This is a genomic window from Bacillus sp. 41-22 (assembly GCF_025809295.1).
In the GTDB taxonomy this organism is placed as follows: Bacteria; Bacillota; Bacilli; order Bacillales; family Bacillaceae_G; genus Bacillus_A; species Bacillus_A mycoides.
Genome location: NZ_CP084035.1, coordinates 90,001 through 205,343, shown reverse-complemented (window position 1 = coordinate 205,343; position 115,343 = coordinate 90,001). Strand labels below are relative to the sequence as shown.

The following is a 115,343-nucleotide window of genomic DNA, read 5'->3' as shown; positions in this document are numbered from 1 at the left end:
GCAATTACAACGATATCAATAATAAGTACGCCTTTACCAACGCTCCAACCTAAATATTGATTTGCTAGTCGAGCTAAAATTGCCGATCCTCCTGATGTACCTCCAGCTTTGAACATACAGCCTAATCCGATACCTACAAATACACCAGCAAATAAAGCTGCTAGTAACGTATCACTATTTACTTGATATTCGATATGTTCTGTAACATATAAAAACAAAGAGGTTTCCACAATACCTATAATTGTGTAAACCATCGTTTTCTTATCAAAAAATTTATAACCTACAGCTAATAAAATTGCATTCAAACCAAAATTCACAATTCCTGGTGACCAATCAAATAAATAGTACGTAACAACCGTTAAACCAATAATTCCACCCTCTGATAAACGGTTTGGAATTGCAAAGTAATTAATACCAATTGCGAATAATAATGAACCAATTGTAATTAGTGTTATTTCCTTTATACGTTGATTAACCATAGTTCATACCTCCCCCCATTTGACATTGTATCACTATCTCCTAGAGGTTTAGAAGTTGTTTTTATTCCGCATTTCCCCTCACAAAGACCAAGATATTATGTTTAAACAAAGGGGTGATTAATTATTCATATTAGCTCTAACTGTACGGACAAAGCGCTCCACATTCCCACTCTGAATATACTTAGCTCTAATGGTTTCACGATTACAAGTACATTCGAAATATGGACGGAAATCTATGTCATCTATATGCAAATATGAATACTCTTCAAATATCGCAGGATAGCACGAAAATTTCCCGTAAAATAGAAGACGTCTAGTAGTGGCAACAAAAATCCCATGTTGATAACATAAAGTAAAGTCATCCTTTTCAAATATCCCTACGACAAACGCTAAAATCTTTTCGTCATCCTCTACATATTTTTTCATACTTAATAAAAGTTCATTCATGCATATTCCTCCAAATTCTATTCATTGTTTTAGCACTTGAAAAGAATCCATGGATTATTACAGACCGGTGTAACTCTTTTATAAAGTATGAAACGCGTTTCCTGTCAAAGACATTTCAAAAAATAATCCGTTATGTGATTATACACATAACGGATAAATACTAAACCGTCGAGCGTTCCACAAGTTTATACGGAATTTCCATCTTTTCTTGTTTAGAACCCTCATCACTTACTTGCCTATAAAACATTTCAAAAGCCGTCTTACCTATTCCCTTTAAATTTTGGTCAATGGTTGTCAGTTGTAAAACTTGAGAAATCGGTTGATTATCAAAACCAATAATCGCTAAATCCTCAGGAACTTCAATATCTAATTTTTCAACTTCTGTCATGATCCCAATAGCAACTTCATCTCCTGCCACTATTAATGCTTCAGGAGGATTCTCCATCTCCTTGAATTGATGTGCAACTCTTACACCATCTTCTAACGTAAAGCATTCTGTGAAAATCCGATCTTCCATCACTTCTTCATCTATTAATTGTAGCTGTTGTTTATAAGCATCAAAACGTTTCTTACTACTTGGCCCTAACTTTCTTCCCGTACAATATCCAATCTTCTTATAACCTTTTTCAATAAGGTAACTCATCCCTAATTGAAAGGCATTAAAATGATCTGTATATACACTCGATATGCTTTCAATATCATTATCCTCACAAGCAATAACCGCCCCATACGCTGCATAAGGCTCTATAGTTTCCCACTCATTAGCACGAGAACAAATGATAAGACCGTCTAGTTGCTTTGTTTTCAACATATGTAAACTTTTCATTTCTTCTTTTTTATTGTAGTTCGTTTGACAAAGAAGCACCCTGTAATTATGAGCTAACGCAACTTCCATCATTCCACCCACCATCGCATCAAAAGACGGATGATTAATATAAGGTAAAATCACGCCAACAATATTCGTCTTCCCTTTTGATAAATGAACAGCATTTGCATTTTGCGAGTAATTCAATTTCTCAACTATTTCTAAAACAACTTTCCTTTTTTCTTCACTTACATATGGATGATCATTTAATACCCTCGAAACAGTCGTAACTGAAACCCCAGCCATCTTTGCAATATCTTTAATATTAGCCATACACTCACCTCTACTTTTAACTTAATGAATCACATGAACATATGTCAAATCTTCTCATCATGACACTTTCATTCGTTTTTCTTACAAAAGTGTAATTTTTCTGTAAGCTAATTCGATAGTGACTCTCCGCAACATTTCATATAATTAAGTCAGAAACAGGGCAACAACCATTTGAAAAGGAGCGGATCTATATGATGAACAAAATGAAAACGAACAATTTCTTAAATACAATGAGCTTGGTATTTTCCGCTCTTATCGATGCAAAAGCTGTTGCTTCTACATTAAACAAGTAAGGAGAATGCATTATGAACAACATCACTTTTAATAAATTAGATTTTTTAGGACTAGCTAGCGGCACGGTTCTTCTTACTGCTTTCATTTACGCTGCTACACTATAACTTCGTGTCCCCTTTCCCCTTTATATAAATAATAATAGAAAAGACGACCGTCTATGCACGATCGTCTTTTCTTATTTTTGATTCGGCTGCAAAACTTCCTTTAGTTCTTCAAACTTTGCATTTAATTCATCTGTCATCATTTTCATAGCCGTTTTTCGGTCTATTTGTTCTTCAGCATCGATTTGAATTGGGTCTCCAAAAACTAATCGCGCTTTTTTTCCTTTTATCAATTCTTTTATACTTGATGGACCAACATAAGCTGCCGGTATTAACGGAACGTTAGAACGCATTGCAATCGTAACAGCCCCAGCTTTTAGTGAAACGTCTTCTGATGACCTCGTCCCACTCGGAAAAATCCCTACTACTTTTCCTTCTTTTAATAAACGTGATGGAATTTTTAATGTGCTTGGCCCTGGATTCGCACGGTCTACAGGGAATGCATTTACATTTTTAAAAAACCAATTTTTAAATTTCCCTTCAAACAATTCTTTTTTTGCCATGTAATGAATTTGGGTTGGGTACATTCCTGCCGCTAACATTAAAACATCCATAAAACTTGTATGTGTACACGCAACAACGTAAGGGCCACCTTCCGGTAATTTCTCTCTCCCTTGTACTTCTACCTTCCCAGCCATTTTAAATATATATTTCAACGAAAATGTAATTGGTTTATACATTTGTTTCGTTCCTTTCTGAATATCCGAAGTATAATCATTTTCTTACAACGATTATAACACTAAGTTTTAGGAGTTGGTAATAAAAATAAGTATTTATTGTTAAATTTCAATTCTTACAAAAGTGTAATTTTCTTGTAAGCTAATTCGATAGCGGCTCCCTCCACTATCTTATACAATTAAGTCAGAAAGTAACAACAACCATTTGAAAAGGAGCGGATCTATATGATGAACAAAATGAAAACGAACAATTTCTTAAATACAATATGCATGGTATTCTCCGCTCTTATCGATGCAAAAGCTGTTGCTTCTACATTAAACAAGTAAGGAGAATTTATAATGAATAACATGACTTTTAATAAATTAGATTTTTTAGGACTAGCTAGCGGCTCGATTCTTCTTACTGCTTTCATTTACGCTGCTACGCTTATATAACTTTGTGTCCCCTTTCCCCTTTATATAAATAATAATAGAAAAGACGACCGTCTATGCCCGGTCGTCTTTTAATTTTTTCTTTCCTTCAAGTCTTTTAAAAGCTGTATCAATTCAGCTTGTTGTTTTATATTTTTACGACCGTTTCGATTAATTGCTGCAAGCTCGCAGGCAACTCCAGCAGCAAAGAAAAACAATAAACTTTCTAACATATAAAATCCTCCAGTTGCCTATTAAACAGCTTGACGCAATTGCTTTTCTTGCAAAATTTGTTTATTTATATTTTCTTCTTTTCTCTGACAAACATTATTACGAATAAGCGCTGCAATAACAAATAATGTTCCTACAATATCAAATGTTGTTATTTTATACCCTTGCATCATCATAATAACTAAAGTAGTAATTGGCACAAAGTTAATAAATAAAATACCATTAATGGATGATAAGATTTTCACACCGTAGTTCCAAGCAAGTAGTGCTACGATACCTGGTAATGTCATCATAAATAACAAATCATACTTCACAATAGAAATCGTTTCCATACTTGGAACAGATACATATCCAAGCACTGTAATGACCACAGTTATAATCCCTGTGACAGTTGTACCCAATACACATGTCAAAGTAGAATAGCGTAATGTTGACCAATCACTACACGTTTGACCACCCATCGTATAAATAACCCATCCTACAACACCAACAAATATAAATGCTAGCGAAAACATGTTATCTTTCAATGTTAAAAAGAAACTCATATCACCTTTCGTAATAACAAATACAGCCCCTACAAACGCAATAATCATGCTCGTTATCATATATTTCTTCGGCTTTATATTTTTATATCCCCATAAAATACAAATTGAAATCATTGGCATAAGCGCCTCCATAATAGAAGCTACCATTACACCTGATTTTCCCATTAACATTTGTCCTAGAAAAATTAATACATTATATACGGTAAAAGCCATTGTTCCAAAAAAGACGAGTAACTTCCCTCTTCCTTCTAAGCGAAATGCCTTCTTTCCTTCTTTCATTAGCAATAATACAATCAATACAATTGCTACCGCACCATAACGAATAAACGAAAAATAAAATGGATCTATGTATTCTAGAGCATGATCAGCAACCGGAAACATCGCTCCCCATGACATACTTGCAATTAAACATGCCAAAGCACCTATTATCATTTGACCTTTTCTCACCACAATCCCCCGCTTCTTTCTATTTGCACAAAGAGAATTGTAAAAGAAAAAATATATCACGTAAAATGATTCAAAATGATGTTAACTATCATTTATAATGATAGTTAACATCAAGGAGGAGCATAAAATGGAATTACGAGACTTACAAATCTTCCAGAGCGTTGCCGACCGCGGTAGTGTAAGCGGCGCAGCAAAGGAATTAAATTACGTACAATCAAATGTAACCGCACGTATTAAACAATTAGAAAACGAGCTGAAAACACCTCTCTTTTACCGTCATAAGCGAGGCATGACTTTAACAGCTGAAGGAAGAAAAATGCTCGTTTACGTTCATAAAATTTTGCAAGATGTTGAAGAGCTAAAACAAGTGTTTTTAGATAGTGAAACACCATCTGGTATATTAAAAATCGGTACAGTCGAAACAGTCAGTACATTGCCTACCATTTTGTCTTCTTACTACAAAAGCTATCCAAATGTCGATTTATCATTACAAGCTGGTCTAACGGAAGAGCTTATTAGAGAAGTACTCGATCACCAATTAGATGGCGCCTTTATATCAGGTCCTATTAAACATCCACTAATTGAACAATACGATGTTAGTACTGAGAAATTAATGCTTGTTACACAAAATAAAGCTTTTCATATAGAAGAATTTACTACGACGCCCCTACTCGTTTTTAATCAAGGATGTGGATACCGTTCCAAGCTTGAACGATGGCTTAAAGATGAAGGTTTGCTACCAAAAAGAATTATGGAGTTTAACATATTAGAAACTATATTAAATAGCGTAGCGCTCGGTCTTGGGATTACACTCGTCCCCCAGTCTGCGGTGCAGCACCTTTCTACAGCAGGTAAAGTACACTGTCATCCAATTCCAGAGAAATATGGTAGTATTTCAACTGTTTTCATACGCCGTAAAGATAGTTACATGACCAATTCGATGCGAAGCTTTTTAAAAACAATTGAAGCACATCATCATATCAATATGCTTTAAAAGACATTCTTACACGAATGTCTTTTTTTCTTACAAAAGTGTAAGTCTTACGTAAGCCAATTCGATAGTTGCAGGCTGCTATATTTCATATAATTAAGACAGAAAGCAGGGCAACAACAATTCGAAAAGGAGCGGATACGCATGATGAACAAAATGAAATCAAACAAATTTTTCAATACAATGGGCATGGTGCTATCCGCACTTATCGATGCAAAAGCAGTTGCAACTACATTAAACAAATAAGGAGAGATTATAATGAACAACATTACTTTCAACAAATCAGACTTTATCGGACTTGCAAGTGGAGCTACTCTTCTTACTGCATTCATTTATGCACTTGCTCAAAGTCTTATTTAACACTTTGTTTCCCCCAACCCCTTTATATATAGAAAAGGCTGCTCGTCTTATAGACAAGCAGCCTTTTAGTTTGTTTCATATATAATTTGGCCTGTTTTGCTTATATCATATCCACCAATTGCCTTTAATTCATTGTGAAACTCTTCAGATTGCAAAACCTCTTTTATAACCTCAATAAGTTCCTCATTTTCTTTATTCTTCAGAAGTACTAAATCATACTGTTCTTTCATTATTGGAATAAAGTCTACGTTCACAATTTGGGAAAACTTTTCTGATCCTACCCCAATATCAGCTTTTCCATTCGCGACTTGCGAGGCAACGCCAAGGTGATTCGATTCTTCCCATTCATACCCGTTAATATCTTCTTTACTTAATTTTTGAATTCGCAATTGCTCATCCACTAACACCCTAATACCAGAACCTTTTTCTCGATTTACAAATCGTATAGATGACTGAGCTAAATCAGCCCATGTTTTTATATTTTGTGGATTCCCTTTTTGCACATAAAACCCAACATTTCTTGCTAATAAATTCATCATAATATATGGTTGTCCAACTAAAATACGTTTTACGTAAGGAACATTATATGTACCCGTTTCACCATCAAATAAGTGTAAACTAACGACGCTTCCTTCTCCTTGGTACATCTTCACTAAACTCGTTAAACTACCTTGATACGCTCTCAATATATTAGAATTTGGCAATCGATTTTCTATATGCTTTGCCAACATATCTAACGTTAGTTCTTGACCACTAATGATGCGTGTATTCGAACTACTAATTTCGTCCTTCTTTACAGGAGTAAATTGTACCTTCCCTGTTTTCATTTGCTTTATATATTGTTCTAAATCAGCTGCATCAATGCGCATCTGTCTACCAACTCTATAAGAAGGCAGTTCTCCTTTTTTAATTAAGTCGTATACAGTTAGTTTTGATACTTTTAATCGCTTTGCTACTTCTTCCGTTGTGTAGGAATGATGATCCATAGACGATTCCTCACTTTCTTCCTTCATTGTAACAAAGAAAAGAATATTTCTCCTAGTTTTTAAAAACAACTATATCGTTCAAATTATATTCAATTATAAATAGTTATATTTAGTTATAATTAGTTATAATTAGTTTAGTAAACGAAGGGGGATTTTTTATGAACAAATTTACATTACGATCCATTGGGGTACTTATACTTTCTTTTCTCCTTATATTCAGTGCAGCTTGTTCAAGCGAAGAAAAGTCAGCTGCTAAAGAGGGAAAATCAGTGGAGCTGACTATATCAGCGGCTGCAAGTTTACAAGATTCACTAAAAGAAATTGAAAAACAATATAAAGAGAAAGAACCAAACATTAAACTTTCTTTTAACTTCGGTGCTTCTGGTGCACTTCAACAACAAATCGAACAAGGTGCACCTGCTGATTTATTCTTCTCTGCAGCAGAAGATAAATTCCAAACTCTTGTTAAAAAAGGATTCATTAATGAAAAAGAAGGGAAAAACCTTCTTGGAAATGAACTAGTTCTAGTCGTTCCAAAAGATAGTTCTCTTACAAAATTTCAAGATTTAAAGGATGCGAAAATCAAGAAAATCGCACTTGGTACACCCGAATCTGTACCTGCAGGAAAATATGCAAAAGCTTCTCTCACACATGAAAATCTTTGGAATGACGTTCAAAATAAAATCGTATTTACAAAAGATGTTCGCCAAGTGTTAACATATGTAGAAACAGGTAATGTTGATGCTGGTATTGTATATAAAACAGACGCTCTCGTTTCAGACAAGGTGAAAATTGTAGAGGCGGTAGCGGCTAATTCTCATGAGCCAATCCACTATCCTTTAGGTGTTATAAAGGAATCTAAGCATAAGAAAGAGGCGACTTCATTCTATGAGTATTTGCAATCAAAAGATGCACAATCTATCTTTAAGAAATATGGATTTACAATCCTGCCATAATTGCTATGAGCTTTGATACAATTTTGTCACCTGTCTTTCTATCCTTGCGAGTAGCTGCATGCGCCACCATTATCGTTACGATCTTAGGAACGATTATTGGACGAGCATTAGCGCGCTCCTCGTGGCGATATAAAGTACTACTAGAAACTATTTTCTTATTACCAATGGTGCTTCCACCAACTGTTATCGGCTTTTTTCTAATTATCATTTTTGGAAATAACAGTCCCGTTGGAAAGTGGATTGAATCATTATTTCAGCAGTCCATTATGTTTACATCTACTGCTGCTATCATTGCTTCTACAGTCGTTGCATTTCCGCTCATGTATCAATCAGCAAAAACAGGATTTTCCATCGCGAATGTGCAAATTGAAGATGGTGCGCGCGACCTTGGTGCGAGTGAATATCAAGTTTTTCTACACGTTACACTCCCACTTGCATTCCCCGCGCTACTTAGCGGTATGATTTTAAGCTTCGTTCGCGCACTCGGGGAATTTGGTGCTACTTTAATGTTTGCAGGAAATATACCTGGCAAAACACAAACGATTCCAACTGCAATTTATATGGCTATTGATGCAAGTAATATGCAACTCGCTTGGACTCTTGTCATCATAACAATTAGCATGTCATTACTATTTTTATTATGTATTCAAATCATTAACAAGCGAATTACCACTTCCTAAAGCAGTTTTCGACAAAAGCTGCTTTTTTTATTTCCCGAAAAATAAAATGGCCTAAATAATGACTGAATTTTATTTCTTATTTAAATATACATTTTATTTGAATTCACTTTCTAAAATAGGTAATTTCCTGTTATTATATGAAAGTGTTTCAAAAAGTGAAGAAATGAAAACGCATTTATATCGTAAGTTCTTCATCCTGTTTTAGCGATCGGTAATCTTCTACTCTATTAGTGGGGCATTACCGATCGTTAGAACGATATGTAATTATATTGGTATAGAAAACCGAAGGGAGTCTTGTAATGGACATTTTATTAGCGCTTCTTCCTGCAATCGCATGGGGAAACATCTTATTAGTAAGCGTAAAAATGGGCGGTGGTGCATATAGCCAAACGGTAGGTATGACAATCGGTGCTCTATTCTTCGCAACAGTTATGTATGTATTTACTCAACCAGCTTTAACAATGACAGTCTTGATTGTTGGTTTTATTTCAGGTTTATTCTGGGCTTTAGGACAAGTAAACCAATTAAAAACAGTTGAAAAACTAGGTGTTTCAACTACTGTAACGATTTCTACTGGTATGCAACTTGTTGCAACTTCTATCTTTGGGGTTATCGCTTTCCGTGAGTGGACTACTACAACAACGATTGTTCTGGGAACGATTGCAATCCTATTAATCGTAGTTGGTGTTGTATTCACATCACTAGATGATAAAGAAAATGCACAGCCACCAGGACAATTGAAAAAGGGACTTCTTACTTTAATTGTTTCTACTTTCGGTTATCTTGTATATGTAATTATTATTCGTTGGTATAACATTGATGGTTGGTCTGCTATTTTACCACAGGCAGTTGGTATGTTCGTTGGTGCGGTTGTACTGACGTCTAAACATAAACCATTTAACAAATATGCAATTCGTAATGCTTTATCTGGTTTACTATGGGGAACAGGAAACTTATTCTTACTTCTTTCATTACCACGTGTCGGAGTAGCGACAAGCTTCCCATTATCTCAAACTGGAATCGTTATCTCAACATTCGGTGCGATTGTCTTCTTAGGTGAAAAGAAAACAAAACGTCAATTGATCTTTATTGCACTAGGTAGTGTTTTAATTATCGGCGGCGCTGTATTGCTTGGTATGACAAAAGCATAAATTCACACTATATTTAACCCCCCTGAAACGTATATGCTTCAGGGGGGTTTTTGATTACAATTATTTTCTAAATATAATTATTTACACGTTCTCGCTCTTTATGGTTTTTCTTCCATTCTAGCAAGCCATCGATACATAAAAATAGATTAATAATAGCTAATACTAACATGACGTATAAGCCCGTTGAAATATAAATCACAATGCTAACTATGTTATACAAAATCCATAAATGCCAATTTTCTAAGATTTTTCGGCTCAGCATAAATTGAGCTACTAATCCTAATACAGCGTTTAAAGCATCTAAATATGGACTTGTCGATTCTAAATAACGGACTTGATAATATCCCCAACCAATCCAAGCAACTAAAATAAAAAGTATATAAATAATCCATCCTTTCAAATCTAAGCGAACTGTCGGCTTTACCTTCTCCTCTCCACTACGCGCAATCCAGTAATACCAACCGTACACATTAAATATAAATTGGAAGGCTGCTAATACTGCCATTGCGTATAAGCCTTGTGTAGTGAAAATATACAGAAATACCGCAACTGTAATCATCCCAAATAAAAAGTTTGATACCTTTTCCCTTGCAAGTAACCAAACATTAATAATCCCCATAACCGATGCGAAAATTTCAATATAACTTGATCGGATATAGAATCCAACTAATATGCAAATAATACTAGAAATGAGTAAAAAAAGTGGACTTCTAACCATATTTATCTCTCCCCAGATATGTAATAAACTCCCTATCAACAGTATAAGAAATAACTCTTATACTTACTATAAATTTTCTCCTGTAACCCCCCCCACTCATCTATTCCACTTACGATAAGCCATTTCTTTTTACAAAATTCTCTTAAAAATGGTATCGTTTTTTATAACATATTCTCATCAGAAAGGAATAAAGGATATGCCTAATAAACATCGAATTTTATTTATTGGTGCCGGTCGTATGGCAGAAGCTATATTTACTGGACTACTTACAACAAGTAAAGAATACATCGAAGAAATTATTGTTTCCAACCGAAGTAACATAGAAAAACTAACGCAATTACAAACTCAATATGATCTATCGATTACAACAGATTGGAAACAGCATATTAAATCTGTAGATACAATCGTTTTAGCAATGCCGCCTGTCGCACATGAACAGCTATTAGCGGATCTATCCCCTCTTCTAACTAATCAATTTGTCGTGACAGTTGCTGCCGGAATCGGACCATCTTATCTAGAAGAAAGACTTCCCCAAGGGACACCTGTTGCTTGGATTATGCCAAATACAGCTGCTGGGATTGGAAAGTCTATCTCCTTATATACGACGGGACATTCTGTAGATGAAACACATCAAGAAACGTTACAACTTCTTTTAAAAGGTATCGGTACCTCACAGTTTTGTACCGAAGAGGAAGTTCACCAACTTACCGCAGTTACTGGTAGTGCACCCGCTTTTCTCTATCACTTTGCTGAAGGTTTAATTGAAGCAACGAAAAGCTATGGGATTGATGAGGAAACAGCAAAACACCTTGTCATTCAAATGATTGCTGGCTCTGCCGCTATGCTCCAGCAAAATCAGGATCCAGCTATGCTCCGCGAACAAGTAACAACACCAGGAGGCTCAACGGCTGAAGGCTTAAAAGTTCTATATGAAAATAATTTTTCAGAAGTCATTCAACAAGCAGTTGAAGCGACCAATAAAAAAGCTAGGGGGAATTAATATGACTTTAACAAGTTTAAACGACTATACAACATTACATAACGGCGTGAAAATGCCTTGGTTCGGCTTGGGTGTTTTTAAAGTTGAAGATGGTACAGAAGTAATTGATTCTGTAAAAGCAGCTATAAAAAATGGATACCGTAGTATCGATACTGCTGCGATATATAAAAACGAAGAAGGCGTTGGACAGGCAATTCAAGAATCTGGTATTCCTCGTGAAGAGTTATTCATCACTTCAAAAGTGTGGAATAGTGATCAAGGTTACGAGTCAACACTACAAGCATTTGAAACTACATTAGAAAAATTAGGTCTGGAATATTTAGATCTATATTTAGTACATTGGCCTGTAAAAGGAAAATACACTGAATCATGGAAAGCTTTAGAGCAGCTTTATAAAGATGGTCGTGTTCGTGCTATCGGTGTGAGTAATTTCCATATTCACCATTTGCAAGACGTATTTGAAATTGCAGAAATTAAACCAATGGTTAACCAAGTGGAATACCACCCACGTTTAGCACAAGAAGAATTACATGCCTTCTGTAAAGAACATAACATCCAGCTTGAAGCTTGGTCACCATTAATGCAGGGGCAGCTACTTAATCACCCAACATTACAAGAAATCGCTACGAAATATAATAAATCGACTGCACAAGTTATTTTACGTTGGGATCTACAAAATGAAGTTGTAACAATCCCTAAGTCTATTAAAGAACACCGCATTATTGAAAATGCAAACATCTTTGACTTTGAATTAAGCTCGGATGATATGAAAGCAATTCAAGCTTTAAATGAAAATCATCGCGTTGGTCCAGATCCAGATAACTTTAACTTCTAGTAGGGAAACCACTGCCATATGCAGTGGTTTTTTTAAAAAAATAAAACTGAAAATTCAAACTATATCCCATTTGATTGACACTTCATTATCTAAGGTGTAAGATTTTGAATTATCAAAGAAACACAAAAATTAATAAAATTTATTTGTTTACTCATTGTATCAAGAGAGGTGGAGGGACTGGCCCTTTGAAACCTCGGCAGCAGGTTCATTTTGAATACTGTGCCACTTCCTGCAAGCTTTGTGCTTGAAAGATAGAATGAGGGACTTCGTTTATATACGGGTGCATAACTTGTACGTAAAAATCCCTCTTTCTCAATACGAAAAGAGGGATTTTTTGTTTTTCATTTCCCTCATCATCATCCAATCTTATTAACTATTTAGGAGGAAAATCAAATGAAAAAGAAGTTTGTACCCGGTATTGCATCAGTTGTAGGAGTAAGTATTTTATTATCTGGTTGCGGTAGTTATAAAAACGAAGCGAGCGGAGCAAATGCAAAAGATGAGGCACCTAGTAAGCAAGTTTTAAACTTATCTTCTCCTACTGAGATTCGAACAATGGATACGGCTCGTGCTACAGATACTGATTCTGGTCAAGTAATGAGAAACGTATTTGAAGGTTTATACAATCTTGGTGAAGGTAATAAACCTGTTCCTGGCGTTGCGAAATCTCATGAAGTAAGTGCTGATAAAACGAAATACACATTCCATTTACGAGATTCAAAATGGTCGAACGGCACACCTGTAACAGCGAAAGATTTTGTCTTCGCTTGGCAAAGAGCTGTCGATCCAGCAACAGCTTCTGAATATGCTTTTTTATTCCTGGATATTAAAAACGCTAAAAAAATTAATAGCAAAGAACTCCCATCCGATCAACTTGGTATAAAAGCAGTTGATGACCATACGTTTGAAGTAGAATTAGAGCGCCCTGTTCCGTATTTTATTAGCTTAACGGCGTTCCCAACATTTCTACCAATCAACGAGGAATTCTTTAAAGCACAAGGTGATAAGTACGCTTTAGAAGATAACAAAATCTTGTACAACGGAGCTTTTACACTAAGCGATTGGAAGCATGAACAAAGCTTTAAATTTAAGAAAAACCCTACCTATTGGGATAAAGATAATGTCAAACTCGAAGAAATCAATTTCAACGTTGTGAAAGAGAAATCAACAGAAGTAAATTTATTCGAATCCAAACAATTAGACCGTATAAAACTAACATCTGACTTCGTTGATAAATATAAAAAGGATGCTAACTTTAAAGAACGTCCGAACGTAGGGGTACAGTTTTTACGTATGAATCAGCAAAACAAAGTACTTCAAAACGTTTCTGCACGCCAAGCAATCGATCAAACAATTGATCGAAAATCTTTTGTAAATACGTTATTAAATGATGGCTCTACACCAACCTTTAGTCTCGTGCCGAAAAACTTTGCAAAAGGGCCTGATGGAAAAGACTTCCGTACTGCAAACGGCGATTTAACAAAAGTTGATACAACATCTGCACAAGAATTATGGAAGAAAGCAAAAAAAGAACTTGGTTCTGAAAAGATAACATTAGAATTATTAACAAGTGATGGTGACCTTGAGAAGAAAACTGGTGAGTTCCTAAAAGGACAACTAGAAAAGAATTTAGATGGCTTAACGGTAAATATAAAACCGCAACCACGTAAACAACAAGTTTCACTCTTATTAAAAGGTGACTACGAGATTGGAATTGACGGTTGGAGCCCTGACTTTGCTGATCCAATTACATTCCTTGAACTATTTACGACGAATAACCCTTACAATTTAGATCATTACTCTAATAAAGAGTTTGATGAGACAATTGAAAAAGTTAAAACTACTTTGGCTGGTGATGAAAAAGCTCGCTGGGAAGCGTTACTAGCATCAGAAAAAATCTTATTTAAGGACTCTGTTATCGCTCCTCTTTACCAAAAAGGAGAATCTTATTTAGAGCGTTCTTATGTGAAAGGCATTGTGCAAGTAGACTTTGCAGGTCAATTAAACTTCAAATGGGCAAAAATTGAAAAATAAAGTGAAACTTTAATCAGCCCTCACCAATCGGGCTTTTACGGGCAGTTGATCCCCCCTAACTTCTTTGCTTTCACTGAATTTTGAGGCGAGGATCTTACTGCCCGTTAATGCGGGATAAAATGCAACTTAGATCATCGTGTTCTCACCCACCCCCATTGTTTTTTTAGCAAAATATATTAAAAGCAGATTCCCTAATATGAGGAACTCTGCTTTTTCAATATATTATTCCAAGAAATTAACACTCCACTTTTTATTATTGACATATAGTTCTTTCCAGTGTTAATATTCTAAATAATCAAAGAAACAAAATATTTTATCATCAAAATGTAATGTCTACTAAGTTGAAACATATAACGATAGATTATAGCTCAACATGTATATACATATAGAATACCTGATTACCTATATACACATATTTATAATAGGTTTTCTCTCCTTCTATAGCTACACTTCAAGACATGGACATTATGACGTTACGAACAACACATTTAGGGAGGAAAGAACAATGAAGAAAAAAGTTGTACCTGTTGTTGCATCTGTTTTAGGGGCAAGTCTACTACTAACTGCTTGCGGGGGAAATAAAGATAATGCAGGCGGAGCAAAAGCGAACGATAAAGCACCTGATAAACAAGCGATTAACTTATCATTTGCTTCAGAAATTCCAACAATGGATGTTGCAAAAGCGACGGATGGGGAATCCATGAATGTAATGAGAAATGTTTTTGAAGGTTTATATGCTATAGGAGAAGATAATAAACCGATCCCTGGTGTTGCTGAATCGGTTGACATTAGTCCAGATAAAACAAAGTATACTTTCCATCTTCGTGATTCAAAATGGTCAAACGGTACTCCTGTTACAGCAAAAGATTTTATTTTCGCTTGGCAACGTGCCGTTAACCCTGAAACAGCTGCTGAATATGCATTCTTATTCTTTGATATAAAAAATGCGAAACAAATAAACCAAAAAGAAGTAGCAATCGATCAATTAGGCGTTAAAGCTCTTGACGATAAAACTTTAGAAGTACAACTGGACCGCCCTGTTCCCTACTTCTTAAGCTTAACGACATTTGCAACATTCTTACCAATCAATGAAGAGTATTTAAAATCTCAAGGCGATAAATACGGTTTAGAAACAAATCATTTAATTTACAATGGTGCTTTCACATTAGATAACTGGAAACATGAACAAAGCTTCCAATTGAAGAAGAACCCTAACTATTGGGATGCTAAAACTGTAAAACTAGAAGAAATCAACTTCAATGTCGTTAAAGATAAATCTACAGAAGTTAACTTATATGATTCAGGACAAATTGATCGTGTTGCTTTAACTGCGGAGTTTGTTGATAAGTATAAGAACGATTCCAACTTCAAGGAACGCGCTGAAGTCGGTATCCAATTCTTACGACTAAATCAGAAAAATGCAGTATTAAAAAATCAACATGCACGCCTCGCTATTAACGAAGCAATGAATAAAAAAGCGTACGTAGAAACAATTTTAAATAACGGTGCAATCCCAGCAGAAGGAATGGTTCCTGCGAAATTCGCAAAAAGTCCAGACGGTAATGACTTCCGTAAAGAAAATGGAAATCTAGTCAAAGATGATGTGAAATCTGCAAAAGAAAACTGGAAAAAAGCGAAACAAGAACTTGGTACTGACAAAGTAACAATTGAACTATTAACAAGCGATAATGCTTTAGCTAAAAAGACTGGCGAATATTTAAAAGGTGAATTAGAAAAGAATCTAGATGGATTAACAGTGACTTTAAAACCTCAACCACGTAAACAACAGTTAAAACTACTATTAAGTGGTGATTACGAAATCGGAATCGATGGCTGGGGCCCTGACTTCGCAGATCCTATTACATTCTTAGATCTATTCACAACAGATAGTGCTTATAACTTCGATAAATACTCTAACAAAGAGTACGACGAGCTTATTCGTAAAGTAAAAACTGATTTAGCTGGTGATGAAAAAGGTCGCTGGGAAGCAATGAAGCAAGCTGAAAAAATCTTATTACAAGATGGTGCTGTCGCTCCTTTATACCAACAAGGTCGCTCTTACTTACAACGCTCTTTCATTAAAGGACTTGTAACAACTGACTTCGGCGGTGAATTTAACTACAAGTGGACAGAAGTTGCAAAATAATAAACACTAGTAAAAAAGGTATCCCACGAAGGATACCTTTTTTTACTTTATGCTTCTTTAACTACAGAACTTCCCCTCTTTACTATCACTTTTATACCTATAGTGATTCCCGCTACCAATTGTGTAACTAGTATAATAAGTAATAATGAAATAATATTTTCCGCTAAATTAACTCCACCAAATATTATTGTGTAATAACCATTCGCTGCATATGTTGCGGGAAATAATCCCGAACGGCAAACCTGTTTTTCCAATGCAGTGATAAATACATATGTATTAATACTAAGAAGACTAAAAGGACGATTATCAACTCTCTTCATAGCTCTCTTTTTGTATTGAACCAAAACTCATCATAAATATAACCATAAATATCAAATATGTTCTCCACGTCAAAGAAGGTATATGCCCTGACCAAAGATAACTAATTAAATAGTTGATTCCCATAATACACGATGATACTACTAAACTAATACTTATCAATTTCACATATTTGAGCATATCTTTTCTCCTTACTTTTTAATTTTCTATTTCTTCAAATTGCAGATTCACCGGCTCTTCTAGGAGTGTTTCATAAAAATTTTCTGCCAAATCTGTTGAAGGAATTTTTTCATCCACTTCATCAAAACGAATACTATCTAGCCAGACACAGCCTTCTCCTGATAATAAAACACCAAATGCAATACCAAGTGCTTCTTCTTTTATATCTAGTACAACCGAGTATGATTGCCAGTTATTCGTATTTTTAATTGGACGATTTTGCATGTTATCCATAGCAATAGGCTCTGTATCTTTTCCGTCTACTCGCATCCACAATCCTGCCCAGTCTTTTACATTTTCACTCTTAATAAATGCTGTTAAACGCAACCTCTTACCTACATATTTATCCGCTCGGAACATTTGCATTAATGTTGAAAACCCTCCGTGTGTAACGTTCTCTTTTCCTTTTATATATGCAGATACTTTTCCTTGATGAACAACTTCGTAATCTAAACCCATCTCATATTCAGCAGGATGACTTCCACTTAATACCCATCCTTTCGGTATACCTTTTTCCATTGAAACGCCCTCTCTTTCTATATAAAATGACTGGAAATATTTCCGATATTTTTTTGGTGGTAATTGAAACATTCTTTTAAAAGCTCTAGTAAATGCCTCTTGTGAGGAAAAGCCATTTTGCACTGCAATATCAATGACTGCTCTTTCAGTCGATACTAAAGCCTGTGCAGCATGAGTTAATCTTCTCTTACGAACATAATCCGTTACACTCATCCCAATATAACTTTGAAAAATACGATGTAAATGGTACATCGATACTGCCCCGTGAAATGCCACTCTTTCTGTTGTAAGCTCTTCATGTAAATGATTCTCTATATATTCGATTGCTTTTTTTATCATCTCTTTATATTCTTCATGCATTTCAGTACCTCCTTACAACTTCAATTTACCATACACATACAAATCATTTTTGATTTAAATTGCGGATTAATTCTTAAAGCTATAAGTAAATAATTTATTTTCAACACATACATAATTACATGAAATTGGGAAAAACTTGTATAGAACAAATTTACATAAGGAGGAATTTATAATGAGAATTTTACTATCAATTTTATTAGCTCTTATGCTAGTACCTGCATTAACAGGATGTAAAGCTCCTGCAAAAGAAGACACAACTTCTAATAAAAAGACTACAGAAGAGGCAAAAAACGAAGCTCCTGCTGATTTAAAGCTAAACTTCAATGAATTCGATTTAAAAGCGGACTATCAGGATACAAAGAAAGACTACGAAGCTGATTATAAAAATGTAGCAGCCGATAAAAAAATGGAAGCAAAAGTTGAAGACCATAAAGCAGATGTAAAATTAACAGGCGACGAGGCTATTACAAAATTAAGCCCACTTCTACAAGAATTAAAATTTGATAAAGATACTCCTGACCAAGAAGTAATTGATCAAGTAGTAAACGTGTTCAAACTTGATAAAGACTACCAAAAATTCGATTTAGAAGTTGTCTTCTCTGATGGAACGAAAAAAGAATATAAAAGAGAAATAAAATAAAGAAGTAGGCGATTGCCTACTTCTTTATTTTTTAATTTTTACGTATCTTAGTTCTGGACTAGAACCGATAATGAATTGGACGCCAGATACTGATGATTTTTGTAAATATGAAGAGCTTGGGAAAATAATTGGGATTAATGGTGTATCATCAAACATGATATCTTCTGCTTTATGCAATAAGTCAAAACGCTTATCTTCGTTTTGTTCAACTTTTGCCTCTTTTACTAAAGCATCAAATTCTTTATTATGCCATTTTGCATAGTTGTTTGGACCATCACCTGCATATAAATCTAGTTTAGTAATCGGATCCAATAGAGAGCCGCCCCATCCCATATAAGCTAATTGGAAATCACTTTGCTTGTATGTGTCGATGTAACTCTTCCACTCTTTATTCTCTAATTTAATATCTACACCAAGATTTTTCTTAAACATTTCTTGCATTGCTTCTGCTACTTTTTTATGTTGTGTATCTGTAGTGAATTTTAATGTTACTTCAGGTAATGTAGACCAACCTTGCTCTTTCATGCCCTCTTCTAATAATTTTTTCGCTTCTGCTGAATCGAATTTTACGTAATCGCCTTTTTCTTTACGGAAATCACGACCACCTTGTGTTTTTGCCCCTTCTGGAACAAAAGCATATGCTTCTTGTGCATTATTTTTATACAGTTTTTCAACGATAAACTTACGATCAACCGCTAATGAAAATGCTTTACGTACTTTTGCATTTGTAAACGGCTCTTTTTCTACGTTAAACGAATAAATATAAGATGAGAATCCTGCAACACGCTTATATTCTTTGTTTCCTTTTTCTTTTTCAATCATCTCTTGTGGTAAGCTACTTAGCAAATCTAATTCTTTTGACTTGTACAATTGGTACGCTGTTTTAGAATCTGGAATAATACGAAACTCAATTTCTTTTAATGTTACCTTTTTATCATAGTATTCTTTATTTTTTTGTACTGTAATAGCTTGGTTATGCTTCCATTCTTTTAATGTGAATGGTCCGTTCGTAATTAACTCTTTTGGATCTGTTTTTAATTTATTATTATCATCAATTGATTTTTTAGATAATGGAATAAATAATGAACTTGCTAATTTTTGTTTAATAGAAGCAACTGGGTGCTCAAGTGTTACCTTTAATGTTTGAGGATCAACGACTTGAATACCAACTTGTCCTTCTTCACCTTTTCCAGTATTATATGCCTCTGCTCCTTTAATAAAATACATTTCTGTCGCATTCATAGAACCCGTTTTCGGATTTAATAATCGCTTCCAGGCAAACTCAAAATTATTTGCTGTAATAGGAGAACCATCTGACCATTTAATATCTTTCTTTAAATGAATTGTATATTCAGTTCCATCAGCGTTTACTTCTTCTTTCTCTGCTAATTCATTTTGATATTTCCCGTCACTATCTTGCGTATATAAACTTGAAAACAATTGCCCAATTACATAACCTGACGTGCTATCTGTCGCAATGGCAGAATCAAGCGTATACGGATCACTGCTAATATTCGTTACTAATCGATCGCCTTCACCCTTACCAGCACTCGCCTTTTGCGTCTCTTTCTTACCGCAAGCAACAGAAGTAATTGCTAAAACAGTCATAATGACAAACAGTAAAAACTTCTTCATCCTACATTCTCCTTTAACCTGAAATTTTTGGTGTTGATGCTAATAATGTTTTTGTATAAGAATGTTGTGGATTACGGAATACTTCGTCCGTATATCCAAATTCAACAAGTTCTCCTTTGTATAAGACAGCCACTTTTTCACATAAATAGTGAACCATCGGTAAATCATGCGCGATAAATAAATATGTATAGCCTTGTTCCTTTTGAATCTTTTGCAACAAGTGCACAATTTGGATTTGAAGTGAAACATCTAATGCTGAAATTGGTTCATCAAGGATTAAAACTTCTGGCTCACATAATAACGCTCTTGCAATAGCAATACGTTGACGTTGTCCGCCGCTAAATTCGTGTGGATAGCGATCAATATATCGTCTATCTAATCCAACACGCTCTAGTGCATCACCTGCGACTTTATCTTTCAATCCTTTATCGCCTAAACCGAATGAAATATAGCCTTCTGTTACAATATCGCGTACTTTCCAGCGCGGATTTAATGCCGCTGTGGAATCTTGAAAAATGAACTGTACTTTCTGTAAGAAATCCCGCTTATGAGCTGACTTCAGCTTGTGAACAACTTGACCGTTATAATCAATTTCACCAGACGTTGGACGCTCGATCCCAGCTATGAGCTTACCAAGTGTTGTCTTTCCAGAACCACTTTCCCCAATAATGCCAAGCGTTGTTCCTTTCGGGATAGAAAGTGATATATCTTTTAAAGCTGCGATTTCTTTATTTTTACTTCCATACGTTTTCGTTACTTGCTTTACAGTAATTAAATCTGTCGTCATGAGGCATTCACCTTCTCTTTTGATTTCGCTTTATTATGCTCCAGAATATGTTGCCAGCAATGTGAACTATGCTCCTCAGAATATGTTGTTCTCTCTGCGAAGCGATGAATACATTCTTTTATCGCTACAGGACAACGATTCACAAACGGGCATCCAAAACTATTTAACGTTTCAATTGAAGGTGTTGTTCCCTCAATTGCTCTAAGTACCTTTTCTGAATCATCCATATTCGGAATTGCTTGCAATAAACTTTTTGTGTAAGGGTGCTTAGGTGAGCCAATTACTTCTTGAATCGTTCCTTTTTCAACAACACGTCCCCCGTACATAACTACTACTCGGTCAGCTACTTCACGTACAAGTGCCAAATCATGTGTAATTAATAAAATACTCGTATTTTGTTTTTCCTTTCTTTCTTTTAACAACTCCATAATTTGCTTTTGAATCGTTACATCTAATGCTGTTGTAGGTTCATCTGCAATAACGAGCTTCGGGTGACAAGCAAATGCAATTGCTAAACAAATACGCTGCCTCATACCTCCGCTCAACTGATACGGGTATTGTTCAAAGCGTTTCTCTGCTTCATGTATCCCTAAATCATTTAGTAAGTTAATTGCAATTTCTTTTGCCTCTTTTTTCGATTTCTTTTCATGCTGCACAATTACTTCTGTAATTTGTCTTCCAACCTTCATCGTCGGATTTAAAGATGAAAGCGGGTCTTGAAAGATAAAGGAAATATCTTTCCCGCGAATTTGATTCCATTCTGATTCTTGTAAATCCGTTAATTCCTTTGATTGGAAAGATATATTTCCATCATCAATATGAATTGATTCTTGATTTAAGCCGATAATAGATTGTGCTGTAACACTTTTCCCTGAACCACTTTCTCCGACAAGTGCAACTATTTCACCTTCGTTAATAGAAAAGGAAACATGCTTCACAATCGCTTGCTTACTATTCTCTTTTTCAACGGCCAACGTTACGTTTTCTAAAGATAAGATTTGTGCCATGTTTTTTCTCCTTTCGATTACGTTTTACGATTTTCGGATCAATTGCATCTTGCAAACCATCACCAATCGCATTAAATGCGAACATGATGAATGCAATCATGATTGCCGGGAAGAATAGTTGCCACCATTCTCCGCTTAGTAACGTCCCAAGTGCATCGTTCGTCATCGTGCCCCAGCTTGCCGCCGGTGATTGTACTCCAAGTCCGATAAAGCTTAAAAATGATTCTGAGAAAATAGCTGCTGGAATGGTAAATGATAAATTTACGATAATAATCCCTGTTAAGTTTGGAATTAAATGCCCATATATAATTTTCATATGAGGTGTACCTAATCGCTCTGCTGCAATAACAAATTCTCTTTGTTTTAAAGACAAGACTTGCGCTCTAATGAGGCGTGCCATGCCAATCCATCCCGTCAATGCAAGGGCGATAATAATTGTAAAAAGGCCTGGTTTCATAACAATTAATAGTAAAATAACAATTAACAAATATGGAATACCGTATAACACTTCAATCCCTCTTATAATCCACTCGTCAATTAACGTTCCAAGACGATTACGTCCTCTCACATATCCACTAAAGCCACCAATTAGTACACCTAGCCCAATATCAAGAGCTGCTGCTACCAATCCAACTGTTAATGAAATTTTCCCACCAGCCCAAGTACGCGCCCAAATATCTCTCCCTAAATCGTCTGTTCCGAACCAATGCTCACTACTAGGCGGTAAATTAGTTGCTTCTTTTACTTGTTCACTCGCAGTAAATGGTGTTAAACTTTCGCCAATAAGCGAGAAAACAATAATTAGTAATAACGTCACTGCCCCTAAAACTGCTATAGGGTTTAATATAAACTTGCGAAACACTTCCTTTTTCCGGCTAATCGTTTGCTGATCTTTATTTATCGTTAATTCTTTTTTCTCTTCATTCGTTAATAACTGGTCATTAATTTCATAAGCCCCCATTTAAACATCACCCTCCTTACGTAATAGAACGAATGCGCGGATCAACAATACGATGAATGATATCTGTAATAAAAATACATACAATTAATAGCGCACTATAGAAAATGGTTGTTCCCATAATCACCGGATAATCTCGGTTGAAAATACTGTCTACAAAATATTTTCCTAAACCAGGAATTGAAAAGATTTTTTCAATAACGAAAGTCCCTGTTAAAAGTCCAGCCATTAATGGGCCAACAAATGTAAGTACCGGAACAATCGCATTTCGAAGAGCATGTCTTATAATGATTTTCTTAATTGGTATACCTTTCGCTCTCGCTAGCTTAATATAATCACTCTGCAACACTTCAATCATATTAGAGCGAACAAATCTTGTAATAACTGCAATTGGTCCTAACGCTAATGCGAAGGAGGGTAATACAGTATGCTCAAATGTTCCCCAAGACGCCACTGGTAGTAATTCAAATTGTATGGCGAATACTTGTATAAATAGTGGTGCTAAAATAAAACTAGGAATAGAAATACCGAGAATCGCAAGCAAGCTCACACTATAATCAATCACTTTCCCATGATATAGCGCGGCAAATGTACCTGCGGCAATTCCGACTAACAATGAAATAACAAGTGCTTGTAAACCAATAATTGCCGATGGTCCAAAACCAGTTGTTATAATTTCCGATACACCTTGACCTGTCGATTGAACAGATTCGCCAAAATCAAAATGAACTACCCCATCCAAATAAGCAACATACTGATTCCATAACGGTTCATCAAGGTGATACTTCGCTCTCATGTTTTGTATTACTTCTTCAGGAAAGATTTTCGCATCTGATGAAAACGGATCACCTGGAATAATATGCATAATTAAAAATGTTATTGTCGTAATGACCCATAGCGTGAATACCATAACCGATAGTTTTTTAATAACATACACTTCAATAACCCCCCTAAACAAATGGATTTACTTTGTTTTATTGACATATTTGTTGCCATTACTCCTTCTCTACTTCTTAAAACACAAAAAGCCTTGATCTTAAAAAATAAGATCAAGGCTTAATAAACGAAGGCCCATCACTTATCTTTCAAGACTTGCTTGCTGGAATTAGCACGGTGTTCCTGTTACAGAACCCGCTGCTGAGGTGTCATAGGGCCAGTCCCTCTACCTCTCTGGATAAGTAAATTGCTATATTATTATTTGGTTCAAATTGTATATTTTGAATTATAATTCTGAAAAAATGAAAAGTCAATCAAATTGGATATATTTAGAAAAATCAGTTTTCTATTATATTAGTTATTGAAATTACAATCTTTCACTTATAATAAAAAGAAATTGTATTAAAGGAGTTATAAGATGGATCCACTACTTCTGGCTACTATAGGATTGCCATTAACAATCGTCATACTCGTCATCATCGGCTTCTATAAACTCTTCATTAAAAAGAAAAGCATCACTTCTTTTTACACTCCATTCGATAATATTACTGGACAAACAATTTCAGAATTTCACGAAGAACAGAAGATATTAGTATCCGAGGATGAAGACGGAGATGGTAAAAAGAAAAAATAACCTTGCGCATGCGCAAGGTTATTTTTTCGCCTCTGTTTGAAAGCGTTTATAGTATGTGGATGCTGTTGCAAAATTAATTTCTATATCACGAATTAATGATGAATCTTCTTCTTTAGCTAGCTTCTGTAATTTTTTCATCGCTTGTTCCGATTCATTCAAGAAACCAACATATACCTCATGTTCTTGCTCTTTCGACTTTGGAACACGAATTTCTTTACGTATATTATCAATATCTTCTAACATGCTCGTTGTTACCTTTTGCACATCTTCTTTATATGTAGCATTCGTTATTTCCTTACCGCCCTTTTCTTTTGCCACTTCAAATAACTGTAACGCCTTATTAATTTCTTTATTTATTTTCGCATCATATTTTTCATGTACTGCGCTGTATTCTTTCATTTCTTCTGTTTGCTCAGTGGATTGCTCTACCTTTTCTTTCGGTTCTTTCGTATCTTTATTTCCATTACATCCTGCTAGAAGGATCATACTTCCCATTACAGCAATACCCAAAACCTTCTTCATCTCGAATTCTCCTTTTATCTACAGCTATTACTCATTATAGTTTCTTTTATCTCCACTTGTTATTATACCGAGAACGCCCCACTTTTTACACTTAAGACGATATCTTAATATACATACCAACATTTTTGTCACAGTATCGTCACTTTATGCAAATAACTTTTGCATCACTTTACTACATCACCTTACAAAACTGTAAGCACACATAGAGAACAAACCATGCTAGACTTACATATGCATAAAGTAAGCGTAGTTCAGTTTGTAAGGAGAATCATCAATGTACAATACAATACCCTTTATGGGCGAAGATATTCGCGTCCTTATTCGCGAAAAGTCACTTCATATTGAAAATACAGAGAGCCTTCGCCGCGTATTAAAGAAGAAGCATGCTCCATTTAAGCTGGCCCAATATTTAAAGCAACAACATATAAATCAATTTCATACTGTGCTAAATATATCCGATAAATCTTTAACAATCGAGATTATCAGTCATGTCTACATTGGAAATTTTGCAGATGTCTTAAAAGAAATTCCACGCATACCGAAGATTGCTCCTATTATCGTTGAGAGGGCATATAGAATTACAGATCATACTGATATTATTGATTGCGGGGAGAAAGAGGTCGACAGTAACCGCTGGGTATGGGATAAACTTGCTTTCTTATATGATGCGATCATGAATAATATGTATGAGTTATTTCAAAGAAATGAAAAAAAGAGCTGATTCAAAGAAATGTTTGAATCAGCTCTTTTGTATTAAGCTTCTAAATTTTTATTTTGTTGCAGTTCAAACTGCTTCTCACTTCTTCTGGCCATAAATAGATAACATAACACAGCACCAATTTCACAAAGCGCTATCACAACCCCCATCGGTAATGCGGTATTGCTTCCGCCAATACCTACTAATGGTGCAACAAGTGCTCCTGAAATGAACTGTAATAAACCTAGTAAAGCTGATGCTGTTCCTGCTGCTTGTTTTTGATTTCTCATCGCTAACGAGAAGCCGGTTGTTGATACAACCCCAACACTTGATACAACAAGAAATAGCGAGCATAAAACACCGATTAGCCCTATTCCTAATACGATTGTAAGTAGTAATGATAGACCGCCAACAGCCGCAATAATAATACCAGCAACAAATAAAGTTTTCTCATTAACTTTCCCTGCTAAACGGCCCGTAACCTGACTAGCAATAATAATACCGATACCGTTAATCGCAAAGAATAAGCTAAATTGCTGTGGTGATGCTCCGTATATGTTCTGCAACACAAACGGTGAACCAGAAATATAAGCAAACATTGCAGCTGTTACTAATCCTTGCGACAATGCATACCCCATAAATAAACGATCTTTCAGAAGCTTTCCGTATGTTGCAAGCGTTCCTGATAATCCACCTGTCTCTCTTTCTTCAGGAGGTAATGTTTCACGTAATACGAAAGTAGCTGATATTAGCATGAATACACTAATTGCTCCAAGAACGATAAAAACGCCGCGCCATGATGTGAACTGTAATAATTGCCCTCCAATAATCGGTGCCAAAATAGGCGCTGCTCCGTTTACTAACATAAGCAGTGAGAAAAACTTCGTCATTTCAGAACCTGAATACATATCACGTACCATTGCACGTGATATAACGATACCAGCAGATCCTGAAGCACCTTGTAAGAAACGTAAAAGCACTAAACTCCAAATCGATGGTGCAACAGCACAAAGTAAAGAAGAAGCAACATAAATAATAAGAGCGATAATAAGAGGTTTGCGTCTTCCGTAAATGTCACTAATTGAACCAATAAATAACTGCCCTACTGAAAGCCCAAGCAGACAAGCAGTTAATGTAAGCTGCGCGAGGGATGCACCCGTTTGTAAATCATCCGTTAACTTTGGTAAAGAAGGCAAATACATATCAATAGATAACGGCCCAATTGCCGTAAGTGTCCCTAATACAAGAATCATCCATAACCTGTTTGTCTTTACAGGTTTATATATTTCGTGATTAACTCCATTCACTTTTTCCATTCACCCTTTCATATAAACACTTAATCGTAACAATTATAGTTACAACATGAATATACGTCAAGTATACCGTATTTTCCTGTTTAATAATGTAAAAAAAGCGATAGAATCTCTATCGCTTTACTTTTTCAAATTACTATTTGTAAATTTAGATACAGATGCCATCATTTCTCCTGTGTCTAAATATGTGATTTGAATTGGATCTCCTACTTCTGTAAACATTGCATATGGGAATTTATTCGCCGGTACCATGAATACTTTTTGCTCGTTTTCTAATAGTACGTACACAATCGTATTTTCACCTGATTTTTCTTTATACACACGTTGTACAGTACCTTCTTTTTGCGCTTCTTTCCCATTTGAAGTCGGTCTAAATGAATCACCACTTCCGCTCAGCGCATTTTTATAATTCTCAAGTGCTTCTTTTTGCGTTGAACCTGTTGCAAACACTTTTGCATTAGAAGCATATATGACAGTATGAGCACGTACTAATCCTCCGTCATCAATAACAGGTACAATCCAAGAAGGTTTACCGTACACGTTATAAATAACCGGCATCGTTCCGTGCCATTTCTCTCTCTTAAAGGAATTATCCACTACTTCTGTAGCAGCCGAACCATCCATAATTCCCTTTACTTCTTTTCCATTATAGTAATACAACTTACCTGTACGCGCATCAATAAGCGAATAGCCTAGTGCAGAATCTACTCCTTCTTTCGGAGAGGTGAAATCAGTAAAATAATATAACGTTCCGTCCTTACCGAAGATTGGTGTAACTCCTTCTTTCGTTCCCCACTCAGTCGGAATCTTCATATCCGTTTGTGAGAATTTTGTATTCCAAAATCCGTGAATATATTTACCAAAATACGTATTTAATGTAGATGCAGTCTCGTGATTTAATACGCCATCAACGAATTTAGGTGCCTTTCCTTTGTCGTATCTTTTCACTTCACCTGTTTGTGCGTCTACTACTACAACACCTTCTACTTCAAATCCAGATCTTCCTGAAATAAATTCACCATACGTCATTGTATAATACGGTTTCCCTTTATCATCAACTTCAAATTTTGGTTTCCCTTTAAAAACTAAATCTGGCTCTGCTTTTCGAACGACACGTTCTAATTTATTACCGAAAAACATGCTTGGCACATATTTCATTTTATAACCAAGGTGCAGTTTCGCTTCCGCATCAGGATTCGTACCTGACATCGTTACGTACCCTGGAATTGTCTCAGCTTTACGTGCTTTAAAAAATCCTGAAACTTCAATTGGTGCTACATATAAGGCCTCGCCATTTACCATTTGTGGCGTTAATTCTCCTAGCTCAAAATAAGCTACTTTCGGAATATCCCCAAATACTTTTTTCATCTTATTCTCCGCTGTCTTTGGCGGCACTGTAAACGGCTGATCATTTTCAGTAAATGGCTCTGAAATATCTTTCTCGATCTTCACAACAGAATCATATTTTTTTTGCGTGATTACTATATCGTGCAAATAACCAAAATAGCCGTAACTTGCGAGTAAAACAAACATTAGAAGTCCCTTTAACGTACCTTCTAATTTCCCTACCTGCTCTTGTGAGAATAAAACAAGCCCAATTAAAATCGCTACTGCAACAGAATAATGAGTAAGAATAGAATCTGCTCGATCATCAATTAGCCAGAAATATTCATAGATTGCAATACCTATCCAAAATAAAACAGGAATAACTAAAATAGATGATTTCTTACCCTTTACAACTTTCTCATTTCCTCCTTTATCCACCGCGCGAATTTTATTACCGCTTCTAGTCCATGGAATCAAAAACAAAGTGAGAATAGCTAAAACTATAAATTTCATCAAAGGCAATGTCCCCTTTTCTTTTGTCTTCTCCATAAGTATAACAAATAAAGGGTAATCAGGTAAAAATGGGAATGGAAATACTTTTAATTACTTATCACCGCGGCTTAATACAAATCCACTAACTACATATAAAACTGAAGCAATGTAAAAAATAGTCCCTATCGTAAAGAAATCCACTAGGTAACCAGTTGCAATTATAGCTACTCCGCCCCCAATTGATGTCCATACATGGTATTTTCCAATTTCGTAACCAGCTTCCTTATGCGCTACCTTTCGTGCTAACGATGTCTTCTCCGTATTACGCTGCACAGCACCTAAAATACCCATTAAAATTTGGAGAATGTATACATGCCAAACTTCTGTTGCAATAGGGAAAAAAAGCATTAATATAGCCATGGACCATGCGTATATAATTAATAACTTTCTATCACCTACCCTATCAGAGATTCTTCCAACTAACGGATATACTAGAGCTGAAGTTAAGGCAAATAAGCCGTACGCCCAGCCAAATTGCGAGAAACTATTTCCTACATTTCGAAGCAATAGTATATAAAAAGGAAATACCATACTACCCGCCATCATAATAATGCTTTGTGAGGCTACAAATCTTCTATATGTCATTTGCTATACTCCTTATAAAATAAATTCACAAACCTTTCCTCTGGGTCTACTTCCTTCTTCTTCTGAAGGAATTCTTCTATGCGAGGATACGCTTTCTTTAGTTGCTCCTTTTCCGGATAAGAATAATACGGTAAATAATAACTTCCATTATGCTTTAACGTAACATCAATCATCTTTTGAATGACCACTTTTGTTTTCTTTATTTCATCTTCAGAACGCCCTTGATTAATTAGAAGCACAAGCGCAAACATATCATCTTTCGCATAAGATAGCACCGCATTCTCATTCTTTTCTACATAGCGGATTGTAATGTTAAGAAGGTTTAATTCCTCTTCATTTAAAACGCTTCGCAAATCATCTATATACGCTGCAAAACCATCTATCGGTACAAAGTACTCTTGTAAAACTTCGGTCAAGTTTGGATTATCGTATTCCATAAAAGTACTATCAGATCTCATTACGTTATTTCGCGTTTCGTACTTACCATCTGTACGTTCAAAATAACCTCTTTGTATGTCCCAAAATGCGCCCTTTCCCCAGTCACTATAACGTGATAACCCGAGCAAAAATTTCGGCGTAGCTATAATATTTTCTTCTTTTAATTTGCTGTACTCTTTCAACTTCTGTTGATCTTCTGCCAGTACATAATCTGTCACATACATCTCTTTTAAAAATGAATTTGGGGCAACAGAAATACGTGCTAAATGCATACGTATATTCTCATCCCTTCGCACTTTATTCTTAAAGTATGAAGAGTATTCTTTATAATCTAGTACTTTCGTATGCGTTTCATACAATTCATCGTTTGTTAACTGTAGCGTCACATCTAAAATCACACCAAATAATCCATATCCCCCAATTACATACGGAAACAAGTCAGCATTTTCTTCTCTATTTACATTACGCACCGTACCATCTGCCATTAACAATCTGAACGACTCTACTGTATCAATCAATGCTTCATGACGAATATCACGCCCATGTACATTTACACTTAATGAACCACCAACAGTAAAAATATTTTGAGATTGCATCACTTGAACTGCAAGACCATATGGATTGATTTTCTTTTGAATGTCATTCCATGTGACACCGCTTTGCACCCTAATCCTCTTCTTCTCCGGATCGAATTCTAATATTTCATTATATCCTTTCATATCAAGCATCGTACCGTTCGGATAATACGTCTGTCCGCCTTGGCTATGTTGCATACCTGCAATAGAAATCTTCTCTCCAGAAACATTTGCATCTTGCACTAACTGTTTTAATGAACGTTCATCCTCAGCATTTTCAACACGTTTAATTTTCGTTGGAAGCAACTTTCCTACATCGCTCATAATAGGATGTTCTAGTTGCTCTTTATATGTATTTATAGATGTCGCAAGCAACACTGTATAAGCTACAATGACCACCGCTATCTTTCTTTTTTTCAAATGACACTCTCCTCTTCCACAGTTTTCCCTCTTCATATTGTACCTATTTTCCTAAGAAGAAAGTATAAAAAAGAGAGGGCACCTTATTTTAGGTCCCCCCTGATCAAAACTGTTACTTTGCTGCCGGCAATTGTATTGGGTCAAACTTTTCGTACGACGTATATTTTGCATTCGTAATAATGTGTGCCTTATCCTTACCATTACTACTCATAATCATATCTATCTTCGCTGATTCATATTTAAAATCTTTTGTAATGATATATTCTGCATCCACTTCTTCTATCTTCGCATTTTGTGCTTGTAACATTTTCTTCTGCGTTTCATCCATGCTAGTTAACATACTTTCTGTTTCTTGCCCTTTTAATGTAAATTTCAGTTTATATTTATCTCCGCTTTTCTCCATCTTCATTTTATCTAAAACTACTGCTGGTACTTCTAAATTATCTATAATATCTTGAGTCGCTTTCATTCCACCAGCGTTTAATTGCTCCTCTGGTACGGTTATAACTTCTCCTGTATTAGGGTTTTTCACCTCACCAGCAACTTTACCATCCACAGTATACACTACAACATCTGTACCAGAAATATTCATTTCAGAACGAGAATTCTTTGTCTTTGGCTCTAATTGCATCTTAGCCTTTAATATATCCATCTCTGTTCCCTCAGCTTTTAACCCTACATCATATGTCATCGTTACATTTTCTTCATTTTTAAAAGCTTCGTTCGTTTTCTTGAAAACATCCTTCGCTTCTAATTCCTTTTCTTTTTGCATGGCTTCTTTTTTCGGTTCATCAGTCTTTGTTGTTTTCTCATTGCTACACCCTACCCCTAGACTGATTGCAAGCACTAAACTTGAAATAATAATAGTTTTTTTCATAATGTCGCCCCCTTTCCCAAAATAATATCACCTCTTTTCCTACGAAATCTATATAATTTTTAATCTTTATTCGCTATATAGCGACATGTTTAATGAAGGTTTTAAATATGATGTAAATAACAACAACTCATTTCAGGAGGTCATTATGAAGGCGATCATTTGCACACAGTATGGACCACCTAACGTTCTTCAGCTTCAAAATATAGAGAAACCTACACCTAAAAAGAACGAAGTATTAATTAAAATTCACGCAACAAGTGTAACGACTGGAGATTGTAGAATACGCGGCTTTAATAGCCCCCTCTTATTTTGGATTCCTATGAGGATCATATTAGGTTTCAGAAAACCGAGAAAACCTGTACTCGGCGTAGAGTTATCCGGTGAAATCGAAGAAGTAGGAACAGATGTAACTCAATTTAAAAAAGGTGATCCAATTTTTGCATTAACAGAACTAAACCTCGGTGGTTATGCCGAGTACACATGCGTACATGAAAGTGGATTAATAACATTAAAACCTACCAATGTGACGTATGAAGAAGCGGCAGTTATTCCTTTTGGCGGAACTTCAGCATTACATTTCCTGAGAAAGGGCCGTATAAAAAAAGGGCAACAAGTGCTCATATATGGTGCCTCCGGATCAGTAGGAACAGCTGCTGTACAACTTGCTAAATATTTCGGCGCGACCGTTACGGCTGTTTGTAGTAATTCAAATTTTGAACTCGTGCAATCTTTAGGAGCTGATAAAGTAATTGATTATACGAAAGAAGATTTTACTAAGCAAGGCAAATGCTACGATATTATATTTGATGCAGTTGGGAAGTATAAAAAATCCCTTTGTACAAATACATTAACACCCAATGGAAAATATGTATCTGTTAATGGAATGATGGCCAAGGTAAGTAAAGAGGATATGATTCTATTAAAAAAACTAGTCGAAACGGAAAAACTAAAGCCCGTTATTGATAGAACTTACCGATTAGAAGAAATTGCTGAAGCTCATATGTATGTGGAAAAGGGACATAAAAAAGGGAACGTTTCGATTACCTTAAAATAAAATATATTCAGAAAATAATATTGACAATTCTTTTTGTAAGATTTACTATTAGTACCATATTAAAAAACTACATACACATACTCTTATCAAGAGTGGCGGAGGGACTGGCCCGATGATGCCCGGCAACCGAGCTTATAACGTATAAGCTAAGGTGCTAATTCCTGCAGAACGATTTTCGTTTTGGAAGATAAGAGAGGAACCTATTTCGTCTATTCGGCACCTCTCTTATTTTTGAGAGGTGCTTTTTATTTTGGAACGTATATTAAGGGGGAATTATAGATGAAAAAGGTGTTATTAAGTATTGTAAGTGGAGCGGTATTATTGTTAGGTGCATGTGGTGCTAATTCTGATAAAGAGGTAAAAGCATTAGATGAGAAAAAGATTACTGTCGGCGTAACGGGTGGACCGCATGAACAAATTTTTGAAAAGGTAAAAGAAGTGGCAGCAAAAGATGGTCTCGAAATTGATGTAAAGGTATTTAATGATTATGTAGCGCCAAACGTATCTTTAGATGAAAAAAGCCTCGATGTAAATAGCTATCAAACTAAATCTTATTTAGACGTATTTAAAGCTGAACGCAACATGAAATTAACTGAAGTATTTTCCACAGTAACATTCCCTATGGGTGTATATTCTAAAAGCTTAAAAGATGTAAAAGAATTAAAAGAGGGCGATGCAATCGCTGTCCCAAATGATCCAACAAATGAGCTTCGTGCTTTAAAGCTATTTGAAAAAGCAGGTGTTTTAAAGGTTGATCCAAAAGCTACAGAAAAAGCGACTGCAAAAGATGTAATTGAAAACCCGAAAAATTTAAAGATTGTTGAATTAGAGGCATCTCAATTACCAACACAGCTAAGTGAAGTAAAGGCAGCTGCAATTAATACAAACTTTGCATTAGGTGCAAAATTAAGCCCAGCGAAAGATTCTATTTTCCGCGAAGGAAAAGATTCACCATATGTGAATTGGGTCGTTGTTCGTACTGAAAATAAAGATGATGCTGTTGTTAATAAATTAAAGAAAGCTTATCAATCTAAAGAAGTAAAAGATTTCATTGAGAAAAAATTCGATGGTTCTGTTTTACCGTCTTGGTAGGAGCTGACTATAATGATTGAATTAAAAAACGTCTCCAAAGTATTTACAACAAAAAAAGGGAATGTTGAGGCTCTTAAATCAACTTCCCTTAAAGTAAAAAAGGGCGAAGTATTTGGAATCATCGGATATAGTGGCGCTGGTAAAAGTACATTAATCCGTTGTGTAAATTTATTAGAAAAACCAACGACAGGAGATATCATTATAAATGAACAAGAGTTAACAACCTTATCGACAAAAGAACTCGCAAAGGCGAGAAAAAAGATCGGCATGATTTTTCAAGGATTCAATTTACTTAAAACCGTTACCGTTTATGAAAATATCGCACTACCCTTACGTCTATCTGGTCTTCCCAAAAATGAAATTGAAAAAAGGGTAGAAAAGTATTTACGCATTGTTGATCTCTTTAATAAAAAAGATGCCTATCCAAGTGAATTATCTGGTGGTCAAAAACAACGTGTAGCGATCGCTCGCGCACTATCTCATGAGCCTGAAGTTTTATTAAGTGATGAAGCAACGAGCGCATTAGATCCGGAAACGACTGATTCTATTCTTGATTTATTATTAAAGATCAACGAAGAAATCGGAATTACGATTTTGCTAATTACACACGAAATGAATGTCATCCAGCGTATTTGTGACCAAGTTGCTGTAATGGAACATGGATCTGTCGTTGAAAGTGGAACAGTGAAGGACATTTTTACAAATCCACAACATGTAACAACGAAGAAATTTGTAAATAGCGCGTTTGCAGCTAAAATTCCAGAAGAGGTACAGAAAGAACTGCAAAGCACCGGGGAAATCGTAACACTTTCATTTATAGGAACCGCTTCAGGAGAACCAGCGTTAGCTGTCGCTACAAAACGTTTCCACGTATATCCTAATATTTTATCAGGCAATATTACACAGTTAAAACATGAGGCATATGGAAAACTGATCGTTCATATGCAAGGTGAAAAAAGTGAAGTACACCGTGCCTTATCATTTTTACAAGAACAAGGGATCATCGTAGAAGGAGGTAGAACAGATTATGGGAAACAAGTCCTTTTTGGATGAGTGGGGTAACGTAATATGGGAAGCAACAATTCAAACATTTCAAATGACATCTATTTCACTACTTATCTCTATTCTTATTGCATTACCACTCGGTGTCACACTTGTTTTAACGAGACCTGGTGGACAGCGAGAAAATAAAATTATCTATCCTATTCTTAATACAGTTATTAATATCATTCGTTCTCTTCCGTTTATCATTCTATTATTCTTCATTTTACCTTTTACAAAGTTTCTAATGGGAACGTCCATTGGCGTGCAAGGTGTTATCGTACCACTTGTTGTCTTCACAGCCCCTTACATTGCCCGTTTAATGGAAACTGCTTTATTAGAAGTGGATCGCGGTGTCATTGAAGCATATCAAGCAATGGGAGTCTCTACTTTAAAAATCATTTGGCACGTTATGGTTAAAGAAGCTCGCCCGTCTCTCGTACTTGGATTAACAATCGCAACGATCGGCTTAATCGGTGCAACAGCAATGGCTGGACTTGTCGGTGCTGGCGGCCTTGGTGATTTAGCATATCGATTCGGACATTTACGCTACGAACCTGAAGTAATGTATGCAACCGTCTTTATTTTGATTATCCTCGTTCAAGGATTACAGTCTTTAGGGAATGGTGTTGCACGAAGATTGAAGAAAGATTAAAAAGAAGGTATCTCATTGAAATGAGATACCTTCTTTTTAATTATAAAATTATCTCTTAAATCCACCTTCTGAATGAATAACTTGCCCTGTAATCCATTCCGCTTCTTCGCTCACTAAAAACTTAATAAGCCTTGCTGCATCCTTTGGCTCACCAATTCTGCCGAAAGGAAACATCGGTCTTAATCCTTGCTTTATCTCCTCAGTCATCCATCCTGTACTAGTTGGACCTGGATTAATTGCATTCACTGTTATCCCTAAATGGGCCACTTCCGCTGACAACGTACTAGTAAGAGCGTCAATTGCTCCCTTCGTTGTTGCATACGCTAATTCTCCTGCCATAGGTCCTTTAAATTGTCCCGACGTCATATTCACAATTCTACCACCAGATTTCTTATCAAAACCTTGGGCAAATTGACTACTTAACAATGTAGTCGCACGAACATTTACCATGTAGTGCTTATCTAGTTCTTCAGCAGTCAAATTAGAGAAATCATTATTTGTAGAATATGCTGCATTATTAATTAATATATGAGGGTACCCTAATTGTTCAGTAACTTTATTTATAAGCTGATTTGATGCATCATTCTGAGTTAGATCTAACTCCATGCTCGATACTTTGACACCATTTTGTATCAACTTTTCTTTTAATTGTATTTGTTCATTTTTATCAACGCCCCAAGGCATCTCTTTATCGTATTCTGTCCAATACGTAAAAAATATATCGTATCCAGCCTCTGCTAACTCCGTGCAAATAGCTGCTCCTATACCGTCTAGACGACTTACACCTGTAACAACTGCTACTTTATTTTTTAATTGATTCATCATATACTCCTCCAAAGTTAAAGGACGCATATTTTATATAAGAGATATAAATTTCCCCACATAGACATCTATCCTTACAAAAGGGATGTACAAAACAAATATGCATTCCTTGAATGATTTATAGGTAGCTAAATAAACCCTCACTTACGAGAGAAAAATTCATCTATCTAATTTCTAATCATTACAAGTTCATCCACATATCTATTCTTTGCCTCCTTTTGATATATCTCCATTATTAGTCTACCAAAATAGATGAAATGTTACAAACAATAAAACAATTACTCCTAACCTATTTTTGTTCACATTTCCTCCATTGTGAATTTATTCACAATGGATATATAATAAACATGTAAATACAATACATTGGAGGGATTTCAATGGTTATCAATTTTTTAAGAACTGATAAACGCGCTACTTTCATATTATTATTTTTACGACTTTACATAGGATATGCATGGCTTGCTGCTGGAATAGGAAAAGTTTTTGGACAATCTTTTGACGCAAGTGGTTTTCTAAAAGGAGCTATCGCTCAAGCATCAGGTGCCCATCCTGCAGTACAAGGTTGGTGGGCAGATTTTCTTCAACATTTTGTTCTTCCAAACGCAGACCTATTTAGCTTTTTAGTTCAATGGGGAGAAATTTTAGTAGGGCTAGGTTTGATTTTAGGTGGATTAACAAAAACAGCTGCATTTTTCGGCATCATAATGAACCTTTCATTTTTATTAAGCGGAACTGTTAGTGTAAACCCAAACCTGCTTATTTTAACTATGTTCATTTTAGTTGCAGGACAGAATGCTGGACGTATTGGATTAGATGGTTATGTTTTCCCAAAACTTTTCAAAAAAAATAACCGTGAAGCATATAAATTAAGTAAAACTGCATAAGAATAGTTCATCTTTTAAATATAAATAAGGAAAGAGCCTACATTCAGGCTCTTTTCTCATTTACACCAAAACATTTCACAGTTTGCCTTATCCGCAATGTTAAACTCAATCATATATAACCGAATAAATGTGTACGACTTTATTTCAAGCACCTAAAAAGCTTAAAGACTAAAACAAGCCATTATAAAACCCTAAATTCTTTCATACTTTCTCCAAGAATATAGTGTGAAAACCACATCAAATTCTGCTTCATAATAGCCACATTAATTCCTGGCTGGTCAGAACTATATGCCATTCCTTTAAAAATAATTAATTCTGTATTAACTTCCATATCCCTTAACCCTTGATATAGCTCATATGCATTGGAAGTTGGAATCCTTGCATCCTTTTCGCCATGTTGGATTAAGGTAGGCGTACAGGCTGATTTAATATATGTCATTGGCGATGTTTTTGTATATATATCTGGATCATTCCATGGAGTATTTCCTAAATGCATTCTAATAAAGTAAGGGATATCTGTATTTACATAATGGGTACTCCAGTTAGTAATTCCGCCCCCAACTGAAATAGCTTTAAATCTATTACTAAACGTAGAACAGAAGGCTGATATATATCCTCCGTTACTCCATCCCATAACTCCTACTCTATCTTTATCTACAATCCCTTGCTCAACTAGTTCATCCACTCCAGATATAACATCCTCGTAGTCAGCAATTCCCTGTTTTCTATAGTGGGCTTTTAAGAACTCATTACCATAGCCAGAACTTCCTCTATAGTTTGGCTCTAAAACTATAAAGCCTTTTTCGATAAACTGCTCAATCGGATATTTCTCATTAAAACAGTCTGAGAATATCGGAAAAGATGCCCAAGCTGGTCCACCATGGATTACTACTAATAAAGGATATTTTTTGTTGGCATCAAAATCTACTGGGGTTGATAAAACACCCTCTATTTCAAGACCATCACTACTTTGCCATGAGATTATTTCCCTGTTACTTTTCAGCTTCCCTTTAAAAAGGCTATTTTCATCCGTTATTTTTTTATCGTCTAAATAGATTTCAAAGGTTTCATTTGTTATAGCCTTACTATAGGATATATGATTTCCATCCCTTGTTATAGAAGCATCCATTATAAAGCCATCTACTTTGTCACCTAACATTTCCACAGTGCCATCCTCACATAGCAATCCAATACGATAGTTAGTTTTATCCTGCCATCTAATTAAAATCCCCTTATCTGTCCACTGTAATGGCATAACCGTACTATCAAAGTTTGTTAGAGGCTGAATTACCTCTCCAGTATTCATATCATATATCTCTAATGTACTTTCTTGTATATGGTTTCTATAGTAATCCTTCTCTCTTATGCTTGCTGAGTAACATATTTTGCTGCCCTCAGGAGAAAAGCAAACGCTCCCGCCCAACAACTTATCTACATTCATCTTTTGTAGTTCCTCAGCTTCAACATCTAATATGTATAGATCACCATTCATATGATCGTTTAGGCTTGGTGTAGCCATAAATACAACCTTTGTCCCATCATTTGAAATATCAAAGTTATGTATATAAAAATCCTTACCATCCGTTAGTTGATAAACACCGCTAATCTCACGTTCCTCTTTATCATTTTGTATCCCTTTTTCTATTTCAATGTAATATAAACAATTATTCCGATGTTCCTTACCTGCATGTTGGAAGTCCCCATATAGCTCTTTACGTTTCTTTATTTCCTCACATTCTTTTGACTGTGCAACATAATAAAAACCTTTACCAGTAGGCTCCCATTTGAATGTACTGACCCCTTCTTTCTCATCAGTAATTTGTAACTCACTATAACCATCTATTGACTTAACAAAGATTTGATTTTTCTTATTATCTCCGTCACCAACTGGGCTAAGGTATGCGATATCCCTAGAATCTGGGGACCATAATGGGTGTATACTATCTATATCCCCAGTTGTTAATAGGTAACTCTGCTCCTTATCTTTTTCATATATCCATATATGATTCCTATATGTATTGTCTTTCCAGTTAGCTGTCTTCTTAACAAATGCTACGCCTTTGCCGTCATCACTTATATTTGCACCTGATAAGGTTGGTAATGAAATAATCTCTTCTATACTTAAATATGTTTTTTCTTTCACCTTCATTAATAAACCCCCTTGTAATGTCTAGTAATCTAATTTGTTCAATAAAGTGAAACTTTAATCAGTGTTTTTTTCCATCAACGAATATCTGAAATAACAACAGAAAATTCAGTTAAATGAAAGTAGTTCCGTCCCAAATCCGATAAAACCTCATGCTATCTGCCGGTTTTTATACTTTTTAAATCCCACTGACCGATCTAATGAGGGATCATCTTGAATTTCAAGACAAGGCTGATAATCTCTCCCACTGCCAGTTCCTTGCCCCTCTTTAATCCACTTATCGATTTTAGATATTCTTTTTTTCGACACAAAAATGCCCCTTTAGATAATCATATCCAAAGGGGCAAAGCTTCACAACTTTTTTATAAACGTCGTGACTTTATTTTAAATTTACAATAATCTAGTTACTCTACCAATCTCCTACTCAACAGTAACAGACTTAGCTAAGTTACGTGGCTTATCAACGTCACATTCGCGGTGAAGCGCTGCGTAGTATGAGATAAGTTGGAATGGAATAACTGCTACTAGCGGTGCTAGTGCTTCGTGTACAGCTGGTAATACGAAGCTGTCACCTTCCATTTCTAAGCCTTTCATTGAGATGATACATGGGTTAGCTCCGCGTGCTACTACTTCTTTCACGTTACCACGAATTCCAAGGTTTACGTGCTCTTGTGTAGCAAGTGCGATAACTGGTGTACCGTTTTCGATTAAGGCAATTGTACCGTGTTTTAATTCTCCTCCAGCAAATCCTTCTGCTTGGATGTAAGAGATTTCTTTTAGTTTTAACGCACCTTCTAAACCTACGAAGAAGTCTACGCTACGTCCGATGAAGAAGCAGTTACGCGTTGTTGCTAAAAATTGTTTTGCTAATGCGTCCATTTCTTCTTTTTGATCACAAAGTACTACCATTGCATTTGCTACAAGTCCTAATTCATGTGTTAAATCGAAATCAAGAACCTCACCTTTTGCTTTTGCAATGTCAGCCGCTAAGATTGAAAGTACTGCAAGCTGTGCTGTGTATGCTTTCGTCGATGCAACTGCGATTTCTGGTCCTGCATATAAAGGAAGTGTATAATCAGCTTCACGAGAAAGCGTAGAACCAGGTACGTTTGTAATTGTTAATGCTTTATGACCCATTTCATTTGTTTGCACAAGTACTGCACGGCTATCAGCTGTTTCACCACTTTGTGAAATATAAATGAAGAATGGTCTTTCTGTTAATAATGGCATGTTGTAAGAGAATTCACTTGCTACATGTACTTCAACTGGTACTTTCGCAAATTTCTCAATGAATTGCTTTCCAACAAGACCTGCATGATAACTTGTTCCACATGCAATGATGTAAATGCGATCGCTATCTAAAATTGCGTTACGGATATCTTGATCTAATTCAATTTCGCCATTTTCATCTTGGTACTTTTGAATAATATTACGGATTACAAGTGGTTGCTCGTCGATTTCTTTTAGCATGAAATGAGGATACGTTCCTTTTTCAATATCACTTGCGTCTAATTCCGCTGTAAACGGTGCACGTTCAATCGTTTCACCTTGTAAGTTTTTAATTGTAATGCTTTCTTTTGTTACGATTACCATTTCTTTATCCATTAACTCGATAAATTGATCTGTAACTTGCAACATCGCCATAGCGTCGCTTGCAATAACATTAAAGTTATCACCAGCACCTACTAATAGCGGGCTTTTGTTTTTAGCAACATAAATCATGTTTGGATTTTCAGCATCAAGTAGTCCGATTGCGTAAGAACCATGTAAAAGAGATAACGTTTGACGGAACGCGTCTTCTACACTTAGTCCTGTACTTACTTGTTGTTCCATAAGTTGCACGATAATTTCTGTATCTGTTTCACTTACGAACGTTACATCTTGTAAATATTCCTTTTTCACTAACTCATAGTTTTCAATTACACCGTTATGAACTAGTGTAAAGCGTTTTGATGTACTTTGATGCGGATGCGCGTTTAGTTTGCTTGGAACACCGTGTGTAGCCCAGCGTGTGTGACCGATTCCCACGCTTGCTGCTACGTTCTCTTCTACGACTTCGCGAAGTTTTGCAATACGGCCTTTTTCTTTGTATACAACAACACCGTTCTCTGCTTGTACTGCAATACCTGCTGAATCATATCCGCGATATTCTAGCTTTTCTAAACCTTTTAATAAAATTTCCTTTGCATCTTGCTCTCCAATAAATCCTACGATTCCACACATGTTTAGTCGCCGTTACAAATGCTTACACTGCTCTGCGAACATGTAACGACATAGTCCGATACCATTTTTATTTATACTAAAAAACGGATTACATATTGCTAGCCCTGTAAGCTTGTAACGGCTTTCACCTTCCTCTCGATTGGGTTAAAGTCCGTATATACTTATACAGCTAGTATTCATCCGTTCCTCTTCTCTCATCACACTTTCACCTTTGTCCACTAAGTCACCTTAATGTTTTAAGTAAAAGATTGCGGTTGTGATGAACAACCGGGAGTCATCCGCCGAAATCTCGATAAACTCCACCTCGTCAACTACACTACTTGTAGTTCTGGCGCTTTTATAATTTACAATATTTCCTTTGAGAAAAAGAACAAGACCATCGTATAACAAACAATATAAATCGTCAATGAAATTTTTTTCATTATCTATAAAACATATGAAAAAGGAGCACTTCTTGTGCTCCTTTTAAAACAAATTTGGTAAATTATTCAGCTCCAACTTCCGCTTTCACAACTTCTACAATACGATGTACATACCCATCACAAATTTCTTGTGTCGGTGCTTCTGCCATTACACGAATAAGTGGTTCTGTTCCAGATGGACGAACAAGAATACGACCGTCTCCGTTCATTTCTTCCTCTACAACACGAATAATTTCTTTAATTTTCTCGTTTTCTAATGCTAGTTTTTTATCTGTTACACGAACGTTTACTAGTAATTGTGGGAATTTTGTCATCTCGCCTGCAAGCTCAGATAATGGCTTTTTCGTCATTTTCATGATGTTTACAAGTTGAAGTGCACTTAACATTCCATCACCAGTTGTAATGTAATCAAGTAAGATAATATGACCTGATTGTTCTCCGCCCAGGTTATATCCACCACGTTTCATCTCTTCCATTACGTAGCGATCACCAACTGCTGTTTTATCACTTGTAATATTGTTTGCTTCAAGCGCTTTGTAGAAACCTAAGTTACTCATAACTGTTGAAACAACTGTATTATGTTTCAATTGACCAGTTTCTTTCATATACTTCGCGCAAATAAACATAATTTGATCGCCATCAACGATGTTTCCTTTTTCGTCTACTGCGATTAAACGGTCTCCGTCACCATCAAAAGCAAGACCAATGTCAGCACCTTTTTCTTTTACTAATTCAGCTAACACTTCTGGATGCGTAGAACCTACTCCAGCGTTAATATTCATACCGTTCGGTGAAGTTCCCATTGTTGAAATATCAGCTTCTAAATCTGCAAATAAATATGGAGCTAAAGAAGATGTAGCACCATGTGCACAATCTAAAGCAATATGTAAACCAGAGAAATCTTCCTCTACAGTTTGTTTAATGTATTGTAAATATTTTTGTCCACCTTCAAAGTAATCACTCACTTGTCCAAGGTTAGTACCTGTTGGACGTGGTAGCTCATCAACTTCTTTGTCTAATAACGCTTCAATTTCTGCTTCTTGCTCATCTGTTAATTTAAATCCATCTGAACCGAAGAACTTAATTCCATTATCTTGTACTGGGTTATGAGATGCAGAGATCATAACACCTGCTTGCGCCCCTAAAGCTTTTGTTAAATAAGCCACACCTGGTGTAGAAATAACACCAAGGCGCATTACTTCCGCTCCAGTTGATAATAGGCCTGCTACTAAAGCTCCTTCTAGCATATGTCCAGATACACGTGTATCACGGCCAATAATCACTTTTGGACGATCTGTATCTTTTGTTAATACATAGCCGCCAAAACGTCCTATTTTAAAAGCTAATTCAGGTGTTAATTCCTTATTTGCAACCCCGCGTACTCCGTCTGTACCAAAATATTTACCCATTATTATTCGCTCCTTTTTCGTGCTCTTTTTGATTATCTACTGTTGGTTCTTGGCTCGTTTCTTGGCCATTTTCTTTTTCTTTGTCTTCTTCTTTTTCTTTGTCTTTTTCTTTTTCCTGATCCTTTTCTGGATCTGGTTCAGGATTTTTTGGTTTTTCAGTTTGATTTTCTTGGTTGTTTTTTGAATCTGGTTGTTCAATATTACCCTGTACTTCTTTATCCGGCTTTTCTTTCTTCACAATTGTGACTTTAGCACTTTTTTGTTTTGCTTCTATCGAAATATTACCAGGACCACTCACTTGAATAGAAACATCTTTCGTCCCCGGAGATACATTTTGAAGATTAATCGCCGCTGTTATTTGAGCAGCTGTTATTTTATCTACTATACTTGCTTCTCCTGAAATATCAACGCTTATCTTTCCATCTTGTGGCGAAAGTAGCTGCGCAGTAACATCATTCGGAATTCCACTTTTTTGAATCGGGATACCATCAATAGTTTTACTTTTCGTTTGTTTTACCTTTTGTACCCCTACGGAAACCTTCACTTGATTTGGTTTTGCACTTGTTACACCTTTTGGCAATAAAACAGAGGCATCGAATGTTGTAGAATCCGTCAATTGACTAAAATCTACCTCGACCCCCTCTATAGATTGTATATTATCCAAAATGTCTTTTGGACCTGCTATCGTTACTTCTCTCGGCTCAACGCTAATATTTGTAACAGTCAATCCTTCTGGCAAACTCCCCTTTTTCGTATACGTCACAGGAACAGTTTTTTCAGTATTATTGGCCGTAGCTTGCGTCGCCACATTCAATGTTACACTAATTTTAGATGGACTCGTTCTTACATTTAAACGTTTTCCTTCTTTATTGTATAATGTAACTTCGGCTGTTTTTGTAACAGTTTTATTAACACCTTTTAAATCAATATACGCCTTAGCAGATGAAATACTTTCGATTTCTTCTTTCGTCCCAACTACCTCAACAGTATCAGGTTTAATGTTTGATTTTTCGAGAGTAGCACCCGCTGGCATCTGATCCTCATTTGATAATTTTAAGTCTACATGAACATATTTTCTCGCTTTTTCATGAAGAGTAACTTTGATTGTTGCTGGTTGGACTGTTCCTTTCACATCATCTGGAAGCCCATTCGCTTTTAAAGAAACTTCATAAGTTCCTTTTTGACTATCTCGCAAATCAACTGATATATCAAATTGTTTTTTTGCTTTTGCTGTAGCAACTGCTGATTTTGGACCTTCCAACTTCACCTTAACTCCACCTGATGGAATACCACTTACAATATATTTCTCTTCATCATACTTCAGGGTAATAGGATAATCAGTTAATGTTTCTTTCGTTTCATTTACGAAAGGTAATATACTCGATGTCGTATTTTTTTCAGTTAAAGTTGCTGACATGAAAAGCATACACGCCAATAGTAATGAGATTCCTTTTAAAAACCAATGATTCTCCATTAACTTATCCATGACGCTTTCTCCTCCAATTCCATAAAGACGAAGAAGTCGTTTTTTCGTTCCCACTAAATTCTGCTAACAACATGTCCTTCAGCTGTTCTGTCTTCAAATCACGATGTAACTTACCGTTTTTCGTTAAAGAAATTTGGCCTGTTTCTTCCGACACAACTACTGTAATACTATCAGTGACTTCACTAACTCCCATTGCAGCGCGATGCCTAGTTCCTAACTCCTTAGAAATAAATGGGCTTTCTGATAACGGAAGGTAACATGCTGCTGCTTTAATTGTACTTCCCTGCATAATTACTGCTCCATCATGAAGAGGGGTATTAGGGATAAAAATATTAATGAGTAATTCCGATGATACATTTGCATTTAGCGGAATACCCGTTTCTACATAATCATCCATCCCAGTCTCTTTTGACAAAGTAATTAGTGCACCAATTCTACGTTTTCCCATATATTCCGTTGCTTTAGCTATCGCTGTTGCAACAATTTCAGGTTCATCTTCCCCCTGATTTCCCACACGCGAAAATAAGCTACCCCGTCCTAGCTGCTCAAGTGCTCTTCTCAATTCTGGCTGGAAGATAATAATAACGGCTAAAAATCCCCACGTTAATACTTGTTCCGTTAGCCAATATAGCGTATGCAATTCAAGTAAAATACTAATCATCCGGACGACAATAATAACTGTAATACCTTTTAAAAGTTGCACAGCCTTCGTGCCCCGAATTATAAGAATTAGCTTATATATAATAAACCATACAACAGCAATATCTAATGCCGTACTAAGATATTTCAAAATGGTCGTATCTTCAAAAGGCATGCTAACCCTTCCTCCTACTTACGAGCAATTCTATCCATATATTGAAATATTATTTTATGCTCTATCTGTATGTATTTCCAACAACTAGTTAATTATACCATACATGAACCAAACGACAATTACAAACGCCCCCCTTTAGCTTAAATTGGTAAGATGTCAAACTTTCTTATCCTACAGTATAATATAAGTCATTATTATACGCCTATTTTCAAATAAAAAAAGCAACTTCTCAGTTGCTTTTCTTACATTTATTTTAGTTTTTCACCGAACAAAGAACCCATTAAAGCAACCGCTGTTGTTGCTGTTCTGTTTCTCTCATCTAAAATCGTATTTACTTCAACAAATTCAGCAGATGTAACAATATCAGCTTCTGCTAACATCTCCATCGCTAAGTGGCTTTCACGATAAGATAGACCACCAATTACAGGTGTTCCAACTCCTGGTGCGTCATGAGGATCAAGCCCATCTAAATCTAATGATAAATGAACACCGTCAGTATGAGATAAATACGCAATTGTTTCTTCCATAACAGCCGTCATACCCATACGATCAATTTCATGCATTGAGAATACTTTAATGCCTTCTTCACGAATAAAGTCCTTTTCTCCTTCATCTAATGCACGTGCACCTATAATTACAACGTTCTCTTTTTTTACTTTCGGGTATGCCCCGTATAAATCTACAAGTGAAGAATGTCCATAACCTAAACTTGCAGCAAGTGACATACCGTGAATATTTCCAGATGGTGATGTTTCTTCTGTATTTAAATCACCGTGTGCATCATACCAAATAACACCTAAATTTTTATAATGTTTCGCCACACCAGCTAGCGTACCGATAGCAATACTATGATCACCGCCTAATACAAGTGGAAAACGACCTTCTTCTATAATATGATCAACCTTAGTCGCTAGTTCATTACATACAGTTGCAACTTGAGTAAGGTTTCGTAACTTTGTATTTTCATCTACTTCTTTTTCTCTCTCTATACATATATCTCCCATATCTTTTACGTCATATCCAATTTGTTCAATTCTTTCAACTACCCCTGCATAACGGATTGCGCTTGGTCCCATATCAACCCCGCGACGCATCTGTCCTAAATCCATTGGAACTCCAATAACTGAGATTTCTTTTTTCATAGATAGTATCCCCCTTTTATGCCTTCACTAAATATTTTAAATCTTTTATATAGTCTGACTCAACTCGACATTTTTCTGCATGGATATACATTTTATTCACTTATATTTACGTTGGACTCCCGATTTTTAAACTATTCTATGTATAAAGTTAACTTAATGAACCAACTAACTTTTCTATCAGCTAATATTTTTATCCGTGCCTTTCTCCATCAATACCTAGAATTACACAAAACATCCTCAAATAACTGAATTTAAAAAACACTTCTACACTTAGAAGCGTTTTTCTGATGCTAGTTTCCACACTGCTGCAATATTTCTCGCTGTCATTTCTATATTCTCTTCTGCCCTTTTATATGCCTCTTCTAATGTCATTGGACTTGCTGTAATACTAAATACTGCATCAATTCCCTTTTCATAAACAATTGTATAGTTCGGAGATACAGATCCACCAATAGCAATTACAGGAATATGACGGCATTTCGCCCGCTTCGCGACACCAACAGGAGCTTTTCCATAAGCTGTTTGTTCATCTATCCTTCCCTCACCAGTTACAATAAGATCGGCACCCTCTATACACTTATCAAAATTTGTATAATCTAATACAATTTCAATCCCTTTTCTTAGCTGTCCCTTTAGTACTGCAACGACAGCGGCTCCCATTCCTCCAGCTGCCCCTGCACCAGGTATTAGGGACACATCAAAAGATACGTACTGTTTAAGTATATTAGCATAATGTTTTAAATTCCCGTCTAGCTCTTTCATCATCTCTACATTCGCACCCTTTTGTCTCCCAAATACAAAAGACGCTCCCTTTGGTCCAACTAATGGATTGTCGACATCACATGCTGCTTCTAGCTTTATATCCTTCAAACGTGTATCCATACGAGAAAGGTTAAGAGCAGTAATCAAATGTAATGTTCCTCCAGAGGGCTCAATTACTTCACCTTTCCTATTAATAAACTCTACGCCTAAAGCAGACAACATACCTGCCCCACCATCATTTGTAGCACTTCCTCCAAGCCCTAAAATAATGTGTTTAGCTCCTTGATCTAATGCATGTAATATCAGTTCACCTGTCCCTTTTGTCGTTGTAATAAGTGGGTTTCTCTTTTCAATTGGAACGTGTTGTAATCCTGATGCTGCCGCCATTTCAATAAATGCTGTCTCCTTATCCTTAGACATTCCATAATAGGCTTGCACACTCCAAGCGGCCCTGTCACATTAAGTGATATAATGCCCCCCATTGTAGCACCAACAAGAGATTCGACCGTTCCTTCACCTCCATCTCCAATTGGTACTTTAACGTACTCTGCTTTAGGAAAAACTGCTGCAAAACCCCTTTCAATAGCTTCACATACCTCTATAGCTTTCAGGCTTTCTTTATATGAATCCGATGCAATGACAACTTTCATAATTATCCCCCCTTATTCAATCCCTTTTTTTCATTTTAAACGATATACGGAAAAGTTTCCTTTTTGAGTGGAATTTAAACACAAAAAAAGCTTACATCATTTGATGTAAGCTTTTCCTATTTATATGGAGCCTAGCGGGATCGAACCGCTGACCTCCTGCGTGCAAGGCAGGCGCTCTCCCAGCTGAGCTAAGGCCCCTTAGTAATTAAGCGGAAGACGGGATTCGAACCCGCGACCCCAACCTTGGCAAGGTTGTATTCTACCACTGAACTACTTCCGCGAAAATGGTGAGCCATGAAGGATTCGAACCTTCGACCCTCTGATTAAAAGTCAGATGCTCTACCAACTGAGCTAATGGCTCGTAAATGGCTGGGCTAGCTGGATTCGAACCAGCGCATGACGGAGTCAAAGTCCGTTGCCTTACCGCTTGGCTATAGCCCATTAATATTTACTAGTATGGTTATCTTTTCAAAAAAATAAACCCTCTCAGGTTATTTTAAAGAAAATGGTGGAGGGGGGCAGATTCGAACTGCCGAACCCAAAGGAGCGGATTTACAGTCCGCCGCGTTTAGCCACTTCGCTACCCCTCCGACATTTAAAAATATATGGTGGAGGATGACGGGATCGAACCGCCGACCCCCTGCTTGTAAGGCAGGTGCTCTCCCAGCTGAGCTAATCCTCCAAAAGTGGTGACCCGTACGGGATTCGAACCCGTGTTACCGCCGTGAAAGGGCGGTGTCTTAACCACTTGACCAACGGGCCAAAAAAAAACAAAACTTTTCCCAAGCTTCCAACCGGGCTTGAACCGGTGACCTCTTCCTTACCATGGAAGTACTCTACCAGCTGAGCTATGGAAGCATAATGGCTCCGCAGGTAGGAATCGAACCTACGACCGATCGGTTAACAGCCGATAGCTCTACCGCTGAGCTACTGCGGAATAATATAAGCCTGGCAACGTCCTACTCTCACAGGGACAAGGTCCCAACTACCATCGGCGCTAGAGAGCTTAACTTCCGTGTTCGGTATGGGAACGGGTGTGACCTCTCTGCCATCATTACCAGACTTTTAACATTATACACATTCTTTTGAGAATGTCAAAAGGAATTTTAAATATATATTCCTTCAAAACTAGATAACATTAGCTTCATATTATATGGTTAAGTCCTCGATCTATTAGTATTCGTCAGCTCCACATGTCACCATGCTTCCACCTCGAACCTATCAACCTGATCATCTTTCAGGGATCTTACTAGCTTACGCTATGGGAAATCTCATCTTGAGGGGGGCTTCATGCTTAGATGCTTTCAGCACTTATCCCTTCCGCACATAGCTACCCAGCTATGCCCTTGGCAGAACAACTGGTACACCAGCGGTGCGTCCATCCCGGTCCTCTCGTACTAAGGACAGCTCCTCTCAAATTTCCTGCGCCCACGACGGATAGGGACCGAACTGTCTCACGACGTTCTGAACCCAGCTCGCGTACCGCTTTAATGGGCGAACAGCCCAACCCTTGGGACCGACTACAGCCCCAGGATGCGATGAGCCGACATCGAGGTGCCAAACCTCCCCGTCGATGTGGACTCTTGGGGGAGATAAGCCTGTTATCCCCGGGGTAGCTTTTATCCGTTGAGCGATGGCCCTTCCATGCGGAACCACCGGATCACTAAGCCCGACTTTCGTCCCTGCTCGACTTGTAGGTCTCGCAGTCAAGCTCCCTTATGCCTTTGCACTCTACGAATGATTTCCAACCATTCTGAGGGAACCTTTGGGCGCCTCCGTTACACTTTAGGAGGCGACCGCCCCAGTCAAACTGCCCACCTGACACTGTCTCCCGGGTCGATAAGACCCGTAGGTTAGAATTTCAATACAGTCAGGGCGGTATCCCACCAGCGCCTCCACCGAAGCTAGCGCTCCGGTTTCAATGGCTCCCGCCTATCCTGTACAAACTGTACCAAAATTCAATATCAGGCTACAGTAAAGCTCCACGGGGTCTTTCCGTCCTGTCGCGGGTAACCTGCATCTTCACAGGTACTATAATTTCACCGAGTCTCTGGTTGAGACAGTGCCCAAATCGTTACACCTTTCGTGCGGGTCGGAACTTACCCGACAAGGAATTTCGCTACCTTAGGACCGTTATAGTTACGGCCGCCGTTTACTGGGGCTTCAGTTCAGAGCTTCGCTTACGCTAACCCCTCTCCTTAACCTTCCAGCACCGGGCAGGTGTCAGCCCCTATACTTCGCCTTACGGCTTCGCAGAGACCTGTGTTTTTGCTAAACAGTCGCTTGGGCCTATTCACTGCGGCTTTCCGTTAAGAAAGCACCCCTTCTCCCGAAGTTACGGGGTCATTTTGCCGAGTTCCTTAACCAGAGTTCTCTCGCACACCTTAGGATTCTCTCCTCGCCTACCTGTGTCGGTTTGCGGTACAGGCACCTTTTATCTCGCTAGAAGCTTTTCTTGGCAGCGGGGAATCAAAGACTTCGCTCCATAAGGAGCTTCCCCATCACAGCTCAGCCTTCACGATAAGCGGATTTGCCTACTTATCAGCCTAACTGCTTGGACGTGCACAACCAATCGCACGCTTCTTCTATCCTTCTGCGTCCCTCCATTGCTCAAACGATAAAGAGGTGGTACAGGAATATCAACCTGTTGTCCATCGCCTACGCCTGTCGGCCTCGGCTTAGGTCCTGACTAACCCTGAGCGGACGAGCCTTCCTCAGGAAACCTTAGGCATTCGGTGGACGGGATTCTCACCCGTCTTTCGCTACTCATACCGGCATTCTCACTTCTAAGCGCTCCACCAGTCCTTCCGGTCTGACTTCACTGCACTTAGAACGCTCCCCTACCACTGATACCATTGGTATCAATTCGCAGCTTCGGTGGTGTATTTAGCCCCGGTACATTTTCGGCGCAGAGTCACTCGACTAGTGAGCTATTACGCACTCTTTAAATGGTGGCTGCTTCTGAGCCAACATCCTAGTTGTCTAAGCAACTCCACATCCTTTTCCACTTAATACACACTTTGGGACCTTAGCTGGCGATCTGGGCTGTTTCCCTCTTGACTACGGATCTTATCACTCGCAGTCTGACTCCTAAGGATAAGTCATTGGCATTCGGAGTTTGACTGAATTCGGTAATCCGATGAGGACCCCTAGTTCAATCAGTGCTCTACCTCCAAGACTCTTACACTTAAGGCTAGCCCTAAAGCTATTTCGGGGAGAACCAGCTATCTCCAGGTTCGATTGGAATTTCTCCGCTACCCACACCTCATCCCCGCACTTTTCAACGTGCGTGGGTTCGGGCCTCCATTCAGTGTTACCTGAACTTCACCCTGGACATGGGTAGATCACCTGGTTTCGGGTCTACGACCACGTACTAAACGCCCTATTCAGACTCGCTTTCGCTGCGGCTCCGCCTCTTCAGCTTAACCTTGCACGGGATCGTAACTCGCCGGTTCATTCTACAAAAGGCACGCCATCACCCATTAACGGGCTCTGACTATTTGTAGGCACACGGTTTCAGGATCTCTTTCACTCCCCTTCCGGGGTGCTTTTCACCTTTCCCTCACGGTACTGGTTCACTATCGATCACTAGGGAGTATTTAGCCTTGGGAGATGGTCCTCCCAGATTCCGACGGAATTTCACGTGTTCCGCCGTACTCAGGATACATTCAAGAGAGAACGAAGTTTCGACTACGGGGTTGTTACCCTCTGTGACGGACCTTTCCAGGTCGCTTCGTCTACCTCGTTCCTTTGTAACTCCGTATAGAATGTCCTACAACCCCAAGAGGCAAGCCTCTTGGTTTGGGCTAGATTCCGTTTCGCTCGCCGCTACTCAGGAAATCGCATTTGCTTTCTCTTCCTCCAGGTACTTAGATGTTTCAGTTCCCTGGGTCTGTCTTCCATACCCTATGTATTCAGGTAAGGATACCATACCATTACGTATAGTGGGTTTCCCCATTCGGAAATCTTCGGATCAAAGCTTACTTACAGCTCCCCGAAGCATATCGGCGTTAGTCCCGTCCTTCATCGACTCCTAGTGTCAAGGCATCCACCGTGCGCCCTTTCTAACTTAACCAAACTAAAATTAAAAAAATATGAGCTACACTGTTATCTAGTTTTCAAAGAACATACATTTAAACTTGAGAGATAGTTCTCTCAAAACTGAACGAAACAAAACAAGTCAACGTTTATTGATGAACTGCGTTCATCAATTCTCCATAGAAAGGAGGTGATCCAGCCGCACCTTCCGATACGGCTACCTTGTTACGACTTCACCCCAATCATCTGTCCCACCTTAGGCGGCTGGCTCCATAAAGGTTACCCCACCGACTTCGGGTGTTACAAACTCTCGTGGTGTGACGGGCGGTGTGTACAAGGCCCGGGAACGTATTCACCGCGGCATGCTGATCCGCGATTACTAGCGATTCCAGCTTCATGTAGGCGAGTTGCAGCCTACAATCCGAACTGAGAACGGTTTTATGAGATTAGCTCCACCTCGCGGTCTTGCAGCTCTTTGTACCGTCCATTGTAGCACGTGTGTAGCCCAGGTCATAAGGGGCATGATGATTTGACGTCATCCCCACCTTCCTCCGGTTTGTCACCGGCAGTCACCTTAGAGTGCCCAACTTAATGATGGCAACTAAGATCAAGGGTTGCGCTCGTTGCGGGACTTAACCCAACATCTCACGACACGAGCTGACGACAACCATGCACCACCTGTCACTCTGCTCCCGAAGGAGAAGCTCTATCTCTAGAGTTTTCAGAGGATGTCAAGACCTGGTAAGGTTCTTCGCGTTGCTTCGAATTAAACCACATGCTCCACCGCTTGTGCGGGCCCCCGTCAATTCCTTTGAGTTTCAGCCTTGCGGCCGTACTCCCCAGGCGGAGTGCTTAATGCGTTAACTTCAGCACTAAAGGGCGGAAACCCTCTAACACTTAGCACTCATCGTTTACGGCGTGGACTACCAGGGTATCTAATCCTGTTTGCTCCCCACGCTTTCGCGCCTCAGTGTCAGTTACAGACCAGAAAGTCGCCTTCGCCACTGGTGTTCCTCCATATCTCTACGCATTTCACCGCTACACATGGAATTCCACTTTCCTCTTCTGCACTCAAGTCTCCCAGTTTCCAATGACCCTCCACGGTTGAGCCGTGGGCTTTCACATCAGACTTAAGAAACCACCTGCGCGCGCTTTACGCCCAATAATTCCGGATAACGCTTGCCACCTACGTATTACCGCGGCTGCTGGCACGTAGTTAGCCGTGGCTTTCTGGTTAGGTACCGTCAAGGTGCCAGCTTATTCAACTAGCACTTGTTCTTCCCTAACAACAGAGTTTTACGACCCGAAAGCCTTCATCACTCACGCGGCGTTGCTCCGTCAGACTTTCGTCCATTGCGGAAGATTCCCTACTGCTGCCTCCCGTAGGAGTCTGGGCCGTGTCTCAGTCCCAGTGTGGCCGATCACCCTCTCAGGTCGGCTACGCATCGTCGCCTTGGTGAGCCGTTACCTCACCAACTAGCTAATGCGACGCGGGTCCATCCATAAGTGACAGCCGAAGCCGCCTTTCAATTTCGAACTATGCAGTTCAAAATATTATCCGGTATTAGCCCCGGTTTCCCGGAGTTATCCCAGTCTTATGGGTAGGTTACCCACGTGTTACTCACCCGTCCGCCGCTAACTTCATAAGAGCAAGCTCTTAATCCATTCGCTCGACTTGCATGTATTAGGCACGCCGCCAGCGTTCATCCTGAGCCAGGATCAAACTCTCCAATAAAGTTAGTTTGTCTAGCATCTAAAAATAAAAATTGACGTTCACGTTGTTTGTTTCGTTCAGTTTTCAAAGAACTACTTAGTCGCTCATTTGCGACTTCCTTATGTTAACATCTTCATTTTTCGATGTCAACTAAGTTTTTTAATTTCTTTTTTGTCGTTTTCTGCGTTTCTGCATCAGCGACGTTTATTAATTTATCATATCCTTACTCTTAGCGTCAACACTTTTTAATAAAAAAATCTTTTTCTTACATAACGAATACATTCTTCCCTATTAGCAACTCTCCGAAATAAACAAAAAATGATTTTATACCTTTCTTCCATCGCCTTTTTTACAACGCTATGTATACGCTCATCTTCAAAATCAAATAAAAGTTCCTCTAACTCTCTCTTCAGTATGTATTCAATTTCTTTTTTCTCTTCCTTCGTCAACATAATCCCAAGCAAATTATCACCCCAATAACTCCTTACGTGTACCGATAAACGCCCACTCATTTTCAATTATCAATACTGTATCATCAAAAAACAAAATTCTATCACTCATTATATCCACCACTTACGATATTAATCCCTTGTTCTCTTTTTTTAATTTAAAGCATATATGTAACTGAAAAGGATTGGACAAAGGGGCGTAATATTATGTTTTTCTTTTTTATTACGAGTAAAAGAACATTTAAACACATTAGCTTAATAATCGTACTTTCCTTATTTACAGCATGGCTACTCTTTTTAAAAACATATTCACATGAATCTGCTTTTTCAACTGCTACTGGCCCTAAAGTGATTTACAAAGGGGACACTGCAAAAAAACAAGTTGCATTCACGTTTGACATTAGTTGGGGGGACAAAAAAGCTATTCCAATCCTTAATACACTCAAAGAAAGAGAAATTAAGAATGCAACCTTCTTTCTCTCTGCTGCATGGGCTGAAAGACACCCTGATATTGTCGAACGCATCATGAAAGATGGACATGAGATTGGTAGTATGGGCTATAATTACACATCCTACACTTCACTAGAAGCAAATGAAATACGACGAGATCTTTTGCGGGCACAAGATGTTTTTACGAAACTTGGCGTAAAACAAGTCAAGCTATTACGTCCACCTAGTGGCGATTTTAACAAAACAACTCTTAAAATAGCGGAATCACTCGGATACACCATCGTTCATTGGAGTAACAATTCAAATGACTGGAAAAATCCCGGCGTAAATAAAATCATTTCCACAGTCTCTAGCAATTTAAAGGGTGGAGATATCGTCTTATTACATGCTTCTGATTCTGCCCTTCAAACAAATAAGGCTTTACCATTACTCTTACAAAAATTAAAGAGCGACGGATATGAACAAACATCTGTATCACAACTTATTTCCAACACAAGTACAAAAAGTGAAGATATTAAGTAGTTCCTTTCTACACGGTTCTTCACACATAAAAAGCTCTGCTATCTTTTGTTAAGATAGCAGAGCTTTTTTATCCTAGCATTTACAGACGATAAGAATCTGGATAATTAAAAATCCACTCTCCTCATTAAGCTGACTTACTCTTTTGTCCAATTAAACGATGCAATACAAGTAACTGATATGAATTACATAATAAAAGTGGTATCACCATTAAATATAACCAATCAGTATCATTAATCCGGAGCGCTGGTACCCATTCAAGAATTGTTACAACAACCATAAAGAACAGAGCGGGAACGAATGCTTTTTTATTCGTTTCTTTACTCTTTATATAAGCGACAATTGCCCCAAACACAAATAACATCCCAGCAACAAGTATGTTATTCCCTAATGAAACTTCCCCATTCGCAACAAGTACTGACCTTAAATAAACGAAATCAAACAATACGAACGCAATAAAGAACAGTTGCACTGTATTCCATAAAGAAGATGACCGAAACATCCCTAATCCAAAACGATGGATCGTTAAATACGCAAAGAACCCCATTTGACTTATAACACTAAAAATAAATCCTACGCCCATCAACCAAAAGGAAATTGCTAAAATCTCTTTTCCGTCGAAATTTTGAAAAAATTTAGCGTACTTGTCCCACTCTAAAACAAAACCAATAAAGACTGTGCTAATCCCACCAAGAAACAACGTCGTAAAAAATAGTCGTACCCACTTGCGGCTATTCACAACACATCCCCCATTATTCTTATATTTCTAATTAAATTGTAACAATGACAATTTCAAAAAGCTAGCCATGTTAATGTATAAATTCCTTAAAGAGATTTATATTAAAAAAAGAGAACTTTGCTGAAAGGAGCTCCAACTTATGAAACGGATGCTGCTCGTTTTGATTTCTTCTTTTCTATTTATAGCACTAGCGGCATGTGCACAAGAAAAAGAAGCAAAATCCGAACTTGATTATGATCAAACAAAAAAAATGATTGTTGATATTTTAAAAACCGATCAAGGAAAAAAAGCGATCCAAGATGTATTAACTGATGAAAAAATGAAACAAGCACTCATACTAGATGAAACAGTAGTAAAGAAAACGATTGAAGATGCACTGGTATCTGAAAAAGGGCAACAATTCTGGGAAAAGCTCTTTAAAGACCCTGAGTTCTCATCGAAATTTGCTAAAAGTATGGGAAAAGAACAAACAAACTTAATGAAAACTTTACTAAAAGATCCTGAATACCAATCAGGTGTTATAGAGATTATGAAAAATCCTGAAGTAGAGAAAATTATGTTACAAACAATGAAGAGTAAAGAATATCGTCAATATTTACAGCAAGTACTAACTGAAACTGCCGAAAGTCCTCTCTTCCAAGCTAAGATGATTGACATCATTAGTAAAGGTGTACAAAAAGCCGAAAAAGGTGGGTCTGATAAGAAAGGCGCAGGTGGTGAAGGCGGTTCTCAAGATGGGAACAAAGAACAATAATAAAAATTATAGAACTGAGTGGACAATGTATATATTGTCCACTCATTACTACTTTATTTTTGTGTAACAGCTGTTTTATCAATAACTGTCTCAGCTATCGTACGATAAATGAGACCCGTTGTATGTGTATCTTCATATACTGACGGCGCAAAGTCCTCTTTATTCCAATCAGGTTGTTGAAGTGGAATTCGGCCAAGTATATCCGTTTGGAGTTCCGTAGCCAATTTATCTCCTCCACCTCTTCCAAACACATACTCTTTTTCACCAGTTGCTTTACTTTCAAAATACGCCATATTTTCAACAACACCAAGAATACTATGTTCTGTACGTAAAGCCATGGCTCCAGCGCGCGCTGCTACAAATGCCGCTGTTGGATGCGGCGTTGTTACAATAATCTCTTTACAAGCCGGCAACATCGAATGTACATCTAAAGCAACATCACCCGTACCTGGTGGTAGGTCCAATACTAAGTAATCTAAATCACCCCACTCTACTTCTGTGAAAAAGTGATTTAACATTTTCCCAAGCATCGGTCCTCTCCAAATAACAGGTGCGTTATCTTCTACAAAGAATCCCATTGAGATTACTTTCACGCCTAGACGCTCCACTGGTATTATCTTATCACCTCTTACGATTGGACGTTTTTCTATACCCATCATATCCGGTACACTAAAACCGTAAATATCCGCGTCGATGATACCAACCTTTTTGCCTAAACGAGCTAAAGCAATTGCAAGGTTAACAGAAACAGTTGATTTCCCTACTCCACCTTTTCCACTTGCCACTGCTAAAAATGTTGTATTTGAATTCGGTGATAATAAGGATTCACTTTTCTCTTCCTCTTGCGGTGGTGCAAACTGAGCTAATTCCTCTTCTGTAAATTCTGCAAAACGAAGTCCCACTGTTGTTGCTCCAAGTTCTTTTACTAACTTTACAATTCCAGACTGCAACTGCATTTGTTCCGCTGTACCCGTCTTTACAATTGCAATTTTAACACTTACATGTTCCTTCTCAGGCTTGACTGTCACCTCTTTAATTGCATTTGTTTCTTTTAACGTTTTATGTATAAACGGATCTACAATCCCTTCCAATGCTTCCACTACCTGCTCTTTTGTTACCATAATTAGCCCAGCCCCCTGTATGAAAAATAACGTATTGTTAATTAAATTTATCTCTCTTTATTTTTAAAATAAATGCGTTTACATTTCCAGTATAACATATTTTCGGAAAACTTCGTTAACGAGAGAAACTCGAAAAAATCCTCCTTATTCTGGAGGATTTCCTTTTTCCGTAAAATAACGTAATATACCACGATATATTGCAGCAGCTACTTTTTGTTGGTATTTCTCCGAATTTAACATATATCTTTCATTCACATTCGATAAAAAGCCCGCCTCAATTAAAGCACCTGGTGTTTTGGCATACTTCAATAAATACACGTGAGGAATTGTTTTAGCAGAACGATTCGTATTTTCTAAGCTTGTTCTCAATTCAGCTTGTATAAATTTCGCAGCCCGTTCATTTTCAATCGAAGAACGATAGTAGAACGTTTGTGCGCCTTTAGATCCACTACTAGTTAGGGCATTTAAATGAATACTCGCAAAAAAGTCTACATCAGGCTTATTAATGATCTCAACACGCTTTTTTAAATCCTCTGCTTTACGTCTACTATATGACTTTGTATCTTTATTAGCTAAATCATAATCTCCTTCACGCGTTAAAATAACTAAAGCACCTTGTTCTTGTAAATAATCTTGTACCTTTTTTGTAATCTCAAGTGTAATGTCTTTTTCTACAATATCCTTTCCACCAACAGCCCCTCCGTCTGGCCCACCATGCCCAGCATCTAGTACAATCACTTTCCCTGATAAGGGTAAATTCCAAGCTCGCCACGATTTTGTAATTTGAAATTCTTGTTTAACTAAAAAAAACAAAACAACCGCAGCGAGCGCAAAAGAGATAATTCGAATTCTCTTCATACCTTTCCTCCTCCAGCTAGTCCCTCTAATTACTTATATGGGACAAGAGGAAAGTTTATGCTTGTCTTAGTGTAGCTTTAATCGATATCTTCTTTCGCCTTTTTCATAGCCTTCCTGCCACCACAAGCCGATAAACTGCTGGCAAGATTCAAAAAGCAATTCCTCGTCTTGCAACTTAATTTCACGTATAGTCATACTCGTTAAAAATTGAAATAACGTTTCAGTTAATTGTTGTTCTTCTTCTAAAGCCCTATATTTCACATCAAAGAATGATTCGCCATGATAACCAAATTTACTGTATCTCGCTCCTAATAAATAAGATTCTATCCCTAGTTCAATGCAATAATCTTCATACTGACGATGAAGTTCTTGCATCTGAAAGGCATCACGAATATTTAAACGCAATGTTTTTAATGATAATTCTCGCAGCATCTTCCGCTCGTATTTTAACTGCTTTTCTTTTTGTTTTTCTTGTAAGCTGACAATGACATTCATAGTACTTATAAACCTCCCTAATACGTATTAGTCTAAACTTCTAAAGAAGAAGCATACGTAGGACGGTAGCACTAAAATATTCCAAGCTAAAAAAATTACAAAAGAAGAATTAAACATAAAAAAACCCCAACCAAAATGGTTGGGGTTTGTAGTTCGCAAAAATTAACGTTTTGAGAACTGAGGTGCACGACGTGCGCCTTTAAGACCGTATTTTTTACGCTCTTTCATACGTGCGTCACGAGTTAATAGACCCGCACGTTTTAATGTTAGACGGTATTCTGGATCAGCTTTTAATAAAGCGCGAGAAATACCGTGACGAATAGCACCAGCTTGACCAGTGTATCCACCACCATTTACGTTTACAAGTACATTGTAGTTACCTAAAGTTTCTGTTGCAACTAGAGGTTGTTTCACTACTTCACGTAATGCAGCAAATGGGATATAGTTTTCAAAATCACGACCGTTAATAATAACGCGTCCTTCGCCTGGAACTAGGCGTACGCGCGCTACTGAACTCTTACGACGTCCAGTGCCATAGTATTGAACCTGTGCCAAAGTAAGCCCTCCTTTAATTAATTATCCGCGAAGTTCGTAAACTTCTGGTTGTTGTGCTTGGTGTGGATGCTCTGCTCCAGCATACACGTTTAATTTCTTAGAAACTTGACGTCCTAAACGTCCTTTTGGAAGCATGCCTTTAATTGCAAGCTCTAACATTTGTACAGGGTAGTTTGTACGCATTTCTAGAGCTGTTCTTTGCTTAAGTCCACCTGGGTGGTTAGTGTGACGGTAGTAAATTTTATCGTTTAATTTATTACCTGTTAAATGAATTTTCTCAGCGTTAATAATAATTACATGATCACCCGTGTCAACGTGTGGTGTAAATGTTGGTTTGTGTTTACCACGTAAAATGGATGCTACTTCAGTAGATAGGCGACCTAAAGTTTGACCTTCAGCATCAACCACATACCATTTACGCTCAACTTCGTTAGCTTTTGCCATAAAAGTCGTACGCATGTGTTTCCCTCCTCGTTATCTTTTCCATAGAAAAAATCTATTGTTTATCTTAAACACGATTTCCTTCCGGGGCTAATCGTGGTTTTAGAAACAATACCATATGTTATGATATACTTTTGAGTTTCTAATGTCAAGCAAATGTTACACCAGGATTAGTTGTTATAGTTTACCTGCCATAAGTAAAGTCCATGACCTGGAGCCATCTTTCCAGCAAACTGGCGATTTTGTTTCGCTAAAATCTCTGGAATACTATCTGGATCAAGCTTTCCTTGACCTACGCTAAGTAACGTACCAACAATAATTCTGACCATATTATATAAAAATCCATTACCTACAAAGCGAAAAATTAATTCATCGTCTTGCTCAATTAATTCGATTTCATAAATTGTTCGTACTTTATCTTTTTTGTCAGTTTTTGCCGAACAAAAAGAAGTAAAGTCATGCGTTCCAATAAAATAAGGAATCGCTTTTCTTATAGAGTTTATTTCGAGTGGATATGGATATTGATATACATAATTTCTACGGAATACATCCGCAGTCTTTGATAATAATACACGATAGCGATATTCTTTTTTCTCGACACCGTAACGTGCATGAAATTCTTCTGTTTTCTTCTCTACCTGCCTGATAATAATATCATCCGGCAACATTGTATTTAAAGCATTACTCCATTGCCACTCTTCAAGAGACAAAGGTGTATCAAAGTGTATCACTTGTCCTTTGGCGTGAACGGTAGAATCCGTTCTGCCTGATGCCTGCACACGAACAAGTTCTCCTTTATGCAACTTCTGCAATGCTTTCTCTATTTCTTGTTGAACAGTCCGATGCTGTGGTTGAATTTGGTAACCACAAAAATGAATGCCATCATATGCAACTGTACATTTTATTCTTTCCATTTCTCTATTCTCCATTACGACCGCACCCATGCCAAAATACAAGCTAAACAAAGTAAGCTTACAATTGTTACTGTATCACTTATTTTCCAGCGTAGTTGCCTAAATTTAGTACGTCCTTCGCCACTTTTATATCCACGAGATTCCATCGCAATCGCTAAGTCCTCTGCACGCTTAAAAGCACTGATAAATAATGGAACGAGTAGTGAGATAATAGCTTTCATCCTATCTTTTATCGGTCCCCCGGCGAAATCAATGCCACGTGACGCTTGTGCTTTCATAATTTTACTCGTTTCATCCATTAATGTCGGGATAAAACGTAGTGAAATTGACATCATTAATGCGATTTCATGAACAGGAACTTTTATACGCTTGAACGGCTTTAATAACGTCTCCAACCCATCTGTAATTTCAATAGGTGTCGTCGTTAACGTTAATAATGTCGTCATTAAAATAATAACGAAGAATCGTATAGAAATGTATATTCCTTGCTCTAATCCTTTTTCATGTATCGAAAACCAACCAAGCTGGAATAGTACTTCCCCTTCTTTATTTGTAAAAATATGCAGGAAAAATGTAAAAAGAAAAATCCACAGAATTGGTTTTAAGCCCGAAAGTACATAACGAATCGGCACTTTTGCAAAAAATAAAGCAATGAGTGCATATAAAAATAAAAATCCATATGAAATCGCATTATTTGCTAAGAAAACAACAAATACATATAAAAAGACAATCAACAGCTTCGTACGAGGATCAAGTTGATGAATGAGTGACTGACCTGGAATATATCTCCCAATAATCAACTGCTGCATGATTCATGACCACCTTTTCGTAACACCTGTACAACTTCATGAGTAAGATCCTCTAAAGATAAGGTAGCCTTCGAAATTGAAATACCAAACTTCTCTTCAATTGCACGTTTATACTTTAAAGACATTGGAAGATCCACACCGATTTGTTCTAATTCATCAGCATATGAAAATACTTCCTCTGCTCTTCCTTGCAAAAAGACCGTTCCTTTATGCATGACCACTATTTGATCTGCATACTTAGCGGCATCCTCCATATTATGGGTAACAAGAATGACTGTAAGCCCCTGTTCCTTATGCAAATTGTAAAACATCTCCATGAGCTCGTGCTGTCCTTTTGGATCAAGCCCTGCTGTAGGTTCATCTAATACAAGCACTTCGGGTTCCATCGCAAGTACGCCTGCTATTGCAACACGCCTCATTTGCCCACCGCTTAATTCAAACGGAGAACGTGCTAATAACTCTATGTCCAATCCAACAAGCTGGATTGCATCTTTCGCCTTTTGTTTTGCCTCTTCTTCAGATACACCAAAATTAGTCGGTCCAAAACAAATGTCCTTTTCAACTGTTTCTTCAAATAGTTGATGTTCTGGAAACTGAAAGACAACCCCTACTTTTTTTCGTAGCGGCTTAAGCTTTTTCTCTTTCTTCCCTGCTGAAATTAAATGTTCACCAATTTGAACCGTACCATTTGTCGGCTGCAATAAACCATTTAAATGTTGAATCATCGTCGACTTACCTGAACCAGTATGACCGATAATGGCATAATAGCCCCCACTTGGAAACGACACGTCTACATCATAAAGTGCGCGTCTTTCAAATGGAGTTTTATATTGATAACGATGTTCTACTTTTTGGAATGTAATCTCCAAAGTTCGTTCACCAAGCTTTCCATTGTAAGATGCGTATTTTGCAAGTGAATTTCATTTCTTTTTAATAATTCTGCTATTTTCACCGAAAAAGGTACATCTAATCCAATCTCTTGGAGCATATGAGAGGATTTGAAAATTTGCTCTGGAGTACCTTCCTCTAATATTTCTCCCTTGTTCAAAATAATAATACGGTCTGACTGTGCCGCTTCTTCTAAATCGTGCGTAATCGATAATACCGTAATACCCTTTTGATCAACAAGTTGTCTGACCGTTTCTACTACTTCACGTCTCCCCTGAGGGTCTAACATTGAAGTTGCTTCATCTAGTATTAAAATAGATGGTTGAAGTGCTAGAACACCTGCTATTGCGACTCGCTGCTTTTGTCCACCAGATAACGAATGGGGTTCTTCATTTAAAAAATCTTCCATACGGACAAGTTGCAGAGCTTGTTCTAGTCTTTCTATCATCTGCTCCCTTGGCATTCCGATGTTCTCTAGGCCGAATACAACGTCATCTTGTACTGTCGTTCCAACAAATTGATTATCTGGATTTTGAAATACCATGCCAATTTGCTTTCGAACATCCCATACTGTTTCCTCTGATAAAATCATTGTATCATTTAAAGTAATTTTCCCTGATTCCGGTAAAAATAAGCCATTCAATAATTTTGCAAGTGTAGACTTCCCTGAACCATTTTGTCCAATAACAGATACCCATTCTCCTTCATATAAGGAAAACGAAACATCTTTTAATGCATAAGAGGCTGCCCCAGGATATTGAAATGATATATTTTCTGTCCGAAGTTTCTCTTTTTTCAATACAAGGCACCCTTTCTTTCGTCAAGTTAGCCTATTTTTATACTTAAAAAAAAAGGGCCATGACCAGTTACTTGAAAAGAACTGTCCTGCCCTTTTAATCATCATTATACTAACTCGATAATTACCATTGGTGCTGCGTCTCCGCGACGTGGACCAATTTTTGCAATACGAGTGTATCCGCCTTGGCGCTCAGCATAGCGTGGAGCTACATCAGCGAATAATTTTTGAAGTGCATCTTGACCAGTCTCAGCGTTAGCAACCTCATTACGGATGAAAGCTGCTGCTTGACGACGAGCATGAAGATCTCCGCGTTTACCTAAAGTGATCATTTTTTCCACTACAGAACGAAGTTCTTTTGCACGAGTTTCTGTCGTTTGGATGCGCTCGTTGATAATTAAATCAGTAGCTAAATCACGTAACATAGCTTTACGTTGCGCACTTGTACGGCCTAATTTTCTGTATGCCATTCGTAGTTCCCTCCTTTGTTGATGGGTTTAAATCCTCAGTCGTCTTTACGTAAACCTAAACCTAATTCCTCAAGTTTATGTTTAACTTCTTCTAAGGATTTACGTCCTAAGTTACGAACTTTCATCATATCTTCTTCTGTTTTGTTCGCAAGCTCTTGTACAGTATTAATTCCTGCACGTTTTAGGCAATTATAAGAACGAACAGAAAGATCTAGTTCTTCGATAGTCATCTCAAGAACTTTTTCTTTTTGATCTTCTTCCTTCTCGACCATAATCTCAGCATTTTGTGCTTCGTCAGTTAAACCAACAAAGATATTTAAATGCTCAGTTAAGATTTTGGCACCTAAAGAGATAGCTTCTTTTGGCCCGATGCTTCCATCCGTCCATACATCAAGCGTAAGCTTATCATAATTAGCCACTTGTCCGACACGTGTCTTTTCCACTTGGTAAGTCACACGTGATACTGGAGTATAAATAGAATCAATAGGAATTACTCCTATTGGTTGATCTTCGCTTTTATTTGCATCAGCTGGCGTATACCCACGGCCACGCTTTGCAGTTAAACGCATGCGGAAATGCGCATTTTTTGCTAACGTCGCAATGTGTAAATCTGGATTTAAGATTTCAACATCACTATCGTGAGTAATATCAGCAGCTGTGACAATACCTTCGCCCTGTACATCGATTTCCAACGTCTTCTCTTCTTCAGAGTAGATTTTAAGAGCTAACTTTTTCAAGTTTAAGATCATCGTCGTAACGTCTTCTACTACGCCCTCAACTGTTGAAAATTCGTGTAAAACGCCATCGATTTGGATAGCAGTTACAGCGGCACCAGGGAGTGAGGATAAAAGAATACGACGTAAGGAGTTACCCAAAGTAGTACCATATCCACGCTCAAGCGGTTCAATCACGAATTTGCCATACTTAGCATCTTCGTTAAGTTCAACCGTTTCGATTTTCGGTTTTTCGATTTCAATCATTAACTAAACCCTCCTTCAAAACGTCGAAACCCCGGTTAAACAAAGGAAGAACCTCTGTTTAACCGAAAGTCCCCCTTAGGCAGTTCCCGATTGTGCACAACAAGCGATGTTTCTGTACGAAATTTCTCGATAATGCATCATATCCATTATAGACAAAAGGGAAAATTCTATACAGAAAAATTACACACGACGACGTTTTGGTGGACGACATCCATTATGAGGAACTGGAGTAACATCTCTAATTGCTGTTACTTCTAGACCTGCCGCTTGAAGAGCACGAATTGCAGCTTCACGACCAGCACCAGGACCTTTAACAGTAACCTCTAAAGTTTTTAAACCATGCTCCATTGCAACTTTAGAAGCAGCTTCAGCAGCCATTTGCGCAGCGAATGGAGTAGATTTACGAGATCCACGGAAACCAAGTGCACCAGCACTAGACCAAGAAAGTGCGTTACCATGAGTATCTGTAAGTGTTACGATTGTGTTGTTGAAAGTAGAACGAATATGAGCTATACCAGCTTCAATATTCTTTTTCACACGTTTTTTACGAGTGTTTGTTTTACGTGCCATTGTTAGTTCAACCTCCTTTACTTATTATTTCTTTTTATTTGCTACTGTACGACGTGGACCTTTACGTGTACGAGCATTGTTTTTAGAGTTTTGACCACGAACTGGTAAACCACGACGGTGACGAAGACCACGGTAAGAACCGATCTCCATTAGACGTTTAATGTTAAGAGATACTTCACGACGAAGGTCTCCCTCAACTTTAATACGATCGATGATATCACGGATACGTCCTAATTCATCTTCCGATAAATCACGAACTCGTGTTTCCGAAGAAATACCAGCTTCTGTAAGAATTTTTTCAGCAGTTGTGCGACCAATGCCGAATACGTAAGTTAAAGAAATAACAACGCGCTTGTCACGAGGAATATCTACACCTGCGATACGTGCCATTTTGAATGCACCTCCTTCTGATTAACCTTGTTTTTGTTTATGTTTAGGGTTTTCACAAATAACCATTACTTTTCCACGTCTACGAATAACTTTACATTTTTCGCAGATTGGTTTAACTGACGGTCTTACTTTCATGTCTCGAACCTCCTTAAAGATTACGGAGTGCTATATTATTTAAAACGGTACGTAATACGACCACGATTTAAATCGTACGGAGATAATTCTACCGTAACTTTGTCTCCTGGTAAAATACGAATGAAATTCATACGGATTTTACCAGAAACGTGAGCCAATACGACATGCCCATTCTCTAATTCTACTTTGAACATAGCATTTGGCAACGTTTCAAGAACGGTACCTTCGACTTCAATTACATCATCTTTAGCCATTCAATAGTTCTCCCTTCTTCAAATCAGTAACATTTTACACTGCTCTGAAATCCCGGAGAGCCAGCTACTTATAAAGTGGTAAGGATTTCGTATCCTGCTTCTGTAAGAGCAATCGTGTGCTCAAAATGGGCACACCATTTACCATCTACCGTTACCACTGTCCAGTCATCAGATAGTGTTTTTACATATCGTCTTCCTTGATTCACCATCGGCTCAACACAGATGACCATTCCCGGCTTTAATCTAGGGCCTCTATTTGGTGGACCATAGTGCGGGATTTGAGGGTCCTCATGTAAGTCTTGCCCGATTCCGTGACCAACATACTCCCTAACGATCGAGAACCCATTCTCTTCAGCATGTGTTTGAACCGCATGCGAGATATTTGATAATCTTTCGCCTGGTTTTACTTGTTCTAGACCAAGATACAACGATTTTTCTGTGACATCAAGTAGCTTTTGAACAGATTCAGAAATGTTTCCAACTGGATACGTCCATGCAGAATCACCATGGTACCCATTGTATTTCGCACCAATATCGATACTGATGATATCGCCCTCTTCGAGCTTACGCTTCCCTGGAATCCCGTGTACAAGCTCTTCATTTACAGAAGCACAAATGCTCCCCGGAAATCCGTTGTATCCTTTAAAAGATGGCGTAGCACCATATTTTCGAATCGTCTTTTCCGCTATTTGATCGAGCTCTTTCGTTGTAATTCCTGGAGTAATATGTTGTTTCAACTCTTGATGAGTTAAAGCAACGATCCTGCCAGCTTCTCGCATGATTTCTATCTCGCGAGGAGTTTTGCAGATGATCATTACGCTAAGTCTCCGATGAGAACATCGATATCAGCAAATACTTTATTGATATCTTGCTCACCATTAATGCTTTGTAAGTAGCCAAGCTCCTCGTAGAAATCAAGCAAAGGTTTTGTTTGCTTAATATTTACATCTAAACGATTTGCTACAGTTTCTTCATTGTCATCAGAGCGTTGATATAATTCGCCACCACATTTATCGCACACATCAGCTTTTGCTGGCGGATTGAATTCTAAGTGGTAAGTCGCACCGCATTCTTTACAAATGCGACGGCCTGTAAGGCGTGTTAATAACAACCCTGAATCCACATTAATGTTTAAAACATAGTCGATTTTTTTGCCAAGATCTTTCATAATCTCTTCAAGAGCTGATGCTTGTGCAACAGTTCGTGGGAAACCATCTAATAAGAAGCCTTTAATACAGTCTTCTTGGCTTAAACGTTCACGAACAATTCCAATTGTAACTTCATCTGGAACAAGCGCACCTTTATCAATAAAAGATTTTGCTTGTAAACCAAGTTCAGTTTCAGCCTTCATAGCTGCACGGAACATATCTCCTGTTGAGATGTGAGGGATGTTATACTTGGCAATAATCTGTTCGGCTTGTGTACCTTTACCAGCACCAGGAAGCCCCATTAAAATCAAGTTCATCCTTGTTCCCCCTCAGTACATGAGCATGTAGGGAAGACAGTTCTTCCCACTTACTCACTGCTTGATAAACCCTTTGTAATGGCGTTTTACCAATTGGCTTTCTAGCTGCTTCATTGTTTCTAAAGCAACGCCGACAACGATTAACATACTCGTTCCACCAATCTGTGCAGATGGAGGAAGATTTCCCAATTTCGTAAAGATAACTGGTAAGATTGCAATCGCTGCTAGGAAAATTGATCCCACAAAGGTCAAACGATACAAGATTTTTGTTAGATATTGTTCTGTATTCTTACCCGGACGAATACCTGGAACATATCCACCTTGCTTGTTTAGATTCTCTGACATTTGCTCTGGATTAACCTGAACAAATGCATAGAAATATGTGAAGGCTACAATGAGCGCAACATATATGATCATTCCCACTGGGTGAGAATAGTTAAAGTTTGCAATAATCCACTGCGACACATCATGTTTCGGGAAGAACTGTGCAATAGTTGGAGGCGTAATTAAGAATGAAACAGCAAAAATGACTGGAATAACACCCGCACTATTTACCTTAAGTGGTAAATGAGTGTTTTGTGCTCCAGCATGATTCCCATTCCCTCCTGTTACACGCTTCGCGTATTGAATTGGGATCTTTCTAACAGCCTGTTGAATGAAAATAACACCAACAATAACCGCTAGCACAGCTAGTAAAATCAATGCAACTTTAACGATACTCATGAACAATTGATCTCCGATATTTTGAAACTGTTGTTGATACACTTGAGATATAACACTTGGGATCGCTGCGGCAATACCGCCAAAGATAAGAATGGAAATACCATTACCTACACCTTTAGCTGTAATCTGTTCACCTAACCACATTAAAAATGCAGTACCAGCAGTCAGTACCGTAGCAATGTATAAATAAGTGCTCCAACCTGGATTCAAAATTAATTGCCCACCTACCATACCGTTAAAACCGATTGACATACCAAACCCCTGAATAAACGCAAGAACAATTGTAAAGTAACGCGTGAATTGCGTTAGTTTACGACGGCCCATTTCGCCTTGCTTCGACCATTCCGAAAATTTAGGAACAACATCCATCTGCAATAATTGCACGATGATGGATGCTGTAATATACGGCATGATTCCCATCGCGAAGATGGAGAAGTTTTTCAAGGCGCCACCGCCAAATGTATTTAGGATACCTAAGGCATTTAATTGATCTTGTGCTTTCAGTACGTCTCCATTTGTAAATGGCACTGGGATAAACGTGCCAATCCTGAATACGACTAACATCGCTAAAGTGAATAATATTTTACGTCTTATCTCAGCAACGCGCATAAAGTTGGAGATTGTACGAAACATTAGATCACCTCAACTGATCCGCCAGCTGCTTCAATTGCTTCTTTAGCACTTGAAGAGAACTTGTGCGCTTTAACAGTTAATTTTTTCTCTACTGCTCCGCTTGCAAGAATTTTAACACCGTCGTTTAATTTGCTGATAACGCCAGTTTCCAGCAATAATTCAGGTGTTACTTCTGTACCATCTTCAAAACGATTTAACGTTGATAAGTTTACAATAGTAAACTCTTTACGGTTAATGTTTGTGAAGCCGCGTTTTGGTAAACGACGGAATAGTGGAGTTTGACCACCTTCGAAGCCAAGACGAACACCGCCGCCAGAACGTGCGTTTTGTCCTTTATGACCTCTACCAGCAGTTTTACCGTTACCAGAACCGATACCACGACCGACACGGTTACGTACTTTACGAGAACCTTCTGCAGGTTTTAATTCATGAAGTTTCATTCCCAGGCACCTCCTTATATTAATGAGTTATCCTTAAGCTTCTTTTACAGAGATAAGGTGAGAAACTTTGTTGATCATACCAAGAATAGCAGGAGTTTCTTCCTTAACTACAGTTGAATTCAACTTTTTAAGACCTAAAGCTTCTACCGTCGCACGTTGATCTTGTGGACGACCAATTACACTACGAGTGAGGGTAATTTCTAACTTTTTCGCCATTTGTTTTCCCTCCTTAACCTAGTAGCTCTTCTACAGATTTACCGCGTAATTTTGCAACATCTTCAGCGCGCTTAAGTTCGCTTAATCCGTTCACAGTAGCGCGAATCATGTTGATTGGTGTGTTAGAACCAAGAGATTTCGAAAGAATATCTTGTACACCAGCTAATTCTAGTACCGCACGAACAGGTCCACCAGCAATAACACCAGTACCCTCAGCAGCAGGTTTTAAGAATACTTCACCAGCTCCAAAATGACCGTTGATTGTGTGAGGAATTGTTGTACCAACTAATGGTACAGCGATTAGGTTTTTCTTAGCGTCTTCGATAGCTTTACGGATTGCGTCTGGTACCTCTTGTGCTTTACCAGTACCGAATCCAACATGACCGTTTTTATCGCCAACTACAACTAGTGCAGCAAAGCGGAAACGACGACCACCCTTAACAACTTTCGCGACACGATTTATCGTAACTACACGTTCTTCAAGTTCTAATTTACTTGGGTCAATGCGTTGCATCAATTTTCCCTCCTTTGACCATTAAAATTGTAATCCAGCCTCACGAGCAGCTTCAGCTAGAGCTTTAACACGGCCATGGTATAAGTAACCACCGCGATCAAATACTACTTCTTTAACGCCTTTCTCTACAGCACGCTTAGCAACTGATTCTCCAACTTTCGTAGCAGCTTCAGTATTGCTAGTACCGTTAAGAGCAAGGTCTTTATCAAGAGTAGATGCACTTACTAATGTTACACCATTTACATCATCAATAACTTGAGCGTAAATATGTTGGTTAGAACGGTACACGTTTAAACGTGGACGTTCTGCAGTACCAGTAAGTTTAGCACGTACACGTGCATGTCTTTTCTTACGAGTCGCATTTTTAGCAGCTTTAGTGATCATTCTTGTCACTCCTTTCTTTCACCTAACGGGTTTACTTAGCAGTTTTACCTTCTTTACGACGAACAACTTCGCCTTCGTAACGAATACCTTTACCTTTATATGGTTCAGGAGCACGTACAGCGCGGATGTTAGCAGCAAATTCGCCAACACGTTGCTTGTCGATACCTTTAATTACGATTTTAGTTGGTACAGGTACTTCAACTTCAAGTCCTGCTTCTGGAGTCATTTCTACTGGATGAGAATAACCTACGCTTAAAACAAGTTTATCTCCTTGTTTTTGAGCACGGTAACCAACACCGACTAATTCAAGTCCGCGTACGAAACCTGTAGTTACACCTTCAACCATGTTTCCGATTAAAGCACGAGTTGTACCGTGTAATGCACGGTGTTCCTTCTGTTCAGATGGACGCTCAACTGTTAGTGTATTTTCTTCAATTTTGATAGACATATCAGTTTTGAAAGTACGAGTTAATTCACCTTTAGGGCCTTTTACTGTTACAGTATTGTCTTCTGCAACTGTAATAGTAACACCTGCAGGGATTTCAAGAATCTTTTTACCAATACGAGACATGTGGTCACACCTCCGTTCGTTTTAAATATATATTACCAAACGTATGCTACTACTTCTCCACCAGTTTGTAATTGACGAGCGTCTTTGTCTGTCATTACTCCCTTAGATGTAGAAACAAGAGCGATACCTAATCCGTTAAGTACACGTGGTACTTCATCAGCTTTTGCGTAAACGCGTAAGCCAGGTTTACTGATACGTTTTAATCCAGTGATTACACGTTCATTGTTTGCACCATATTTCAGGAAAATACGAAGGATACCTTGTTTGTTATCCCCAATGTATTCTACATCACGAATGAAACCTTCACGTTTTAAAAGTTCAGCGATCTCTTTTTTGATTTTAGAAGCAGGAACCTCTAATTTCTCATGACGTACCATGTTCGCATTACGGATGCGAGTAAGCATGTCTGCAATTGGATCTGTCATCACCATGTGTTTTACCTCCTTCCCATTTGTGGGTTTTACCAACTAGCTTTTTTAACACCAGGAATTTGACCTTTATATGCAAGTTCACGGAAACAAATACGGCAAAGCTTAAATTTGCGGTATACAGAATGCGGACGACCGCAGCGTTCGCAACGTGTATACTCTTGTACTTTAAACTTAGGAGTACGCTTTTGTTTCGCGATCATAGATTTTTTAGCCACGTTTTCGCCTCCTCTACTTAGCGTTGGCTTCCATTATTTTTGGAATGGCATACCGAATTGTGTTAAAAGTTCACGAGCTTCTTCATCAGTTTTCGCTGTAGTAACGATTACGATGTCCATACCGCGGACTTTACTTACTTTATCATAATCAATCTCAGGGAAAATTAGTTGCTCTTTAACACCTAATGTGTAGTTCCCACGACCATCGAATGATTTCTTAGAAACACCACGGAAATCACGTACACGTGGTAAAGAAACTGATACTAATTTGTCGAAGAACTCATACATTTGTTGTCCGCGTAAAGTTACTTTCGCACCGATTGGCATACCTTCACGAAGACGGAAACCAGCGATTGATTTTTTAGCGCGAGTTACAACAGGTTTTTGACCTGCGATTTGCGTTAATTCTTCTACTGCATTGTCTAAAGCTTTTGAGTTAGATACCGCGTCACCAACACCAGTGTTGATTACGATCTTTTCGATTTTCGGTACTTCCATCACAGATTTATAGTTAAACTTGCTCATTAGAGCAGGAGTAATTTCCTTTTGGAACTTCTCTTTAAGGCGATTCAATGAAGTGACCTCCTTTCTTAAGAAAATTATTTATCTAATAATTCACCAGATTTTTTTGCAATACGAACTTTTTTACCATCTTCTACTTTGAAGCCTACGCGAGTAGGTTCGCCTGTTTTCGGATCTAATACCATAACATTAGAAACGTGAATAGGTGCTTCTTTCGTAATAATTCCACCTTGTGGATTTAATTGAGATGGCTTAGAGTGTTTTTTAACGATGTTAACACCCTCAACGATAACACGGTTTTGCTTTGGGAAAGCCACAAGGATAACGCCTTGTTTTCCTTTGTCTTTACCAGTGATTACCTGAACTTTATCACCTTTTTTTACATGCATCTTAATTCTGCACCTCCTTAGCAAGGCAATACCTTAAATTATAGAACTTCTGGAGCTAAAGAAACGATCTTCATGAAGTTGCTATCACGTAATTCACGAGCTACTGGTCCGAAGATACGAGTACCACGTGGGCTCTTATCGTCTTTGATGATAACCGCTGCGTTTTCATCAAATTTAATATAAGAACCGTCCGGACGACGAGCTCCGCTCTTCGTACGTACCACTACTGCCTTAACAACGTCACCTTTTTTAACAACGCCACCTGGTGTTGCTTGTTTTACCGTAGCAACGATAATATCACCAATATTAGCATATTTACGACCAGAGCCGCCTAATACTTTAATTGTTAAAAGTTCACGTGCACCAGAGTTGTCAGCAACTTTCAAACGAGATTCTTGTTGGATCATGTTATGAAACCTCCCTTCGGACTAAAAATTCCGATTCGTCTATTTAGATAACAACCGCTTCTTCAACGATTTCAACTAAACGGAAACGCTTAGTAGCAGAAAGCGGGCGAGTTTCCATGATTTTAACGATATCGCCAAGTTTTGCTTGGTTTTGCTCATCATGGGCTTTGTACTTTTTAGAATACTTAACACGTTTTCCGTACAAGGAATGAGTTTTGTAAGTTTCAACTAAAACTGTAATCGTTTTGTCCATTTTATCAGACACAACACGACCAGTATAAACTTTGCGTTGGTTACGTTCGCTCACTATGCAAACCTCCCCTCAATTTATCGATTAATTCCGATCTCTCTTTCACAAACTACAGTTTTCATACGAGCAATCGCTTTACGCACTTCACGGATGCGAGTTGGATTCTCTAATTGTCCTGTAGCAAGTTGGAAGCGAAGATTGAACAATTCTTCCTTTAAAGCTTTAACTTTTGTTTCGATTTCGGCAGTGGTTAATTCACGAATATCATTAGTTTTCATTAGATTCACCACCATTTTCTTCACGTTTTACGAACTTACATTTCACAGGTAGTTTGTGAGCTGCAAGACGTAATGCTTCGCGTGCTACCTCTTCAGATACACCCGCGATTTCAAACATAATTTTCCCAGGTTTTACTACTGCTACCCAGCCTTCTGGTGCCCCTTTACCGGAACCCATACGTACTTCTAGAGGTTTTGCAGTGTAAGGTTTAGAAGGGAAAATTTTAATCCATACTTTACCGCCACGTTTCATGTAACGAGTCATTGCACGACGAGCAGCTTCGATTTGACGGTTTGTAATCCATGAAGCAGCTTGTGCTTGTAAACCGAATTCACCGAAAGCAATTTCAGTTCCACCTTTTGCACGACCACGCATTTTACCACGATGCTCTCTACGATATTTTACGCGTTTTGGCATTAACATATTATTTTCCTCCTTCCTCAGAAGCTTTCTTTTTTGTAGGAAGGACTTCTCCACGGTAGATCCATACTTTTACGCCTAATTTACCGTATGTTGTATCAGCTTCAACTGCTGCATAGTCAATATCAGCGCGAAGTGTATGAAGTGGAACAGTTCCTTCACTGTAAGATTCTGCACGAGCGATATCAGCCCCGCCAAGACGACCAGAAACCTGTGTTTTAATACCTTTTGCTCCTGCACGCATAGCACGTTGAATAACTTGCTTTTGTGCACGACGGAATGATACACGGTTTTCTAATTGACGAGCGATGTTTTCACCCACTAATTTAGCGTTAAGATCAGCTCTCTTAACTTCTAAAATGTTAATGTGTACACGCTTGCCTGTTAATTGGTTAAGAGCTTTACGAAGTGCTTCAACTTCAGTACCACCTTTACCAATTACCATACCAGGTTTTGCAGTGTGAATTGTAACATTTACACGATTTGCTGCACGTTCGATTTCTACTTTAGCAACAGCAGAATCTTTTAAGCGTACAGTAATGTACTCACGGATTTTGATGTCTTCATGTAATAACGTAGCATAATCTTTCTCAGCGAACCAACGAGATTCCCAGTCGCGGATAATACCGACACGAAGACCAATTGGATTAACCTTCTGACCCATCGATTATCCCTCCTTCTTTTCTGATACCACAACTGTGATGTGGCTTGTGCGTTTGTTAATTTGGCTTGCACGACCCATTGCACGTGGACGGAAACGTTTCAACGTTGGACCTTCGTCAACGAAGACTTTTTCAACAACTAGGTTGTTAATATCCATCTCATAATTGTGCTCTGCATTTGCGATTGCAGATTTTAAAACTTTTTCTACAACTGGAGAAGCAGTTTTTGGTGTGTGGTTAAGGATAGCAATCGCTTCACCCACTTGCTTACCTCGGATTAAGTCTACTACTAAACGAACCTTACGAGGAGCAATACGAACTGTTCTCACTACTGCTTTAGCTTGCATTGAAGTGCCTCCTCTCATTATCTTCTAGTTTTCTTATCGTCAGCAAGGTGACCTTTATACGTACGAGTTGGTGCGAATTCACCTAACTTATGGCCAACCATATCCTCAGTGATGTACACAGGTACGTGTTTACGACCATCATATACAGCAATTGTATGTCCGATGAACTGAGGGAAGATTGTTGAACGGCGAGACCAAGTTTTAACAACTTGTTTTTGCTCAGATGCAACTAATTTTTCCATTTTGTTCATTAAGTGATCATCGACAAATGGTCCTTTTTTTAAGCTACGAGCCATTTTGGTGCCTCCCTTCGTGATTGGCGTACGGTTCTTGAAATGAACCGTACTACAATCCCATTATTTTTTACGACGACGAACGATAAATTTATCAGACGCTTTGTTTTTCTTACGAGTCTTGAATCCAAGAGTTGGTTTACCCCATGGAGACATTGGAGACTTACGTCCGATTGGAGAGCGTCCTTCACCACCACCGTGTGGGTGATCAACCGGGTTCATTACAGAACCACGAACTGTTGGGCGCTTACCTAACCAGCGAGAGCGACCTGCTTTACCGATTTTGATAAGTTCGTGTTGTTCGTTACCAACTTGACCGATTGAAGCGCGACAAGCAGATAATACTAAACGTACTTCACCAGAAGTTAAACGTACAAGTACGTATTTTCCTTCTTTACCAAGTACTTGAGCAGATGTACCAGCAGAACGGACTAATTGTCCTCCACGACCAGGCTTAAGCTCGATATTATGAACAACAGTACCTACTGGAATGTTGATTAATGGTAATGCGTTACCGATTTTAATGTCAGCTTCAGGGCCAGACATAACTTCCATACCTACTTCTAAAGTTTTAGGAGCAAGAATGTAACGTTTTTCACCGTCAACGTAGTTAATTAATGCGATATTCGCAGAGCGGTTTGGATCGTATTCGATCGTAGCAACGCGTCCTGGAATTCCATCTTTGTTACGCTTAAAGTCGATGATACGGTATTGACGCTTATGTCCGCCACCTTGATGACGTACAGTAATTTTACCTTGGTTATTACGACCAGCCTTTTTGCTTAAAGGAGCAAGTAAAGACTTTTCTGGTCTGTCGGTCGTGATTTCAGCGAAATCATTCGTAGTCATGTTACGACGACCGTTAGTAGTTGGATTATACTTTTTAATTCCCATCTCAATTTCCCTCCTTCTTTAGTAAGAATTAAACGCCTTGGAAGATTTCGATTTCTTTGCTGTCAGCAGTTAGCTTAACGATTGCTTTACGACGACGGCTAGTAAAACCAGCGTGACGACCAACACGTTTTGCTTTCGGCTTGTAGTTCATGATATTTACTTTGTCTACATTAACACCAAAGATCGCTTCTATAGCGTCTTTAACCTCTGTTTTATTAGATTTAACGTCCACGTCGAACGTGTATTTTTTTTCAGCCATCATTTCCATAGAACGTTCAGTGATAACTGGGCGCTTAATGATATCACGAGGATCTCTCATTATGCAAGCACCTCCTCTACTTTTTCCACTGCCGCTTTTGTCATGATTAGCTTATCATGATGAAGCACATCTAGCACGTTTACGCCATCAGCAGTGATTACTGTTACTCCAGGGATATTGCGAGCAGATAACTCTACAGATTCGTTTGCATCAGCAGTTACGATAAGAGCTTTCTTCTCAACAGTTAATCCTTTAAGTACTGCTACCATGTCTTTTGTTTTTGGTGCATTTAACACTAGGTCCTCAAGAACTACAATGTTGTTCTCAACTACTTTAGTAGCTAATGCAGATTTGATTGCTAAACGACGAACTTTCTTAGGAAGTTTGTACGCATAGCTTCTTGGTGTAGGTCCGAATACCGTACCACCACCACGCCATTGAGGAGAGCGGATAGAACCTTGACGAGCACGTCCAGTTCCTTTTTGACGCCATGGTTTACGACCACCACCACGAACTTCAGAGCGAGTTTTTACTTTGTGTGTACCTTGACGTAAAGATGCACGTTGCATCATTACAGCTTCAAATAGTACAGCTTCATTTGGTTCGATACCGAAAATAGCTTCAGCTAATTCGATTTCACCAACCTGTGAACCAGTTTGGTTATATACAGTAACTTTTGGCATTGGAATTCCTCCTTCCTATTGTGAATTATTTGCTAACCTTCACAGCGCCTTGAACAACTACAAGAGATTTCTTAGCACCTGGAACGTTACCTTTTACTAGTAATAAGTTGCGCTCAGTGTCAACTTGAACGATTTCTAAGTTTTGGATAGTAACTTGGTCTCCACCCATACGTCCAGCAAGTTTTTTGCCTTTGAATACACGGTTCGGAGCAACTGGCCCCATTGAACCTGGACGACGGTGATAGCGAGAACCATGAGACATAGGTCCGCGAGATTGTCCGTGGCGTTTAATAACACCTTGGAAACCTTTACCTTTAGAAATTCCTGTTACGTCAACGATTTCACCTGCAGCGAAAACTTCAACTTTTACCTCTTGACCAACCTCTAATCCGTCCACGTCTGCATCGCGGATTTCGCGAATGAAGCGCTTAGGAGTTGTAGATGCTTTAGCAGTGTGGCCTTGTTCAGGTTTGTTAGTTAACTTTTCACGTTTATCTTCAAATCCTAACTGAATTGCGTTGTAGCCATCAGTTTCAGTTGTTTTCTTTTGAAGAACAACGTTTGGATTAGCAGCGATTACCGTTACTGGGATTAACTCACCGTTCTCAGCAAATACTTGAGTCATACCGATCTTTCTTCCTAAGATTCCTTTGGTCATGAGTTACACCTCCTACATTTTTAAGTTATATGAATTATAGTTTGATTTCGATATCTACACCAGATGGTAAATCTAAACGCATTAATGAATCTACTGTTTGCGGAGTAGGACTCACGATGTCGATTAGACGTTTGTGTGTGCGCATTTCGAATTGTTCACGAGAATCTTTGTACTTATGAACAGCACGAAGAATTGTGTAAATAGTCTTCTCAGTTGGTAATGGGATCGGACCAGAAACTGTTGCCCCAGAACGCTTAGCTGTTTCTACAATTTTCTCAGCTGATTGATCAAGAATACGGTGATCATAAGCTTTTAAACGGATACGAATTTTTTCTTTTGCCATTATTTTCCCTCCTTCGTTCGCCTATTTCTAAAATAGACCTTCTCCATGGAAATTTCCCCACACCATGCCATGGCAAAGCGGCCGGGTGTGTCAGCAACCTTCCACTTCATCGCAGTCAAAGACCAACATTGTCTATTATACAATGTTATTCGTCTAGATGCAAGCATCTTTTTGTTCGCATCTGCTTTTCTCTACTTTTGCTATTATACATGGCACTTTAAAGAATATCAAGTTTTCATCTACTCTTATTCACCTTACAGTTTTTGGGTGTTGTTTTCGTTTTATATACTATAGAAGAAACTCATCCAAAAATAGAAAATACATCTCTTTCTTCTATAGTAATAAGCAATAAAAAAACTCAAGGGAGAATCCCTTGAGTTTTTAATAATCTAATTAAAGACTACTCAGCAACGATTGTAGCAACTACACCGTAACCTACTGTACGTCCACCTTCACGAATAGAGAATTTAGTTCCCTCTTCGATAGCGATTGGAGCGATAAGTTCGATAGTCATTTCGATGTTGTCACCAGGCATTACCATTTCAGTACCTTCTGGTAATTGGATGATACCAGTTACGTCAGTTGTACGGAAGTAGAACTGTGGACGGTAGTTAGCGAAGAATGGAGTATGACGTCCACCTTCTTCTTTAGATAATACGAAAACCTCAGCTTTGAATTTAGCGTGTGCTTTTACAGAGCCAGTTTTAGCAAGAACTTGTCCACGTTGGATGTCTTCACGAGCAACCCCACGAAGTAGAGCACCGATGTTGTCTCCAGCTTGAGCTTGGTCAAGAAGCTTACGGAACATTTCTACACCAGTTACAGTTGTAGTAGCATTCTCTTCAGCAAGACCGATGATTTCTACTACGTCACCAACTTTAACGATTCCACGCTCAACACGACCAGTTGCAACTGTACCACGACCTGTGATAGAGAATACATCCTCGATAGGCATTAAGAATGGTTTGTCAGTTTCACGTTCTGGAGTTGGGATGTAAGCATCAACTTCAGTCATTAATTCGATGATTTTTTCTTCCCACTCAGCTTCTCCTTGAAGAGCTTTAAGAGCAGAACCTTTAATTACAGGAATATCGTCGCCTGGGAATCCGTATTCAGATAATAGGTCGCGAACTTCCATTTCTACTAATTCTAATAATTCTTCGTCATCTACCATGTCGCATTTGTTTAAGAATACAACGATGTAAGGAACACCTACTTGACGAGAAAGAAGGATGTGCTCACGTGTTTGAGGCATTGGACCATCAGCAGCAGATACTACTAAGATACCGCCGTCCATTTGAGCAGCACCAGTGATCATGTTTTTAACATAGTCAGCATGACCTGGGCAGTCAACGTGTGCATAGTGACGAGTTTCAGTTTCGTACTCAACGTGTGCAGTTGAGATTGTGATTCCGCGCTCTCTTTCTTCTGGAGCAGCGTCGATTTGATCGTATCCGCGTGCTTCAGCACCACCAGCTTTTGCAAGAACTGTAGTGATCGCAGCAGTTAATGTAGTTTTACCATGGTCAACGTGGCCGATTGTACCGATGTTAACATGGGGTTTAGAACGTTCGAATTTAGCTTTAGCCATTCTAAATTCCTCCTTAGTTTATATGGGTTATTTTATATTTAGACTAGAAAGTGAAACTTGCGTCTCACTTTCTAAGCTTACATAAGTAGTTATACTTGAACAATCGATAAAAATCAATTATTCACCTTTATTTTTTTTAATAATTTCTTCAGAAACAGACTTCGGTACTTCTTCATAATGATCAAATGTCATTGAGAATGTTCCGCGTCCTTGAGTGTTAGAACGTAATGCCGTTGCATAACCGAACATTTCAGAAAGTGGAACCATAGCGCGAACAACTTGAGCGTTACCGCGAGCTTCCATACCTTCTACACGTCCACGACGAGATGTTACGTCGCCCATAATGTCACCCATGTACTCTTCAGGAATTACAACTTCAACTTTCATCATTGGCTCAAGAATTACTGGGCTACATTTAGAAACCGCAGCTTTAAGCGCCATAGATGCAGCGATTTTGAACGCCATCTCAGATGAATCGACATCATGGTAAGATCCGTCAACTAACGCAGCTTTGATGTCAACTAGTGGATAACCAGCTAGTACACCATTTTTAAGTGAGTCTTCAAGACCCGCTCCAACAGCTGGGATGTATTCACGTGGAACTACACCGCCGACGATTTTGTTTTGGAATTCAAAACCTTTACCTTCTTCATTAGGTTCAAACTCAATCCAAACGTGACCGAATTGTCCACGACCACCAGATTGACGAGCGAACTTACCTTCAACTTTCGCAGCAGCGCGGAAAGTCTCACGGTATGCTACCTGAGGAGCACCAACGTTTGCTTCCACTTTGAATTCACGGCGCATACGGTCAACGATGATATCAAGGTGAAGTTCACCCATACCAGCGATGATTGTTTGGCCAGTTTCTTGGTCAGTGTGAGCACGGAATGTTGGATCTTCTTCAGAAAGCTTAGATAATGCTGTACCCATTTTATCTTGGTCAGCTTTAGATTTTGGTTCGATAGCTACAGAGATAACTGGTTCTGGGAATTCCATAGACTCAAGGATAACAAGGCTCTTCTCGTCACAAAGAGTATCACCAGTAGTAGTATCTTTTAAACCTACAGCAGCAGCGATATCACCAGCGTAAACTGTTGAAATCTCTTCACGGCTGTTAGCGTGCATTTGTAGGATACGACCTACACGCTCACGCTTACCTTTAGTTGAGTTTTTCACGTATGATCCAGAGTTTAACACACCAGAGTACACACGGAAGAACGTTAACTTACCAACATAAGGATCAGTCATGATTTTGAATGCTAAAGCTGCGAATGGTTCTTCATCGCTAGACTTACGCTCGATAGCTTCATCTGTATCCGGAAGAGTACCTTTAATAGCAGGTACATCTAATGGAGATGGTAGGTAGTCGATAACTGCGTCTAACAGAATTTGAACACCTTTATTTTTGAATGCAGAACCACAGATTACTGGGAAGAATTCTACAGAAGTTGTAGCCTTACGGATACCAGCTTTAAGCTCTTCTACAGTGATTTCTTCACCTTCTAGGTACTTCATCATCATTTCTTCATCAAGCTCAGCTACCGCTTCAATAAGTTTTCCACGGTATTCTTCAGCTAATTCTTTATGCTCTTCAGGAATTTCGACACGCTCGATGTCTGTTCCTAAATCGTTAGAGTACATGTAAGCACACTCTTCAACAAGGTCAATGATACCATTGAACTCATCTTCAGCACCGATTGGTAACTGAATTGGATGTGCGTTTGCTTGTAAACGATCGTGGATTGTTCCTACAGAGTATAAGAAATCTGCACCAATCTTATCCATTTTGTTAACGAATACGATACGAGGTACACCATAAGTAGTAGCCTGACGCCAAACAGTTTCTGTTTGTGGTTCTACACCAGATTGTGCATCAAGTACTGCTACTGCGCCATCAAGTACGCGTAAAGAACGTTCTACTTCTACTGTGAAATCTACGTGTCCTGGAGTGTCAATGATATTTACACGGTGACCTTTCCATTGTGCTGTAGTTGCAGCAGAAGTAATTGTGATACCACGTTCTTGCTCTTGCTCCATCCAGTCCATCTGAGATGCACCTTCATGAGTTTCACCGATTTTATGAATACGTCCTGTGTAATACAGAATACGCTCAGTTGCTGTTGTTTTACCAGCATCGATGTGAGCCATGATACCAATATTACGAGTGTTTTCTAAAGAGAACTCTCTAGTCATTTGGTGTCTTGCTCCTTCCATATATGGATTGGATTATTTTATTTTAAGTAGCAAAAAAGCCACTTTATATTGTTACATATGCCAGTGTCCAGTACCCTCATTATGTAAAACGAGCGCCCAACGAAAGGGAGAGGCATTCTCCCTCTCCACACTTCCATAAGCGACAAATAAAGCGGTTTATGCTTACAATTTATTTTACGTTGAATCCTACCAACGGTAATGAGCAAATGCTTTGTTAGCTTCTGCCATTTTATGAGTGTCTTCACGTTTCTTAACAGATGCACCAGCGTTGTTAGCTGCATCTAAGATTTCGTAAGCTAGACGCTCTTCCATAGTTTTTTCACCACGAAGACGAGCATAGTTTACTAACCAGCGAAGACCTAAAGTTGTACGGCGTTCTGGACGAACCTCAACTGGAACTTGGTAGTTAGCACCACCAACACGACGAGCGCGTACTTCAAGAACAGGCATGATGTTCTTAAGAGCTTGCTCGAATACTTCCATTGGTTCTTTATCTGAACGTTCACGAACGATATCGAAAGCGTTATAAAGAATTGTTTGAGATTTACCTTTTTTACCGTCAACCATCATTTTGTTGATTAGGCGTGTTACAAGTTTAGAATTGTACATTGGATCTGGTAACACGTCACGTTTCGCAACAGGTCCTTTACGAGGCATATTGAGTTCCTCCTTTCATTATAAGTTTATTATTTTTTAGCAGGTTTTGGTCGCTTAGTACCATATTTAGAACGTCCTTGCATACGTTTGTCAACACCAGCTGTATCAAGCGCACCACGAACGATGTGGTAACGTACCCCTGGTAAATCCTTTACTCGACCACCGCGAATTAATACTACGCTATGCTCTTGTAGGTTATGACCGATACCTGGGATGTAAGCTGTAACTTCAATACCGTTTGTTAAACGTACACGAGCGTATTTACGTAACGCTGAGTTCGGTTTCTTCGGAGTCATTGTACCAACACGAGTACACACACCACGTTTTTGAGGTGCAGAGATATCAGTTGATTTTTTCTTTAAAGAATTAAAACCTTTGTTTAACGCAGGTGATTTAGACTTCCATACTTTATCAGTACGACCATTTCTCACTAATTGGTTAATAGTAGGCATTTGATTATCCTCCCTTCGCATGTTTGTATGACCACATATCCAGGTGGTTCATTATTAGTTGAAAACAAAGTTTTTGCAAGGAAGAGCAAATGCTCTCTCCTCACAAAAACAGTTTTAACTTATTATTCCTATTGCTGAAGCTCCCACTTGAATCCCCGAAACTTTTCCAAGCTTACGAACTGATTCAACTTTGGTTATGGGTATGTTATGTTGCAAGGCAGTACGAATGATAACATGGGTTAACCGCACATCAGCATCTTCCGCAATAACAACTTCTTTAACTATACCATTTTTGATTGCTTCCAATGTTCGTTTATGACCAACGACTACATTTTCAGCATTTGACACTTTTTGATAAGACATTTAAATATCCTCCAAAGCATCGTTCAGGAGCAACCTTGATTATAGTAACATTTTGTCTCATACAATGTCAACTAGGATCAGCTGTTTTTATACAAAATTTACGACGGAAAATTTTACTGTTCCACATAAACTTCATCGTTTTCTACATTCATGTTATCTTGTGTTGTTTTTACAAGATCCACTTTGCGATAACGATTCATACCTGTTCCAGCAGGAACAAGCTTACCGATAATAACATTCTCTTTCAATCCTAGAAGCTCATCGCGTTTACCCTTAATTGCTGCATCTGTTAGAACACGAGTTGTTTCTTGGAATGACGCCGCAGATAAGAACGAGTCTGTCTCAAGTGAAGCTTTTGTAATACCAAGTAGAACCGGTCTAGCCGTTGCTGGTTGTTTACCTTTCAGTAACACCTTCGCATTCGCATCAGTAAACTGATGAATATCTAGTAATGTTCCTGGTAATACATCTGTTTCACCCGCATCACTTACACGAACTTTACGTAGCATTTGACGTACCATTACTTCTACGTGTTTGTCACCAATTTCTACCCCTTGCATACGGTATACTTTTTGAACTTCACGTAATAAGTATTCTTGAACTGCTGTAATGTCCGTTACTTTTAGTAATTCCTTCGGATCAATAGAACCTTCTGTTAACTCTTTACCGTGGCTAATTGGCTGTCCTAGAGTTACTTTCAGACGAGCACCGTAAGGAATAGCATACGTACGAGCTTCAACTTCACCCTGTACAACTACTTCTTGGCGATCTTTAACATCGTTGATCGCTGCGATAACACCGTCAATTTCACTGATAACTGCCTGACCCTTCGGATTACGAGCTTCGAAGATCTCTTGGATACGAGGTAAACCTTGTGTGATATCATCCCCGGCAACCCCACCTGTATGGAACGTACGCATCGTTAACTGTGTACCTGGCTCACCGATAGATTGAGCTGCGATAATACCTACCGCTTCTCCTACTTCTACGTCTGTACCAGTTGCTAAGTTACGACCGTAACACTTCTTACATACACCATGGCGAGTATTACACGTAAACGCTGAACGAATGTTTACAGTTTCAACACCCGACTTTTCAACGATATGAGCAATATCTTCAGTAATTAATTGATTTTCAACAACTAATACTTCACCTGTTTCAGGATGTTTTACAGTTTTTCTTGCAAAACGTCCAACAAGACGATCATATAGTGACTCAATAACTTCATTACCCTCTTTAATCGCACCAATTAGTAAACCGCGATCTGTTCCACAATCATCTTGACGAACAATTACATCTTGTGCAACGTCTACAAGACGACGTGTTAAGTAACCAGAATCGGCAGTTTTAAGTGCTGTATCGGCAAGACCTTTACGCGCACCATGCGTAGAGATGAAGTACTCAAGTACTGTTAAACCTTCACGGAAACTCGATTTGATCGGAAGCTCAATGATACGACCAGATGGATTGGCCATCAGACCACGCATACCAGCAAGCTGAGTAAAGTTCGATGCGTTACCACGGGCACCGGAATCACTCATCATGAAGATTGGGTTGCGTTTATTCAAGGATTTCATCAGCTTTCCTTGGATAACATCTTTTGCATTACTCCAAATAGAGATAACACGATCGTAACGTTCTTCTTCCGTGATTAAACCGCGACGGAATTGTTTAATTACATTATCTACTTTTGCTTGTGCTTCATGGAGAATTTCATCTTTTTCACCTAATACAAGAATATCTGATACCCCAACTGTAATACCAGCTTTTGTAGAGTATTTAAATCCTAAGTTTTTCATACGGTCAAGCATGCGAGACGTTTCTGTAATTTGGAAACGTTTGAATACTTCCGCAATAATATTACCAAGGATTTTCTTGCTAAATGGTGCCACTTCTTCGCGACTAGCAATAATTTCTTTAATGTTCGCACCTTTTTCAACGAAATATTCCGCTGGTGTTTCTTTTTCAAGGTTTGAGTTTGTTGGTTCATTAATATAAGGGAACGACTCTGGTAAGATTTCGTTAAATATTAATTTACCAACTGTCGTTAATAGAAGCTTACTCTTTTGCTCTTCAGTAAACGTTACATTATTTACCGAACTCGCAGCAACTGCAACACGTGTGTGCAGATGTACATATCCATTTTGGTATGCAAGTATTGCTTCGTTTGCATCTTTGAAGACCATACCTTCACCGATTGCACCCTCGCGCTCAAGTGTTAAGTAATAGTTACCTAATACCATATCCTGAGATGGAGTAACAACTGGTTTTCCGTCTTTTGGATTCAAGATGTTTTGTGCCGCTAACATAAGGATACGAGCTTCTGCTTGTGCCTCTGATGATAACGGAACGTGAACCGCCATTTGGTCACCGTCAAAGTCCGCGTTGTATGCAGTACATACAAGTGGGTGAAGACGGATTGCACGACCTTCTACTAGTGTAGGTTCAAACGCCTGGATACCAAGACGGTGAAGTGTTGGTGCGCGGTTTAGAAGTACTGGATGCTCTTTAATCACAGATTCTAAAACGTCCCAAACTTCAGGGTGTACACGCTCGATTTTACGTTTAGCACTCTTAATGTTGTGTGCTAATCCTTTTCCAACTAACTCTTTCATAACGAAAGGTTTAAACAATTCAAGTGCCATTTCTTTCGGCAATCCACATTGGTACATCTTTAAGTTCGGTCCTACGACGATTACAGAACGGCCAGAGTAGTCAACACGTTTACCTAATAAGTTTTGACGGAAACGTCCTTGTTTACCTTTAAGCATGTGAGATAGTGATTTTAATGGACGGTTACCTGGTCCAGTAACTGGACGGCCACGGCGACCATTATCGATTAATGCGTCTACAGCTTCTTGTAACATACGTTTTTCGTTTTGAACGATAATGCTTGGTGCACCTAAGTCCAATAGACGTTTTAAACGGTTGTTACGGTTAATTACACGACGATATAAGTCGTTTAAGTCAGAAGTAGCAAAACGTCCACCATCTAACTGTACCATCGGGCGTAGTTCTGGTGGGATAACTGGAAGAACCTCTAAGATCATCCAAGATGGGTGATTTCCAGAGTTACGGAATGCTTCTAATACTTCTAGACGTTTAATAGCACGAGTACGGCGTTGTCCTTGTGCTGTTTTTAATTCTTCTTTTAAGAAGTCTACTTCTTTATCTAAATCGATGTCTTGCAGTAATTTTTTAATCGCTTCTGCACCCATAGCAGCATGGAATGTACTGCCATATCGATCACGATATGCACGGTATTCTTTTTCAGAAAGTAATTGCTTCTTATCAAGTGGTGTATCTCCACTTTCTGTTACAACATAAGAAGCGAAATAAATTACTTCTTCAAGCGCGCGAGGGGACATGTCTAAGACAAGTCCCATGCGGCTCGGGATACCTTTGAAATACCAAATATGAGATACAGGAGCAGCTAATTCGATATGACCCATACGTTCACGACGAACTTTTGCACGCGTTACTTCAACGCCACATCGATCACAAACTACACCTTTATAACGTACACGTTTATATTTCCCGCAATGACATTCCCAGTCCTTTTGTGGTCCGAAAATACGCTCACAGAACAAGCCATCTTTTTCAGGCTTTAACGTACGATAGTTAATTGTTTCTGGTTTCTTAACTTCACCGTATGACCAAGAACGAATCTTGTCAGGTGAAGCAAGTCCAATCTTCATATATTCAAAGTTATTTACATCTATCAAGGGGCCTACCTCCCTTTTAGTCTACAGGTTATCCCAATTATTCCTTAGTTGTCTCAACTTCAACATTCAATTTATCTGCTGATTGATGATCATCGTCATCTTCCGTATCACGCATTTCAATTTCTGTATCGTTGATAGACATCATTTTAACGTCCATACCTAAACTTTGCAGTTCTTTAATCAATACTTTGAATGATTCAGGAACGCCTGGTTCTGGAACATTTTCACCTTTAACAATTGCTTCATACGTCTTAACACGTCCAATAACATCATCAGACTTCACTGTTAAGATTTCTTGAAGAGTATAAGCAGCACCATAAGCTTCAAGTGCCCAAACCTCCATCTCACCGAAACGCTGTCCACCGAACTGAGCTTTACCTCCAAGAGGTTGCTGCGTTACAAGTGAGTATGGTCCAGTAGAACGAGCATGAAGTTTATCGTCAACCATGTGCGCAAGTTTGATCATATACATGACACCAACAGATACACGGTTATCGAATGGCTCACCAGTACGTCCGTCATACAGGATTGTTTTCGCGTCATTTGCCATACCAGCTTCTTCAATTGTGCCCCATACATCTTCCTCACGAGCACCATCGAATACCGGTGTTGCAATGTGAATACCAAGGTATCTTGCTGCCATACCAAGATGAAGCTCTAATACCTGACCGATATTCATACGAGATGGTACCCCTAATGGGTTTAACATGATATCGATTGGCGTACCATCTGGTAAGTAAGGCATATCTTCTTCCGGTAAAATACGGGAGATAACACCTTTGTTACCATGACGACCGGCCATTTTGTCACCTTCAGAAATTTTACGCTTTTGAACGATATATGCACGTACAAGTTGATTCACGCCTGGTGGCAATTCATCGCCATCTTCACGGTTAAACACTTTTACGTCTAAGATAATACCGCCACCACCGTGTGGTACACGTAGTGATGTATCACGTACTTCACGTGCTTTTTCACCGAAGATTGCATGTAATAGACGTTCTTCTGCCGTTAATTCTGTTACACCTTTTGGCGTTACTTTACCAACAAGTAGATCTCCATCTTTTACTTCAGCACCGACGCGAATAATACCGCGCTCGTCAAGATTACGAAGTGCATCTTCTCCAACATTCGGGATATCACGTGTAATTTCTTCTGGTCCAAGCTTCGTATCACGAGCTTCTGATTCATATTCTTCAATATGGATAGAAGTGTACACATCATCTTTTACAAGGCGCTCACTCATGATGATCGCATCCTCATAGTTATAACCGTCCCATGTCATAAAGCCAACAAGCACGTTACGTCCAAGCGCCAGTTCACCTAGTTCCATAGAAGGACCATCCGCAAGGATTTCACCTTTTACAACTTGGTCTCCAACACTTACGATTGGACGTTGGTTGTAGCAAGTTCCTTGGTTAGAACGAATGAATTTTTGCATTTTGTAGCGATCTAAGTCGCCTTTTACTGTTTGACCGTCAACGTCTACATAGCGACGTACCCAAACTTCACGTGCTTCTACGCGCTCAACAACACCAGGCTGTTTACAGATTACTGCAGCACCTGAGTCTTTTGCTGATACGTACTCCATACCTGTACCTACAATCGGAGATTCCGGATTTATTAACGGAACCGCCTGACGTTGCATGTTCGCTCCCATAAGTGCGCGGTTAGAGTCATCGTTTTCTAAGAACGGAATACAAGCTGTCGCTGCCGACACTACTTGTTTTGGAGATACATCCATGTAGTCGATGCGTTCTTTATTTGTGACAATGTTTTCACCACGGAAACGAGCTACGATATCTTCATCAAGGAATTCCCCTACTTCAGATAATTTCATATTCGCTTGGGCTACAACATAGTTATCTTCTTCATCTGCTGTTAAATAATCAACCTGCCCTGTTACAAGACCAGTTTCTGGGTCAACACGACGGTATGGCGTTTCAATGAAACCAAACTCATTTACTTTCGCAAACGAAGATAATGAGTTAATCAAACCGATGTTTGGTCCCTCTGGTGTTTCAATTGGACACATACGACCATAGTGAGAGTAGTGAACGTCACGTACTTCAAAGCCTGCGCGCTCACGCGTTAAACCACCGGGTCCTAATGCAGATAGTCTTCGTTTGTGAGTTAACTCTGCTAATGGGTTTGTTTGATCCATGAACTGAGATAACTGAGAACTTCCGAAGAACTCTTTAATAGATGCAATAACCGGGCGAATGTTAATTAACGCTTGTGGTGTAATTGCATTTGTATCTTGAATCGACATTCTCTCACGAACAACACGTTCCATACGAGAAAGACCGATACGGAATTGGTTTTGTAGTAACTCTCCTACAGAACGCAGACGACGATTTCCTAAGTGGTCAATATCATCTGTATCCCCTACTTTATATAGCAAGTTAAAGAAGTAGCTAATAGAAGCAAGAATATCACCTGGTGTGATGTGTTTTATATCACGAGTAATATTTGCATTCCCAATTACGTTTATAGATCGTTCGCCTTCTGATTCTGGAGCATAAATCTTAATAGATTGCAGCTCAACATCGCCTGCTACCACTCCACCCATTGGTTTCGCTGTTTTGAATCCAATGTTTTTCTCTAAGTAAGGTAGAATGCGATCCAGTGTACGACGATCTAAGACTGTTCCTTCTGCCGCTAAAATTTCACCAGTTTCTGGATCCACCAGTGTTTCAGCTAAACGTTGGTTAAACAATCTGTTTTTAATGTGTAGCTTTTTGTTGATCTTATAGCGACCTACATTTGCTAAATCGTAGCGCTTCGGATCAAAGAAACGAGACACAAGTAAGCTCTTTGCATTTTCTACTGTTGGTGGTTCACCAGGGCGTAGACGCTCATAAATTTCAAGCAATGCCTTCTCAGTGCTATCTGTGTTGTCTTTTTCTAACGTATTGCTTAAGTATTCGTTATCACCTAAAAGCTCGGTGATTTCTTGATCAGAGCCAAACCCTAATGCGCGTAACAAAACAGTTACAGGAAGTTTACGCGTACGGTCAATACGCACATATACAACATCCTTAGCATCTGTTTCATACTCTAACCAAGCTCCGCGGTTTGGAATTACAGTAGCAGTAAAACCACGTTTTCCGTTTTTATCCACTTTGCCACTATAGTATACGCTTGGAGAGCGAACTAACTGGGAAACGATAACACGTTCTGCACCGTTAATTACGAATGTTCCAGTCTCTGTCATGAGTGGGAAATCTCCCATGAACACATCTTGTTCTTTTACTTCACCAGTTTCCTTGTTGATTAGACGCACTTTTACACGAAGTGGTGCTGCATACGTCACATCACGCTCTTTGCATTCTTCTACAGAGTATTTAGGTTCACCCAAGCTGTAGTCGATAAATTCAAGCGATAGATTTCCCGTAAAGTCTTCGATCGGAGAAATGTCTTGGAACATTTCTCGCAAACCCTCATCAAGAAACCACTGATAAGAAGAGGTTTGAATTTCGATAAGATTTGGTAACTCTAATACTTCACTAATACGGGCATAACTTCTTCGTTGGCGGTGGCGTCCGTATTGAACTAGTTGACCTGTCAACTGCTTCACCCCTCAAATCATGAGTATTATAAATGCACAAAAAAATTTGTGCAAAATCACAAATAAATACAACTACTGCTATTAGCGTAGTTTTTTTCTCTTAAAGATAGATACGTTGAGTCTTTCTACCTGCTCAAAAAAGAAAAATGGCTTCTATAAGAAAACCATCATTCTGTTTCATAATCTGCTGATTTTACTATCTTTTCCAAGAGAAGCAAAAATATACATCTTTCTCAACGCAGAAAATCATATATTGGCATTGTATAATGTTAACATAGCCAAAAATAACCGTCAACGCTTTTTTGATTTTATGATATAATATCCTTTTTTCTTTTCTACAACTTCAACTTCAGAAAATACTTCTTCTAGTTTTTTCATCGCAGATGGCGCACCTTGTTTCTTTTGAATAACAATCCACAATTCTCCACCTGAAACTAAATACTCCACAGCCTTTTCTAAAATCTCATGCACGATATCTTTACCAGCACGAATTGGAGGATTAGATAGAATAACAGCATACTTGCCATCTACATTTTCATAGACACTACTTTGCAAAATACGTATATTTTCAATTCTGTTATTAGCGGCATTTTCTTTTGCAAGTCCCAAGGCCCTTTCATTCACATCCACCATGTGAATTTCACGATTTTGAAACTCTTTCGCTAACGACAAACCGATTGGACCGTACCCACATCCTACGTCTAACACATTACCTTTAACATCTGGCATTTGAAACGCTTCAATTAAAAGACGAGAACCAAAGTCCACTTCGTTTTTCGAGAACACCCCATGGTCAGATAAAAAAGTAAATCGAGATTCACGAAGTGTAACTTCCCATCGTTTACGATCACTTTTACTAGAAGGGTCGTTAGAAAAATAATGGTCTGCCATATGGCCACCTCTTTTCTTTACAGTTAAAAAAAAAGCTCGCATAAGAGCGAGCTTTTTTTAAAGCACCAAAAGTTAATTACTTAACTTCTACAGCAGCGCCAACTTCTTCAAGTTTAGCTTTCATTTCTTCAGCTTCCTCTTTAGTAACGCCTTCTTTGATTGCTTTTGGAGTGTTGTCAACTAATTCTTTAGCTTCTTTTAAGCCAAGACCAGTGATTTCACGTACAGCTTTGATAACTTTGATTTTTTGAGCGCCAGCACTTGCAAGTACTACGTCAAATTCAGTTTGCTCAGCAGCAGCTTCACCAGCGCCACCAGCTACAGCTACAGGAGCAGCAGCAGTTACGCCGAATTCTTCCTCGATAGCTTTTACTAAGTCGTTAAGTTCTAATACAGTCATAGATTTAACTGCTTCAATGATTTGTTCTTTAGTCATTGTAAATATCCTCCCTTAAATAGGTTTGTATTGTTTTATAGATAACAAGTAATTATCTTTTAAAAAATTAAGCGCCTTGCTCTTCCTTTTGATCTGCAACTGCTTTAGTAGCAAGTGCAAGGTTACGGATTGGAGCTTGAAGAACGCTAAGAAGCATAGAAAGTAAGCCTTCACGTGATGGAAGAGTAGCGATAGCTTTAACCTCATCAAGTGTTACAAGTTTACCTTCGATTACGCCCGCTTTAATTTCTAAAGCTTCATGATTTTTAGCGAAGTCGTTTAATACTTTCGCAGGAGCAACTACATCCTCGTTACTGAACGCGATTGCGTTTGGTCCTGTTAAGAATTCGTTTAACTCAGCCATTTCAGCAGACTCTGCAGCACGACGAGTTAAAGAGTTTTTGTAAACTTTGAACTCAACGCCAGCTTCACGTAAGTTTTTACGTAATTCTGTTGCTTCAGAAACTGTTAAACCACGGTAGTCAACAACAATTGTAGATTTACTCGCGCGAAGTTTTTCAGCGATTTCAGTTACAACTTGTTGTTTAGTTTCGATTACTTTGCTCATGTTATTACACCTCCTGTAGATTATATAGAAGATGTACCGAAAGTGCACTAAAAACCTCCATGCCCAACTTGTAGACATGGAGGCATATAGTCACAGAAAAAAGATTCCGCTTCGTATATTAACACCTAGGTAGGAAATTAAGTCGAATCGACTCCTACTGTCTACGGTACACTATTAAAATTCACAACATAAATGATTATATTAAAACTTCTTTATGAAGTCAACTTCCAATTTTTACGCAAGTGTAGAAACGTCTACGCGTACGCCAGGTCCCATTGTAGAAGCAACAGTTGCGTTCTTCATGTAAGTACCTTTTGCAGCAGCTGGCTTAGCTTTTTGTAGCGTGTCAGCAATTGTTTTGAAGTTTTCTACTAATTTAGCATCTTCGAAAGATACTTTACCGATTGGAACGTGGATGTTACCAGCTTTATCAACGCGGTATTCAACTTTACCAGCTTTGATTTCGTTAACAGCTTTAGTTACATCGAAAGTAACTGTTCCAGTTTTAGGGTTTGGCATTAAACCTTTAGGTCCTAATACACGACCAAGTTTACCAACTTCACCCATCATGTCAGGAGTTGCTACTACTACATCGAAATCGAACCAACCTTTTTGGATTTTACCGATGTAATCAGCATCGCCTACGAATTCAGCGCCAGCAGCTTCAGCTTCTTTTGCTTTTTCGCCTTTAGCGAATACTAATACACGTTGTACTTTACCAGTACCGTGTGGAAGAACAACTGCACCACGAATTTGTTGGTCAGCTTTCTTAGGGTCAACACCTAAACGGAATGCAGCTTCTACAGTTGCATCAAATTTAGCTGTGTTTGTTTTCTTTACTAATTCTACTGCTTCTGTTGCAGAGTAAGCAGATGCACGATCAACAAGCTTCGCAGCTTCAACGTACTTTTTACCTCTTTTAGCCATGTTTGTTTCCTCCTTGAATGTGGTTTTAGCGGAATAACCTCCCACGTTTACGCCTTCATTCCGGGAACCCCCGAGGATGTGCGCCCATCCATTTATTTAAAAATGATGATCATTTACGATAATAAAGGTTGCGAATTGGAATTCCAGACCCGCAACCTTTTTTACAAAAAACAAATCGAATTAGTCTTCGATAACGATGCCCATACTGCGCGCAGTACCTTCAACCATACGCATTGCAGCTTCTACGCTAGCAGCGTTTAGGTCAGGCATTTTAGTTTCAGCGATTTCGCGTACTTTATCACGCTTAACAGTTGCCACTTTATTACGGTTTGGTTCACCAGAACCAGACTCAATACCAGCTACTTTCTTAAGAAGAACAGCAGCAGGAGGAGTTTTAGTAATGAAAGTGAATGAACGGTCTTCAAATACCGTAATTTCAACAGGGATGATAAGACCAGCTTGATCAGCTGTACGAGCGTTAAACTCTTTACAGAAGCCCATGATGTTAACACCTGCTTGTCCTAATGCTGGACCAACCGGCGGAGCTGGATTAGCTTTACCTGCAGGAATCTGAAGTTTTACCATTTTAATTACCTTTTTAGCCACGAGACACACCTCCTTAAGTCCGTGATGTGGTCAATTGGGCAGTGATTTGCCCTCCCACTTCATATTTTATCATTATGATAAAATCTTTTTCAAAAAACGTCTCCGTTACCGAAGACGTACTGACTTAAAAGATATTATCACTTTTTACAATTCATTTCAAGTTTCATTTTATAATTTTTCAATTTGATGGAAATCAAGTTCAACCGGAGTCTCGCGACCGAACATGTCTACAAGCACGCTAACTTTTTTCTTTTCCACATCAATTTCTTCAATCGCACCTGTATAATCCGCGAATGGCCCCTCATTTACACGCACTGTTTCATGAAGTTCAAATTCGAAATCAACCACTTCATTGTCCATTCCCATATGCTTCATGATGGTAACAACTTCCTCTTCTAATAGAGGCGATGGTTTAGATCCTGAACCAGAAGAACCGACAAAGCCTGTTACACCTGGCGTATTACGAACAACATACCAAGAATCGTCAGTCATGATTAGTTCTACTAATACGTAACCTGGGAACACTTTTCTTTTCGTTATTTTTTCTTTACCATTTTTCATTTCTACTTCTACTTCTTCCGGGACAACAACACGGAAAATTTTATCTTGCATACCCATTGATTCTACACGTTTCTCTAGGTTTGCTTTTACTTTATTTTCATATCCAGAATAAGTATGGACAACATACCAACTTTTTTCCATTCATTTAGGACGAGCGTCCTTCCCTCCCTGACGTACATTTTTTTGCGCAAATGAAAAAACCCGTTCACCGGGCTTTTACACAGTTCTTATAAATAACATTATATCATGGATAAGTGCTTCTTATTCAAGAATTAACCAAGAATTAACCGAATTAAAGAAGAAATGCCCATATCAACCACTGCGAAGAAAATCGCAAAGAACACAACTGTCGCGATAACAGTCGTTGTTGATCGGAGTAATTCATCTTTTTTAGGCCAACTTACTTTTTTCATTTCGCGACCTACATCGCCGAAAAAGTTCGTTAAACGCATCTACGGGACCTCCAGTTTATTATTTCAATTATTTATTTTGTTTCTTTGTGAACTGTATGCTTATTGCATGTTTTACAAAACTTCTTTATCTCAAGTCGCTCTACTGAGCTCGTATCTTTCATCGTAGAGTAGTTTCGATTTTTACACTCTTCACATGAGAGTACAACTTTTTTCCTCATTAGTTACACCAACCTTGTAACATTGTCCCTAAAAATGTATCATACAACAAAAGACAATGTCAATGTCATGACTTTCACTCTCTTAACAAAAAGAAAACAGGTGAATTATTTTACACCTGCGGCACTTGCTATGAATTTAAAGTTGTGCTCTCTCTCATCTCCATATATCTTTCTAATTTCCTTTTTACACGCTGCAATGCGTTATCAATAGATTTCACGTGCCTGTTTAACTGTTCTGAAATTTCTTGATAGGAACGACCATCTAAGTATAAAGAGAGCACTTTTCTTTCTAAATCGCTTAATAATTCAGATATTTTAGATTCTATGTCTGTATATTCTTCCTGACTTATAATCATCTCTTCTGGATCAGTTACTTTCGATTCCGAAATAACATCTAATAATGTTCGATCAGATTCCTCATCGTAAATTGGCTTGTCTAAAGACACATACGAATTTAACGGAATATGTTTTTGCCTTGTTGCTGTTTTAATAGCGGTAATAATTTGTCGAGTGATACACAGTTCAGCAAATGCTTTGAACGAAGACAGCTTGTCCCCTTTATAATCACGAATAGCTTTAAACAATCCAATCATGCCTTCTTGAACAATATCTTCTCGATCGGCACCCACTAAGAAATAAGATCTTGATTTCGCGCGAACAAAGTTCTTATATTTGTGAATTAAATATTCTAGAGCGTCAGTATTACCTTTTCGAACTAACTCAACGATTGCCTCATCCTCTAAATCACGAAATGTAACGTCGCCTACACTTACGAAGCCTGCTTCCACCCTGATCCCTCCGACCGCTATATATTTAGCAATATTATACAGTAAAAAGATAAAGAGCGTCAATGCTTCAACGCTCTCCTCTTCTTAATTTTTCTAATTTTTCTGTAATATCTTCACTAAATATCTTTCGCATGGCGGGTTGCTTTTCTTTCGTGTCTTTTGTACACCTTCTTACTTGTTGTTCCATCGCTTGCACTTCTAACTCTAATTCACGCGCAGATTTTCGAAGTGCACCTTGCGCAAATATAATCCATTGCTCCGTATAATCCGAAGTTGCAACGTATATTTGTGTATTTACATTTCTAAGCTCAATCGCAAGTTGTTCTATCTTTTCATCTGCAGTTTGATTTTTTCTCGTGAATATTACTTCCACCCGTGATTGTTTCATCTTTTTTTCAATACCATAGACTGTATAGGCATCAAAGACAATCATTACCTTTGTGCCTGTATAGCCTTGATAATCCGCCATCTTATCAATAAGTGCGTCTCTTGATGACTGTAAATCTACATCCCGCAGTTTCTTCAAGTCTCCCCAAGCCCCGATAATGTTGTAACCGTCAACGATTAAAATATCGTTCATTTTTTATTTACCAATTTCGTGACGTTTACGATATACCTCATACATTAACAAACTTGCGGCTACTGAAGCATTTAAGGATGTAACTTTACCGACCATCGGTAAAGTAATTAGGAAATCACACTTTTCACCAATAATACGACTCATACCTTTTCCTTCACTACCAATTACTAGTCCGATTGGCATATTACCATCTAAATTACGATAATCTGTTTTCCCTTTGGCATCTGTACCAGCAATCCAAAGTCCACGTTCTTTTAATTCATCAATTGTACGCGATAAGTTTGTTACACGTGCAACAGGAATATATTCAATTGCCCCAGTCGACGCTTTCGCAACTGACGCTGTAAGCCCCACCGCTCTTCTTTTTGGAATAATAACCCCATGAGCCCCTGTTGCATCCGCAGTACGCATAATAGAGCCTAAGTTATGTGGGTCTTCAATTTCATCTAAAATTAAGAAGAACGGATCTTCATTGCGTTTTTCTGCTAATTTAAACAAATCCTCTAACTCAGCATATTGATATGCAGCTACTTGAGCAATTACACCTTGATGATTACCCTCAACCAATTGATCTAATTTCTTCTTTGGTGCGTGTTGCAAGATAACCTTATTCTCTTTTGCTAATGCTAGTACAATTTGCACTTGTCCTTTGGCAGCACCTTCCGCTACCAAAATTTTATTAATATCTCGCCCCGCTCTTAAAGCTTCAATTACAGGGTTACGTCCGATAATATATTCACTACTCATGATGATGTGCTCCCTTCCTTTTCTTCCAAAACGTCAATCGCCTTATATACAATCTCGTCCAATCTTTCACGATTATTCAACAAGTGATGATAACCGATTAGCGCTTCAAAGGCTGTACTGTGTCGATATGTTTGTACATCTGTATTTTTTGGAACAGTACCCGAATTCGCATTACGCCCTCTTCTTAATACCGCCTCTTCCTCTTCTGTCAAAAATGCCGTTTCTAATAAATGATAAACAACTTTCGCCTGTGCTTTTGCCGAAACAAAGCTCGTCCCTAAGCGATGTAATTGATTAGGGCGAACTTTCCCCTTTTGAAGGAGGTGATAGCGGATATATTGCTCATATACCGCATCACCCATATATGCTAAAGCTAAGCTGTTTAATTGCTTTGCATCAATCATTCTTATCCTCTTTTCCATCTTGTACCTTGAGCGGTATCTTCTAAAATAATATTACGTCCTTTTAAATCATCGCGAATTTGATCAGATAGTGCGAAGTCACGATTTTGACGAGCTTCAATACGCTTTTGGATTAGTGCTTCAATTTCTTCATCAAGCAACTCTTCTTGCGCTAATTCTAATCCTAAAATACTAAATAATGTTTCAAGTTGTTTTACATACGCTTCAATTACAACTTTAGAAGTATGTTCTTCTAACAAATATTGATTTGCGTGATTTGCTACGTTATATAATTCAGTAATCGCATTAGCCGTATTGAAATCATCATCCATCGCTTCTTCGAATGCAACCTGGAACTTTTCCATTTCAGCTAACCATTTTTCATTATGGTCCGTTAAATCCGTACTACTTTCCATACGATGCTTTAAGTTACCGTAAGCTGTTTTAATTCTTTCTAGTCCATTATTAGTACTTTGCAATAAATCCTCGCTAAAGTTAATTGGGTGACGGTAATGTACCGATAGCATAAAGAACCTGATTAACTGTGGATCATATTGTTTAATGATATCGTGAACTAAAATGAAGTTTCCAAGCGACTTAGACATCTTCTCGTTATTAATATTAATATATCCGTTATGCATCCAATAACGTGCAAATGTTTTTCCTGTCAACGCCTCAGACTGCGCAATTTCATTTTCATGATGAGGAAACGCTAAATCTTGACCACCAGCATGAATATCAATTGTATCCCCTAAATATTTACGCGCCATTGCTGAGCATTCAATATGCCACCCTGGGCGTCCTTTCCCCCAAGGGCTTTCCCAGAAGATTTCCCCTTCTTTCGCAGCTTTCCATAAAGCAAAATCAAGAGGGTCTTGTTTCTTTTCTCCTACTTCAATACGTGCACCGTGACGTAAGTCTGCAATCGGTTGATGTGATAATTTACCGTAACCTTCGAATTCTTTCGTTTTAAAGTACACATCACCTTCTGATTCATATGCATACCCTTTATTCACAAGTTCTTGAATAAATTCAATAATGATATCCATATTTTCCGTTACACGTGGATGAACCGTTGCATGTTTGCAACCTAGTGCCGTTACATCTTCAAAGTAAGCTTCAACAAAACGATCTGCAATTGTTGGCACATCTTCACCTAATTCGTTTGCCGCCTTAATTAATTTATCATCCACGTCAGTAAAGTTAGATACATACTGCACATCATATCCTTTATATTCTAAGTAACGGCGTACTGTATCAAACACCATAGGTGGTCTTGCATTCCCAATGTGAATGTAGTTATACACTGTAGGTCCGCACACATACATCTTTACCTTATTTTCTTCTAATGGCATAAACTCTTCTTTTTGACGCGTTAACGTATTATAAATGTGAATAGTCATTTTTATCCTTCCTTCCTACCTTTACTTCGAGTTGCTTTCTCAATTTATCAAGTTCTACTTCCATAACCTTTAATTTATCAAAAATCGGATCCGGAAGATCAGAATGATTTAATTCTTGACCAATCTTTACTCCATTTTGAATAACGACTCGGCCAGGTATACCTACAACTGTAGAATGCGCAGGAACTTCCTTTAACACGACAGATCCTGCTCCAATTTTAGAATTCTCTCCAATAGTAATAGATCCTAGTACTTTAGCACCTGTTGCAATTAATACATTATCCTGAATTGTAGGGTGCCTCTTTCCTTTTTCTTTACCTGTACCACCTAATGTGACACCTTGATAAATTGTTACGTTTTCGCCAATTTCACACGTTTCTCCAATTACAACCCCCATTCCATGATCAATGAAAAAACGACGACCAATAGTTGCTCCTGGATGAATCTCAATGCCAGTAAAAAAACGACTAACTTGCGAAATCCAACGTGCCATAAAGAAAAAATCCCTTTTATAAAAAGCATGTGCAATTCGATGGGCCCAAACTGCATGTAATCCAGAGTAAGTTAAAATGACTTCGAAATAACTTCTTGCCGCTGGATCCTGTTCAAAAACGACTTCAATATCTTCCCGAAGCCTCTTAAACATCGATGTTCCCTCCCCTTTATGGGCTGCTTTTTTCGAGTGAACTAACTCCCCACTTCCCCCTAAATCTTTATACAAGGGGATAAAACTTATACTCACACCATTTACATGGTATAAAAAAAAGACGCCTCTGTCATATAGACAGAGACGCCTTTTAAGCGCGGTTCCACTCTGTTTAGGCTAAAGAAGCCTCAAACTCATCCATGATAACGGTTTACACCGCTTCTGTTTACTTTGCGCCCTAAGACGTTCCGCGAAATACTTCGCTGTTCAACAGAAGACTCGAAGGGGCATTTCAAAAATCCGCTTATAAACCACTTCCAGCCTAAGGGTGGTTCTCTCTGTAAAAAGCCTGATTTTCTACTTCTCCTTCTCGTCGCTTTTCCTTATTAGATTTTAGATATACTTATTATATTGCTAAACCTAGAAAATGTTAACCAATTACTTTTTGAATACGATTTAAAACTTTTTCTTTTCCAAGAAGAGCAATAGCGTTAGGAAGCTCTGGACCATGTGTTTGTCCAGTAGTAGCAACACGGATTGGCATAAATAGGTTTTTACCTTTATGTCCTGTTTCTTTTTGAACTGCTTTAATAGCCGCCTTAACTGCCGCTGGCTCCATTGCTTCTAAAGCTTCTAATTGATCGGCAAATGCACGAAGTACTTCAGGTACTTGTTCACCTTTCAATACTTCTTGTCCCTCTTCTTCATGATCAACATGATCTTTAAAGAACATTTCAGAAAGCTCTACAATTTCAGCTCCAAAGCTCATTTGGTCATGATATAAAGCAATTACATCACGAACCCACGCTTGTTCTTGTTCGCTTAAGTTTTCACCTACGCGACCCGCCTTCACTAAATGCGGTAAGCTTAGTTCAACAACCGTATCTAAATCTTGTTTTTTCATATATTGGTTGTTCATCCATTTTAGTTTTTGGGAATCAAATAATGCAGGTGATTTTGATAAACGAGCTGCATCAAACATTTTGATAAACTCATCTTGAGAGAAGACTTCTTCTTCACCTACTGGTGACCAACCTAGTAATGCAATAAAGTTAAAGATTGCTTCTGGAAGATATCCAAGCTCTTTATATTGCTCAATAAATTGAATAATAGATTCGTCACGCTTACTTAGCTTTTTACGGCTTTCGTTTACAATTAAAGTCATATGACCGAACTTCGGGATATCCCAACCGAAAGCTTCATAAATCATCATTTGTTTTGGCGTGTTTGAAATATGATCATCACCACGAAGTACGTGTGTAATCTCCATTAAGTGATCATCTACCGCTACCGCAAAGTTATAAGTTGGAATTCCATCTTTTTTCACGATAACGAAATCACCAAAATCATTTGAATGGAATGCAACTTCATCTTTTACGAGATCTTTAAACGTGTAGTCGCTATCAGCCGGCACACGGAAGCGAATACTTGGAATACGGCCTTCAGCCTCAAATCCTTTAATTTGCTCCTCAGTTAAATCACGGTGGTTTCCTGCATAACGCGGTGTTTCACCACGAGCGATTTGACCTTCACGCTCTGCTTCTAGCTCTTCTTCTGTCATATAACATTTGTAAGCTAAATCACGCTCTAATAAATCTTTATATAATTTTTTATAAATATCTAAACGCTCTGTTTGACGATATGGTCCAAATTCACCACCAACATCAACACCTTCATCCCAGTCCATACCGAGCCATTTCAAGTATTTTAATTGGCTTTCTTCTCCACCAGCAACATTACGTTTCACATCAGTATCTTCAATACGAATAATAAACTTACCATCTTGATGACGAGCAAATAAATAATTAAATAATGCCGTACGCGCATTTCCGATATGTAAGTGTCCTGTTGGACTTGGCGCATAGCGCACTCTCACTTGCTTTTCCATAGTTGGTACACCTTCCAATCTTAATGTCAACACATTCTATAATTGTACACCAAAAAAACGTGATTATCCATCTTACGAATTAAAAACCACTATTTTTTCTGTAATAAAACAACCGCTTGAGAAGCAATCCCTTCTTCTCTACCTGTAAATCCTAATTTTTCTGTTGTTGTTGCCTTTACATTAATATTATCAATAGACGTTTCTAATAGTTCACTAATGCGTTTACGCATGCTTTCAATATGCGGTGCCATTTTTGGCTTTTGGGCAATAATTGTACAATCTAGGTTCCCTAGCTCATAACCTTGTTCACGCACAAATTCCCAAACCTTTTGTAACAATACAGCTGAATCCGCATCTTTAAAGGCAGGATCTGTATCGGGAAAATGTTTTCCAATATCTCCTGCTGCAATTGCTCCTAGACATGCGTCAGCAATCGTATGTAACAATACATCTGCATCCGAGTGACCGATTAATCCTTTTTCATGAGGAATTGTAATTCCACCGATAATTAACGGTCTACCTTCCGCAAATTCATGTACATCAAAACCTTGTCCAATTCGAAACATTCTTTACATCCTCCTCAATCTAAACTACTTTATGAATTCTATATTATATTGCTATCTCTATAAAGAAAAGCCCGGCAACTGCCGAGCTTTTCTTTACTATAATACCATCACTTCTATTTTTTCTGAACATGAAGGAAACTTTCAGCAATTAGTAAATCCTCTGGAGTCGTCACTTTAATATTATAGTAACTCCCCTCTACTACGCCTACTTTCTTCCCTACACGTTCTACGAGACTCGCGTCATCTGTACCAAGAAAACAACTTTGCTTTGCACTTCTATGAGCTTCTAATAAAAGAGGAACAGAAAATCCTTGCGGTGTTTGAACCGCTTTAAGCTGAGAACGTTCTACCGTTTCAACAACAACACCCTGTTCTACTTTCTTAATGGTATCCTTCACTGGCACCGCACAAATGGAAGCACCATATTTCTCTGCTGCAGTTAATACATCTTGCATCATCTTATTCGTTACGAACGGGCGCGCACCATCGTGTACGAGAACATATTCAACACCACTCACATACTGAAGCGCATTATACACACTATCTTGTCTTTCGGCCCCGCCTTGAATAAATTGCACCTGCTTTTCAACCGGGTACTTCTGCATTAACTCCTCAAAATAAGGGCGTTCCTCTTCGTTAATTGCCATGATAATACGTTTACATGCTTTATCTTTTTCAAAAGCACGTAATGTATGCACAATGATAGGTACTCCATTTATAAGTAAGAACAACTTGTTTTTGCCAGCACCCATCCGTTTCCCTTGACCCGCTGCTGGAATAATTAACGTATACATATTAATAATCCTCTACTTATAATGCTTTTTCTAATAATTTACGTTTTGCGAAAATCATACGACCTGCCGATGTTTGCAACACACTTGTAACTAGTACATTAAGTTGCGAACCGACATATTCTCTACCGTCTTCTACTACAATCATCGTGCCATCATCTAAATATGCCACACCTTGATTTTGTTCTTTACCATCTTTCACAACATAAACACTTAATTCTTCGCCAGGGAGTACGACTGGTTTAATTGCATTTGCTAAATCGTTAATGTTTAATACTGTTACTCCTTGTAATTCAGAAACTTTGTTTAAGTTGAAATCATTTGTTACAACAGTTCCACCAGTGATTTTAGCTAACTTTACAAGCTTGCTATCCACCTCTTGGATATCCTCAAAATCGCCTTCATAAATTTCCACCGGAATTGGTAGCTCTTTTTGAATACGATTTAAAATGTCTAATCCTCTGCGACCACGATTACGCTTTAAAGCATCAGAAGAATCGGCAATATGCTGAAGCTCTTCTAATACGAATTGTGGAATCACAATTGTTCCTTCTAAAAACTTCGTTTGGCAAATATCCGCAATACGTCCATCAATAATTACGCTTGTATCGAGAATTTTCCAATGAGTTGTAGATTTTTCTACCTCTACCTCTTCGTTCTCGCTATTGTTTTTCTTCTTACCTCCACGCTGGGGTAATGTAAATAATCCTAGCAATTCATTTCTCTTTTTAAATCCTACTTGGAATCCTAAATAACCAAGTAAAAGAGTAAAGAACACTTGTAATACTGTACTAATGACTGGAATCGTAAATTCACGAATTGGTATCAAAATTAAATATGCAACAATAAGACCAGAGATCAACCCTAATGTACCAAATAAAACATCCGCTACCGGTGCCTTTACAAGGGCTTCTTCGATATGTTTAATAAGTTGAACAATATAATCCACAAGCCAAAATGTTGTTAAAAATAAAATAATTGCACCAATAATTGCACGAACGTACGATCCCTCAAGCAAAGGAACAGCACCAACGTCCAATACATTAATAACTTTTGGGATTAGAAAAATCCCTAACGCTCCCCCGATCACTAAAAAGAAGAGCTGTACGATCCTTTTTAACATCCAACCACCTCCTACTCATTATTAACCATTGTTTTGCTAATCAAAACGCCGAATGCAAAAGCGGACGTGTTTTTTTGTAAATAGTTTTATTTACCAATATACCATATCATATAACAAAAATGTTCTAGTGTCGTTATATTATGGAATCAATGTAATATTCTTAATTGTGTCTACTCATATAGAGATGCTCTTGAATTCTTTTTAGGCCCTCTCGTATTTTCTTCGCCCTAACTTCCCCAATTCCTTCCACATCATCCAATTCATTAATAGTTGCACGACAAACACCTTGCAATGTTTTAAATCGATTAATTAAATTTTCAATGATAAGTGGTGGAACACGAGAAATTTTGCTTGCGATTCGGTATCCCCTCGGTGTCACGCTTTCTTCTAAGCTCATTTGCCCTGGATAGCCGAGCAATTTAACTAAATCGCTATCCTCTAAAAGCTGTGTATTTGCAAGATCTTGTAACTTTTTCAAAATTTGATGGTGATCCTGCGTTTTTTCTTGATAATAATCCTTAATTAATAACGCTGCCTCTGCTTCTAAGTCGGCTAGTAATTCTGTAAGTTGTAAACGAATTAATCTTCCTTCCGTTCCTAACTCATGAATGTAGCTCACTATTTCATTTTTAATACGCAGTACCATTTCAACACTATGTAAAACGTGAACTACCTCGGACATTGTAACGACCTCTTCAAATTCTAGAATGCCCAAATTCGTAATCCCATCATTCCATACAGCTTTATATTTTTCTAACGTTTGAATAGCTTGGTTTGCCTTTGTTAAAATTACACCTATATCTTTTAGTGTATAACGTAAGTTCCCTTGATATAGTGTAATTACGTTACGTCTTTGTGAAATAGCCACAACAAGGCTAGCCGTCTGCTTTGCTACACGCTCTGCCGTTCGGTGACGCATACCTGTTTCAATAGAATCAATGGATGGATCTGGAACTAATTGTGCATTTGCAATTAAAATTTTGCTCCCAGTTTCATTTAAAATAAGTGCCCCATCCATTTTTGCTAATTCATATAAACTAGCCGGCGAGAATGCACAATTAATGTGAAATCCTCCATCAACAATACTTTTAATCTGCTCATTATACCCAAGAACAATTAGCCCTCCAGTTTGCGCACGAAGTACGTTATCTATCCCTTCGCGTAGTGGTGTTCCTGGGGCAACAAGCTGTAGAATATTAATCATACTTTTGACACGTTGCTTGTTTTCCTCCATAGCCTAGCCTCCTAATGTCAAACGAAGCGCTTCTCCTAAATTAGAAACACCTACTACCTCAATCCCATCTGGAATTGTCCATCCTCCCAAATTTTTTCTAGGAATAATAGCACGTTGAAATCCTAATTTCGCTGCTTCTTGTACACGTTGTTCAATTCTTGATACTCTTCTTATTTCTCCAGTTAGGCCTACTTCTCCTATTACCGCATCGGCTGGTGCAGTAGCTTTATCTCTGAAACTTGAAGCAATACTTAAGGCGACAGCTAAATCGATTGCTGGTTCATCTAATTTCAAGCCACCCGCAACTTTTAAATATGCGTCTTGATTTTGCAACAATAAACCTGTTCTTTTTTCTAGCACTGCCATAATAAGTGAAACGCGGTTATGATCAATTCCCGTCGCCATTCTTCGAGGATTTCCAAAACTAGTAGGGGAGATTAATGCTTGTATTTCTACTAAAACCGGCCTTGTTCCTTCCATTGAAGCAACCACTGTGGATCCTGCAACTCCAACTGGACGTTCCTCAAGGAAAATTTCAGAAGGATTTAGTACTTCTGCAAGACCTAGTTCCTTCATTTCAAAGATACCCATTTCATTTGTGGAACCAAAACGGTTCTTCACAGCTCGCAAAATACGATATGTATGGTGACGATCTCCTTCAAAGTAAAGAACTGCATCAACCATATGTTCTAGCATACGTGGTCCTGCAATTGCCCCTTCTTTTGTCACATGTCCGACGATAAAAATAGGAATCCCTTTCGTCTTTGCAAGTTTCATTAATTCCGCTGTACATTCACGTACTTGCGTTACACTCCCTGGGGCTGACGTCACTTCAGGTAAATGTATCGTCTGGATGGAGTCAATAACAACAAAAGCTGGATTCATCTCCTCAATGTGCGCTGCAATTCTCTGTAAATCAGTCTCTGCTACAACAAATAGATTACTACCCTTTACATGCAAACGATCTGCACGAAGTTTGATCTGCTTTGCTGACTCCTCACCTGATATGTATAGTACATCATATAAAGAATCTGCTAATTGCGATGAAATTTGTAATAACAATGTTGATTTCCCAATCCCAGGGTCTCCACCAATAAGTACTAAAGATCCATCTACAATCCCGCCACCAAGTACACGGTTAAACTCTTGAAATTTCGTTTCAATACGCGCCTCAGACTTTGTTTCTACCTCTGTTAAGCGTCTTGGTTTTGTTACTTCTGATTGAATTGCATTGGCATAATTAAGGCGTCTTGATGATACAACTGGTTCCATCTCTTCAACAAGCGTATTCCATTGACCACATCCTGGACATTTCCCCATATATTTTGGCGACTGATAACCACATTCTTGACATGTAAATTTTGTTTTCTTTTTAGCCATATCTTTTATAGTTCACTTCACTTTCATCTACAAACGTTTATCCTTCTCGTACAAGAAAGAGGGCTATCGCGTAGCCCTCTTTGTTTGTCTATACTTATTTTACCTTTTCCGCACTATGAATGACAAATGATTCTCCTTCTATATCAAAGATAACTTTTTGTCCTTTCTCAATAGCACCTTTTAACAGTTCTTCTGATAGTCTATCTTCTACATGTTTTTGAATTGCTCTACGAAGCGGACGAGCACCGTACTCTCGATCAAATCCTTTATCAGCAATTGCTGAAATTGCTCCTTCTGTTAAATGCAATTCAATCTCTTGTTCTTTTAAGCGATTCACTAACTGATTCACCATAAGAGTTACAATTTCTTGAATATGTTTTTTCTCAAGCATATGGAACACGATAATTTCATCAATACGGTTTAAGAATTCTGGACGAAATGCTTTTTTCAATTCATCCATTACTTTACCTTTCATATCTGAATAATCGCGGCTCTCATCTTGTACGTTAAATCCAAGATGTTTATTACGTTTTAATGCGTCTGCACCAACATTAGACGTCATAATAACAATTGTATTACGGAAATCAACTGTACGTCCTTTAGAATCTGTTAAACGGCCATCTTCTAATACTTGTAGTAAAATATTAAACACATCAGGATGAGCTTTCTCTACTTCATCTAATAAGACAACTGAATATGGCTTACGACGAACTTTCTCTGTTAATTGTCCACCTTCTTCATATCCAACATATCCTGGAGGAGATCCAACTAAACGAGAAGTAGAATGCTTTTCCATGTACTCAGACATATCGATGCGGATCATTGCATCCTCATCACCGAACATAGATTCCGCTAATGCCCTTGCTAGTTCTGTTTTACCTACACCAGTAGGTCCTAGGAAAATAAATGAGCCAATTGGACGTTTCGGATCTTTTAATCCCGCTCTCGCACGACGAACAGCTTTTGCCACAGCTACAACTGCTTCATCCTGCCCAATTAAACGATCATGTAAAATTGATTCCAAGTTTAATAATTTATCTGTCTCTGTTTGTGCAAGTTTAGAAACTGGAATACGCGTCCATGTGGAAACGACATTTGCAATATCTTCTACTGTTACTTCTGAGTTTTCTTGTCCTTGTTTCTCTTTCCACTGACGCTTTGTATCTTCTAACTTTTCACGCAAACGTTGTTCCATATCACGTAAGGAAGCAGCTTTTTCAAATTCTTGGCTTTGTACAGCTGCATCTTTTTCTTTTCTAATTTCCTCAAGCTTCACTTCAAGCTCTTTTAAGTTTGGCGGTGTTGTATAAGAACGTAAGCGCACTTTTGATGCAGCCTCATCAATTAAATCGATTGCTTTATCAGGTAAAAAACGGTCTGTAATGTAACGATCTGAAAGTTTTACAGCCGCATCGATTGCATCATCTGTAATAGATACGCGGTGATGCGCCTCATAACGGTCACGTAAACCTTTTAAAATCTGAACTGATTCTTCTAAGTTTGGTTCATCAACATGAATTGGTTGGAAACGTCTTTCTAATGCCGCATCCTTTTCAATATATTTACGATATTCGTCTAAAGTTGTTGCACCAATACATTGTAATTCACCACGTGCTAAAGATGGTTTTAAAATATTCGATGCATCAATTGCACCTTCCGCCCCTCCTGCACCAATTAACGTATGAAGCTCATCAATAAATAGAATGATGTTACCAGCTTGGCGAATCTCATCCATCACTTTCTTTAAACGATCCTCAAATTCACCACGATATTTTGTTCCAGCAACAACTGTACCCATATCTAATGTCATAACACGCTTATCTCTTAAAGTTTCAGGAACTTCATTATTTACAATTTGCTGTGCTAATCCTTCCGCAATTGCTGTCTTACCTACACCAGGTTCTCCAATTAATACTGGATTGTTTTTTGTTCTACGGCTTAACACTTCAATTACACGTTGAATTTCTTTACTACGTCCAATAACAGGATCTAAACGATTTTCACGTGCAACAACTGTTAAATCACGTGCTAGACTGTCAAGTGTAGGTGTATTCGCATTTGTTGATGAACCACCCTGGTGACCTGAACTAGCTTCATTACTTCCAAGGAGTTGTAACACTTGTTGTCTTGCTTTATTTAGGCTTACACCTAAATTATTTAAAACGCGTGCTGCTACACCTTCACCTTCACGGATTAAACCAAGTAAAATATGTTCTGTTCCAACGTAGGAATGACCTAGCTTACGAGCTTCGTCCATAGACAACTCAATAACTTTTTTAGCACGAGGTGTGTAATGTACTGTTTGAGAAGCTTCCGTTCCACGTCCAATTAATGCTTCTACCTCTTTTTGAACTTTCTCTGGACTTAATCCAAGAGCAATTAACGCTTTTGCTGCAATTCCTTCACCTTCGCGTACAAGCCCAAGTAAAATATGTTCTGTTCCAATATTATTATGCCCAATGCGAATTGCTTCCTCTTGAGATAAAGCTAATACTTTCTGTGCTCGTTCTGTAAATCTTCCAAACATCATAGAAATCGCCTCCTACTTGCGCTTAATTTTGTTCAATTCGTAATCGCTCACGGATTAAGGTTGCTCTTCGATAATCTCTTTCTTCTGGTCCTAAAGGTCCTCCTGCATATTGTTGCAAAATGCCTGGCTGAGTAAGAACCATTAACTCAGTTAAAATATTTCTCGATATACCTTGTATATATCCTAAGTCAATACCAAGCCGTACATCTGATAAGCAAGTGGCTGCTTCTGCAGATTGAATTAAACGACTGTTAGCTAGTATTCCGTAAGAACGATATACCTTATCTTCAAGCTCAATGCTTGAATTTTGTACAATTAATTCTCTAGCCGTTTTTTCTTGATGGATGATTTGTTGAATGACACTCTTTAAATCTGCAATAATATCTTCTTCTGATTTCCCTAGTGTCATTTGATTTGACACTTGAAATATATTACCTAACGCTTCGCTACCTTCACCGTATATTCCTCTTACTACTAACCCTAATTTTTGAATTACTTGTATAATACGGTTAATTCTTTTCGTTAAAACCAGTCCCGGCAAATGAATCATTACCGAAGCCCTTAATCCTGTACCGACGTTAGTGGGACAACTCGTAATATATCCAAGCGATTCATCAAAAGCATATTCAACCTGCTCCTCGATCCAATTATCTATTTGATTGGCACTTTGAAGCGCCTCTGATAACTGTAAGCCTGAAAATAGGCACTGAATCCTAACATGATCCTCTTCATTAAGCATGATACTTATATGTTCACTTTCTGATAGTAGGCATGCTCCGTATTCTGTTCCTGCAAGATTTGGACTAATTAAATGCTTCTCAACTAAAACTCTCCTTTGAAGAGGATTTAATTCATTCATTTTTAATAGTTCAAACTCCCCAAAAGGTTCTACAGGTTTTTTTATAAACTTCTTCTTAAATAACTCATGAATCTGCTTAGCTTCTTCCTCGTTTTGCATAGTAGAGAATTGATATTTTTTAAAATTACGAGCCAAACGAATTCGACTACTTAAAACAATATCAGAATCAGGGCCATCTCCCTTCATCCATGGACTAATCGCTTCATTCATGATTCTGTCCAGTGACATAGAACTATTCCCCCTCTCTATGCTCACTAAGCTGATTTACAAGACCTCGAATTTTATCTCGTACTTCAGCCGCTTTCTCAAATTCCTCTTTCTGTACATATTGTTTCAGATTGAGTTTTAGTTCATCTAATTCTTTCTTTAAGTAGATATTTCCTTCTATACGTTCAGGAATTTTTCCACAATGATCCGTATGCCCACCGTGAAGTCGTTTTAACAATGGTTTTAAATGCCCCTTAAATGTATCGTAACAAGAAGCACATCCAAAGCGTCCCACTTTTGTAAATTGTTCATATGTCATCTTACAATTCGGACATCTTGATATATTTGTATTTGAAAATGCATCTTGCCCTTCTTCAAACATTACTGGTTCACTATGCAATAATCCGGCTAATAGGTCATGGAATGAAAAATTAGACTGCGGTGATTGAAAGAAAGACGTATAGCCACTTTGTTCTGCACATTGCTCGCAAAGATGAACTTCCGCCTTTTTTCCGTTGATTACTTTTGTATAATGTAAAGTTGCTGGTCTTATATTACAGTTTTGACAAGTCATCGCTATCCCCCACCTTTACAACAGGAACGATCTATCTCATGATACTTTTCATACATTACTAGATTGTTCTCTTTCCTTAATCCATTTAGTAAAAGCACATGTCATCTTTCAAAATCCCTACAATATTAAACTGCATTATCTTAGCTATCATTCTTAACAAAAGTTATATTTATTTATATTTCAGTGTTCTTAACATTGCGCATAATATTCGAGCCCTAAGTTCATCTCGAGAAGGAACATCCATTAATAATACAGAACGATCTAGTACGCTTAACATAAGTTTAGCTTCACGATTTGTTATAATTCCTTCTTCTATTAAACGTATAATCATACTTTCAGCATTTCCTTGTGCAACGCTATGATCAATCATATGAAGCATTTGATCAATAATGTCTATATCATCATGCAGTTTGACTTTTATAATGCGAATGTAACCTCCTCCACCTCGTTTACTTTCTACTACAAATCCTCTTTCTAACGTAAAACGGGTATTGATTACATAGTTGATTTGAGACGGCACACAATCGAATCGATCAGCGACCTCATTCCTCTTGATTTCAATCGCATTATTATTGCTTAAGTCAATAACTTGCTTTAGATATTTCTCAATGATATCAGATATATTTCTCATTTATCCGCCACCTTTATTGACTTTGACTATCTTTGACTTTAATTATATACGTATTAAAAAAATTTGCAACTCTTTTGCTTATTCACTATCCTAGCCACATTTCCCTGTCTTTAATCAAAAGGACGATTCTTTAAGTAAAGATTTTTTAAATTACTATGAATTGTAAAAAGAAACACAAAAAAACACAAGTCAAAAGACTTGTGTTTTTATCTTGCTTGGCGACGTCCTACTCTCACAGGGACAAGGTCCCAACTACCATCGGCGCTAGAGAGCTTAACTTCCGTGTTCGGTATGGGAACGGGTGTGACCTCTCTGCCATCATCACCAAACTATGAAGGTATATTCCTTCAAAACTAGATAACATTTGCTTCATATTATATGGTTAAGTCCTCGATCTATTAGTATTCGTCAGCTCCACATGTCACCATGCTTCCACCTCGAACCTATCAACCTGATCATCTTTCAGGGATCTTACTAGCTTACGCTATGGGAAATCTCATCTTGAGGGGGGCTTCATGCTTAGATGCTTTCAGCACTTATCCCTTCCGCACATAGCTACCCAGCTATGCCCTTGGCAGAACAACTGGTACACCAGCGGTGCGTCCATCCCGGTCCTCTCGTACTAAGGACAGCTCCTCTCAAATTTCCTGCGCCCACGACGGATAGGGACCGAACTGTCTCACGACGTTCTGAACCCAGCTCGCGTACCGCTTTAATGGGCGAACAGCCCAACCCTTGGGACCGACTACAGCCCCAGGATGCGATGAGCCGACATCGAGGTGCCAAACCTCCCCGTCGATGTGGACTCTTGGGGGAGATAAGCCTGTTATCCCCGGGGTAGCTTTTATCCGTTGAGCGATGGCCCTTCCATGCGGAACCACCGGATCACTAAGCCCGACTTTCGTCCCTGCTCGACTTGTAGGTCTCGCAGTCAAGCTCCCTTATGCCTTTGCACTCTACGAATGATTTCCAACCATTCTGAGGGAACCTTTGGGCGCCTCCGTTACACTTTAGGAGGCGACCGCCCCAGTCAAACTGCCCACCTGACACTGTCTCCCGGGTCGATAAGACCCGTAGGTTAGAATTTCAATACAGTCAGGGCGGTATCCCACCAGCGCCTCCACCGAAGCTAGCGCTCCGGTTTCAATGGCTCCCGCCTATCCTGTACAAACTGTACCAAAATTCAATATCAGGCTACAGTAAAGCTCCACGGGGTCTTTCCGTCCTGTCGCGGGTAACCTGCATCTTCACAGGTACTATAATTTCACCGAGTCTCTGGTTGAGACAGTGCCCAAATCGTTACACCTTTCGTGCGGGTCGGAACTTACCCGACAAGGAATTTCGCTACCTTAGGACCGTTATAGTTACGGCCGCCGTTTACTGGGGCTTCAGTTCAGAGCTTCGCTTACGCTAACCCCTCTCCTTAACCTTCCAGCACCGGGCAGGTGTCAGCCCCTATACTTCGCCTTACGGCTTCGCAGAGACCTGTGTTTTTGCTAAACAGTCGCTTGGGCCTATTCACTGCGGCTTTCCGTTAAGAAAGCACCCCTTCTCCCGAAGTTACGGGGTCATTTTGCCGAGTTCCTTAACCAGAGTTCTCTCGCACACCTTAGGATTCTCTCCTCGCCTACCTGTGTCGGTTTGCGGTACAGGCACCTTTTATCTCGCTAGAAGCTTTTCTTGGCAGCGGGGAATCAAAGACTTCGCTCCATAAGGAGCTTCCCCATCACAGCTCAGCCTTCACGATAAGCGGATTTGCCTACTTATCAGCCTAACTGCTTGGACGTGCACAACCAATCGCACGCTTCTTCTATCCTTCTGCGTCCCTCCATTGCTCAAACGATAAAGAGGTGGTACAGGAATATCAACCTGTTGTCCATCGCCTACGCCTGTCGGCCTCGGCTTAGGTCCTGACTAACCCTGAGCGGACGAGCCTTCCTCAGGAAACCTTAGGCATTCGGTGGACGGGATTCTCACCCGTCTTTCGCTACTCATACCGGCATTCTCACTTCTAAGCGCTCCACCAGTCCTTCCGGTCTGACTTCACTGCACTTAGAACGCTCCCCTACCACTGATACCATTGGTATCAATTCGCAGCTTCGGTGGTGTATTTAGCCCCGGTACATTTTCGGCGCAGAGTCACTCGACTAGTGAGCTATTACGCACTCTTTAAATGGTGGCTGCTTCTGAGCCAACATCCTAGTTGTCTAAGCAACTCCACATCCTTTTCCACTTAATACACACTTTGGGACCTTAGCTGGCGATCTGGGCTGTTTCCCTCTTGACTACGGATCTTATCACTCGCAGTCTGACTCCTAAGGATAAGTCATTGGCATTCGGAGTTTGACTGAATTCGGTAATCCGATGAGGACCCCTAGTTCAATCAGTGCTCTACCTCCAAGACTCTTACACTTAAGGCTAGCCCTAAAGCTATTTCGGGGAGAACCAGCTATCTCCAGGTTCGATTGGAATTTCTCCGCTACCCACACCTCATCCCCGCACTTTTCAACGTGCGTGGGTTCGGGCCTCCATTCAGTGTTACCTGAACTTCACCCTGGACATGGGTAGATCACCTGGTTTCGGGTCTACGACCACGTACTAAACGCCCTATTCAGACTCGCTTTCGCTGCGGCTCCGCCTCTTCAGCTTAACCTTGCACGGGATCGTAACTCGCCGGTTCATTCTACAAAAGGCACGCCATCACCCATTAACGGGCTCTGACTATTTGTAGGCACACGGTTTCAGGATCTCTTTCACTCCCCTTCCGGGGTGCTTTTCACCTTTCCCTCACGGTACTGGTTCACTATCGATCACTAGGGAGTATTTAGCCTTGGGAGATGGTCCTCCCAGATTCCGACGGAATTTCACGTGTTCCGCCGTACTCAGGATACATTCAAGAGAGAACGAAGTTTCGA

Annotated in this window: 122 protein-coding genes, 9 tRNA genes, 5 rRNA genes, 2 pseudogenes, 3 riboswitches and 2 other annotated features (2 of these 143 only partly in view); of the genes and pseudogenes, 21 read left to right on the top strand and 117 right to left on the bottom strand. The window is 38.5% G+C overall.

Going from position 1 to position 115,343, the window contains the following annotated elements:
- From LCF45_RS01185 to LCF45_RS01175, 3 genes are all read right to left on the bottom strand, one after another.
- Positions 1–479 carry the 5' portion of a YitT family protein gene (locus LCF45_RS01185; protein ID WP_002009911.1) on the bottom strand. The gene continues 358 nt to the left of window position 1, outside the view, so only the first 479 of its 837 coding nucleotides appear in the window; its start codon is at positions 477–479; the stop codon falls past the left edge of the window.
- A 117-nt stretch (positions 480–596) separates the two neighbouring features.
- On the bottom strand, positions 597–926 hold the full coding sequence (locus tag LCF45_RS01180; RefSeq protein WP_002091410.1) for a PH domain-containing protein: 330 nt from the start codon (positions 924–926) through the stop codon (positions 597–599).
- Positions 927–1,086: 160 nt separating this feature from the next.
- Complete coding sequence (locus LCF45_RS01175) at positions 1,087–2,064, bottom strand: LacI family DNA-binding transcriptional regulator (RefSeq protein ID WP_263894434.1); 978 nt, start codon at positions 2,062–2,064, stop codon at positions 1,087–1,089.
- A gap of 305 nt (positions 2,065–2,369) precedes the next feature.
- Between LCF45_RS01175 and LCF45_RS01170 the strand changes: the two genes are divergently transcribed.
- On the top strand, positions 2,370–2,462 hold the full coding sequence (locus LCF45_RS01170; protein ID WP_012260201.1) for a DUF3948 family protein: 93 nt from the start codon (positions 2,370–2,372) through the stop codon (positions 2,460–2,462).
- Positions 2,463–2,533: 71 nt separating this feature from the next.
- On the opposite strand, the gene LCF45_RS01165 is transcribed toward LCF45_RS01170, so the two are convergent.
- Positions 2,534–3,139, bottom strand: a complete 606-nt coding sequence (locus LCF45_RS01165; RefSeq protein WP_002124771.1) for a lysophospholipid acyltransferase family protein — start codon at positions 3,137–3,139, stop codon at positions 2,534–2,536.
- 336 nt (positions 3,140–3,475) lie between these two features.
- On the opposite strand from LCF45_RS01165, the gene LCF45_RS01160 reads away from it, so the two are divergent.
- Positions 3,476–3,571, top strand: a complete 96-nt coding sequence (locus LCF45_RS01160; protein ID WP_002124767.1) for a DUF3948 family protein — start codon at positions 3,476–3,478, stop codon at positions 3,569–3,571.
- Positions 3,572–3,639: 68 nt separating this feature from the next.
- On the opposite strand, the gene LCF45_RS01155 is transcribed toward LCF45_RS01160, so the two are convergent.
- Both LCF45_RS01155 and LCF45_RS01150 read right to left on the bottom strand, forming a co-directional pair.
- On the bottom strand, positions 3,640–3,780 hold the full coding sequence (locus LCF45_RS01155; protein ID WP_002063481.1) for a YrzO family protein: 141 nt from the start codon (positions 3,778–3,780) through the stop codon (positions 3,640–3,642).
- A gap of 21 nt (positions 3,781–3,801) precedes the next feature.
- Positions 3,802–4,770: a DMT family transporter gene (locus LCF45_RS01150; RefSeq protein WP_002124765.1), complete on the bottom strand. Its 969-nt coding sequence runs from the start codon at positions 4,768–4,770 to the stop codon at positions 3,802–3,804.
- A 127-nt stretch (positions 4,771–4,897) separates the two neighbouring features.
- Here LCF45_RS01150 and LCF45_RS01145 point away from each other — a divergent pair, with 127 nt between their 5' ends.
- Both LCF45_RS01145 and LCF45_RS01140 read left to right on the top strand, forming a co-directional pair.
- Positions 4,898–5,764 carry a LysR family transcriptional regulator gene (locus LCF45_RS01145; protein ID WP_002029391.1) on the top strand — a complete coding sequence of 289 codons (867 nt, stop codon included), beginning with the start codon at positions 4,898–4,900 and terminating at the stop codon, positions 5,762–5,764.
- Between the two features lie 255 nt (positions 5,765–6,019).
- Positions 6,020–6,121, top strand: a complete 102-nt coding sequence (locus LCF45_RS01140; protein WP_002124760.1) for a DUF3948 family protein — start codon at positions 6,020–6,022, stop codon at positions 6,119–6,121.
- Between the two features lie 65 nt (positions 6,122–6,186).
- Here LCF45_RS01140 and LCF45_RS01135 read toward each other — a convergent pair whose 3' ends face one another.
- On the bottom strand, positions 6,187–7,134 hold the full coding sequence (locus LCF45_RS01135) for a helix-turn-helix transcriptional regulator (protein WP_033708172.1): 948 nt from the start codon (positions 7,132–7,134) through the stop codon (positions 6,187–6,189).
- A 131-nt stretch (positions 7,135–7,265) separates the two neighbouring features.
- Between LCF45_RS01135 and modA the strand changes: the two genes are divergently transcribed.
- The 3 genes from modA to LCF45_RS01120 all read left to right on the top strand — a co-directional run bounded on the left by modA (position 7,266) and on the right by LCF45_RS01120 (position 9,894).
- Positions 7,266–8,063, top strand: a complete 798-nt coding sequence (gene modA, locus LCF45_RS01130) for a molybdate ABC transporter substrate-binding protein (RefSeq protein WP_002169309.1) — start codon at positions 7,266–7,268, stop codon at positions 8,061–8,063.
- 5 nt (positions 8,064–8,068) lie between these two features.
- Positions 8,069–8,743: a molybdate ABC transporter permease subunit gene (modB, locus tag LCF45_RS01125; RefSeq protein ID WP_078206733.1), complete on the top strand. Its 675-nt coding sequence runs from the start codon at positions 8,069–8,071 to the stop codon at positions 8,741–8,743.
- Positions 8,744–9,042: 299 nt separating this feature from the next.
- A complete protein-coding gene (locus tag LCF45_RS01120) occupies positions 9,043–9,894 on the top strand; it encodes a GRP family sugar transporter (RefSeq protein ID WP_088265795.1) in 852 nt (283 codons plus the stop codon).
- Positions 9,895–9,961: 67 nt separating this feature from the next.
- Here the strand turns inward: LCF45_RS01120 and pnuC are convergent, their stop codons facing one another.
- Positions 9,962–10,612, bottom strand: a complete 651-nt coding sequence (gene pnuC, locus LCF45_RS01115; RefSeq protein WP_002091429.1) for a nicotinamide riboside transporter PnuC — start codon at positions 10,610–10,612, stop codon at positions 9,962–9,964.
- Between the two features lie 196 nt (positions 10,613–10,808).
- Here pnuC and proC point away from each other — a divergent pair, with 196 nt between their 5' ends.
- The 4 genes from proC (at position 10,809) to LCF45_RS01095 (ending at position 16,627) form a co-directional block, all read left to right on the top strand.
- Positions 10,809–11,612: a pyrroline-5-carboxylate reductase gene (proC, locus tag LCF45_RS01110; protein WP_002124750.1), complete on the top strand. Its 804-nt coding sequence runs from the start codon at positions 10,809–10,811 to the stop codon at positions 11,610–11,612.
- 1 nt (position 11,613) lies between these two features.
- Positions 11,614–12,447, top strand: a complete 834-nt coding sequence (locus LCF45_RS01105) for an aldo/keto reductase (RefSeq protein ID WP_002063472.1) — start codon at positions 11,614–11,616, stop codon at positions 12,445–12,447.
- 153 nt (positions 12,448–12,600) lie between these two features.
- Positions 12,601–12,705: riboswitch (SAM riboswitch) on the top strand.
- Positions 12,706–12,840: 135 nt separating this feature from the next.
- On the top strand, positions 12,841–14,481 hold the full coding sequence (locus tag LCF45_RS01100; RefSeq protein ID WP_002187524.1) for a peptide ABC transporter substrate-binding protein: 1,641 nt from the start codon (positions 12,841–12,843) through the stop codon (positions 14,479–14,481).
- Between the two features lie 505 nt (positions 14,482–14,986).
- Complete coding sequence (locus tag LCF45_RS01095; protein WP_061689445.1) at positions 14,987–16,627, top strand: peptide ABC transporter substrate-binding protein; 1,641 nt, start codon at positions 14,987–14,989, stop codon at positions 16,625–16,627.
- Positions 16,628–16,674: 47 nt separating this feature from the next.
- Here LCF45_RS01095 and LCF45_RS01090 read toward each other — a convergent pair whose 3' ends face one another.
- Genes LCF45_RS01090 through LCF45_RS01080 form a run of 3 tightly spaced genes read right to left on the bottom strand, consistent with a single transcriptional unit; the run spans position 16,675 to position 18,043 of the window.
- The gene (locus tag LCF45_RS01090) at positions 16,675–16,947 is read right to left on the bottom strand and encodes a hypothetical protein (RefSeq protein ID WP_002091435.1); all 273 of its coding nucleotides are present in this window, start codon (positions 16,945–16,947) and stop codon (positions 16,675–16,677) included.
- Positions 16,934–17,125 (bottom strand): hypothetical protein, encoded by a 192-nt coding sequence (locus tag LCF45_RS01085; protein WP_002124741.1) that lies wholly within the window; start codon positions 17,123–17,125, stop codon positions 16,934–16,936. Before LCF45_RS01085 ends, LCF45_RS01090 begins: the two co-directional genes overlap by 14 nt.
- 18 nt (positions 17,126–17,143) lie before the next feature.
- Complete coding sequence (locus LCF45_RS01080) at positions 17,144–18,043, bottom strand: helix-turn-helix transcriptional regulator (RefSeq protein ID WP_263894431.1); 900 nt, start codon at positions 18,041–18,043, stop codon at positions 17,144–17,146.
- Between the two features lie 172 nt (positions 18,044–18,215).
- Between LCF45_RS01080 and LCF45_RS01075 the strand changes: the two genes are divergently transcribed.
- Positions 18,216–18,683, top strand: a complete 468-nt coding sequence (locus tag LCF45_RS01075) for a YusW family protein (RefSeq protein ID WP_044739090.1) — start codon at positions 18,216–18,218, stop codon at positions 18,681–18,683.
- A gap of 24 nt (positions 18,684–18,707) precedes the next feature.
- Here the strand turns inward: LCF45_RS01075 and LCF45_RS01070 are convergent, their stop codons facing one another.
- The 5 genes from LCF45_RS01070 to LCF45_RS01050 are packed head-to-tail and all read right to left on the bottom strand — an operon-like array spanning position 18,708 to position 24,007.
- On the bottom strand, positions 18,708–20,318 hold the full coding sequence (locus LCF45_RS01070; RefSeq protein ID WP_263894429.1) for a peptide ABC transporter substrate-binding protein: 1,611 nt from the start codon (positions 20,316–20,318) through the stop codon (positions 18,708–18,710).
- A 13-nt stretch (positions 20,319–20,331) separates the two neighbouring features.
- Positions 20,332–21,105 (bottom strand): ABC transporter ATP-binding protein, encoded by a 774-nt coding sequence (locus tag LCF45_RS01065; protein WP_002169314.1) that lies wholly within the window; start codon positions 21,103–21,105, stop codon positions 20,332–20,334.
- Entirely contained in the window at positions 21,102–22,112 is a 1,011-nt protein-coding gene (locus LCF45_RS01060; RefSeq protein WP_263894428.1) for an ABC transporter ATP-binding protein, read from the bottom strand. Before LCF45_RS01060 ends, LCF45_RS01065 begins: the two co-directional genes overlap by 4 nt.
- Entirely contained in the window at positions 22,069–23,073 is a 1,005-nt protein-coding gene (locus LCF45_RS01055) for an ABC transporter permease (RefSeq protein WP_263894427.1), read from the bottom strand. Before LCF45_RS01055 ends, LCF45_RS01060 begins: the two co-directional genes overlap by 44 nt.
- Before the next feature lie 16 nt (positions 23,074–23,089).
- Complete coding sequence (locus LCF45_RS01050; RefSeq protein WP_002124730.1) at positions 23,090–24,007, bottom strand: ABC transporter permease; 918 nt, start codon at positions 24,005–24,007, stop codon at positions 23,090–23,092.
- Between the two features lie 138 nt (positions 24,008–24,145).
- Positions 24,146–24,251, bottom strand: a riboswitch (SAM riboswitch).
- Positions 24,252–24,424: 173 nt separating this feature from the next.
- On the opposite strand from LCF45_RS01050, the gene LCF45_RS01045 reads away from it, so the two are divergent.
- Positions 24,425–24,640: a DUF3951 domain-containing protein gene (locus tag LCF45_RS01045; RefSeq protein WP_000371388.1), complete on the top strand. Its 216-nt coding sequence runs from the start codon at positions 24,425–24,427 to the stop codon at positions 24,638–24,640.
- Positions 24,641–24,658: 18 nt separating this feature from the next.
- Here LCF45_RS01045 and LCF45_RS01040 read toward each other — a convergent pair whose 3' ends face one another.
- On the bottom strand, positions 24,659–25,162 hold the full coding sequence (locus LCF45_RS01040; RefSeq protein ID WP_002139912.1) for a hypothetical protein: 504 nt from the start codon (positions 25,160–25,162) through the stop codon (positions 24,659–24,661).
- A 274-nt stretch (positions 25,163–25,436) separates the two neighbouring features.
- Here LCF45_RS01040 and LCF45_RS01035 point away from each other — a divergent pair, with 274 nt between their 5' ends.
- Positions 25,437–25,883 (top strand): hypothetical protein, encoded by a 447-nt coding sequence (locus tag LCF45_RS01035; protein ID WP_063225668.1) that lies wholly within the window; start codon positions 25,437–25,439, stop codon positions 25,881–25,883.
- Positions 25,884–25,915: 32 nt separating this feature from the next.
- Here the strand turns inward: LCF45_RS01035 and LCF45_RS01030 are convergent, their stop codons facing one another.
- The 5 genes from LCF45_RS01030 to LCF45_RS01010 form a co-directional block, all read right to left on the bottom strand.
- Entirely contained in the window at positions 25,916–27,175 is a 1,260-nt protein-coding gene (locus LCF45_RS01030; protein ID WP_033713407.1) for a multidrug effflux MFS transporter, read from the bottom strand.
- A 117-nt stretch (positions 27,176–27,292) separates the two neighbouring features.
- Positions 27,293–29,011, bottom strand: coding sequence for a DUF3981 domain-containing protein (locus LCF45_RS01025; protein ID WP_033733706.1), 1,719 nt, complete (start codon positions 29,009–29,011; stop codon positions 27,293–27,295).
- Between the two features lie 90 nt (positions 29,012–29,101).
- Positions 29,102–29,635, bottom strand: coding sequence for an MFS transporter (locus LCF45_RS01020; RefSeq protein ID WP_002091456.1), 534 nt, complete (start codon positions 29,633–29,635; stop codon positions 29,102–29,104).
- Entirely contained in the window at positions 29,632–31,068 is a 1,437-nt protein-coding gene (locus LCF45_RS01015; RefSeq protein ID WP_033733704.1) for an FAD-binding oxidoreductase, read from the bottom strand. The genes LCF45_RS01020 and LCF45_RS01015 overlap by 4 nt, the downstream gene beginning before the upstream one ends.
- A 112-nt stretch (positions 31,069–31,180) precedes the next feature.
- Positions 31,181–31,945: a DUF6612 family protein gene (locus tag LCF45_RS01010; protein WP_002009840.1), complete on the bottom strand. Its 765-nt coding sequence runs from the start codon at positions 31,943–31,945 to the stop codon at positions 31,181–31,183.
- A gap of 145 nt (positions 31,946–32,090) precedes the next feature.
- Here LCF45_RS01010 and LCF45_RS01005 point away from each other — a divergent pair, with 145 nt between their 5' ends.
- The 4 genes from LCF45_RS01005 to LCF45_RS00990 all read left to right on the top strand — a co-directional run bounded on the left by LCF45_RS01005 (position 32,091) and on the right by LCF45_RS00990 (position 35,787).
- Positions 32,091–32,999 (top strand): NAD(P)-dependent alcohol dehydrogenase, encoded by a 909-nt coding sequence (locus tag LCF45_RS01005; RefSeq protein WP_002167148.1) that lies wholly within the window; start codon positions 32,091–32,093, stop codon positions 32,997–32,999.
- 80 nt (positions 33,000–33,079) lie between these two features.
- A riboswitch (SAM riboswitch) is annotated at positions 33,080–33,193 on the top strand.
- A gap of 85 nt (positions 33,194–33,278) precedes the next feature.
- Positions 33,279–34,091, top strand: a complete 813-nt coding sequence (locus LCF45_RS01000; RefSeq protein ID WP_000756967.1) for a MetQ/NlpA family ABC transporter substrate-binding protein — start codon at positions 33,279–33,281, stop codon at positions 34,089–34,091.
- Between the two features lie 12 nt (positions 34,092–34,103).
- On the top strand, positions 34,104–35,144 hold the full coding sequence (locus LCF45_RS00995; protein WP_078206728.1) for a methionine ABC transporter ATP-binding protein: 1,041 nt from the start codon (positions 34,104–34,106) through the stop codon (positions 35,142–35,144).
- Entirely contained in the window at positions 35,119–35,787 is a 669-nt protein-coding gene (locus tag LCF45_RS00990) for a methionine ABC transporter permease (protein ID WP_002124718.1), read from the top strand. Before LCF45_RS00995 ends, LCF45_RS00990 begins: the two co-directional genes overlap by 26 nt.
- A 48-nt stretch (positions 35,788–35,835) precedes the next feature.
- On the opposite strand, the gene LCF45_RS00985 is transcribed toward LCF45_RS00990, so the two are convergent.
- Positions 35,836–36,612, bottom strand: coding sequence for an SDR family oxidoreductase (locus tag LCF45_RS00985; RefSeq protein ID WP_002124715.1), 777 nt, complete (start codon positions 36,610–36,612; stop codon positions 35,836–35,838).
- Positions 36,613–36,986: 374 nt separating this feature from the next.
- Between LCF45_RS00985 and LCF45_RS00980 the strand changes: the two genes are divergently transcribed.
- Positions 36,987–37,493, top strand: a complete 507-nt coding sequence (locus LCF45_RS00980) for a DoxX family membrane protein (RefSeq protein WP_002124713.1) — start codon at positions 36,987–36,989, stop codon at positions 37,491–37,493.
- Between the two features lie 181 nt (positions 37,494–37,674).
- Here LCF45_RS00980 and LCF45_RS00975 read toward each other — a convergent pair whose 3' ends face one another.
- The 21 genes and pseudogenes from LCF45_RS00975 to LCF45_RS00875 form a co-directional block, all read right to left on the bottom strand.
- Positions 37,675–39,642, bottom strand: coding sequence for a S9 family peptidase (locus LCF45_RS00975; protein ID WP_078203954.1), 1,968 nt, complete (start codon positions 39,640–39,642; stop codon positions 37,675–37,677).
- A gap of 417 nt (positions 39,643–40,059) precedes the next feature.
- Positions 40,060–41,862 (bottom strand): glutamine--fructose-6-phosphate transaminase (isomerizing), encoded by a 1,803-nt coding sequence (gene glmS, locus LCF45_RS00970; RefSeq protein WP_002091471.1) that lies wholly within the window; start codon positions 41,860–41,862, stop codon positions 40,060–40,062.
- A 12-nt stretch (positions 41,863–41,874) separates the two neighbouring features.
- Positions 41,875–42,060: pseudogene (locus LCF45_RS00965) on the bottom strand (hypothetical protein).
- Positions 42,061–42,346: 286 nt separating this feature from the next.
- Entirely contained in the window at positions 42,347–43,693 is a 1,347-nt protein-coding gene (gene glmM, locus LCF45_RS00960; protein WP_002029377.1) for a phosphoglucosamine mutase, read from the bottom strand.
- A complete protein-coding gene (locus LCF45_RS00955) occupies positions 43,686–45,179 on the bottom strand; it encodes a CdaR family protein (protein ID WP_078206726.1) in 1,494 nt (497 codons plus the stop codon). The genes glmM and LCF45_RS00955 overlap by 8 nt, the downstream gene beginning before the upstream one ends.
- Positions 45,172–45,993: a diadenylate cyclase CdaA gene (cdaA, locus tag LCF45_RS00950; RefSeq protein WP_002124707.1), complete on the bottom strand. Its 822-nt coding sequence runs from the start codon at positions 45,991–45,993 to the stop codon at positions 45,172–45,174. The genes LCF45_RS00955 and cdaA overlap by 8 nt, the downstream gene beginning before the upstream one ends.
- Before the next feature lie 248 nt (positions 45,994–46,241).
- Positions 46,242–47,135, bottom strand: coding sequence for an arginase (rocF, locus tag LCF45_RS00945; RefSeq protein WP_002029355.1), 894 nt, complete (start codon positions 47,133–47,135; stop codon positions 46,242–46,244).
- 270 nt (positions 47,136–47,405) lie between these two features.
- A pseudogene (locus LCF45_RS00940) lies at positions 47,406–48,547 on the bottom strand (glycerate kinase).
- A 125-nt stretch (positions 48,548–48,672) separates the two neighbouring features.
- Positions 48,673–48,745, bottom strand: a tRNA-Ala gene (locus tag LCF45_RS00935).
- 10 nt (positions 48,746–48,755) lie between these two features.
- Positions 48,756–48,827 (bottom strand) — tRNA-Gly (locus LCF45_RS00930).
- 5 nt (positions 48,828–48,832) lie between these two features.
- Positions 48,833–48,908, bottom strand: a tRNA-Lys gene (locus tag LCF45_RS00925).
- 5 nt (positions 48,909–48,913) lie between these two features.
- A tRNA-Gln gene (locus tag LCF45_RS00920) sits at positions 48,914–48,988 on the bottom strand.
- A 65-nt stretch (positions 48,989–49,053) separates the two neighbouring features.
- Positions 49,054–49,137 (bottom strand) — tRNA-Tyr (locus LCF45_RS00915).
- A gap of 16 nt (positions 49,138–49,153) precedes the next feature.
- Positions 49,154–49,229 (bottom strand) — tRNA-Val (locus LCF45_RS00910).
- 5 nt (positions 49,230–49,234) lie between these two features.
- Positions 49,235–49,309: transfer RNA gene (locus tag LCF45_RS00905), tRNA-Glu, on the bottom strand.
- A 23-nt stretch (positions 49,310–49,332) separates the two neighbouring features.
- A tRNA-Thr gene (locus LCF45_RS00900) sits at positions 49,333–49,405 on the bottom strand.
- 4 nt (positions 49,406–49,409) lie between these two features.
- Positions 49,410–49,484 (bottom strand) — tRNA-Asn (locus LCF45_RS00895).
- 9 nt (positions 49,485–49,493) lie between these two features.
- Positions 49,494–49,609 (bottom strand): 5S ribosomal RNA (gene rrf, locus LCF45_RS00890).
- A gap of 91 nt (positions 49,610–49,700) precedes the next feature.
- Positions 49,701–52,622, bottom strand: a 23S ribosomal RNA gene (locus tag LCF45_RS00885).
- Between the two features lie 146 nt (positions 52,623–52,768).
- Positions 52,769–54,320, bottom strand: a 16S ribosomal RNA gene (locus LCF45_RS00880).
- The 16S, 23S and 5S rRNA genes sit together here with 9 tRNA genes alongside, the layout of an rRNA operon.
- Before the next feature lie 224 nt (positions 54,321–54,544).
- Positions 54,545–54,763: a hypothetical protein gene (locus LCF45_RS00875; RefSeq protein WP_263894423.1), complete on the bottom strand. Its 219-nt coding sequence runs from the start codon at positions 54,761–54,763 to the stop codon at positions 54,545–54,547.
- A 192-nt stretch (positions 54,764–54,955) separates the two neighbouring features.
- Here LCF45_RS00875 and pdaB point away from each other — a divergent pair, with 192 nt between their 5' ends.
- Positions 54,956–55,720 (top strand): polysaccharide deacetylase family sporulation protein PdaB, encoded by a 765-nt coding sequence (gene pdaB / locus LCF45_RS00870; protein ID WP_002091556.1) that lies wholly within the window; start codon positions 54,956–54,958, stop codon positions 55,718–55,720.
- A gap of 124 nt (positions 55,721–55,844) precedes the next feature.
- On the opposite strand, the gene kbaA is transcribed toward pdaB, so the two are convergent.
- Positions 55,845–56,456, bottom strand: coding sequence for a KinB signaling pathway activation protein KbaA (gene kbaA, locus LCF45_RS00865; RefSeq protein ID WP_002124701.1), 612 nt, complete (start codon positions 56,454–56,456; stop codon positions 55,845–55,847).
- 139 nt (positions 56,457–56,595) lie between these two features.
- Between kbaA and gerD the strand changes: the two genes are divergently transcribed.
- Positions 56,596–57,210, top strand: a complete 615-nt coding sequence (gene gerD / locus LCF45_RS00860; RefSeq protein ID WP_002009716.1) for a spore germination lipoprotein GerD — start codon at positions 56,596–56,598, stop codon at positions 57,208–57,210.
- A gap of 53 nt (positions 57,211–57,263) precedes the next feature.
- On the opposite strand, the gene LCF45_RS00855 is transcribed toward gerD, so the two are convergent.
- The 72 genes from LCF45_RS00855 to LCF45_RS00500 form a co-directional block, all read right to left on the bottom strand.
- Entirely contained in the window at positions 57,264–58,331 is a 1,068-nt protein-coding gene (locus LCF45_RS00855; RefSeq protein WP_002009718.1) for an Mrp/NBP35 family ATP-binding protein, read from the bottom strand.
- 144 nt (positions 58,332–58,475) lie between these two features.
- Positions 58,476–59,189: an N-acetylmuramoyl-L-alanine amidase CwlD gene (gene cwlD / locus LCF45_RS00850; RefSeq protein WP_002009721.1), complete on the bottom strand. Its 714-nt coding sequence runs from the start codon at positions 59,187–59,189 to the stop codon at positions 58,476–58,478.
- A 66-nt stretch (positions 59,190–59,255) separates the two neighbouring features.
- Positions 59,256–59,684: a DUF2521 family protein gene (locus LCF45_RS00845; RefSeq protein WP_002029335.1), complete on the bottom strand. Its 429-nt coding sequence runs from the start codon at positions 59,682–59,684 to the stop codon at positions 59,256–59,258.
- A 162-nt stretch (positions 59,685–59,846) separates the two neighbouring features.
- The gene (gene rpsI, locus LCF45_RS00840) at positions 59,847–60,239 is read right to left on the bottom strand and encodes a 30S ribosomal protein S9 (protein ID WP_002009728.1); all 393 of its coding nucleotides are present in this window, start codon (positions 60,237–60,239) and stop codon (positions 59,847–59,849) included.
- 21 nt (positions 60,240–60,260) lie between these two features.
- Positions 60,261–60,698, bottom strand: coding sequence for a 50S ribosomal protein L13 (rplM, locus tag LCF45_RS00835; protein ID WP_002029337.1), 438 nt, complete (start codon positions 60,696–60,698; stop codon positions 60,261–60,263).
- Between the two features lie 152 nt (positions 60,699–60,850).
- Positions 60,851–61,594, bottom strand: a complete 744-nt coding sequence (gene truA, locus LCF45_RS00830) for a tRNA pseudouridine(38-40) synthase TruA (RefSeq protein ID WP_002124694.1) — start codon at positions 61,592–61,594, stop codon at positions 60,851–60,853.
- Positions 61,595–61,608: 14 nt separating this feature from the next.
- The gene (locus LCF45_RS00825) at positions 61,609–62,403 is read right to left on the bottom strand and encodes an energy-coupling factor transporter transmembrane component T family protein (RefSeq protein WP_002124692.1); all 795 of its coding nucleotides are present in this window, start codon (positions 62,401–62,403) and stop codon (positions 61,609–61,611) included.
- Positions 62,391–63,272 carry an energy-coupling factor ABC transporter ATP-binding protein gene (locus LCF45_RS00820; RefSeq protein ID WP_002124690.1) on the bottom strand — a complete coding sequence of 294 codons (882 nt, stop codon included), beginning with the start codon at positions 63,270–63,272 and terminating at the stop codon, positions 62,391–62,393. The genes LCF45_RS00825 and LCF45_RS00820 overlap by 13 nt, the downstream gene beginning before the upstream one ends.
- Positions 63,248–64,090: an energy-coupling factor ABC transporter ATP-binding protein gene (locus LCF45_RS00815; RefSeq protein WP_002009740.1), complete on the bottom strand. Its 843-nt coding sequence runs from the start codon at positions 64,088–64,090 to the stop codon at positions 63,248–63,250. The genes LCF45_RS00820 and LCF45_RS00815 overlap by 25 nt, the downstream gene beginning before the upstream one ends.
- Positions 64,091–64,194: 104 nt before the next feature.
- Positions 64,195–64,557 (bottom strand): 50S ribosomal protein L17, encoded by a 363-nt coding sequence (rplQ, locus tag LCF45_RS00810; RefSeq protein WP_000331490.1) that lies wholly within the window; start codon positions 64,555–64,557, stop codon positions 64,195–64,197.
- Between the two features lie 35 nt (positions 64,558–64,592).
- The gene (locus LCF45_RS00805; RefSeq protein WP_002009743.1) at positions 64,593–65,537 is read right to left on the bottom strand and encodes a DNA-directed RNA polymerase subunit alpha; all 945 of its coding nucleotides are present in this window, start codon (positions 65,535–65,537) and stop codon (positions 64,593–64,595) included.
- A 180-nt stretch (positions 65,538–65,717) separates the two neighbouring features.
- Complete coding sequence (gene rpsK, locus LCF45_RS00800) at positions 65,718–66,107, bottom strand: 30S ribosomal protein S11 (protein WP_002009745.1); 390 nt, start codon at positions 66,105–66,107, stop codon at positions 65,718–65,720.
- 24 nt (positions 66,108–66,131) lie between these two features.
- On the bottom strand, positions 66,132–66,497 hold the full coding sequence (rpsM, locus tag LCF45_RS00795) for a 30S ribosomal protein S13 (RefSeq protein ID WP_002009746.1): 366 nt from the start codon (positions 66,495–66,497) through the stop codon (positions 66,132–66,134).
- Positions 66,498–66,518: 21 nt separating this feature from the next.
- Entirely contained in the window at positions 66,519–66,632 is a 114-nt protein-coding gene (gene rpmJ / locus LCF45_RS00790; protein ID WP_000868344.1) for a 50S ribosomal protein L36, read from the bottom strand.
- Positions 66,633–66,667: 35 nt separating this feature from the next.
- Positions 66,668–66,886, bottom strand: coding sequence for a translation initiation factor IF-1 (infA, locus tag LCF45_RS00785; protein ID WP_001029884.1), 219 nt, complete (start codon positions 66,884–66,886; stop codon positions 66,668–66,670).
- 68 nt (positions 66,887–66,954) lie between these two features.
- Positions 66,955–67,701, bottom strand: coding sequence for a type I methionyl aminopeptidase (gene map / locus LCF45_RS00780; protein WP_000582542.1), 747 nt, complete (start codon positions 67,699–67,701; stop codon positions 66,955–66,957).
- The gene (locus LCF45_RS00775; protein ID WP_002124689.1) at positions 67,701–68,351 is read right to left on the bottom strand and encodes an adenylate kinase; all 651 of its coding nucleotides are present in this window, start codon (positions 68,349–68,351) and stop codon (positions 67,701–67,703) included. Before LCF45_RS00775 ends, map begins: the two co-directional genes overlap by 1 nt.
- A gap of 54 nt (positions 68,352–68,405) precedes the next feature.
- Complete coding sequence (gene secY / locus LCF45_RS00770) at positions 68,406–69,707, bottom strand: preprotein translocase subunit SecY (protein ID WP_002124688.1); 1,302 nt, start codon at positions 69,705–69,707, stop codon at positions 68,406–68,408.
- The gene (rplO, locus tag LCF45_RS00765; RefSeq protein ID WP_002009754.1) at positions 69,707–70,147 is read right to left on the bottom strand and encodes a 50S ribosomal protein L15; all 441 of its coding nucleotides are present in this window, start codon (positions 70,145–70,147) and stop codon (positions 69,707–69,709) included. Before rplO ends, secY begins: the two co-directional genes overlap by 1 nt.
- A gap of 33 nt (positions 70,148–70,180) precedes the next feature.
- Positions 70,181–70,363 carry a 50S ribosomal protein L30 gene (gene rpmD / locus LCF45_RS00760; RefSeq protein WP_002009757.1) on the bottom strand — a complete coding sequence of 61 codons (183 nt, stop codon included), beginning with the start codon at positions 70,361–70,363 and terminating at the stop codon, positions 70,181–70,183.
- Positions 70,364–70,376: 13 nt separating this feature from the next.
- Entirely contained in the window at positions 70,377–70,877 is a 501-nt protein-coding gene (rpsE, locus tag LCF45_RS00755) for a 30S ribosomal protein S5 (RefSeq protein WP_002009759.1), read from the bottom strand.
- Between the two features lie 21 nt (positions 70,878–70,898).
- Positions 70,899–71,261, bottom strand: coding sequence for a 50S ribosomal protein L18 (gene rplR / locus LCF45_RS00750; protein ID WP_002009761.1), 363 nt, complete (start codon positions 71,259–71,261; stop codon positions 70,899–70,901).
- 31 nt (positions 71,262–71,292) lie between these two features.
- A complete protein-coding gene (rplF, locus tag LCF45_RS00745) occupies positions 71,293–71,832 on the bottom strand; it encodes a 50S ribosomal protein L6 (RefSeq protein WP_002009762.1) in 540 nt (179 codons plus the stop codon).
- Between the two features lie 32 nt (positions 71,833–71,864).
- A complete protein-coding gene (gene rpsH / locus LCF45_RS00740) occupies positions 71,865–72,263 on the bottom strand; it encodes a 30S ribosomal protein S8 (protein WP_002009764.1) in 399 nt (132 codons plus the stop codon).
- A 29-nt stretch (positions 72,264–72,292) separates the two neighbouring features.
- Positions 72,293–72,478 carry a 30S ribosomal protein S14 gene (gene rpsN, locus LCF45_RS00735; protein WP_001085700.1) on the bottom strand — a complete coding sequence of 62 codons (186 nt, stop codon included), beginning with the start codon at positions 72,476–72,478 and terminating at the stop codon, positions 72,293–72,295.
- 33 nt (positions 72,479–72,511) lie between these two features.
- Positions 72,512–73,051: a 50S ribosomal protein L5 gene (gene rplE, locus LCF45_RS00730; protein ID WP_002091528.1), complete on the bottom strand. Its 540-nt coding sequence runs from the start codon at positions 73,049–73,051 to the stop codon at positions 72,512–72,514.
- A gap of 26 nt (positions 73,052–73,077) precedes the next feature.
- Positions 73,078–73,389: a 50S ribosomal protein L24 gene (rplX, locus tag LCF45_RS00725; protein WP_000558201.1), complete on the bottom strand. Its 312-nt coding sequence runs from the start codon at positions 73,387–73,389 to the stop codon at positions 73,078–73,080.
- A 38-nt stretch (positions 73,390–73,427) separates the two neighbouring features.
- Positions 73,428–73,796: a 50S ribosomal protein L14 gene (gene rplN, locus LCF45_RS00720; protein WP_000615912.1), complete on the bottom strand. Its 369-nt coding sequence runs from the start codon at positions 73,794–73,796 to the stop codon at positions 73,428–73,430.
- 43 nt (positions 73,797–73,839) lie between these two features.
- Entirely contained in the window at positions 73,840–74,103 is a 264-nt protein-coding gene (rpsQ, locus tag LCF45_RS00715) for a 30S ribosomal protein S17 (protein ID WP_002091526.1), read from the bottom strand.
- Between the two features lie 20 nt (positions 74,104–74,123).
- A complete protein-coding gene (gene rpmC, locus LCF45_RS00710) occupies positions 74,124–74,324 on the bottom strand; it encodes a 50S ribosomal protein L29 (RefSeq protein ID WP_002091523.1) in 201 nt (66 codons plus the stop codon).
- Positions 74,314–74,748 (bottom strand): 50S ribosomal protein L16, encoded by a 435-nt coding sequence (gene rplP / locus LCF45_RS00705; RefSeq protein WP_000928969.1) that lies wholly within the window; start codon positions 74,746–74,748, stop codon positions 74,314–74,316. Before rplP ends, rpmC begins: the two co-directional genes overlap by 11 nt.
- Position 74,749: 1 nt before the next feature.
- Positions 74,750–75,409, bottom strand: a complete 660-nt coding sequence (rpsC, locus tag LCF45_RS00700; protein WP_002009771.1) for a 30S ribosomal protein S3 — start codon at positions 75,407–75,409, stop codon at positions 74,750–74,752.
- Between the two features lie 3 nt (positions 75,410–75,412).
- Positions 75,413–75,754 carry a 50S ribosomal protein L22 gene (gene rplV / locus LCF45_RS00695; RefSeq protein WP_002009773.1) on the bottom strand — a complete coding sequence of 114 codons (342 nt, stop codon included), beginning with the start codon at positions 75,752–75,754 and terminating at the stop codon, positions 75,413–75,415.
- 17 nt (positions 75,755–75,771) lie between these two features.
- Positions 75,772–76,050, bottom strand: coding sequence for a 30S ribosomal protein S19 (gene rpsS / locus LCF45_RS00690; protein ID WP_000124452.1), 279 nt, complete (start codon positions 76,048–76,050; stop codon positions 75,772–75,774).
- 60 nt (positions 76,051–76,110) lie between these two features.
- A complete protein-coding gene (gene rplB / locus LCF45_RS00685; protein WP_000511584.1) occupies positions 76,111–76,941 on the bottom strand; it encodes a 50S ribosomal protein L2 in 831 nt (276 codons plus the stop codon).
- Between the two features lie 28 nt (positions 76,942–76,969).
- Entirely contained in the window at positions 76,970–77,260 is a 291-nt protein-coding gene (gene rplW / locus LCF45_RS00680) for a 50S ribosomal protein L23 (protein ID WP_001205557.1), read from the bottom strand.
- Positions 77,260–77,883, bottom strand: coding sequence for a 50S ribosomal protein L4 (rplD, locus tag LCF45_RS00675; protein WP_001127261.1), 624 nt, complete (start codon positions 77,881–77,883; stop codon positions 77,260–77,262). Before rplD ends, rplW begins: the two co-directional genes overlap by 1 nt.
- A 25-nt stretch (positions 77,884–77,908) precedes the next feature.
- The gene (rplC, locus tag LCF45_RS00670) at positions 77,909–78,541 is read right to left on the bottom strand and encodes a 50S ribosomal protein L3 (protein WP_000160209.1); all 633 of its coding nucleotides are present in this window, start codon (positions 78,539–78,541) and stop codon (positions 77,909–77,911) included.
- Positions 78,542–78,575: 34 nt separating this feature from the next.
- Positions 78,576–78,884 (bottom strand): 30S ribosomal protein S10, encoded by a 309-nt coding sequence (rpsJ, locus tag LCF45_RS00665; RefSeq protein WP_001040595.1) that lies wholly within the window; start codon positions 78,882–78,884, stop codon positions 78,576–78,578.
- A 400-nt stretch (positions 78,885–79,284) separates the two neighbouring features.
- Positions 79,285–80,475, bottom strand: a complete 1,191-nt coding sequence (gene tuf / locus LCF45_RS00660) for an elongation factor Tu (RefSeq protein ID WP_002009778.1) — start codon at positions 80,473–80,475, stop codon at positions 79,285–79,287.
- A 117-nt stretch (positions 80,476–80,592) separates the two neighbouring features.
- Positions 80,593–82,671, bottom strand: coding sequence for an elongation factor G (gene fusA / locus LCF45_RS00655; protein ID WP_002169326.1), 2,079 nt, complete (start codon positions 82,669–82,671; stop codon positions 80,593–80,595).
- 207 nt (positions 82,672–82,878) lie between these two features.
- Entirely contained in the window at positions 82,879–83,349 is a 471-nt protein-coding gene (rpsG, locus tag LCF45_RS00650) for a 30S ribosomal protein S7 (protein WP_001137492.1), read from the bottom strand.
- Positions 83,350–83,378: 29 nt separating this feature from the next.
- A complete protein-coding gene (gene rpsL, locus LCF45_RS00645; RefSeq protein WP_001142341.1) occupies positions 83,379–83,801 on the bottom strand; it encodes a 30S ribosomal protein S12 in 423 nt (140 codons plus the stop codon).
- Between the two features lie 114 nt (positions 83,802–83,915).
- Positions 83,916–84,164: a 50S ribosomal protein L7ae-like protein gene (locus LCF45_RS00640; RefSeq protein ID WP_000121833.1), complete on the bottom strand. Its 249-nt coding sequence runs from the start codon at positions 84,162–84,164 to the stop codon at positions 83,916–83,918.
- A 113-nt stretch (positions 84,165–84,277) separates the two neighbouring features.
- Positions 84,278–87,889 (bottom strand): DNA-directed RNA polymerase subunit beta', encoded by a 3,612-nt coding sequence (rpoC, locus tag LCF45_RS00635; protein ID WP_002009783.1) that lies wholly within the window; start codon positions 87,887–87,889, stop codon positions 84,278–84,280.
- A gap of 37 nt (positions 87,890–87,926) precedes the next feature.
- Positions 87,927–91,460, bottom strand: coding sequence for a DNA-directed RNA polymerase subunit beta (gene rpoB, locus LCF45_RS00630; protein ID WP_002113316.1), 3,534 nt, complete (start codon positions 91,458–91,460; stop codon positions 87,927–87,929).
- 291 nt (positions 91,461–91,751) lie between these two features.
- Complete coding sequence (locus tag LCF45_RS00625) at positions 91,752–92,351, bottom strand: class I SAM-dependent methyltransferase (RefSeq protein WP_002124684.1); 600 nt, start codon at positions 92,349–92,351, stop codon at positions 91,752–91,754.
- A gap of 76 nt (positions 92,352–92,427) precedes the next feature.
- Positions 92,428–92,787, bottom strand: a complete 360-nt coding sequence (gene rplL, locus LCF45_RS00620; RefSeq protein ID WP_002009788.1) for a 50S ribosomal protein L7/L12 — start codon at positions 92,785–92,787, stop codon at positions 92,428–92,430.
- Positions 92,788–92,854: 67 nt separating this feature from the next.
- Entirely contained in the window at positions 92,855–93,355 is a 501-nt protein-coding gene (rplJ, locus tag LCF45_RS00615) for a 50S ribosomal protein L10 (protein WP_002009790.1), read from the bottom strand.
- Positions 93,356–93,394: 39 nt separating this feature from the next.
- Positions 93,395–93,540: a sequence feature (ribosomal protein L10 leader region), on the bottom strand.
- Positions 93,541–93,589: 49 nt separating this feature from the next.
- Complete coding sequence (gene rplA, locus LCF45_RS00610; RefSeq protein ID WP_002009792.1) at positions 93,590–94,282, bottom strand: 50S ribosomal protein L1; 693 nt, start codon at positions 94,280–94,282, stop codon at positions 93,590–93,592.
- Between the two features lie 180 nt (positions 94,283–94,462).
- On the bottom strand, positions 94,463–94,888 hold the full coding sequence (gene rplK, locus LCF45_RS00605; RefSeq protein WP_001085872.1) for a 50S ribosomal protein L11: 426 nt from the start codon (positions 94,886–94,888) through the stop codon (positions 94,463–94,465).
- A 168-nt stretch (positions 94,889–95,056) separates the two neighbouring features.
- Positions 95,057–95,590, bottom strand: coding sequence for a transcription termination/antitermination protein NusG (nusG, locus tag LCF45_RS00600; RefSeq protein WP_002009795.1), 534 nt, complete (start codon positions 95,588–95,590; stop codon positions 95,057–95,059).
- Between the two features lie 131 nt (positions 95,591–95,721).
- On the bottom strand, positions 95,722–95,901 hold the full coding sequence (gene secE / locus LCF45_RS00595) for a preprotein translocase subunit SecE (protein ID WP_002009797.1): 180 nt from the start codon (positions 95,899–95,901) through the stop codon (positions 95,722–95,724).
- A gap of 32 nt (positions 95,902–95,933) precedes the next feature.
- The gene (rpmG, locus tag LCF45_RS00590) at positions 95,934–96,080 is read right to left on the bottom strand and encodes a 50S ribosomal protein L33 (protein ID WP_012260172.1); all 147 of its coding nucleotides are present in this window, start codon (positions 96,078–96,080) and stop codon (positions 95,934–95,936) included.
- A 128-nt stretch (positions 96,081–96,208) separates the two neighbouring features.
- The gene (locus LCF45_RS00585) at positions 96,209–96,868 is read right to left on the bottom strand and encodes an RNA polymerase factor sigma-70 (RefSeq protein ID WP_002009799.1); all 660 of its coding nucleotides are present in this window, start codon (positions 96,866–96,868) and stop codon (positions 96,209–96,211) included.
- Positions 96,869–96,935: 67 nt separating this feature from the next.
- Positions 96,936–97,448: an NYN domain-containing protein gene (locus LCF45_RS00580; protein WP_002169327.1), complete on the bottom strand. Its 513-nt coding sequence runs from the start codon at positions 97,446–97,448 to the stop codon at positions 96,936–96,938.
- A 3-nt stretch (positions 97,449–97,451) separates the two neighbouring features.
- Complete coding sequence (gene rlmB / locus LCF45_RS00575; protein WP_002091503.1) at positions 97,452–98,195, bottom strand: 23S rRNA (guanosine(2251)-2'-O)-methyltransferase RlmB; 744 nt, start codon at positions 98,193–98,195, stop codon at positions 97,452–97,454.
- Positions 98,192–98,599 (bottom strand): Mini-ribonuclease 3, encoded by a 408-nt coding sequence (locus LCF45_RS00570; RefSeq protein WP_002063411.1) that lies wholly within the window; start codon positions 98,597–98,599, stop codon positions 98,192–98,194. The genes rlmB and LCF45_RS00570 overlap by 4 nt, the downstream gene beginning before the upstream one ends.
- A gap of 2 nt (positions 98,600–98,601) precedes the next feature.
- On the bottom strand, positions 98,602–99,999 hold the full coding sequence (cysS, locus tag LCF45_RS00565) for a cysteine--tRNA ligase (RefSeq protein ID WP_002091500.1): 1,398 nt from the start codon (positions 99,997–99,999) through the stop codon (positions 98,602–98,604).
- Positions 99,980–100,645, bottom strand: a complete 666-nt coding sequence (gene cysE / locus LCF45_RS00560; protein WP_002169329.1) for a serine O-acetyltransferase — start codon at positions 100,643–100,645, stop codon at positions 99,980–99,982. The genes cysS and cysE overlap by 20 nt, the downstream gene beginning before the upstream one ends.
- 137 nt (positions 100,646–100,782) lie before the next feature.
- Positions 100,783–101,028 (bottom strand) — a binding site (T-box leader).
- Between the two features lie 47 nt (positions 101,029–101,075).
- Positions 101,076–102,533, bottom strand: coding sequence for a glutamate--tRNA ligase (gene gltX, locus LCF45_RS00555; protein WP_002091496.1), 1,458 nt, complete (start codon positions 102,531–102,533; stop codon positions 101,076–101,078).
- An 89-nt stretch (positions 102,534–102,622) separates the two neighbouring features.
- Positions 102,623–103,099 carry a 2-C-methyl-D-erythritol 2,4-cyclodiphosphate synthase gene (gene ispF, locus LCF45_RS00550; RefSeq protein ID WP_000488386.1) on the bottom strand — a complete coding sequence of 159 codons (477 nt, stop codon included), beginning with the start codon at positions 103,097–103,099 and terminating at the stop codon, positions 102,623–102,625.
- Positions 103,100–103,212: 113 nt separating this feature from the next.
- Positions 103,213–103,893: a 2-C-methyl-D-erythritol 4-phosphate cytidylyltransferase gene (gene ispD / locus LCF45_RS00545; protein ID WP_002009811.1), complete on the bottom strand. Its 681-nt coding sequence runs from the start codon at positions 103,891–103,893 to the stop codon at positions 103,213–103,215.
- A gap of 16 nt (positions 103,894–103,909) precedes the next feature.
- Positions 103,910–105,013 carry a PIN/TRAM domain-containing protein gene (locus tag LCF45_RS00540; RefSeq protein ID WP_002063406.1) on the bottom strand — a complete coding sequence of 368 codons (1,104 nt, stop codon included), beginning with the start codon at positions 105,011–105,013 and terminating at the stop codon, positions 103,910–103,912.
- A 160-nt stretch (positions 105,014–105,173) separates the two neighbouring features.
- The gene (disA, locus tag LCF45_RS00535) at positions 105,174–106,247 is read right to left on the bottom strand and encodes a DNA integrity scanning diadenylate cyclase DisA (protein ID WP_000392162.1); all 1,074 of its coding nucleotides are present in this window, start codon (positions 106,245–106,247) and stop codon (positions 105,174–105,176) included.
- Between the two features lie 3 nt (positions 106,248–106,250).
- Positions 106,251–107,627 (bottom strand): DNA repair protein RadA, encoded by a 1,377-nt coding sequence (gene radA, locus LCF45_RS00530; RefSeq protein WP_002169331.1) that lies wholly within the window; start codon positions 107,625–107,627, stop codon positions 106,251–106,253.
- A gap of 94 nt (positions 107,628–107,721) precedes the next feature.
- A complete protein-coding gene (gene clpC, locus LCF45_RS00525) occupies positions 107,722–110,157 on the bottom strand; it encodes an ATP-dependent protease ATP-binding subunit ClpC (RefSeq protein ID WP_002063405.1) in 2,436 nt (811 codons plus the stop codon).
- Positions 110,158–110,179: 22 nt separating this feature from the next.
- On the bottom strand, positions 110,180–111,244 hold the full coding sequence (locus LCF45_RS00520; protein ID WP_002169332.1) for a protein-arginine kinase McsB: 1,065 nt from the start codon (positions 111,242–111,244) through the stop codon (positions 110,180–110,182).
- 4 nt (positions 111,245–111,248) lie between these two features.
- Entirely contained in the window at positions 111,249–111,797 is a 549-nt protein-coding gene (locus tag LCF45_RS00515) for a protein-arginine kinase activator protein McsA (RefSeq protein ID WP_002169333.1), read from the bottom strand.
- A gap of 169 nt (positions 111,798–111,966) precedes the next feature.
- The gene (gene ctsR / locus LCF45_RS00510) at positions 111,967–112,428 is read right to left on the bottom strand and encodes a transcriptional regulator CtsR (protein WP_002029353.1); all 462 of its coding nucleotides are present in this window, start codon (positions 112,426–112,428) and stop codon (positions 111,967–111,969) included.
- Between the two features lie 213 nt (positions 112,429–112,641).
- A 5S ribosomal RNA gene (rrf, locus tag LCF45_RS00505) occupies positions 112,642–112,757 on the bottom strand.
- Between the two features lie 49 nt (positions 112,758–112,806).
- Positions 112,807–115,343 (bottom strand): 23S ribosomal RNA (locus LCF45_RS00500); it runs 385 nt beyond the window's last position.

Bases quoted from the DNA above. Each gene is read 5' to 3' on its own strand.
- LCF45_RS01180 (WP_002091410.1), bottom strand. From the start codon at position 926: ATGAATGAACTTTTATTAAGTATGAAAAAATATGTAGAGGATGACGAA.
- LCF45_RS01175 (WP_263894434.1), bottom strand. From the start codon at position 2,064: ATGGCTAATATTAAAGATATTGCAAAGATGGCTGGGGTTTCAGTTACG.
- LCF45_RS01170 (WP_012260201.1), top strand. From the start codon at position 2,370: ATGAACAACATCACTTTTAATAAATTAGATTTTTTAGGACTAGCTAGC.
- LCF45_RS01165 (WP_002124771.1), bottom strand. From the start codon at position 3,139: ATGTATAAACCAATTACATTTTCGTTGAAATATATATTTAAAATGGCT.
- LCF45_RS01160 (WP_002124767.1), top strand. From the start codon at position 3,476: ATGAATAACATGACTTTTAATAAATTAGATTTTTTAGGACTAGCTAGC.
- LCF45_RS01155 (WP_002063481.1), bottom strand. From the start codon at position 3,780: ATGTTAGAAAGTTTATTGTTTTTCTTTGCTGCTGGAGTTGCCTGCGAG.
- LCF45_RS01145 (WP_002029391.1), top strand. From the start codon at position 4,898: ATGGAATTACGAGACTTACAAATCTTCCAGAGCGTTGCCGACCGCGGT.
- LCF45_RS01140 (WP_002124760.1), top strand. From the start codon at position 6,020: ATGAACAACATTACTTTCAACAAATCAGACTTTATCGGACTTGCAAGT.
- LCF45_RS01135 (WP_033708172.1), bottom strand. From the start codon at position 7,134: ATGAAGGAAGAAAGTGAGGAATCGTCTATGGATCATCATTCCTACACA.
- modA (WP_002169309.1), top strand. From the start codon at position 7,266: ATGAACAAATTTACATTACGATCCATTGGGGTACTTATACTTTCTTTT.
- modB (WP_078206733.1), top strand. From the start codon at position 8,069: ATGAGCTTTGATACAATTTTGTCACCTGTCTTTCTATCCTTGCGAGTA.
- LCF45_RS01120 (WP_088265795.1), top strand. From the start codon at position 9,043: ATGGACATTTTATTAGCGCTTCTTCCTGCAATCGCATGGGGAAACATC.
- pnuC (WP_002091429.1), bottom strand. From the start codon at position 10,612: ATGGTTAGAAGTCCACTTTTTTTACTCATTTCTAGTATTATTTGCATA.
- proC (WP_002124750.1), top strand. From the start codon at position 10,809: ATGCCTAATAAACATCGAATTTTATTTATTGGTGCCGGTCGTATGGCA.
- LCF45_RS01105 (WP_002063472.1), top strand. From the start codon at position 11,614: ATGACTTTAACAAGTTTAAACGACTATACAACATTACATAACGGCGTG.
- LCF45_RS01100 (WP_002187524.1), top strand. From the start codon at position 12,841: ATGAAAAAGAAGTTTGTACCCGGTATTGCATCAGTTGTAGGAGTAAGT.
- LCF45_RS01095 (WP_061689445.1), top strand. From the start codon at position 14,987: ATGAAGAAAAAAGTTGTACCTGTTGTTGCATCTGTTTTAGGGGCAAGT.
- LCF45_RS01090 (WP_002091435.1), bottom strand. From the start codon at position 16,947: ATGAAGAGAGTTGATAATCGTCCTTTTAGTCTTCTTAGTATTAATACA.
- LCF45_RS01085 (WP_002124741.1), bottom strand. From the start codon at position 17,125: ATGCTCAAATATGTGAAATTGATAAGTATTAGTTTAGTAGTATCATCG.
- LCF45_RS01080 (WP_263894431.1), bottom strand. From the start codon at position 18,043: ATGCATGAAGAATATAAAGAGATGATAAAAAAAGCAATCGAATATATA.
- LCF45_RS01075 (WP_044739090.1), top strand. From the start codon at position 18,216: ATGAGAATTTTACTATCAATTTTATTAGCTCTTATGCTAGTACCTGCA.
- LCF45_RS01070 (WP_263894429.1), bottom strand. From the start codon at position 20,318: ATGAAGAAGTTTTTACTGTTTGTCATTATGACTGTTTTAGCAATTACT.
- LCF45_RS01065 (WP_002169314.1), bottom strand. From the start codon at position 21,105: ATGACGACAGATTTAATTACTGTAAAGCAAGTAACGAAAACGTATGGA.
- LCF45_RS01060 (WP_263894428.1), bottom strand. From the start codon at position 22,112: ATGGCACAAATCTTATCTTTAGAAAACGTAACGTTGGCCGTTGAAAAA.
- LCF45_RS01055 (WP_263894427.1), bottom strand. From the start codon at position 23,073: ATGGGGGCTTATGAAATTAATGACCAGTTATTAACGAATGAAGAGAAA.
- LCF45_RS01045 (WP_000371388.1), top strand. From the start codon at position 24,425: ATGGATCCACTACTTCTGGCTACTATAGGATTGCCATTAACAATCGTC.
- LCF45_RS01040 (WP_002139912.1), bottom strand. From the start codon at position 25,162: ATGAAGAAGGTTTTGGGTATTGCTGTAATGGGAAGTATGATCCTTCTA.
- LCF45_RS01035 (WP_063225668.1), top strand. From the start codon at position 25,437: ATGTACAATACAATACCCTTTATGGGCGAAGATATTCGCGTCCTTATT.
- LCF45_RS01030 (WP_033713407.1), bottom strand. From the start codon at position 27,175: ATGGAAAAAGTGAATGGAGTTAATCACGAAATATATAAACCTGTAAAG.
- LCF45_RS01025 (WP_033733706.1), bottom strand. From the start codon at position 29,011: ATGAAATTTATAGTTTTAGCTATTCTCACTTTGTTTTTGATTCCATGG.
- LCF45_RS01020 (WP_002091456.1), bottom strand. From the start codon at position 29,635: ATGACATATAGAAGATTTGTAGCCTCACAAAGCATTATTATGATGGCG.
- LCF45_RS01010 (WP_002009840.1), bottom strand. From the start codon at position 31,945: ATGAAAAAAACTATTATTATTTCAAGTTTAGTGCTTGCAATCAGTCTA.
- LCF45_RS01005 (WP_002167148.1), top strand. From the start codon at position 32,091: ATGAAGGCGATCATTTGCACACAGTATGGACCACCTAACGTTCTTCAG.
- LCF45_RS01000 (WP_000756967.1), top strand. From the start codon at position 33,279: ATGAAAAAGGTGTTATTAAGTATTGTAAGTGGAGCGGTATTATTGTTA.
- LCF45_RS00995 (WP_078206728.1), top strand. From the start codon at position 34,104: ATGATTGAATTAAAAAACGTCTCCAAAGTATTTACAACAAAAAAAGGG.
- LCF45_RS00990 (WP_002124718.1), top strand. From the start codon at position 35,119: ATGGGAAACAAGTCCTTTTTGGATGAGTGGGGTAACGTAATATGGGAA.
- LCF45_RS00985 (WP_002124715.1), bottom strand. From the start codon at position 36,612: ATGATGAATCAATTAAAAAATAAAGTAGCAGTTGTTACAGGTGTAAGT.
- LCF45_RS00980 (WP_002124713.1), top strand. From the start codon at position 36,987: ATGGTTATCAATTTTTTAAGAACTGATAAACGCGCTACTTTCATATTA.
- LCF45_RS00975 (WP_078203954.1), bottom strand. From the start codon at position 39,642: ATGAAGGTGAAAGAAAAAACATATTTAAGTATAGAAGAGATTATTTCA.
- glmS (WP_002091471.1), bottom strand. From the start codon at position 41,862: ATGTGTGGAATCGTAGGATTTATTGGAGAGCAAGATGCAAAGGAAATT.
- glmM (WP_002029377.1), bottom strand. From the start codon at position 43,693: ATGGGTAAATATTTTGGTACAGACGGAGTACGCGGGGTTGCAAATAAG.
- LCF45_RS00955 (WP_078206726.1), bottom strand. From the start codon at position 45,179: ATGGATAAGTTAATGGAGAATCATTGGTTTTTAAAAGGAATCTCATTA.
- cdaA (WP_002124707.1), bottom strand. From the start codon at position 45,993: ATGCCTTTTGAAGATACGACCATTTTGAAATATCTTAGTACGGCATTA.
- rocF (WP_002029355.1), bottom strand. From the start codon at position 47,135: ATGAAAAAAGAAATCTCAGTTATTGGAGTTCCAATGGATTTAGGACAG.
- pdaB (WP_002091556.1), top strand. From the start codon at position 54,956: ATGTTTTTCTTTTTTATTACGAGTAAAAGAACATTTAAACACATTAGC.
- gerD (WP_002009716.1), top strand. From the start codon at position 56,596: ATGAAACGGATGCTGCTCGTTTTGATTTCTTCTTTTCTATTTATAGCA.
- LCF45_RS00855 (WP_002009718.1), bottom strand. From the start codon at position 58,331: ATGGTAACAAAAGAGCAGGTAGTGGAAGCATTGGAAGGGATTGTAGAT.
- cwlD (WP_002009721.1), bottom strand. From the start codon at position 59,189: ATGAAGAGAATTCGAATTATCTCTTTTGCGCTCGCTGCGGTTGTTTTG.
- LCF45_RS00845 (WP_002029335.1), bottom strand. From the start codon at position 59,684: ATGAATGTCATTGTCAGCTTACAAGAAAAACAAAAAGAAAAGCAGTTA.
- rplM (WP_002029337.1), bottom strand. From the start codon at position 60,698: ATGCGTACGACTTTTATGGCAAAAGCTAACGAAGTTGAGCGTAAATGG.
- truA (WP_002124694.1), bottom strand. From the start codon at position 61,594: ATGGAAAGAATAAAATGTACAGTTGCATATGATGGCATTCATTTTTGT.
- LCF45_RS00825 (WP_002124692.1), bottom strand. From the start codon at position 62,403: ATGCAGCAGTTGATTATTGGGAGATATATTCCAGGTCAGTCACTCATT.
- rplQ (WP_000331490.1), bottom strand. From the start codon at position 64,557: ATGGCATACAGAAAATTAGGCCGTACAAGTGCGCAACGTAAAGCTATG.
- LCF45_RS00805 (WP_002009743.1), bottom strand. From the start codon at position 65,537: ATGATTGAAATCGAAAAACCGAAAATCGAAACGGTTGAACTTAACGAA.
- rpsK (WP_002009745.1), bottom strand. From the start codon at position 66,107: ATGGCACGTAAAACAAACACTCGTAAAAAACGTGTGAAAAAGAATATT.
- rpsM (WP_002009746.1), bottom strand. From the start codon at position 66,497: ATGGCACGTATCGCAGGTGTAGATATTCCTCGTGACAAGCGCGTTGTT.
- rpmJ (WP_000868344.1), bottom strand. From the start codon at position 66,632: ATGAAAGTAAGACCGTCAGTTAAACCAATCTGCGAAAAATGTAAAGTT.
- infA (WP_001029884.1), bottom strand. From the start codon at position 66,886: ATGGCTAAAGATGATGTAATTGAAGTCGAAGGTACCGTTCTTGAAACG.
- map (WP_000582542.1), bottom strand. From the start codon at position 67,701: ATGATCATCTGCAAAACTCCTCGCGAGATAGAAATCATGCGAGAAGCT.
- LCF45_RS00775 (WP_002124689.1), bottom strand. From the start codon at position 68,351: ATGAACTTGATTTTAATGGGGCTTCCTGGTGCTGGTAAAGGTACACAA.
- secY (WP_002124688.1), bottom strand. From the start codon at position 69,707: ATGTTTCGTACAATCTCCAACTTTATGCGCGTTGCTGAGATAAGACGT.
- rplO (WP_002009754.1), bottom strand. From the start codon at position 70,147: ATGAAACTTCATGAATTAAAACCTGCAGAAGGTTCTCGTAAAGTACGT.
- rpmD (WP_002009757.1), bottom strand. From the start codon at position 70,363: ATGGCGAAAAAGTTAGAAATTACCCTCACTCGTAGTGTAATTGGTCGT.
- rpsE (WP_002009759.1), bottom strand. From the start codon at position 70,877: ATGCAACGCATTGACCCAAGTAAATTAGAACTTGAAGAACGTGTAGTT.
- rplR (WP_002009761.1), bottom strand. From the start codon at position 71,261: ATGATCACTAAAGCTGCTAAAAATGCGACTCGTAAGAAAAGACATGCA.
- rplF (WP_002009762.1), bottom strand. From the start codon at position 71,832: ATGTCTCGTATTGGTAAAAAGATTCTTGAAATCCCTGCAGGTGTTACT.
- rpsH (WP_002009764.1), bottom strand. From the start codon at position 72,263: ATGGTGATGACAGATCCAATTGCAGACATGCTTACTCGCATCCGTAAT.
- rplX (WP_000558201.1), bottom strand. From the start codon at position 73,389: ATGCATGTAAAAAAAGGTGATAAAGTTCAGGTAATCACTGGTAAAGAC.
- rplN (WP_000615912.1), bottom strand. From the start codon at position 73,796: ATGATCCAACAAGAATCTCGTTTGAAAGTTGCTGACAACTCTGGTGCA.
- rpmC (WP_002091523.1), bottom strand. From the start codon at position 74,324: ATGAAAACTAATGATATTCGTGAATTAACCACTGCCGAAATCGAAACA.
- rplP (WP_000928969.1), bottom strand. From the start codon at position 74,748: ATGTTAATGCCAAAACGCGTAAAATATCGTAGAGAGCATCGTGGTAAA.
- rpsC (WP_002009771.1), bottom strand. From the start codon at position 75,409: ATGGGTCAGAAGGTTAATCCAATTGGTCTTCGTGTCGGTATTATCCGC.
- rplV (WP_002009773.1), bottom strand. From the start codon at position 75,754: ATGCAAGCTAAAGCAGTAGTGAGAACAGTTCGTATTGCTCCTCGTAAG.
- rpsS (WP_000124452.1), bottom strand. From the start codon at position 76,050: ATGGCTCGTAGCTTAAAAAAAGGACCATTTGTCGATGATCACTTAATG.
- rplB (WP_000511584.1), bottom strand. From the start codon at position 76,941: ATGGGAATTAAAAAGTATAATCCAACTACTAACGGTCGTCGTAACATG.
- rplW (WP_001205557.1), bottom strand. From the start codon at position 77,260: ATGAGAGATCCTCGTGATATCATTAAGCGCCCAGTTATCACTGAACGT.
- rplD (WP_001127261.1), bottom strand. From the start codon at position 77,883: ATGCCAAAAGTTACTGTATATAACCAAACTGGTTCACAGGTTGGTGAA.
- rplC (WP_000160209.1), bottom strand. From the start codon at position 78,541: ATGACCAAAGGAATCTTAGGAAGAAAGATCGGTATGACTCAAGTATTT.
- rpsJ (WP_001040595.1), bottom strand. From the start codon at position 78,884: ATGGCAAAAGAAAAAATTCGTATCCGTTTAAAAGCTTATGATCACCGT.
- tuf (WP_002009778.1), bottom strand. From the start codon at position 80,475: ATGGCTAAAGCTAAATTCGAACGTTCTAAACCCCATGTTAACATCGGT.
- fusA (WP_002169326.1), bottom strand. From the start codon at position 82,671: ATGACTAGAGAGTTCTCTTTAGAAAACACTCGTAATATTGGTATCATG.
- rpsG (WP_001137492.1), bottom strand. From the start codon at position 83,349: ATGCCTCGTAAAGGACCTGTTGCGAAACGTGACGTGTTACCAGATCCA.
- rpsL (WP_001142341.1), bottom strand. From the start codon at position 83,801: ATGCCTACTATTAACCAATTAGTGAGAAATGGTCGTACTGATAAAGTA.
- LCF45_RS00640 (WP_000121833.1), bottom strand. From the start codon at position 84,164: ATGTCTTATCAAAAAGTGTCAAATGCTGAAAATGTAGTCGTTGGTCAT.
- LCF45_RS00625 (WP_002124684.1), bottom strand. From the start codon at position 92,351: ATGGCAGACCATTATTTTTCTAACGACCCTTCTAGTAAAAGTGATCGT.
- rplL (WP_002009788.1), bottom strand. From the start codon at position 92,787: ATGACTAAAGAACAAATCATTGAAGCAGTTAAATCTATGACTGTATTA.
- rplJ (WP_002009790.1), bottom strand. From the start codon at position 93,355: ATGAGCAAAGTAATCGAAACTAAACAACAAGTTGTAACTGAAATCGCT.
- rplA (WP_002009792.1), bottom strand. From the start codon at position 94,282: ATGGCTAAAAGAGGTAAAAAGTACGTTGAAGCTGCGAAGCTTGTTGAT.
- nusG (WP_002009795.1), bottom strand. From the start codon at position 95,590: ATGGAAAAAAGTTGGTATGTTGTCCATACTTATTCTGGATATGAAAAT.
- secE (WP_002009797.1), bottom strand. From the start codon at position 95,901: ATGCGTTTAACGAACTTTTTCGGCGATGTAGGTCGCGAAATGAAAAAA.
- rpmG (WP_012260172.1), bottom strand. From the start codon at position 96,080: ATGAGGAAAAAAGTTGTACTCTCATGTGAAGAGTGTAAAAATCGAAAC.
- LCF45_RS00580 (WP_002169327.1), bottom strand. From the start codon at position 97,448: ATGAACGATATTTTAATCGTTGACGGTTACAACATTATCGGGGCTTGG.
- rlmB (WP_002091503.1), bottom strand. From the start codon at position 98,195: ATGAGTAGTGAATATATTATCGGACGTAACCCTGTAATTGAAGCTTTA.
- LCF45_RS00570 (WP_002063411.1), bottom strand. From the start codon at position 98,599: ATGATTGATGCAAAGCAATTAAACAGCTTAGCTTTAGCATATATGGGT.
- cysS (WP_002091500.1), bottom strand. From the start codon at position 99,999: ATGACTATTCACATTTATAATACGTTAACGCGTCAAAAAGAAGAGTTT.
- cysE (WP_002169329.1), bottom strand. From the start codon at position 100,645: ATGTTTAAGAGGCTTCGGGAAGATATTGAAGTCGTTTTTGAACAGGAT.
- gltX (WP_002091496.1), bottom strand. From the start codon at position 102,533: ATGGAAAAGCAAGTGAGAGTGCGCTATGCGCCAAGTCCAACAGGACAC.
- ispF (WP_000488386.1), bottom strand. From the start codon at position 103,099: ATGTTTCGAATTGGACAAGGTTTTGATGTACATGAATTTGCGGAAGGT.
- ispD (WP_002009811.1), bottom strand. From the start codon at position 103,893: ATGTATACGTTAATTATTCCAGCAGCGGGTCAAGGGAAACGGATGGGT.
- LCF45_RS00540 (WP_002063406.1), bottom strand. From the start codon at position 105,013: ATGTTAAAAAGGATCGTACAGCTCTTCTTTTTAGTGATCGGGGGAGCG.
- disA (WP_000392162.1), bottom strand. From the start codon at position 106,247: ATGGAGGAAAACAAGCAACGTGTCAAAAGTATGATTAATATTCTACAG.
- radA (WP_002169331.1), bottom strand. From the start codon at position 107,627: ATGGCTAAAAAGAAAACAAAATTTACATGTCAAGAATGTGGTTATCAG.
- clpC (WP_002063405.1), bottom strand. From the start codon at position 110,157: ATGATGTTTGGAAGATTTACAGAACGAGCACAGAAAGTATTAGCTTTA.
- LCF45_RS00520 (WP_002169332.1), bottom strand. From the start codon at position 111,244: ATGTCACTGGACAGAATCATGAATGAAGCGATTAGTCCATGGATGAAG.
- LCF45_RS00515 (WP_002169333.1), bottom strand. From the start codon at position 111,797: ATGACTTGTCAAAACTGTAATATAAGACCAGCAACTTTACATTATACA.
- ctsR (WP_002029353.1), bottom strand. From the start codon at position 112,428: ATGAGAAATATATCTGATATCATTGAGAAATATCTAAAGCAAGTTATT.